The organism is uncultured Capnocytophaga sp. (genome assembly GCF_937936315.1).
Taxonomy (GTDB): Bacteria; Bacteroidota; Bacteroidia; order Flavobacteriales; family Flavobacteriaceae; genus Capnocytophaga.
In genome coordinates this window covers 1-86,278 of the sequence record NZ_CALGWU010000003.1, presented here as the reverse complement: position 1 = coordinate 86,278, position 86,278 = coordinate 1, and the positions used below count along the sequence as shown (strand labels likewise).

At 38.7% G+C, this 86,278-nt stretch carries 83 protein-coding genes and 1 other RNA gene; 41 read left to right on the top strand and 43 right to left on the bottom strand.

What is annotated here, in order from left to right:
- The first annotated feature begins 167 nt into the window (after positions 1–167).
- The 4 genes from Q0162_RS01050 (at position 168) to murF (ending at position 5,709) form a co-directional block, all read left to right on the top strand.
- Positions 168–869: a porin family protein gene (locus tag Q0162_RS01050; protein WP_297887740.1), complete on the top strand. Its 702-nt coding sequence runs from the start codon at positions 168–170 to the stop codon at positions 867–869.
- Between the two features lie 397 nt (positions 870–1,266).
- Entirely contained in the window at positions 1,267–2,301 is a 1,035-nt protein-coding gene (locus tag Q0162_RS01045) for an inorganic phosphate transporter (protein ID WP_297887737.1), read from the top strand.
- Between the two features lie 201 nt (positions 2,302–2,502).
- Positions 2,503–4,173: a gliding motility lipoprotein GldJ gene (gene gldJ / locus Q0162_RS01040; RefSeq protein WP_297887734.1), complete on the top strand. Its 1,671-nt coding sequence runs from the start codon at positions 2,503–2,505 to the stop codon at positions 4,171–4,173.
- Positions 4,174–4,374: 201 nt separating this feature from the next.
- Positions 4,375–5,709: a UDP-N-acetylmuramoyl-tripeptide--D-alanyl-D-alanine ligase gene (murF, locus tag Q0162_RS01035; protein WP_297887731.1), complete on the top strand. Its 1,335-nt coding sequence runs from the start codon at positions 4,375–4,377 to the stop codon at positions 5,707–5,709.
- A 114-nt stretch (positions 5,710–5,823) separates the two neighbouring features.
- Here murF and Q0162_RS01030 read toward each other — a convergent pair whose 3' ends face one another.
- Entirely contained in the window at positions 5,824–6,924 is a 1,101-nt protein-coding gene (locus Q0162_RS01030; protein ID WP_297887728.1) for a methyltransferase, read from the bottom strand.
- Positions 6,925–7,164: 240 nt separating this feature from the next.
- Between Q0162_RS01030 and Q0162_RS01025 the strand changes: the two genes are divergently transcribed.
- Complete coding sequence (locus Q0162_RS01025; RefSeq protein ID WP_297887726.1) at positions 7,165–9,480, top strand: outer membrane beta-barrel family protein; 2,316 nt, start codon at positions 7,165–7,167, stop codon at positions 9,478–9,480.
- A gap of 222 nt (positions 9,481–9,702) precedes the next feature.
- Here Q0162_RS01025 and Q0162_RS01020 read toward each other — a convergent pair whose 3' ends face one another.
- The 3 genes from Q0162_RS01020 to Q0162_RS01010 form a co-directional block, all read right to left on the bottom strand.
- Positions 9,703–10,440: a hypothetical protein gene (locus tag Q0162_RS01020; RefSeq protein WP_297887723.1), complete on the bottom strand. Its 738-nt coding sequence runs from the start codon at positions 10,438–10,440 to the stop codon at positions 9,703–9,705.
- Between the two features lie 122 nt (positions 10,441–10,562).
- Positions 10,563–11,300, bottom strand: a complete 738-nt coding sequence (locus Q0162_RS01015) for a hypothetical protein (protein WP_297887721.1) — start codon at positions 11,298–11,300, stop codon at positions 10,563–10,565.
- Positions 11,301–11,557: 257 nt separating this feature from the next.
- Positions 11,558–11,902, bottom strand: a complete 345-nt coding sequence (locus Q0162_RS01010) for a hypothetical protein (protein WP_297887718.1) — start codon at positions 11,900–11,902, stop codon at positions 11,558–11,560.
- A gap of 207 nt (positions 11,903–12,109) precedes the next feature.
- On the opposite strand from Q0162_RS01010, the gene recA reads away from it, so the two are divergent.
- The gene (recA, locus tag Q0162_RS01005; RefSeq protein ID WP_297887715.1) at positions 12,110–13,279 is read left to right on the top strand and encodes a recombinase RecA; all 1,170 of its coding nucleotides are present in this window, start codon (positions 12,110–12,112) and stop codon (positions 13,277–13,279) included.
- 39 nt (positions 13,280–13,318) lie between these two features.
- Here recA and Q0162_RS01000 read toward each other — a convergent pair whose 3' ends face one another.
- From Q0162_RS01000 to Q0162_RS00930, 16 genes are all read right to left on the bottom strand, one after another.
- Positions 13,319–13,645, bottom strand: coding sequence for a nucleotide pyrophosphohydrolase (locus Q0162_RS01000; protein WP_034555969.1), 327 nt, complete (start codon positions 13,643–13,645; stop codon positions 13,319–13,321).
- Positions 13,646–13,745: 100 nt separating this feature from the next.
- On the bottom strand, positions 13,746–14,648 hold the full coding sequence (gldN, locus tag Q0162_RS00995; RefSeq protein ID WP_297887710.1) for a gliding motility protein GldN: 903 nt from the start codon (positions 14,646–14,648) through the stop codon (positions 13,746–13,748).
- Positions 14,649–14,658: 10 nt separating this feature from the next.
- Positions 14,659–16,224 (bottom strand): gliding motility protein GldM, encoded by a 1,566-nt coding sequence (gene gldM / locus Q0162_RS00990; protein ID WP_297887707.1) that lies wholly within the window; start codon positions 16,222–16,224, stop codon positions 14,659–14,661.
- A gap of 36 nt (positions 16,225–16,260) precedes the next feature.
- Complete coding sequence (gldL, locus tag Q0162_RS00985) at positions 16,261–16,926, bottom strand: gliding motility protein GldL (RefSeq protein ID WP_297887704.1); 666 nt, start codon at positions 16,924–16,926, stop codon at positions 16,261–16,263.
- A gap of 68 nt (positions 16,927–16,994) precedes the next feature.
- Positions 16,995–18,371: a gliding motility lipoprotein GldK gene (gldK, locus tag Q0162_RS00980; RefSeq protein WP_297887701.1), complete on the bottom strand. Its 1,377-nt coding sequence runs from the start codon at positions 18,369–18,371 to the stop codon at positions 16,995–16,997.
- Positions 18,372–18,557: 186 nt separating this feature from the next.
- Positions 18,558–20,684, bottom strand: coding sequence for a prolyl oligopeptidase family serine peptidase (locus tag Q0162_RS00975; RefSeq protein ID WP_297887698.1), 2,127 nt, complete (start codon positions 20,682–20,684; stop codon positions 18,558–18,560).
- 261 nt (positions 20,685–20,945) lie between these two features.
- Entirely contained in the window at positions 20,946–21,368 is a 423-nt protein-coding gene (gene rpiB, locus Q0162_RS00970; protein WP_297887695.1) for a ribose 5-phosphate isomerase B, read from the bottom strand.
- Positions 21,369–21,374: 6 nt separating this feature from the next.
- The gene (locus tag Q0162_RS00965; RefSeq protein WP_297887692.1) at positions 21,375–21,548 is read right to left on the bottom strand and encodes a GAG-binding domain-containing protein; all 174 of its coding nucleotides are present in this window, start codon (positions 21,546–21,548) and stop codon (positions 21,375–21,377) included.
- A 3-nt stretch (positions 21,549–21,551) separates the two neighbouring features.
- Complete coding sequence (locus Q0162_RS00960) at positions 21,552–22,037, bottom strand: hypothetical protein (RefSeq protein WP_297887689.1); 486 nt, start codon at positions 22,035–22,037, stop codon at positions 21,552–21,554.
- A 40-nt stretch (positions 22,038–22,077) separates the two neighbouring features.
- Entirely contained in the window at positions 22,078–22,596 is a 519-nt protein-coding gene (locus tag Q0162_RS00955) for a hypothetical protein (protein ID WP_297887686.1), read from the bottom strand.
- 84 nt (positions 22,597–22,680) lie between these two features.
- On the bottom strand, positions 22,681–23,718 hold the full coding sequence (locus Q0162_RS00950) for a DUF4434 domain-containing protein (protein ID WP_297887683.1): 1,038 nt from the start codon (positions 23,716–23,718) through the stop codon (positions 22,681–22,683).
- Between the two features lie 119 nt (positions 23,719–23,837).
- On the bottom strand, positions 23,838–26,117 hold the full coding sequence (locus Q0162_RS00945; protein WP_297887679.1) for a TonB-dependent receptor: 2,280 nt from the start codon (positions 26,115–26,117) through the stop codon (positions 23,838–23,840).
- Between the two features lie 117 nt (positions 26,118–26,234).
- Positions 26,235–27,017, bottom strand: a complete 783-nt coding sequence (locus Q0162_RS00940) for a UDP-2,3-diacylglucosamine diphosphatase (RefSeq protein WP_297887676.1) — start codon at positions 27,015–27,017, stop codon at positions 26,235–26,237.
- Between the two features lie 127 nt (positions 27,018–27,144).
- Complete coding sequence (locus tag Q0162_RS13220) at positions 27,145–27,345, bottom strand: DNA-binding protein (RefSeq protein WP_367272158.1); 201 nt, start codon at positions 27,343–27,345, stop codon at positions 27,145–27,147.
- A gap of 1 nt (position 27,346) precedes the next feature.
- Entirely contained in the window at positions 27,347–27,856 is a 510-nt protein-coding gene (locus tag Q0162_RS00935) for a hypothetical protein (protein WP_297887673.1), read from the bottom strand.
- A gap of 20 nt (positions 27,857–27,876) precedes the next feature.
- The gene (locus Q0162_RS00930) at positions 27,877–28,329 is read right to left on the bottom strand and encodes a 6-carboxytetrahydropterin synthase (protein ID WP_002679771.1); all 453 of its coding nucleotides are present in this window, start codon (positions 28,327–28,329) and stop codon (positions 27,877–27,879) included.
- 108 nt (positions 28,330–28,437) lie between these two features.
- Here Q0162_RS00930 and Q0162_RS00925 point away from each other — a divergent pair, with 108 nt between their 5' ends.
- The gene (locus Q0162_RS00925) at positions 28,438–29,616 is read left to right on the top strand and encodes a DUF4595 domain-containing protein (protein WP_297887669.1); all 1,179 of its coding nucleotides are present in this window, start codon (positions 28,438–28,440) and stop codon (positions 29,614–29,616) included.
- 83 nt (positions 29,617–29,699) lie between these two features.
- On the opposite strand, the gene Q0162_RS00920 is transcribed toward Q0162_RS00925, so the two are convergent.
- From Q0162_RS00920 to Q0162_RS00910, 3 genes are all read right to left on the bottom strand, one after another.
- The gene (locus tag Q0162_RS00920) at positions 29,700–31,991 is read right to left on the bottom strand and encodes a TonB-dependent receptor (protein ID WP_297887666.1); all 2,292 of its coding nucleotides are present in this window, start codon (positions 31,989–31,991) and stop codon (positions 29,700–29,702) included.
- A gap of 186 nt (positions 31,992–32,177) precedes the next feature.
- The gene (locus Q0162_RS00915; protein WP_297887663.1) at positions 32,178–32,795 is read right to left on the bottom strand and encodes a 4'-phosphopantetheinyl transferase superfamily protein; all 618 of its coding nucleotides are present in this window, start codon (positions 32,793–32,795) and stop codon (positions 32,178–32,180) included.
- Between the two features lie 339 nt (positions 32,796–33,134).
- Complete coding sequence (locus tag Q0162_RS00910; protein WP_002679756.1) at positions 33,135–34,112, bottom strand: pyruvate dehydrogenase complex E1 component subunit beta; 978 nt, start codon at positions 34,110–34,112, stop codon at positions 33,135–33,137.
- A 274-nt stretch (positions 34,113–34,386) separates the two neighbouring features.
- On the opposite strand from Q0162_RS00910, the gene Q0162_RS00905 reads away from it, so the two are divergent.
- The 8 genes from Q0162_RS00905 to Q0162_RS00870 all read left to right on the top strand — a co-directional run bounded on the left by Q0162_RS00905 (position 34,387) and on the right by Q0162_RS00870 (position 40,852).
- Complete coding sequence (locus tag Q0162_RS00905) at positions 34,387–34,563, top strand: hypothetical protein (protein WP_297887658.1); 177 nt, start codon at positions 34,387–34,389, stop codon at positions 34,561–34,563.
- 8 nt (positions 34,564–34,571) lie between these two features.
- The gene (locus tag Q0162_RS00900) at positions 34,572–35,117 is read left to right on the top strand and encodes a GNAT family N-acetyltransferase (RefSeq protein WP_203083594.1); all 546 of its coding nucleotides are present in this window, start codon (positions 34,572–34,574) and stop codon (positions 35,115–35,117) included.
- A gap of 109 nt (positions 35,118–35,226) precedes the next feature.
- Positions 35,227–36,351 carry a DegT/DnrJ/EryC1/StrS aminotransferase family protein gene (locus Q0162_RS00895; protein ID WP_297887652.1) on the top strand — a complete coding sequence of 375 codons (1,125 nt, stop codon included), beginning with the start codon at positions 35,227–35,229 and terminating at the stop codon, positions 36,349–36,351.
- A gap of 4 nt (positions 36,352–36,355) precedes the next feature.
- Positions 36,356–36,631 (top strand): hypothetical protein, encoded by a 276-nt coding sequence (locus tag Q0162_RS00890; protein WP_278636128.1) that lies wholly within the window; start codon positions 36,356–36,358, stop codon positions 36,629–36,631.
- Positions 36,628–37,464, top strand: coding sequence for a site-specific DNA-methyltransferase (locus Q0162_RS00885; RefSeq protein WP_126371015.1), 837 nt, complete (start codon positions 36,628–36,630; stop codon positions 37,462–37,464). Before Q0162_RS00890 ends, Q0162_RS00885 begins: the two co-directional genes overlap by 4 nt.
- Positions 37,465–37,466: 2 nt before the next feature.
- Positions 37,467–38,198, top strand: coding sequence for a PmeII family type II restriction endonuclease (locus tag Q0162_RS00880; RefSeq protein WP_126371016.1), 732 nt, complete (start codon positions 37,467–37,469; stop codon positions 38,196–38,198).
- Positions 38,199–38,270: 72 nt separating this feature from the next.
- Positions 38,271–39,239 (top strand): glycoside hydrolase family 130 protein, encoded by a 969-nt coding sequence (locus Q0162_RS00875; RefSeq protein ID WP_002679718.1) that lies wholly within the window; start codon positions 38,271–38,273, stop codon positions 39,237–39,239.
- 104 nt (positions 39,240–39,343) lie between these two features.
- Complete coding sequence (locus Q0162_RS00870) at positions 39,344–40,852, top strand: GH3 auxin-responsive promoter family protein (protein WP_297887645.1); 1,509 nt, start codon at positions 39,344–39,346, stop codon at positions 40,850–40,852.
- Between the two features lie 128 nt (positions 40,853–40,980).
- On the opposite strand, the gene Q0162_RS00865 is transcribed toward Q0162_RS00870, so the two are convergent.
- Complete coding sequence (locus Q0162_RS00865; RefSeq protein ID WP_297887743.1) at positions 40,981–41,949, bottom strand: AraC family transcriptional regulator; 969 nt, start codon at positions 41,947–41,949, stop codon at positions 40,981–40,983.
- Between the two features lie 207 nt (positions 41,950–42,156).
- Between Q0162_RS00865 and Q0162_RS00860 the strand changes: the two genes are divergently transcribed.
- The 3 genes from Q0162_RS00860 to Q0162_RS00850 all read left to right on the top strand — a co-directional run bounded on the left by Q0162_RS00860 (position 42,157) and on the right by Q0162_RS00850 (position 47,118).
- The gene (locus Q0162_RS00860; protein WP_297887644.1) at positions 42,157–44,481 is read left to right on the top strand and encodes a TonB-dependent receptor; all 2,325 of its coding nucleotides are present in this window, start codon (positions 42,157–42,159) and stop codon (positions 44,479–44,481) included.
- 95 nt (positions 44,482–44,576) lie between these two features.
- Complete coding sequence (locus tag Q0162_RS00855) at positions 44,577–45,794, top strand: hypothetical protein (protein ID WP_297887641.1); 1,218 nt, start codon at positions 44,577–44,579, stop codon at positions 45,792–45,794.
- An 88-nt stretch (positions 45,795–45,882) separates the two neighbouring features.
- Positions 45,883–47,118: a hypothetical protein gene (locus Q0162_RS00850; RefSeq protein ID WP_297887638.1), complete on the top strand. Its 1,236-nt coding sequence runs from the start codon at positions 45,883–45,885 to the stop codon at positions 47,116–47,118.
- A gap of 49 nt (positions 47,119–47,167) precedes the next feature.
- Here the strand turns inward: Q0162_RS00850 and Q0162_RS00845 are convergent, their stop codons facing one another.
- The 9 genes from Q0162_RS00845 to Q0162_RS00805 all read right to left on the bottom strand — a co-directional run bounded on the left by Q0162_RS00845 (position 47,168) and on the right by Q0162_RS00805 (position 52,934).
- Positions 47,168–47,917 (bottom strand): uroporphyrinogen-III synthase, encoded by a 750-nt coding sequence (locus Q0162_RS00845; protein ID WP_297887635.1) that lies wholly within the window; start codon positions 47,915–47,917, stop codon positions 47,168–47,170.
- A gap of 22 nt (positions 47,918–47,939) precedes the next feature.
- Positions 47,940–48,611 (bottom strand): DUF4271 domain-containing protein, encoded by a 672-nt coding sequence (locus Q0162_RS00840; protein ID WP_297887632.1) that lies wholly within the window; start codon positions 48,609–48,611, stop codon positions 47,940–47,942.
- A 2-nt stretch (positions 48,612–48,613) separates the two neighbouring features.
- Positions 48,614–49,021, bottom strand: a complete 408-nt coding sequence (locus Q0162_RS00835) for a DUF4296 domain-containing protein (protein WP_297887629.1) — start codon at positions 49,019–49,021, stop codon at positions 48,614–48,616.
- A 4-nt stretch (positions 49,022–49,025) separates the two neighbouring features.
- Entirely contained in the window at positions 49,026–50,363 is a 1,338-nt protein-coding gene (locus Q0162_RS00830) for a dihydroorotase (protein ID WP_297887626.1), read from the bottom strand.
- Positions 50,364–50,400: 37 nt separating this feature from the next.
- Positions 50,401–50,943, bottom strand: a complete 543-nt coding sequence (locus Q0162_RS00825) for a GNAT family N-acetyltransferase (RefSeq protein ID WP_297887624.1) — start codon at positions 50,941–50,943, stop codon at positions 50,401–50,403.
- Positions 50,940–51,233, bottom strand: coding sequence for a DUF721 domain-containing protein (locus Q0162_RS00820; RefSeq protein WP_095898465.1), 294 nt, complete (start codon positions 51,231–51,233; stop codon positions 50,940–50,942). Before Q0162_RS00820 ends, Q0162_RS00825 begins: the two co-directional genes overlap by 4 nt.
- A 16-nt stretch (positions 51,234–51,249) precedes the next feature.
- On the bottom strand, positions 51,250–51,546 hold the full coding sequence (locus Q0162_RS00815) for a Txe/YoeB family addiction module toxin (protein ID WP_095898466.1): 297 nt from the start codon (positions 51,544–51,546) through the stop codon (positions 51,250–51,252).
- On the bottom strand, positions 51,546–51,770 hold the full coding sequence (locus Q0162_RS00810; RefSeq protein WP_095901449.1) for a hypothetical protein: 225 nt from the start codon (positions 51,768–51,770) through the stop codon (positions 51,546–51,548). The genes Q0162_RS00815 and Q0162_RS00810 overlap by 1 nt, the downstream gene beginning before the upstream one ends.
- Before the next feature lie 156 nt (positions 51,771–51,926).
- Positions 51,927–52,934: a choice-of-anchor D domain-containing protein gene (locus Q0162_RS00805; RefSeq protein ID WP_297887616.1), complete on the bottom strand. Its 1,008-nt coding sequence runs from the start codon at positions 52,932–52,934 to the stop codon at positions 51,927–51,929.
- Between the two features lie 158 nt (positions 52,935–53,092).
- On the opposite strand from Q0162_RS00805, the gene Q0162_RS00800 reads away from it, so the two are divergent.
- A complete protein-coding gene (locus tag Q0162_RS00800; RefSeq protein ID WP_297887614.1) occupies positions 53,093–54,184 on the top strand; it encodes a hypothetical protein in 1,092 nt (363 codons plus the stop codon).
- Between the two features lie 7 nt (positions 54,185–54,191).
- On the opposite strand, the gene nrdG is transcribed toward Q0162_RS00800, so the two are convergent.
- Together nrdG and nrdD are read right to left on the bottom strand one after the other, a co-directional pair.
- A complete protein-coding gene (gene nrdG, locus Q0162_RS00795) occupies positions 54,192–54,674 on the bottom strand; it encodes an anaerobic ribonucleoside-triphosphate reductase activating protein (RefSeq protein ID WP_002679780.1) in 483 nt (160 codons plus the stop codon).
- Positions 54,655–56,445, bottom strand: coding sequence for an anaerobic ribonucleoside-triphosphate reductase (gene nrdD / locus Q0162_RS00790; protein WP_297887610.1), 1,791 nt, complete (start codon positions 56,443–56,445; stop codon positions 54,655–54,657). The genes nrdG and nrdD overlap by 20 nt, the downstream gene beginning before the upstream one ends.
- 341 nt (positions 56,446–56,786) lie before the next feature.
- On the opposite strand from nrdD, the gene Q0162_RS00785 reads away from it, so the two are divergent.
- On the top strand, positions 56,787–57,515 hold the full coding sequence (locus Q0162_RS00785) for a TerB family tellurite resistance protein (protein ID WP_297887607.1): 729 nt from the start codon (positions 56,787–56,789) through the stop codon (positions 57,513–57,515).
- Positions 57,516–57,554: 39 nt separating this feature from the next.
- Here Q0162_RS00785 and ffs read toward each other — a convergent pair.
- An RNA gene (gene ffs, locus Q0162_RS00780) (signal recognition particle sRNA small type) lies at positions 57,555–57,653 on the bottom strand.
- An 88-nt stretch (positions 57,654–57,741) separates the two neighbouring features.
- Here ffs and Q0162_RS00775 point away from each other — a divergent pair.
- The 7 genes from Q0162_RS00775 to Q0162_RS00745 all read left to right on the top strand — a co-directional run bounded on the left by Q0162_RS00775 (position 57,742) and on the right by Q0162_RS00745 (position 64,361).
- On the top strand, positions 57,742–58,161 hold the full coding sequence (locus tag Q0162_RS00775) for a nucleoside-diphosphate kinase (protein WP_297887604.1): 420 nt from the start codon (positions 57,742–57,744) through the stop codon (positions 58,159–58,161).
- A gap of 82 nt (positions 58,162–58,243) precedes the next feature.
- Positions 58,244–58,720 carry a CAP domain-containing protein gene (locus Q0162_RS00770; RefSeq protein WP_297887601.1) on the top strand — a complete coding sequence of 159 codons (477 nt, stop codon included), beginning with the start codon at positions 58,244–58,246 and terminating at the stop codon, positions 58,718–58,720.
- A 43-nt stretch (positions 58,721–58,763) separates the two neighbouring features.
- The gene (locus Q0162_RS00765; protein WP_297887598.1) at positions 58,764–59,342 is read left to right on the top strand and encodes a TatD family hydrolase; all 579 of its coding nucleotides are present in this window, start codon (positions 58,764–58,766) and stop codon (positions 59,340–59,342) included.
- Positions 59,343–59,395: 53 nt separating this feature from the next.
- Positions 59,396–59,590, top strand: coding sequence for a 30S ribosomal protein S21 (gene rpsU, locus Q0162_RS00760; protein ID WP_002674401.1), 195 nt, complete (start codon positions 59,396–59,398; stop codon positions 59,588–59,590).
- Between the two features lie 229 nt (positions 59,591–59,819).
- Positions 59,820–61,265 carry a leucine-rich repeat domain-containing protein gene (locus Q0162_RS00755; RefSeq protein WP_297887559.1) on the top strand — a complete coding sequence of 482 codons (1,446 nt, stop codon included), beginning with the start codon at positions 59,820–59,822 and terminating at the stop codon, positions 61,263–61,265.
- A gap of 99 nt (positions 61,266–61,364) precedes the next feature.
- Positions 61,365–61,997, top strand: a complete 633-nt coding sequence (pgmB, locus tag Q0162_RS00750; RefSeq protein ID WP_297887557.1) for a beta-phosphoglucomutase — start codon at positions 61,365–61,367, stop codon at positions 61,995–61,997.
- A 99-nt stretch (positions 61,998–62,096) separates the two neighbouring features.
- Positions 62,097–64,361 (top strand): NADP-dependent malic enzyme, encoded by a 2,265-nt coding sequence (locus tag Q0162_RS00745; protein ID WP_297887555.1) that lies wholly within the window; start codon positions 62,097–62,099, stop codon positions 64,359–64,361.
- Between the two features lie 87 nt (positions 64,362–64,448).
- On the opposite strand, the gene Q0162_RS00740 is transcribed toward Q0162_RS00745, so the two are convergent.
- Together Q0162_RS00740 and Q0162_RS00735 are read right to left on the bottom strand one after the other, a co-directional pair.
- Positions 64,449–65,669 carry a glycosyltransferase N-terminal domain-containing protein gene (locus Q0162_RS00740; protein ID WP_297887552.1) on the bottom strand — a complete coding sequence of 407 codons (1,221 nt, stop codon included), beginning with the start codon at positions 65,667–65,669 and terminating at the stop codon, positions 64,449–64,451.
- 160 nt (positions 65,670–65,829) lie between these two features.
- Positions 65,830–66,642, bottom strand: coding sequence for a type IV secretion protein Rhs (locus Q0162_RS00735; protein ID WP_297887549.1), 813 nt, complete (start codon positions 66,640–66,642; stop codon positions 65,830–65,832).
- 291 nt (positions 66,643–66,933) lie between these two features.
- Between Q0162_RS00735 and Q0162_RS00730 the strand changes: the two genes are divergently transcribed.
- The 3 genes from Q0162_RS00730 to Q0162_RS00720 all read left to right on the top strand — a co-directional run bounded on the left by Q0162_RS00730 (position 66,934) and on the right by Q0162_RS00720 (position 71,357).
- Complete coding sequence (locus tag Q0162_RS00730; RefSeq protein ID WP_297887546.1) at positions 66,934–67,818, top strand: NAD kinase; 885 nt, start codon at positions 66,934–66,936, stop codon at positions 67,816–67,818.
- 489 nt (positions 67,819–68,307) lie between these two features.
- Positions 68,308–70,539 (top strand): ribonuclease R, encoded by a 2,232-nt coding sequence (rnr, locus tag Q0162_RS00725; RefSeq protein WP_297887543.1) that lies wholly within the window; start codon positions 68,308–68,310, stop codon positions 70,537–70,539.
- Between the two features lie 152 nt (positions 70,540–70,691).
- Positions 70,692–71,357 carry a LysE family transporter gene (locus Q0162_RS00720; RefSeq protein WP_297887540.1) on the top strand — a complete coding sequence of 222 codons (666 nt, stop codon included), beginning with the start codon at positions 70,692–70,694 and terminating at the stop codon, positions 71,355–71,357.
- A gap of 98 nt (positions 71,358–71,455) precedes the next feature.
- Here Q0162_RS00720 and Q0162_RS00715 read toward each other — a convergent pair whose 3' ends face one another.
- Complete coding sequence (locus tag Q0162_RS00715; protein ID WP_203080991.1) at positions 71,456–71,971, bottom strand: OmpH family outer membrane protein; 516 nt, start codon at positions 71,969–71,971, stop codon at positions 71,456–71,458.
- A 102-nt stretch (positions 71,972–72,073) separates the two neighbouring features.
- Here Q0162_RS00715 and Q0162_RS00710 point away from each other — a divergent pair, with 102 nt between their 5' ends.
- Together Q0162_RS00710 and Q0162_RS00705 are read left to right on the top strand one after the other, a co-directional pair.
- A complete protein-coding gene (locus Q0162_RS00710; RefSeq protein ID WP_281639311.1) occupies positions 72,074–72,226 on the top strand; it encodes a hypothetical protein in 153 nt (50 codons plus the stop codon).
- Between the two features lie 344 nt (positions 72,227–72,570).
- A complete protein-coding gene (locus Q0162_RS00705) occupies positions 72,571–73,359 on the top strand; it encodes a hypothetical protein (protein WP_297887528.1) in 789 nt (262 codons plus the stop codon).
- A 408-nt stretch (positions 73,360–73,767) separates the two neighbouring features.
- Here the strand turns inward: Q0162_RS00705 and Q0162_RS00700 are convergent, their stop codons facing one another.
- From Q0162_RS00700 to Q0162_RS00685, 4 genes are all read right to left on the bottom strand, one after another.
- Positions 73,768–74,214, bottom strand: a complete 447-nt coding sequence (locus Q0162_RS00700; protein ID WP_281638993.1) for a hypothetical protein — start codon at positions 74,212–74,214, stop codon at positions 73,768–73,770.
- A gap of 4 nt (positions 74,215–74,218) precedes the next feature.
- Complete coding sequence (locus Q0162_RS00695; RefSeq protein WP_297887521.1) at positions 74,219–74,719, bottom strand: Panacea domain-containing protein; 501 nt, start codon at positions 74,717–74,719, stop codon at positions 74,219–74,221.
- Positions 74,720–75,050: 331 nt separating this feature from the next.
- Positions 75,051–75,869: a class I SAM-dependent methyltransferase gene (locus tag Q0162_RS00690; protein WP_297887518.1), complete on the bottom strand. Its 819-nt coding sequence runs from the start codon at positions 75,867–75,869 to the stop codon at positions 75,051–75,053.
- A gap of 84 nt (positions 75,870–75,953) precedes the next feature.
- Positions 75,954–76,286: a hypothetical protein gene (locus tag Q0162_RS00685; RefSeq protein WP_297887516.1), complete on the bottom strand. Its 333-nt coding sequence runs from the start codon at positions 76,284–76,286 to the stop codon at positions 75,954–75,956.
- A gap of 515 nt (positions 76,287–76,801) precedes the next feature.
- Here Q0162_RS00685 and Q0162_RS00680 point away from each other — a divergent pair.
- The 9 genes from Q0162_RS00680 (at position 76,802) to Q0162_RS00640 (ending at position 86,092) form a co-directional block, all read left to right on the top strand.
- Entirely contained in the window at positions 76,802–77,506 is a 705-nt protein-coding gene (locus Q0162_RS00680; protein ID WP_367272157.1) for a phosphatase PAP2 family protein, read from the top strand.
- A gap of 178 nt (positions 77,507–77,684) precedes the next feature.
- The gene (locus Q0162_RS00675; protein ID WP_297887511.1) at positions 77,685–78,476 is read left to right on the top strand and encodes a hypothetical protein; all 792 of its coding nucleotides are present in this window, start codon (positions 77,685–77,687) and stop codon (positions 78,474–78,476) included.
- Complete coding sequence (locus tag Q0162_RS00670) at positions 78,433–79,269, top strand: hypothetical protein (protein WP_297887510.1); 837 nt, start codon at positions 78,433–78,435, stop codon at positions 79,267–79,269. The genes Q0162_RS00675 and Q0162_RS00670 overlap by 44 nt, the downstream gene beginning before the upstream one ends.
- 224 nt (positions 79,270–79,493) lie before the next feature.
- The gene (locus tag Q0162_RS00665; protein ID WP_297887509.1) at positions 79,494–80,192 is read left to right on the top strand and encodes a WG repeat-containing protein; all 699 of its coding nucleotides are present in this window, start codon (positions 79,494–79,496) and stop codon (positions 80,190–80,192) included.
- A 106-nt stretch (positions 80,193–80,298) separates the two neighbouring features.
- Positions 80,299–80,796, top strand: coding sequence for a YfbM family protein (locus Q0162_RS00660; protein ID WP_297887507.1), 498 nt, complete (start codon positions 80,299–80,301; stop codon positions 80,794–80,796).
- 256 nt (positions 80,797–81,052) lie between these two features.
- Positions 81,053–81,592: a hypothetical protein gene (locus tag Q0162_RS00655; protein ID WP_297887505.1), complete on the top strand. Its 540-nt coding sequence runs from the start codon at positions 81,053–81,055 to the stop codon at positions 81,590–81,592.
- Positions 81,593–81,653: 61 nt separating this feature from the next.
- Positions 81,654–84,491: a leucine--tRNA ligase gene (gene leuS, locus Q0162_RS00650; protein WP_297887503.1), complete on the top strand. Its 2,838-nt coding sequence runs from the start codon at positions 81,654–81,656 to the stop codon at positions 84,489–84,491.
- 2 nt (positions 84,492–84,493) lie between these two features.
- Positions 84,494–85,222, top strand: a complete 729-nt coding sequence (locus Q0162_RS00645; RefSeq protein ID WP_297887500.1) for a hypothetical protein — start codon at positions 84,494–84,496, stop codon at positions 85,220–85,222.
- A gap of 57 nt (positions 85,223–85,279) precedes the next feature.
- A complete protein-coding gene (locus tag Q0162_RS00640; RefSeq protein ID WP_297887497.1) occupies positions 85,280–86,092 on the top strand; it encodes a DUF2262 domain-containing protein in 813 nt (270 codons plus the stop codon).
- The last annotated feature ends 186 nt before the right edge of the window (positions 86,093–86,278 follow it).

The window sequence follows — 86,278 nt, the reverse complement described above, 5'->3', positions numbered from 1 at the left end:
TTACCTCTTACCTCTTACCTCTTACCTCTTACCTCTTACCTCTTACCTCTTACCTCTTACCTAAAAAAAACTTTTGTATACCTCAAATATTTGTCGTAATCTTGCCCCCGAAATAAACAATACACAGCTAACCATCAAATAGTAATAACCAAATAAATATAGAAGAAATGAAAAAACTTTTTATCATTGCAGCAATGGCTGTAGCGGGAATCACCACCGCCAACGCCCAAGAATTCAAAGTAGGAGCTAAAGCAGGACTCTTATTGTCTGACATTTCTAGCCTTAAGTACCCAACAGATGGATTGGGAGTTATAGGAACAGCCAAATATAATACTGCTATCAAACCCGGTTTCCACTTAGGTGCTTTTATTGAATACGGCTTCAACGAAAAAATATGGGTAGAAGCTGGTATTGACTATGCCTTCCAAGGCGCAAAATTAAAATCGTTTGTGTTTAATAACAGCTCTTTAACTACTAAAACAAATTTAAAAAGCAGTAGCGAATGGACTACCCAACAATTTAATATCCCTCTTTGGTTTAAATACGATTTCAACGGATTCCGCCCTAAAGTAGGGATCAACTTAGGATTCCTCACCAATATAAATCTTGATGTAAATATTGATAATCCTACAAATCCATCTAACCCTAATAACAAGGTTAGTTTCTCCCCTTCCCCTGATAATGCTTTTGACTTCGGTTTAGGCTTCGGCGCTGAGTACAACTTAAATTCCGGACTCTTCTTTGATGCTACCTTCAACTTAGGACTCTCTGAGTTATCTACTAAAAAATACTCTAAAGATCGTAATTTTTTACCTCCTGTAAATTTCAAAAACCGCGTATTCCAAATTGGTGTAGGCTACAAATTCTAAAACTAAACCACACAAGTAATAATGATAAAAAGCTCTCTAAACCCTTAGGCAGCTTTTTATATAACAATTCCTCCAAGATTCTTTAAAATCTCAGAACATATACAACTATCTAATTATCAGCTCTCAACAACCGTTTCTGTTGTTAAACTTTTGTTAAACCGTCAAATTATTTTGGTAGTTCAAAAAAACGCCGTACCTTTGCAGCGCAATGAGGGTGGTAGCTCATTGTAAAACTTCAAATAATAGTTTTCATAATTTAAAGTTTTGGTTGGTTAATGGAAAAGTCCGATAGTAATATCGGGCTTTTTTCTTTTTATAAACCGTTAATTGATAATTCTTAATTGGTAATTGATAATTATTTTGTACTTTTGCCACAAATTTTGGATGTGAAAGAAAAATGACTCCTATATACAACCAATTACTTATTCCCTTCCTCACCGCAATGGCTGTAGCTATTACTATGGGAGGTAGCGGCACCGCCCCTGCTTTCTCTGCTAGCTACGGCGCTAATGTGATTAGGAAGTCTATTATCCCAGGACTTTTTGGGATAATGGTGTTTGTAGGTGCTTTCGTAGCTGGCAAAAAAACAGCCAGCACTATGGGAAGCGGCATATTGCCTTCTGAGTATATGGATTTTACTGTCGTTTCTATCGCCCTATTTTCCATAGCTGTAACAATGCTCATTTCCAATATATCCGGCATTCCTCAATCCACTAGCCAAGCTGCCGTACTTGCCTTAGCCGCCCCAGCCCTCTATTTTAGCAAGTTAGATACCAATATCCTCTTTTTAGAAATTATCCCTGCTTGGTTCATCCTGCCCATTATCTCCTATTTCCTCAGTTTCTTCGCCGGAAAATACATCTACCAGCCTATGCGCCGGCGCGGACTCACCATTCAGCGCGCTCAAAATGAAAATAAACGCCATTTATGGGATATCGTACTAGTGATAATGGCTATATACGTATCTTTCGCTATTGGTTCTAACAACGTCGCCAACGCCGCAGGCCCCCTCTATACAATGACAATCAACGAGCTGCACATACGCGAAAGCGACCATATCGTAATTTTAATGCTCGCTACCTTAATCGTAGCCCCTTGTTTTGGAATTGGTGCCTCTCTTTTTGGGCATAAAATACTCAAAAACACTGGTAAGGAAATCATCCTCTTTGGCAAGTTTGAAGCCGTGATTATCGCCTTTATTTCGGGTAGTTTGTTACTACTCGCCTCAGTAGTAAAAGGTATCCCCACCTCCTTAGTACAAGTGAATGTAGCTGCTATTCTTGGGATAGGCGTTGCCAAAATGGGACATAAAAACATATTTAGCAAAACCCAAGTCAAGCGATTTTTCACAATGTGGATGATTGCTCCTGTTATATCTTTTTTACTCTCCCTACTGTTGATTTTTTTAGCAGATAAAGCCAATTTGCTCTAATAAAATACTTAAAGAATTGTTAAAAAACACGCTAAAACCTTTGTAAATGAGCAAAATGTAACCAAGTGGAAAAGATATACAAATAATTATAAATCAGCAACATAACAAAGAGTAAAAAATATTTTAATATTAATATAGCGTTAAAATGCTAAAACAAGTATACTATTTTGAAAAAAAGTAGTATCTTGCGCCCGAATTTTTATGCTAACAAGTGTTTTTACTATGAAAAGAAGTTTATTAAGAATCCCTATTTGCATAGCTCTTACAGGCTTATTGCTCACTAGCTGTGGAGGCAAAAAGTCTGATAGAAATGTATCAAGTGCAACAGGATGGAAAATCAACGCTAAAGAAGGCGGATTCCAATACAACACCGATTTCAAAGATCAAGAAACCGGCCCTGGACTTGTGCTTATCGAAGGTGGTACCTTTACTATGGGGCAAGTGCAAGATAACGTGATGCACGATTGGAACAACACTCCATCTCAACAACACGTACAATCCTTCTATATGGATGAAACTGAGGTAACCAACAAAATGTATATGGAGTACCTCGATTGGCTCAAACGTGTGTTCCCACCCGATCAAGAGCAATACCGCAATATATACATAGGTGCTCTCCCTGATACTTTGGTATGGAGAGGCCCTTTGAGCGCTAACGAAGCTATGGTGAACAACTACTTGCGTCACCCTGCTTATGCCGAGTATCCCGTAGTTGGGGTAAACTGGGTACAAGCTGTACAATTCAGCTCTTGGCGTACCGACCGCGTGAATGAGGCTATCCTCGAACGCGATGGATACCTCGCTCGTGATGCTCGTTACCAAGTAGATGCGCAAAGTACTTTCAGTACCGATACTTACCTCAACGCTCCTACCCAAACTTACGGCGGTAAAATCGCTGGCGAAATGGGTGGTAAAAATACCAATAAAGAAGGTGAACCTAGCTACGCTAAACAAACTAGCGGAGTATTATTACCTGAATACCGACTACCTACAGAAGTTGAATGGGAATATGCCGCTAAATCACTCAACGGTATCCGCGAATACAACTCTTTGCAAGGTAGAAAAAAATACCCTTGGAATAGCCAATACACACGCTCTACTAAACGTAGTACCCGTGGTGAACTATTAGCTAACTTCAAACAAGGTAAAGGTGACTACGGCGGATTAGCTGGTTGGTCTGACGATAAAGGTGATATCACTGTAGCTGTAAAAACTTACCCCCCTAACGACTTCGGTTTGTATGATATGGCTGGTAACGTTGCCGAATGGGTTGCCGATGTATATCGCCCTATCATAGATGATGAAAAATCCGACTTCAACTACTACCGCGGTAACGTTTATATGAAACACGCTATAGGTGAAGATGGTAAACAAATTGTCGTAACCCCTGAATCTATAAAATACGATACATTAGCTAACGGAAAAGTAATCGCTCGTAACCTCCCTGGCAACTTGGCTACAATCCCTGTAGACTCTAACGAAACTTACTTGCGTTATAACTTTACTCACGCCGATAACCGTAGTTACAACGATGGTGAAAAATCATCTACTCGTAACTTCCGTAACCAAGGTGGATTAGTTGAACCAGATGCTGAATACCGCAACAATATGTATAATGCTCCTCGTCCTAAAAAACCAGGAACTGAACTCAACGGTAAAGACTACGATACTTCTAATGACCGTACCTCACTCATTGACGACGAAGTTCGCGTATTCAAAGGTGGATCTTGGAGAGACCGCGCTTACTGGATTGACCCAGCTCAACGTCGATTCCTTCCTCAATATATCGCTACCGATTACATCGGATTCCGTAATGCAATGAGCCGTGTAGGTTCTAAATCTAAAAAGGATCACCGTACTCCTAAAGGATAAATTTTTAAAACTAATATAGAAAAAGTGCTGTAAATAGTAATGTTTGCAGCACTTTTTCTATTATACCTTTCTATATAATATCTACAAAGTCATATTGCTGTTACTACACTTTGCTAAAATTTTCTGCCTCTACAGCTCGCACTAACAAAAACTTTTGTACTTTTGCATCACAATTGTTAATTATCAATTGTCAATTATTCATTGATGAAAAATCTTTACCAAAAATTCCTCGCCTCTACAGGCGTCTCTACCGATACCCGCAATATTGCTAAAGGTAGTATTTATTTCGCACTGAAAGGTGCTTCGTTCAACGGAAATACCTTTGCTGCCGAAGCCCTCGAAAAAGGAGCTCAATATGCCGTAATCGATGAGGTTGCTTATCAAACTTCTGATAAAATGATCTTGGTTAGCGATGTGCTCACTACCTTGCAAGAACTCGCTACCTATCATCGCAACACCCTCAAAACTCTCGTGATAGGTATCACCGGTAGCAATGGCAAAACCACTACCAAAGAACTCATCAAATCTGTTTTATCACAACAGCTGAACGTAGTAGCCACTCAAGGCAACCTCAACAACAATATAGGGGTGCCACTCACCCTGCTCTCTATCAAACCCGAAACCGATATCGCTATTGTAGAAATGGGTGCTAATCACCCTGGTGAAATCGCTTTCCTCTGTAATATCGCTCAACCCGATTATGGCTATATCACTAGCATTGGCAAAGCGCATTTAGAGGGATTTGGCTCTTTTGAGGGCGTTATACAAACCAAAGGTGAACTCTACGACTACCTGAAAGCGCACCAAAAAACTATCATCGCTAATGCCGATAATCCTATTACCGAAGCCCTCTTAGCCGATTATCACAACGAGTATAGTTTCGGGGTAGGTAAAGGGGTGAATGTAGCCGTACAATGCGTGGGTACTCAACCCGTAACCATACAATTTGAAGATGCCTCTACACAAACTACCGAAGAAGGAGAAAGAGTTGTAATAGAAGGCTTTACCGATGCTCCTACTGTAGCAACTTCACATTTAGTAGGCAGTTACAATTTCACCAATATAGCCGCTGCAGTAGCTTTTGGCAAATTTTTTAAACTCTCTAACGAGGCTATAAAAAGAGGTATTGAAGCCTATATCCCGCAGAATAACCGCAGTCAGTTGATGCAATGGGGCAGTAATACCGTATTGCTCGATGCTTACAATGCGAACCCCAGCAGTATGGCAGCTGCTATCGATAACCTGCTTACAATGAGTGACGAGAAGAAGAAAGTACTCATCTTAGGGGATATGTTTGAATTAGGAAACTACGCTGCAGAAGAACATCAGCGTATAGTGGATAAACTTAAAAATTATGAGTGGGAAGGTGTATATTTGGTAGGTAGCAACTTTGCTAAAACCCAAAGCCCTTATCCACAATACGAAACTTTCGAGGCTTTTAAAGAGGTCTTCCCTACCCTATTGTTCAACAATTGCCTACTCCTTATCAAAGGCTCACGCGGAATGGCACTCGAACGCTTAATTCAGGTAAAATAGGTAACAAGTTATAACACTTTGTCAAAGTCCATAATAAAAACCTCCCCGTGCAGTTCAAATTGCAAGGGGAGGTTTTTTGTATCGCATTATTTATTATTCACTTTTCACTATTCACTATTCACTTTTTTTCTTCACTTGGAAAAGCGTGTGGCTATTGCCGCTGCCTAAGTTATCATAGATAGCACTTACTTCCAATCCGGCGCGCTCCACACAGCGTATCATATCACCAGAGTAGTACATCTTACTGTTGCCGTTTGCCATTGCGGTAAAATAAACGCTTATTTGGGTGAGGCAATACGCCCCTGTTTCGTGTTGTTGTCTATCCCAGTAGGCTTCGAGTATGTAAAGCGAGGTATGCTCATCCATTGCAGCTGCAGCACGACTGAGAATGCTCGTTACTTCATCTTCAGAAAAACAATCTAAAAACTGACTCATCCATATTGCATCAAATCCTTTAGGGAAAGGCACCGAGGCGTCTAAGAGGTTTGCAGGGTGTCCGGCAATGCGTTCAGCTCCTGCTTTGCCAGCGGTATTGGCTTTCATCAATCCTAATTGTTGAGGCAAATCCATAATGGTTACCTGCACATCGGGGTTGTACTCCACTGTTCTCAAGGCAAATCTACCGGTATTCCCGCCCACATCAAGCAGGGTTTTCACGGGTTGTTTGAAAACGATGTTCAAAGCATCATCAAACGAATAATCAGAATAATAATGATCGAAGGCGAACCATTTTTCTTGGGCTTTAGGAGGCAGTTGTGAAAGTCCCTCGTAGATAGTAGGCCAAGAGCCAAATACTTTTAATCCTGAAGGTTTGCCCTCGGTAAGAGCTTCTTCGAGGTGGAATAAGCCTTCATAGCACACCTCTTGTATAAACTCCATATTCACGCGTGTTGTTTTGTCGCGTAACAAAAACCAACCTGCTTTGGTGATAGAAAATCGGTCGTCGTTACTCACAATTACCGTACCTATAGAAAGAGAAGCCTCCAAAAGTATTTTCACCGCGTAGTCGCTCAGTTTTGTTTGCGTGGCAACTTCAGCCATCGTGAGACCATCAGGAGCATTGCATAACGCTTCCAAAACGCCAAATTTTACCATTAGTTGGGAGATTTGAAAAACAACAGGTCCAAAAGCGATTTCTTGAGCCAAACGCTGAGCCTCAAGGGCTGTTTTCTGTTCTTTAGTGTATTGTTTCTCTAATGCAGGAGTTAAATTCATAAAAGGGTAATGTGTTAATCAGAATCAAGTGGCAAAGATATAAAATAATTACGAATTACGAAGTACGAATGACGAAATATATAATAATGACGAGTTGCAAATGACGAGAGACGAATGACGAGGGACGGGAATAAATGATTAAAAGGTTTTTATTTTAAAAAGTTTTAAATTTACTTGCGTTTATAAAAAACTATATTTATATTTGCGGCGTAATTAACAATCAATTATCAAACTCAAAGTATGAAACGAATACTATTTTTAGTAATGGTACTCCTTCCTCTTGCCATTACTCACGCACAAAGCGCCTATAAAGGTACTTTACTAAACGAAAAAGGAGAACCTATCTTTGGTGCCAATGTTATCCAACTCACTCTCCCCGATTCTACAATGGTAAAAGGAGCCATTAGCGATGACAAAGGTCATTTTGAATTGCCCGACAACGCCCAAGGTAAGCCATCAGTGATTAAAATTACCCATTTGGAGTACAAAGAAAAAGTCCTTACCCCTTCTTTGGGCGATTTAGGAACCATTTCCTTACAAAAATCAGTAAATGAACTCGGTGAAGTAGTGGTTTCGGCGCATCGTCCTGTGATGAAACAACAAGGCACTGTAATTACTGCCGATGTAGCGGCTTCTTCATTAAAAAACATCCCTAAAGTAGACCTTTTGCTCTATTTCTTACCTGGGGTATCAATGTCGTATACCTCTTATGGCGTAGAAGTATTTGGCAAAGGAAAACCCTTGTTCTACATCAACAACAAGCGAGTGCGAGATATGAACGATGTATATCGCCTTTCCCCTAAGGAAATAGACCGCATTAGCTTGGAAACGCAACCAGGTGCTGAATACGACAACAGCGTGGGGGCGGTGATTCACATTTTTCTCAAAAAGAAACAAGGCGACGGTCTCAGCGGTGGTGTGAGTGTGGAAAGTCAGTTTAAAAAAGGACAAGAAGGCTTTGTGGATGCTCACCTAAACTACCGTTCAGGTAACACAGATGTTTTCTTCTCAACACGCGCCAATGTCAACCACAATATCAAACGCGAAAACGATCAAGAATTGAATGTGCATACCCAAGCCAACAATTGGCAAGTGCGCACCGATGAAATAGTGAAAGATAACACCCGAAATTTCTATGCTAAAACAGGTTTCTCTCACGAAATCAACGATAAACATTCATTGGGGGCAAGTGTGTGGATGACTACAAGTCCGCTATCGGGGCGTAATGTTACCGAGCAAAACACAGCTACTTACCGCAATGGAACTCTTACCCAACAAGGATTGAACACTTTCGACCGCCTCAACAAGGATACACGCCTCAATGCCAATGTGTATTACGATGGCAAACTCTCCGATAAACTCAAGTTGCAAACCGATGTGTTCTATAGGGGCGCATTCTCTAATTATCGTTCTGATATTGTAGAGCGCAATCTCACCACACCTTCTCAGCGCAATATCAATACCCATTCGGATGCGCAATCACACTTGTGGACGATGAAAACCAATCTCACACAGCGAGTAGGTAAAGGCTTGTTAGGTTATGGTGTGGAAGCCAGCACCCTATCGCGCTACGACAATTATAAAGACAATATCAGTACTCCTACCGATATTGACAACAAGGAAACGCAATCGGCTGCTTTTGCGAGTTATTCGTTCCCTTGGCTTAAAGCCAAATGGAAAATAGGAGCGCGCTATGAATATACTGATTTTGGTTATTTTGAAAACGATGTGAAGAACGATGCTAAAAGCCGTAGTTACAAGCACTTGCTCCCTAATATTTCGGTAGCATTCCCTTGGCATAAAACCGAATGGTCGTTTAGCTATGCCAAAAAAATCACTCGCCCTGCCTTTTATGAACTTTCCGACCGTTTTACGTATGAAACTCCTTTTCTCTACAATCGTGGTAATACCGATTTGCAACCACGCCTAAGTGATGATTTTTCACTCTTGCTTACTTATCAAATTGTTTCTCTATCAGTAGATTATTCATTGGTACACAATGGTTTTTTTGAAGATTACCAATTGTCACATACCCTGCCTAATGTAGTAGAGCGCTACATTCACAATTTTGGTGACTACCAAAGATTGAGATTAGAACTTTCGGCTTATTACCAAATAGGGCGTTGGGTACCCAAACTCAATTTGATGTACGGCAAACAGTTTGCTAATGGCGTTTTTGAGAATAACCAAGCCGTCTTTGGAGCTGATTTGATGAACCAATTTAGCCTAAGTGATAATGCCAATCTCTTTTTGATGATGATGTATCGCAGTAAAGGAAGTAAGGATACTGTTTATGGTTACAAACCAATGTCGATGGTAGTTTTGATGTTTTCACATTCTTTCCTCAACAAATCATTGGAAGTGTATGGAGGTGTAATGGATGCTTTTAACCAAATGGGAACTTATGACAGATTTCAAAATCCTTATGTTACTAATGATAAGCATTTTGATAACAATATACGTTCATTTCGCATTGGGTTAGAGTACAATTTCAATGCTACTCAAAGCAAATACAAAGGTCAACAAGCCGATGGAGACCAGAAAAACAGGATGTAATTATTTACTACAGGAGGCTGTCTTAAAAATTTTTCTTGAGGGGGCGTTTGCAAAACGCCCGTACACAACATACTCTAAAAGTGATTGGTAATCAGAGTAATCAACTTTGCCAAAGGTCGTAGCACGACGAGCAACTAAAACTTTGGCAAAGTGTAGTGACGCAAAAGCGATTTTGAGACTTTTCGGACAGCCTTCAAACCGCAAAAGCGATACTATTTTGCTCTACATCATAAAATTGGAATATTCTACTGATTTTAGCCCCTTAACTTCTTTTGTTTTAGGGTCGCGTATAAATTCAAAACCTATAAAGATATTGTCGTAGGCTTTATCGGCGCCCCAATGGGGGATGATTTCTTTGATTTGCTCTTCTTTGAGTTCAAAAACTATAGTAGGGGTTCCCATTAAATTACCAAAATTATCGCCATAAATAGAATCTAAAATTTCTGAAAGCTCTTTAGGAGTCGTATCTTTATGGATAGGGTGCCCCTCTACTAACATATACCCATCTATTACAGGCATTTGTTTTACAGCGCGAGCCTTAGAATCATTAAAATCCTCAGTGTAATAGCGATTCCCTTCAAAAAAAGGACGAAAGTAGATGAAAATCCGGTCGATATAACCTATAAATCTACCTTTTTTATCTTTAACTTCTCCTAAAGAAGTTCTTGCCCAAAAAGGTTTATTATCATAAACAAATTCATATCCTCCCTTATAAATAGGCTTTTCAAAAACATCAAAGAAGTTAGCAATGGTATCTAACTTTAGCAATTGATCATTATAATATATTTTATACCCTTTGATCTCAAAGCGGTGTTTTTGTTTTTTAAAGGCTTTAATAGCTTCTTTTTCTGTAATAGCTTTGGGCGTAGTGGTGGTGTCAGTGTGTTTGTTTTTAGGTGTTTGCCCGTTGCAAGCAAAGACTACAAGGGCGGTTGCGAGAATAATTAATACTTTTTTCATTTTAGGCATTTCTTTTTTCTGGTTCTAATGTTTATTTATAGTCCTACCCCTCCACATACTCGCTTTCGCGACTTTCTTTCCGAAAGAAGGGGGGCAAACCGCAAAAGCAATACTATTTTGTTTTACATCATAAAATTAGAATAACTTACCCTTTTCAAGCCTTTAACTTCTTTTGTTTTAGGGTCACGTATAAAATCAAAACCTATAAAAATATTGTAGTAGGCTTTATCGGCACCCCAATGAGGGATGATTTCTTTGATTTGCTCTTCTTTGAGTTCAAAAACTATGGTAGGGGTTCCCATTAAATTAGTAAAATTATCGCCATAGATAGAATCTAAAATTTCTGAAAGCTCTTTAGGAGTCGTATCTTTATGGATAGGGTGCCCCTCTACTAACATATACCCATCTATTACAGGCATTTGTTTTACAGCGCGAGCCTTAGAATCATTAAAATCCTCAGTGTAATAGCGATTCCCTTCAAAAAAAGGACGAAAGTAGATGAAAATCCGGTCGATATAACCTATAAATCTACCTTTTTTATCTTTAACTTCTCCTAAAGAAGTTCTTGCCCAAAAAGGTTTATTATCATAAACAAATTCATATCCTCCCTTATAAATAGGCTTTTCAAAAACATCAAAGAAGTTAGCAATGGTATCTAACTTTAGCAATTGATCATTATAATATATTTTATACCCTTTGATCTCAAAGCGGTGTTTTTGTTTTTTAAAGGCTTTAATAGCTTCTTTTTCTGTAATAGCTTTGGGCGTAGTGGTGGTGTCAGTGTGTTTGTTTTTAGGTGTTTGCCCGTTGCAAGCAAAGACTACAAGGGCGGTTGCGAGAATAATTAATACTTTTTTCATTTTAGGCATTTCTTTTATTGGGTTCTAATGTTTATTTATAGTCCTACCCCTAGTTGAAGGTGTCCGAATAGATTTGTTTTTAGAGGCGTTTGCAAAACGCCCGTACATAACATTCTCTAAAAGTGATTGATAGGCAGGTTTATAGACTTTATTAAAAGAGCGATCCGCAAGAGCAATTAAGGATTTTGACAAAGTGTAGAGATAAGAATAGGTTTTTCTGCAAATATAGAACTAAAAAGCAAAAAATCAATACTTTTCTATTCTTCTTCTCTTCTATAATTTAAACAATCACAAGGAAAATTTTTTATATAGTAATCACTCTGAAAATTACAATCTTTCAAATTTATTGTATATTCTCCTTTTTGAAAATGAACTCTTTTAATCCCCATAATAAGATGATATGGTATAGGCTCTATGTAAATTTTCATAGTATCTTTTTTATAAATCAAAGTATTTTGTCCTTGTGATAATCCATTATTTTCTCTTCCCTTTTTATCAGAGAAGTATTTTATACCATTTTCAAATCTTTGTAGATAAATCTCTTTGTTTTCTCTATAGAACTTATCCACACTCAAACCTTCCCAAAGAGGCTGAGCATTCATATAATTATAACTGCATAAACATAGGAAAATGATAGATAATAATCTCATAAATAATATGTACAATACGCATTTTTTCATTTCACTAAATAGAATGCTACACATTTTCGGACAAATGTATAAAAAACACTAAAACTTCCTAATTTTGTTAATTCATAAAATATTCGTACATTTGCACTTATAAACATCTAAACAATAATAATCCAATCAATGGCAAAAAACGATAAAGAACTTTCGCTTCAAGATCAGAAAAAAGAAGCCCTTAAGCTCACACTTGCTAAGTTAGACAAGACTTATGGCAAGGGCATTGTGCGCGCTTTGGGCGACAACCCTATAGAAGATGTAGAGGTCTACTCATCAGGCTCTATCGCCTTAGATGCTGCTCTGGGAGTAGGCGGTTACCCTAAAGGTCGCGTGATTGAAATCTACGGTCCTGAATCATCAGGTAAAACAACGCTCACCCTTCACGCTATCGCCGAAGTGCAAAAAGCAGGCGGTACAGCGGCTTTCATCGATGCGGAACACGCTTTTGATCCTGTATACGCCAAAAACGTAGGGGTAAATACCGAAGATTTGCTCGTTTCTCAACCTGATAGTGGTGAACAAGCCCTTGAAGTAGCCGATGCTCTTATCCGCTCTAACGCTGTAGACCTTGTAATCATCGACTCGGTAGCGGCGCTTACTCCTAAAACCGAAATCGACGGTGATATGGGCGACTCTAAAATGGGGGTTCACGCCCGCCTAATGTCGCAAGCACTCCGCAAAATTACGGGTAGCATTAGCAAAGCTAAATGTATAGTGATTTTCATCAACCAATTGCGCGACAAATTAGGTGGAGGAATGTACGGTGGGCCTACCGAAACTACTACAGGGGGTAATGCTTTGAAATTCTACTCATCAGTACGTCTTGAAATCCGCAAAGATGGAGGTGCGCAAGGTAGTGCGGCTATCAAAGACGGCGATGGCAATATCATAGGAAATAAAACCAAAGTGAAGGTAGTGAAAAACAAAGTAGCTCCTCCGTTTAAAATGGCTTATTTCGACATTATGTTTGGCGAAGGTATCTCTAAAGTAAGTGAATTGTTAGAAATGGGGGTTGCTGCCGAAATTATAGGCAAAAGTGGTGCTTGGTTTAGCTACGGTGATAGCAAACTCGCTCAAGGACGCGATGCTACCCTTAGCCTCTTGCGCGACAATCCTGAATTAGTAGAAGAAATAGAAGCCAAAGTAAGACAATGGCTGAAAGATGGAGGCGACCCATTTGCTAAGCCTAAAAAAGGCAAAAAAGGTGCTTTAGTCAAAAGTAAAAAAGATGACGCCGAGGATATAGACGAAGAAGATTTCGACGACGATGACCTCTTAGAAGAAGATGATGAATAGTTATAAAAAAACTCAGGGTATTGCCCTGAGTTTTTTTGTTTATTTAAGTTTCTCGTTGTTGTGATGTCGATCATGATCACGTTCGGTTTTGCGGAGCATTTTCTTATCAAAAGCGTCTTGCAAATCAATGCCTGTTTGGTTAGCCAAACAGAGTACTACAAACACTACATCGGCGAGTTCTTCACCTAAATCTTTCTGTTTGTCGCTTTCCTTCTCCGATTGTTCTCCATAACGGCGAGCGATGATACGGGCTACTTCACCTACTTCCTCAGTGAGTTGTGCCATATTGGTAAGCTCGTTGAAATATCTAACGCCGTGTTCTTTAATCCAATTATCTACTTCTAATTGTGCATTTTTGATGTTCATCTTTTTGTTGTTTTGGAATGTAAATTAGAAAAGCACTGCTCTTGGGAGAGCAATGCTTTTCTAAAATTGTTGTAAAAATACTCTAACTGTGAATTTAAAATTAGTTCGTCCACATATCTTGCTCTCTATCGCGAATCTTTTCTTTGATTTTATCAGCTTCTAAGAGTTGTAAGAGAGCATTATCGGGTATATAATCCTTAATTTTTCTATCGCCATAGACGTTAGCTTCTTTATAGATTACCGAGCTAAACATACGGGCGTTAAGCAAGTGGTCGAATGACATTGGGCGAGCGTCGTTCTTGCGGTTGAAGGTTTTAGCTTCGTGCAGAATGTCACGCACTTGCGGATAAAATACCCAGAACAAAGGTACTAAAGATGACATTGTAGAGTCATCGGAATCAATAAAGTTTACATCGGGTGCTACAGGAGCTAATGCGAGCAAACGATATTTGAGTTCACCTTGACGTTTATCGAAATACCAAATTCCTCTGATATGATACTGAGCTATATCGGCAGACTCTAAGTTTCTACGAGTGATGTACTCATCGGGGAGGGCTTCACCGGCGTTGAGCAAGTTGTAACCTTCTTCCAAGGTATCAATTTTAGAAAGAGAAGCCTCTATAGTTTCAGTACTTTTAGTTTGAGTAAAATAAGAATCTACGTATAAATCCTTGATTTTACCATTTTTGATATTTTTCAATAGTACATCGTACAAAGAACGGCGGTAAGCATCTACATCCAAAGTATCAGTAGGGAAAAGGAGGGGGAAGTTAGCACGCTCGTTGAGGTCGATTACTTCCCAAACTTCTACTGACCAAAGGATATCACGATCGTCTACATACCCATAAGGTAGCGGCTTATCGTTATCCGCTTGTATTTGAGCTTCAGTTTTAACCCCTATATCACCAGCTACTTTAGCATTAAGTATATTTATCTGTGCTGAGGAAAGCTGAAAACCAAATACTATCATCAATAGTACTATAATCTTCTTCAGTTGTAACATAAAAATTTTCTTAGTTTGTTATTTCAATAATGATAGGTGATACGGGAGGTAATTTCAAGTTTGAGTTACCAGGGATGCTAGCTTTGATATCGAATACTTGTATTTTATCTCCACGTTTAGCTCTAGCTACAGCAGCGCGAGCTTGTTCGTTGAATTTACCACCTTTTACGGCAATACTAGGTTGTCCTGGGATAAATACTTTGAATTCGTTTACTTGAAGTTTTAAGTCGAAATCGAAATCTTCGAGAACAGCCATTACAGGTAAAACTCCTACGTTTTGTTTAGGCAATTTAGCATCTCCTATCATACCGCCCATACTACCAGATGCACGTGGGATATTTTTGATACGGAACGATTTAGAAGAGCTAAAGCGTTGACCATCGATTTCTCCACTTACAGTGATTGTAACATCTTTACCTTGTCCTGGGCGCATTACCCAACCGCTACCAGCTCTTGAGAGTCCAGATGCAGAAGCCACAATTTTGTTATCAGGCACCCCAGGCATAGATATAGTGATAGGGTTATCAACACCGCGGTATACTACGTTCATCTTATCGGCAGAGATAACAGCAGAGTTAGGTTTAGGGATGGTAGAGAATGATTGAGCTACAGGTACTGCAATACGCTCACCATCTTGATCGAAGTAGAGGTTACCAGTAATTTTGTGTTCACCGGCATTACCTGCACCTACGTTCAATTTCACACGACCATCTTCGATAGTATAATCACTTGGTCCTAATTTTCTACCGTCTAAAGAGAGCTCTACAGAGTTAGGGCGAGTAGAAGCGTCTTTTCTACCTAATACGATAGATCCGTCGAATTTCTCACCTTGGTAGTAAGCACCTTTACCTTGCTCGAGCAAAGTAGTATACTTAGTCATTGATACTTGATCTTTCAATTGACCTTCCAACGCTTTAGAAACGAACTCTTGTTGTACTGATAAGATATCAGATTGCATCATAGAGAATTTTGCTAAAGAAGCGATGTAAGGGAAACCTTCGAAGTTGAAGTTTAACCATTGAACGGTGTTACCATCTCTATCTTTTACTGCATCGGTATTAAAGTTATCTTTAACTTTTTTTGCGATTTCAGCATAAGCTGGGTTATCACCTAACACTTTTAATAGGGCTTCGCGATAGTTTTTGATGTTCTCTACGAACTTTTTACCTTCGGTAGCTCCTTCAGCAAAGAATAAATGGTCAGTATAGTCAGATTTATCCATAGCTTGGTAATCTTTCTCGTTCACCTTTTTATCACTTTGCCCGATTGCTTTTTCAAGACCATCTTTTAGACCTTGTACGTAGTTGTAGAGTTCGTCGGAAATGGTTTTGATTTGTTTAGATTGCTCGTTGATTTGAGCGAACTGAGCTGGGCTTTCGCTTGCTTTGAGGGCTAGTTGTTCCATAGCTGAGCTAATACCCTGAGTATCTCGTTTATTAGATACTTCAAATTTTTGATTTACCAACCCGAATGCATCAAGTACTTGTTTTCCCATATTGAGTGCGATCATTGCGAGGAACACAAGATACATCAGGTTAATCATCTTCTGTCTAGGACTTAATTTTCCACCTGCCATAAGCTATTTTTTTAATAAGTTAATAAATAATTACTCTTATCTTGCACCGCTCATTGCAGATAACATTCCTCCATAGATTGTGTTCAAAGATTTTAGATTATCTTTGAAAGAAAGCATCTGTTGATTCAAAGAATCAAGATTGTCGGCAATTCCTGCTTGTGCAGATACTTGTCTTTCGGTTCTTTCTAATTGTAGCTTATAAAGGCTATTAAGAGATTCTAAGTTAGAAGCAGCTTCAGAAAGTTCTTCTCCATATTTATGAGTAGCTACCATAGTGTTAGTTACGGGAGCGATTTCTTTGCTAGCTTCGGCGAAGTTTTCGATAGATTTTCCTAAAGATCTCATTAAGTTAGCGTCGATTTTAGCTTCAGCGAGGATTCCGTCTAATTTTTCAGACAAAGATTCTCTTATGAGTTTATCGTCTTGATTTTGTTGAGCGATAACTCCTTGACGAGCTACAGGGGCGCCACCTTTGAGTTCTGGATAGACTAATGACCAATCTAGTTCTTCTTCAACGGGCTCGAAAGCCGACATAAAGAAGATGATAGCTTCAGTTCCCATACCTACTGCTAGAAGGAAACTACCACTCATACCTAAGATATCTGCGTGCAAAATCTTAGCCAAGGCTCCAACGATTACAATTGAAGCACCAATACCATAAGCGTATTGAAAAATTTTTTTTGTTACTTTACTTCCTGCCATAATACTTTAATTATTAAATAAGTTGTTAAATTAGTTTGATTTGTTTTATAAGTGATTAAATGATTATTTTATCTATAACCTCTTGCCGATTTGGCTTGTTGTTTTTCGCTTACGCCCATAAAGTCTTGGACGGTACGGAATCCTATGTAGCTACGAGCAGAGTCTTGGTATTCGTAATCACGAGTGTTTACTTGTAACATAAAAGCAACGTCTTTCCAAGAACCGCCTCGTATTACTTTGCGTCGGTTACTATCGTCGAGGACGTTAGGGTTCATAGAAGACATATACTCGTAAGAGTTAGGGTCGTAAGAGGTGTTAGTCCATTCGGATACGTTACCAGCCATATTATATAGGTTATATCCGTTAGGTTCGTAAGATTTAGCTTCTACGGTGTATAGAGCGTTATCGGAAGCGTAGTCGCCACGCATAGGTTTAAAGTTTGCGAGGAAGCAAGCTTTGTCGTCATAGGTGTAAGGGCCTCCCCAAGGGTATGTAGCACCAGATAGGCCACCTCGAGCTGCGTATTCCCATTCAGATTCGATAGGGAGACGGAAAGCGTTTACGGTGTAGTCACCTTTAGATTTTTGGTAAGAGTTTTTGTTCAAGGTACGCCATTCGCAGAATGCTTTGGCTTGAATCCAGCTTACACCTACTACTGGGTAGTCGCTATAAGCTTCGTGCCAGAAGTAGTCGTTATGCATAGGTTCGTTGTAAGAATAGTTGAAGTCGCGGATCCAAACAGTAGTATCTGGATAAACTTTGACGATTTCTTCTTTGATGAAGTCTTTACGGTTACCTCTTTTACGAGCGGCTTTATCCATATCGAGCCATTGGTATTTGAACTCGAATTTTTGGACGTCCATAATGCGTTTACCGTTGTAAGCTTCTTCTTCGGGTAAATACATTTTATCCATTACTTCGGAGTAATACTCATCTGGGAATTTATTTACGTCCCAAATAAGCGCCACTTTTTTGTTTAGTTTTCTCGCTTTGTCGTCGCCGTAAGTGTTTTGGAGATACTGTTGCCAAGCGTTCATTTTTTCGGTATTGGCGTCTAGGTAGGCATATTCGCCAATTCCTCCGCCACCTTGGCTTTGACCGGTTTGTTCAGCCATATCGGCTAATTGAGTACGGATGATAGAATCGCGTACCCAATTTACAAACTGGCGGTACTCGCTATTTGTAATTTCGGTTTCATCCATATAGAATGATCCCACGCTCACAGTTTTGATTGTTGCGTTTAAACTCGCAGTTTTGTCATCATCGGAGCTACCCATGATGAAAGAACCACTCGGGATAAGTGTCATACCATAAGGGGTAGGCTGTTTCCAGCTTTTACCTCTTACTCCAACGAGTTCTCCCTTGCCATCGCCACTTCCGCGTTTACAAGCAGACATTGCTAAAAGCACAAGTAGCACTACAATTATTCTTCTTGCCATAAACATTGTTTAAATTCACATTTAATTAGGGCGCAAACGTACGCATAATTTTTTACACACGCAAAAAATATTCACTATTTATTTCTATAATCGATAAATTTTAACAATACTTTTACATTTGAGTAGTTTTTAAGGGCTGAAATGTAAAGAAATACTAAATGAAATGGGGTATTTTTGTGTATAGGAAAAAGTTTAATTTAGTTTTTTTACTCCCATATTCCATAGGGTGAAGGCTTGCAAATCGGCGTTTTGCTCAATAGTTTTGCTTACAGGGGTTCCTGCGCCGTGGCCTGCATTAGTTTCTATTCTTATTAGGATGGGGTTGTTTTCTGATTGATTTGCTTGCAGTTGTGCTGCAAATTTAAAGCTATGAGCGGGGACTACTCTATCGTCATGATCTCCGGTTGTAATGAGAGTTGCTGGGTAACTGACACCTTTTTTCACATTGTGCAAAGGGGAATAGCCTTTTAGGTAATCGAACATTTCTTTACTATCGTTAGCAGTACCATAATCGTAAGCCCATCCGGCGCCGGCTGTGAAGGTGTGATAACGCAACATGTCAAGCACGCCTACTGCAGGTAAGGCTACCTTAAATAGTTCGGGGCGTTGTAACATTGTAGCTCCTACGAGCAATCCGCCGTTAGAACCTCCTTTGATAGCAAGGTATTCAGGTGAGGTGTATTTTTGATTTATGAGATATTCGGCAGCTGCTATAAAATCGTCGAACACGTTTTGCTTTTGCATTTTGGTGCCGGCATCGTGCCACTGTTTGCCATATTCGCCTCCTCCGCGCAAATTGGGTACAGCATACACACCGCCGAGTTCCATCCATACGGCATTGGCAACACTGAAGGTAGGCATTAGGCTCACATTGAATCCTCCGTAACCATATAATAAGGTGGGGTTCTTACCATTGAGTTTGATTCCTTTTTTATAGGTGATCATCATTGGTACTTTGGTGCCATCTTTAGAGGTATAGAATACTTGTTTGGATTCGTAGTTGTTGGCATCAAAGGCTATAGCGGGTTTCCAATAAAGTTCGGTAGCCCCTGTAGCTAAGTCCATTTTGTATATTTGAGCGGGATAGGCGTAATTAGTGAAAGTGAAATAGGTATGGTTTTCTGATTTTTTAGCGTAGAAACCTCCGGCTGTACCGATGCTAGGGAGTTTTACTTCGCGTACTAACTCACCTTTATAGTTATATTGTTTTATTTGTGAAAGGGCATCTACCATATAACGGGCAAAGAAATAGTTCCCTGTAGCACTGATACTGAGTACATTTTTAGTTTCGGGGATGACATCTTGCCAATATTCGGGTTGTGGTTTGGCAACCTCAGCTTTTACCAATCGACCGTTAGGGGCATTCAAATTGGTTTCAAAGAAAAGAGTTGTGCCATCGTTATCAATAAATTGGGTATCGGCGTCTAAACTATTGGTGATGGTTACTAAAGGAGCTTTGGAATTTTTGAGGTCTTTTAAGAAGAGTTTGTTACCCGAAGTGTTTACTGCTGCTGAAATAAATAGATATTGAGCATCTAAAGAAACAGCTCCTGAGACATATCGGTATTTTTCGTTAGGGGTACCTCCAAATATGAGTTGGTCGTTCTTTTGGGGAGTACCCAACTGGTGGTAGTAGAGTTTATGCTGATCGGTTTTAGCTGATAACTCACTGCCTTTGGGTTTATCATAACTGGAGTAGAAGAAACCTTCGTTGCCTTTCCAAGCAATGGAACTGAACTTGATATCTACTAAGGTGTCGCCTATTACTTCTTTGGTTTTAGCATTGAGGACGATGCCTTTGCGCCAGTCGCTACCGCCTTCGGAAATGAGATAGGCTACTAAAGAGCCGTCTTCAGAGAAGGCTACTTCGCCTAAAGAGGTGGTGCCGTCGCTTGAGAAGGTGTTGGGGTCTAAGAAAACTTCTTCTTTACCGTCTTTATCTTTACGATAGAGCACAGACTGGTTTTGCAATCCGTTGTTCTTATAATAATAGGTGTAGTCGCCTTCGGTGAAGGGTGCGCCTATTTTTTCGTAGTTCCAAAGTTTTTCGAGTTTTTCTTTAATGGCTTGTCGGTAAGGGATTTTGGATAGATAGCCAAAGGTGAAGTTGTTTTGTTGTTTTACCCACTCAGCGGTTTCGGCAGAGCGGTCGTCTTCGAGCCAACGGTAGGGGTCGGCGATTTGAGTGCCGAAATAGGTGTCTACCGTGTTGTCCATACGGGTTTGAGGGTAATTCATTTTCTCGCTGTTAGCGTTGTTAGGGGTTTGATTGCAGGCTACTAATAGGAGTAGGGCTGCGGGGAATAGTTTGTGGATCATATCATTAAATTATTTTGGGCAAAGTTATTAAATAGTTTTCTATTGAGCAAATTATTGTTAGTAATGATTAAGAAGTTTTTGGAAAATCTTGGAGAATATTGGAGAATCTTGGAAAATCTCAAAGAATCTTGGAGGTGGGAGGACTACTTATGGGCGTTTGCAAATAAGGGCGTTTGCAAAACGCCCCTACAAAGTGATTGATTATCTGGGTAATCAACTTTGGCAAAGTCCTTAGACTTTGCCAAAGTGTGTGATGTGATTTTAAATTTTATTTACACGGCGTTCGTGTCGACCGCCTTCAAATGGGGTGATTAAGAATGTATTGGCGATTTCTACTGCTTGCTCAATGGCGGTGAAGCGGGCGGGAATGCTCAATACATTGGCATCATTATGGGCGCGAGCAAGGGCTGAAATTTCTTTTGTCCAGCATACAGCACAACGCACGTGTGGGTGCTTGTTGGCAGTCATTGCAATGCCGTTGCCACTGCCGCAAATCACGATACCGAGGTCGGCTTTGCCTTGTTCTAAAGCTTGGGCTACCGCGTGACCAAAATCGGGGTAGTCTACGCTTTCGGGGGTATCTGTTCCGAAGTTGAGGACTTCAATATTTTTGCTTTTTAAAAAGGCTGTGATAGCGTTCTTGTAATCCACACCAGCGTGGTCATTTCCTATGGCTATTGTCATTTTATATTATGATTTTAGTTTGTTTACTATATCGATGATTTTGTTGTAGTTGGCTACAATTTCTTCATTTGTTGATTTTATAAGATGGTTATTTCTCGTCTCTATAAAATTATTTACAAAGATAAAAAGAATACTCAGTATTATCAAACCTCCTGTGAGAAATAATATAAACTTACGCATATTTCAGAATTTTATAGCATTAGACATCGTGTCTATTTGTTTAGTGAGAAAATCTCCGTAAAATTTATTAGAAACAGTCGTCAAATTATTTATATCACGAAAGCCATAGTTATCATTTGAGTGAATTAAAGTATCTATCATCTTGTCACAATCAAACTGAGCTATGATATAAGGATATTTTTCATTTTTGTATTGATGTTTTTTATCTATAAAAGCTAAATGGGCAACTACAAGAACAATATCATTCTTTTTATCATAAATTCCTGAAAAATAATATAGGTCTGGTGATATTTTTCCTATATTGATAGAATCAGGTCTTACATAAAGACAATATCTTTCTGATGAGATTTCAGTTGTTTTTAAGACTTGACCTGATATATAATAAGAAGTATTTTCTTTATATATATTCCAACTATTCTGTTCTTTTTCAGAATTATAACAACTTTCATAAAACATTAGAAACCACATCATCCCAAAAAAGGTTGCCATTATTATATTAGTCGTCTTACTCGTTTTTATTACCATAATTTTAAAACTCTATTCCATTAGGCATTGTGTCCATTTGTTGAAGTAAATATTGTGCTATAGGTTCTTTAACATCTGCATCTAATATATTTTCGTCTAATTCTAATTTATTATCAGAAAATGTAAAACCATATTTACCTATTTTAGGATTGCACGTATATGTTAGATAGGGAAGTGTATTGCTTTCTGTTTCTGCAATACCTAATCGTGACTTAGAATTAGATAGAAGAATGGCTATTTTTCTATCTTCATCAAACACTCCCGAAATTCTATCTCTTCTATTTTCTGATTTTAAAATGTTTACAGAATCTGTTTTGACAAAAAGAGCATAAGAAAAACTTCCTATTTTTTCAATTTTAAAGACTTGACCTGATATATAAAAAAAAGAGTTTTCTTTATAAAGATTACTTTGCTCACTTTCATATATACTGTTATTTCTCGTCTCTATGAAATTATTTACAAAGATAAAAAGAATACTCAGTATTATCAAACCTCCTGTGAGAAATAATATAAACTTACGCATATTTCAGAATTTTATAGCATTAGACATTGTATCAGCACTATTTTTTCAAAATTCTTATCAAGCTTACATTCAATAAAGCTTTCATTATTTGATATAGTTTTTATAGGCTTCTCTCAGGGCATCGGCTTTAGCCTTGTGGGGGCTCTTAGTACTCATATCATCAAAATAGTGAAAAGATACTACCTTGCTGACCTTTTTAATAGAAAGGGCTGTCTCCAATTGTTGTTTTACCCTATCGAAAGTGGCAGGATGAAAAGGATACTCACCATTAGGAGATGCAAAAGTTTCTAAATCACTCCAAAATACACCTTTATAGTTTTTGTTTTCTTCAAAGAGTCCGCGTTGTGCAGCCTCATAATAGTTGGCAAGTCGGTTGAGGGTTACGTGTTGTGCGCCCACACCATCTTGTAACATTATAATTTGCAAATTGCTTTTAGACAGTTCTGCCATAAAGTGTTTCATTTGCTCGGGTGTGGAGAGTGAGCTATTCCAAAAGGCAGCAATAGACACAGGTTTGTTGTTCAATTGGTGCAAACGGTTGGAAATGCGATCTACAAAATGCTCTCTAAAAAGGCGTACTTTCTCATCGGTATTATAAGCATTAGGCTCAGGCTCGTGCGGGATATACCAACCTTTGAAAGCAGTGTGTCTGCCAAATTGTGCTTGTATTTCTTCGGCTATGGCAATACAATAATTGGCTTGTGTTTGTAGCCACGCCACATCGGTTTGATGTTGCCAATAAGTATCGTCAAAATGCAAACCTATATGCACCTCTATTGCTTTTCGACCTGCTGAGGCTAAAAGTCGTTGCAAGGTGTTTTTGCTCTTAGTAGCTGTGAACGTATTTGCCGAATTGAACCAAGTGATATTGTTGTAAGGATTTTTGAATGCAGTATATTGCACAATAAGGGTGTTCATTCCTACATCTTTGATTTCGGTGAGAAACTCGTCCCATTGTGCTTCACTCCAATTATCTTTGCCGAAGAGTTGCAAAAAAGTACCTGTAAGGGCTTTTGGGTTTAATTGTGGAGGATATACGCAAACAATTTCTTCGTTATTCTCTTTTTTACAAGCTATAAGACTGAAAATAGAGAACAGAATAAAGAGTAAGATTTTTTTCATTAGGTGTTATTTTGTGGCAAAGTTATGAAATAATGAGTAGTTGCGCAAATTTACCATAGAAATAAAAAGCTGTTCAACAAAAATGTTGAACAGCTTTTTATGTTTATGTATCAAAAGATTTAGAATTGATAGCCTACACCACCTAATACGCTGATAGTAGCTGCTGGCATAATACCTCCCCAAGCACTATGGCGGGTAGTGAAGTATTTGCGGTTGAGCAAGTTCAAGGCATTGAGGTTGAAATTCCATTGCTTATAACTGTAATTAGCAGTTGCATTGAGCAAGAAAAATTTAGGTATCAAACCTACATTACCATTAGCTGAACCTACTTCAGTATTTTTAATATCAGAAAATTGTGAGCTTACAAAGTTGCCATATACGTTGGTAGTGAGTGTACCTTCGCCTACAGCACATTGATATTTAGCCCCTGCAGTAGCGGTGTAGCGCGGTGCGTAAGGCACGCGGTTGCCTTTGTACATACCATATTCTATGGTAGCTCTTTGGATAGCACCATTACCATAGAGTTTTAATCCTTCTACTGGATAAATAGCACCACTCACTTCTATCCCACGATGTAGGGCTTTTCCTCCATTGTTAAGCAACCCACTTTCACGGAATATTTTGTGGTTGAAGTCTAATATATAGGCAGCCAACTCTATTTCTAACCATTGTGTAGGCTGGGTGCGGAAACCTATTTCATAGTTATTAGAAGTTTCGGCATCGAGGTCGCCATTGGTTTCAAAAGCCAATCGTATTTGAGGCATCTTATAGCCTTTTGAGTAGGTGGCATAAGCGCGATACTGCTCAGAGAATTTGTAGAATAACCCCAATGAGTAGATGAAAGCATCTTCGTTGCGATTATCCCAATTGTTACGGAAGTAATCTTCTTTGTCGTAATTTACAAAAGTATAGCGCAACCCAGGGTTGATATTAAGTTTATCGGTGATGTGAAACTCGTCAAACACATAGCCCTCTACTACGGCTACGGTATTAGCGGAATTGGCAGTTGTCTTCCCTGCTTTTTTACCCATTTCGTCGCCTGCTACCGATACCTCGTGAGTAATATCAGTATGTAAGCGGATACCTGCTAAGAGTTTGTTTTCTTTGCCAAATAGAGGATTCGTTCTCTCGTAGTCGGAGAATAAGCCTACTGTAGGGATATCGCGCAAGGCGGCTGTAAATTTGCGTTTAGCAGCAACGGGATTGCGGTTGTCGAGCCACCAGTCTCTTTTTAGGTAACTACCATATATAGAAGTAGTAAGGTTATTTGTTTCATCAAAACTACGCTTGTATGAAATAGCGGTACTAAAGCGTCTTGCCTCAAAAAAGTCGTGTGGGTTTACAGATTGTTCAGGGTCTTGCTCCCATTGTGCTTGACTAAGCCCTCCAGGAGTATCGGAATATTCGGTAAAGCCATTTAGGAAGAAGCGCCATTCGTTTTTCTCGCCTACTTTTGCTGTTACATTGGCAGTAAGGTCGTTTACATTATAGCGACTGCGCGATTTTCTAAAGCCATCACCTTGTCGGCGGTGGAAGCCAGCATAGTAATTCATATTTCCTTCATTGGTATTGCCTACTGTTTCAATACCTATGTTCAAAGCGTTGTGATTGCCGTATTGCAAGTTGATGCCAGTGTAAGGACGAGCAGCACCTTTTTTGGTGATGATATTCACCACCCCACCTATACTACCACTTCCGTAGAGCGCTGGTGAAGCGCCTTTTATCACTTCCACACTTTCGATAGCACCTACGGGCATCATATAGTAACCTCCCATATCGGAATAACTTTGCCCGATAGGTATTTTACCATCGATTACTACCAGAGTATTGCTATTTCGGTTGGGTTCCATACCGCGTAACCCAATACCAGGGCGCAATCCACGACCATCTTCATCTATATAGTTTACCCCTGGCATAAAGCGCACTGCATCGCCTACTGCGGGAATGGCTAATTCTTTTATTTGTGAAGCTGAAATAACATTTACGGTACCTGCAAAGTCTTTAATTTGCCGTTTGATACCAGTAGAAGTAACGGTTACCTCTTTGAGTTCTTGTGTAGAGACTTTCATCTGTACGGTAATAGATGAACGTCCGTTTAGAGCAATTTCTTGAGTTTGATACCCTAAGAAGCGGAATACGAGTACGGCGTTTTCATCGGCTTGAAGAGAGAAACGTCCGTTTTCATCGGTAACGACCCCACGATGGGTATCTTTTACTACTACGCTCACTCCTAGCATTGGAGAGCCATCGGCATCGAGCACCTGACCTTCTACTTCTATCTCTTCCTGCTGATATTGCTCGGTATAGAGAGTTTTAGTAATTGAAGTTTTTGCTTCAGTTGCAGAGGTTGCTATCATACTTAATAGCAAACTGCCCAAAAATAGTGATTTGTTTTTCATAAAAACATTTTTATTTATTTACTTTTTGGGCACAAAAATAGAAACTTTCTAAATAATAGCAAACTATTATGTAGATTTTTTTTAAATAATATTTGGGATATCTTTATTTTATTAGCTTTAGCAAGTACTCTTATTGGTAAATTCCTTTATTTCCAATCCTGTTTTGGGGTCAAAAACTGCATAGGTAAAGTAGTGAATCCAGTCGCCTGTGTTGATATAGGTACTCCCCTCGCCTACTTTGATGGTCATTGGTAGATGACGGTGACCGAAGAGAAAATAGTCGTAATGCTGGGTTTCGAGTTTGCGTTTGCAATACTGCACCAACCATTCGTTGTCTTCACCCAAGAAATGTACATCTTCCTCACCCGAGATGAGTTTGTTTTTCACTGAGAGGTATTGCGCCAATCGCACGCCTATATCGGGATGTAACCAGCGGAAGAGCCATTTGCAAAACGGATTGGTAAAGACTTTTTTCATTCGCTTGTAGCCTTTATCACCAGGTCCTAAGCCATCGCCGTGACCTATCAAAAAGCGTTTGCCTGCACATTCTACTTCTAATGGACGGCGGTATACGGGAATTCCTAATTCGGTTTGGAAATAATCGTCCATCCACAAATCGTGGTTGCCCACAAAAAAATAGATAGGAATACCACTGTCGCGCAGTTCCGCCAGCTTGCCCAAAGTGCGCACAAAGCCTTTGGGGACAACTGTTTTGTACTCAAACCAAAAGTCGAAAAGGTCGCCGAGGAGGAATATGGCACCTGCATCGGCTTTGATTGTATTGAGCCATTGCACAAACTTCGCTTCGCGGGGTTTGCTTTCGGCAGCAGTAGGCGCTCCGAGGTGATTATCGGAGGCGAAGTATATCTTTTTATCTTTGGGTAATTCTATAGATAACATTGGTTCTTTAATTTATCATTTATACAAAAAGTCCATTTCGTATAAATGAAGAATATGATATGGCAAAAAATGGCGTTTTTTTTCCATGTTACTAGTAACGTGGCAAAAAATGGCGTTTTTTTCCACGTTATACTTTTTCTCTTTGGAGTACTTTTATCAAATTTTTATTGATATAATAATTTGACTTTCCTACTTTCAACTTACTAAGCAACCGTATTTCAGCAATCGTATCTAAATAGTTTTGTGCAGTGCGTTTAGTTACATCTAAATCTGTTGCTAAAAACTCTATCTTAGTATAGAGGTTTTTAAAGAGGTTATATCGCCATATCTTAATGATTCATCAGTTCGGAGAGGTCTTTTTGTAGGAACTCGGTATCAACATAAACTTCCTTGGGGTTTTGTGGGTTGTAATACACATTGATATAGCCTTGCACATTCAGCTTTACTTGTGCCACACTAGCATCTATATCGGCAACAGTAGTTTGATATACTTTTACAGTAGAGCTACTTTTGTCGTAACATCTTATATAACTGAGTTTCATTTTTTCTTCTCCTAACTGTAACTTATTAAATAACATTGCTTCTGTAAAAAGCATTGTTTCCTCAAGATCGCTTTTCATACGATTATTTTCTACTGCATGTAAATCGAAGGTAGTATTTTCATTCATCACATCGCAATGGTCAGCATCAATACACACCTTTTGCCAATTGTTCCGAATATAGTCCAGAGTATTCTCCTTTAATGAATTTTGTGCAAATGAATTGTGCAAACGCTTTATGATGTTCCTTTTGTAAAACAAAAGAATAATGAGTACTATAATTAATAGTATAAGTCCCATAATATATTGTTTTTATGTTATTAATACGCACTATTATCTGATGCAAACCATTCGGCATAGGAACTTTCGGTTTCGCAAAGGCGTATAGAAAAGAGTGTTACTCCAGCGGGCAGTTGGTAGGCGATACGCTGGGCAAAGTCGGTTACGAGGTTTTCGCTGGTAGGTTGATAAGGCACCGTGATGATGCGATGCCCCTTGGCGCGGAGTTCGTCGGCTAAGGCTTTGTGAGGAGAGAGTTCGTTGAAGACCATTGCGTGGTCGAAAGCATCGATAATTTGCTCCTGTACAATGCGTTTGAGGTCACCAAAATCGATAACCATACCATTTTTCACGTTATGAGGATTGTTGATAGGTTCGCCTATCACCGTTACGTAGAGTTTATAGCTGTGTCCGTGGAGGTTTTTGCACTTGCCGTCGTAGCCAAAGAGCGCGTGTCCTGCTTCGAAGTCGAATTTTTTAGTAATGCGAATCATAGTTTAGGTGTTAGGGGGTATAAATTAAAGCGCAAATGTAGTGAATAATTAGAGAATTAGCAAAATTATTCGTACATTTGCCCCATATTCTTATAAAAATCAATTCCAATGAAAAAATTTTTATTCAGTATCGCAGCAATGGCAATGCTCGTAGGCTGTGGCAGTAAAGACGATGATACCCCTAATGGCGGTGATGGCAAAGGTGGTAATGGGACTACTACCCCTACTACGCAAAGCGACTACTTGCCTACTAAAAAAGTACAAACAATTACTTGTAACTTCATTATAGTGGAAGATTACAAAGGTGGTGGTATGGGTCCTGCTCCTTCTCTTGAAAGTACCTTAGAACCCACTCTCAACGGTCAAAAATTTGTAGTAAAAACTTTGAACTTTTCTTATGAATACGATGAAAAAGGAAGAATCAAAAAAATTACTACAAAGGAAGAGGGCAAAAGTGATAATGTAAAAACATTTACTTATGGAGCTAACTCTGTGAAAATAACTTTTCCCAATGAAGATACAGGAGGTATAGAAAATCGAGAAGTGGGACTCAACGCTGCTGGTAATATGTTAGGTTTAGGAACTTACGACAGTAACCAACGATTGACAAAAGGTTCTAGAGGTGATTTTGAGTGGACAAATGACAATTTGACTAAGATTAGTGAAAAGGTAAATTGGGGCGGCAAAATTACCACCTTTGAAAGTCAGCTTTCTTATAACAACAACTTGAACAAAAATAAGTTTTTGTTGAACAACTTTGAAGGGGATATTGTGGGTAGCTATATGCAGTATTTTGAGTTTCGAATAGGCTGGTTACAAGGAGTAGCCCCTAAGAACTTGTTACAAAAAATGGTTTTAACAGAAGATGGCACTGTTTTAAATTACACTAATAACTATACTTATACTTTTGATACTGATGGTTTTGTAAAGACTATCAACGAAACCCGAAATGCAAGAGCTGGTAGTAATACAGGTCTTGGTTATTTTACTGATGCTGATTATTTAACGAAATTGAACACACTTATTACTAACATTCAAAATGGTACTGAGAAAAGCAGAAAATACCAATTGGTAAGTGATAAAAGTGATGAAAAAGTGTTTGATATTATTATCCCTATAAAAGTGGAGAAAGATAAGAATGGTAAAACTATCAACTTAATAGTGAATAAAGTAGCTCGCCACACTTTCAAATTTAAAACTGAAAATGGAGCACAAGTAGTAGATAATATTGATATTGACATTAGTTATAACAGTGATATGACTACTACTTATCAGTTGAATTACTAATATTTGCAATACACAAATAATGAAAAAGCGACTCAAAAATGAGTCGCTTTTTTGTTGCAAACTTTGCAAAGTTAATATGGATATTAAATTTTAACTTTCAAACCTACAAACACGGTGCGAGGTAGCGAAGGACCATAAATGTAATCGGCATCGCGTTCAGCACCTTTGTCAAAATCTTTTTGGTATTGGTTGAAAAGGTTTTTGATACCGCAACTCACTTCTAAAGGGAAGAAACTTTGGAATTTAAATTCATAAGCGGTGTTGACCCCTACATCCCACATCGCAGGAGTGGTCTCCAAACGCGTATCGGGGATATACCCCTTTAAGTGGGTAGTTTTCATACTGCCTGTATATACAGTTACAAAGTTGATATCCCAATTAGGACGTGGTTTATAAGTTGCCATCAGGTTGCCATACACATTAGGTGTGCGGAGAATTTCATCGGTATAGACATTTTCCTCTGGGTTTTGCACACTGTTGTATTTAGAACTTTGGATAGTGGTGGCAAGCTGTAACATAAATTTGGGATTGGGGCTGTACTTCACTTCTATATTTACTCCCTTCACTACGGCGCCATCGGAATTGCGTTTCTCACGGATAGGCAATCCGTTTTCTAAACCTGCATCTTCATAAGTAAAACGATCGTGCAAAGCTGTATAGAAGCCCTCTATCATCGCTACAAATTGGTGGTTGTCGTGAGCGTGGTTATACTCAAAAGAAGCGGTAAAGCTATCGGAAGTTTCTTTTTTAAGATCATCGGCGAGTTTTACGCGTCGTGCTTCACCTCCTTGCAATTCGCTGTGTACATCTTCTGAATAGAAGAAAGGCGCTCTAAATCCTCTTGAATACGAACCTCGAGCGATAAAGTTTTCATCGATATTATAAAGCACGCTCGCACGAGGGTTGAGCGCTGTAACGCTTTTCTTCATTATATCGGAATTTATATTGTCTAAACGCACCCCTCCAAGCACTTTGATTTTAGGAGAGATACGCCAATCGGCTTGCGTGAAAAGTCCGAAAGTATTGGCTTTTTGGTTTACAGCAAGCACATTAGGATTCTGACGTTTTTCGGCTATTTTGTCATATTGATATTCAGCGCCTGATGTCCATTGCAAATTACCTTTGCCCGTAGGTACATAAGCCGTATGTTGCCCGCCAAGTAACCAAATATTCTCTTTGGTAACCCCATAGTTGCCAGAAGATGCTTCTATATCAATACCATCGAAACTGCCGTAATAGTTATCGGCGCGAGTGCGTTCGGCACTAGTATAGGCTGTAAATTTATGGTTATAGGCAGGTGAGAAATACTCAAAATTAGCATTCCCTCCAAGCATTTGCGTGCGAATGCTCTCGGCAAGGTCGGCAAGGTGTTCAGGTTCATCGAGTTTATTACCTCCGCGGCGATTTTCGTTGCTCACGTTTAGTTCGGCGGTGAGCTTATGGCGGTCGGTAAAATCGTTGAAGAGTTTCGCACCCGCATTGAGGTTGTGCAAACGAGTGATTTCGGTAAAATCATCGCCATTATCGTCGTAAGACTGGCGTGAGCGTTGCATAGCGTGGAAAGAGATACCGCGCATATAATTCTCACTCACAAGTGAGCCGTTGAAAGAGCTCACCACATCGCCCGATTTACCGCCTATGAGGTTGCTCACGATACTTGCTTGTGCCTCGTTTTTGGTAGGGTTTTTAGTAATCACATTAATAGTACCAGCAATGGCATTAGAGCCAAAAAGCGCTGAACCACCTCCACGGATTACCTCTATACGCTCAATCATATTGGCAGGGATTTGGTCTAAGCCATACACGCCATTAAGCGATCCAAAGATAGGACGGCTATCGATGAGAATTTGCGAATAAGCCCCTTCCAAGCCATTGATGCGCACTTGGGAAGTACCACAGTTCTGGCAATTTACCTCGGTACGCAAGCCCGGTTGGAATACCAGACCTTCCATTAAGGTATGTGCTTTCACATTTGCCAATTCACGATGGGTAGTAACGCTCACAAGCACAGGAGCATCTTTGCGGTTTTCTTTAGTTTTGGTAGCAGTAATCACTACCTCGTCTATACCGAGCACATCTTCTTTAAGAGTGACATCTTGAGAGAGGGTTTCCTCCTCGGTGATAACCACTTTATCATCATAAGGTATATACCCTAAGGAACGAATTTTTAGTCGGTATTCACCGGCAGGTAAGGAAATGGCATAATGACCATTGCGGTCGGAAGTTGTCCATTTTTTTAAAGATTTACTTTCTAATTGGACAGTTACGGCTTCTAAAGGTTCATTATTCACCGTGATAGTACCTTTGATAGTTCCGTTTTGAGCGAAACATAAAGTACTGAAAGCTATAGCAATAGCTGATAACAAAGTTTTCATATAGTGTTAATTATTAATTTTTCGGTGCAAAAGTAGTATATTTTTAGATGAAACAAAAATAATAATAAAAATATTTTTAGTTTAGTATAAATTTATAAGGACGGGGTAATCGAAAAATGTTTTAATAAACAAAAAAAAGCAGCTCTTTTTGAGCTGCTTTTTTTATTACTTGTTACTTGTTAACTGTTACTTGATACTATGGCAATAGCCTAAAACGTAATCCTCTATAAAAATGAAATTGACTTCGTATTTACCACGACCTACGAGTATCTCGGTAGAACTATCAGTAGGGAAGAAATCGCGTACTTTTACATCGTTGAGGGTGAGTTCGGGGTTACCATGAATTTTAAAACCTACTTCTTTAGCGCACCAGGTCATTGTGAGTTTCTGTATGATACTTTCTAAAGAGAAAGAAGCAGCTTTAAAGTTCCATTGTGTGAACTTATGTGCGATAGCTACTATTTTTTCACGTTTTTTTTCTATATCTACGCCTACTTTTCTATCACTGATAATTACTGCTACTTTGTTGAAAGAATGACTGATAGATATTTGTTTTCCATCGCTAAGGAAAGGTTTTCCATTAGGGTCATAAAACAGAGCTGTAGGTGTATAGCCTATATTTTTGAGTAATAGGCGTGTGGCCAAGAAGTTTTTTTTACCTTTTTCATTTCGAATGGCCTCAAGAGTTTCTTGTTGTTGGGATGTTAGTACTACAGCTTGCTGTAAATCAGTAAGTTTTTCCTCAACATCCCATAAGTAAAGTTTGGTCTTTACATCAATATCAAATGTTTTAATCAATGGCATTTTTGTTTTCTCTCTTCTATTTTGTACAAAAGTAGTAAAAAACTTCAAAATAGACAAACTCTATCTAGAGAGACAAATGTCTGATTTTATAGTTTAACATAATAAAAATGTTAATAAAACAAGTTTTGATATTAATTTTTAATGCTATATTAATATTTTGGTTACAGAAATGTGTTAAAAACTCTTATTTTTTATTGTTGTAAATTTAACATTACTATCGTAAGAGTTTAACAAAAGTTTAACGCGGGAGGGGAGATAAAAAAGTCTTCACGAAAAAAGGAATCGTGAAGACTAAAAAATAAAATATAACTTTTAAAAAATAAAAATGATAGCAAATTCTTATTTATAAAGTACTTTTTTTACAGCTTTTACTACATCTTCGGCGTTAGGCAAAAACTCTTTAAGCAATTCTGAAGAGAATGGCGCAGGAGTATCGGTGGTAGTAATACGTTGTACAGGAGCATCGAGATAATCGAAGAGGTGTTCTTGTACTTGGTAAGTAATTTCTGAAGAAACGCTGCTAAAAGGCCAAGCCTCTTCTAAAATTACTAAGCGGTTTGTTTTTTTCACAGATGCGAATACAGTATCAAAATCTAGCGGACGCACGGTACGCAAATCGATGATTTCACATTCGATACCTTCTTGAGCTAAAATATCGGCAGCTTTGTGAGCTTCTTTGATGATTTTACCGAAAGATACGATAGTTACATCATTACCAGCGCGTTTGATATCGGCAACACCTAGAGGAATAGTGTATTCTTCTTCAGGCACTTCACCTTTATCACCATACATTTGCTCAGACTCCATAAAGATTACAGGGTCGTTATCGCGAATCGCTGATTTGAGTAATCCTTTAGCATCGTAAGGAGTTGAAGGTACTACTACTTTCAAACCAGGGCAGTTAGCATACCAGTTCTCAAAGGCTTGAGAGTGAGTAGCAGCAAGCTGACCAGCAGAAGCGGTAGGACCGCGGAATACGATAGGAATATTGAATTGACCACCTGACATCTGGCGCATTTTAGCAGCATTGTTGATGATTTGGTCGATAGCTACCAACGAAAAGTTAAAGGTCATAAACTCAACGATAGGGCGGTTACCATTCATAGCAGCACCTACTGAGATACCAGCAAAACCGCCTTCGGCGATAGGGGTATCGATTATACGTTTAGGCCCAAACTCATCGAGCATTCCTTTAGAGGCTTTGTAAGCACCGTTGTATTCGGCAACCTCTTCACCCATCAAATAAATAGATTCGTCGCGACGCATTTCTTCGCTCATTGCTTCGCAAACGGCTTCTCTAAATTGTATTGTTCTCATTTATTTTTATTAAAATAAGGTATATAACTAATATTTTCTATTTGAAAGGACAAAAGTAGAAACAATTATTTTATTTTCCAATTTTTTTAAGTGATTATTTTTAGAGATTTTTTTTAACGTATTGTTTATTAGTAATTTAAGTTTTTGATTTTTTTATATAAAAACCAAAGTATATTGGGCTATTCGGAAGTGGCTAACAATCAATAACTAAAATTTGCTAATTTAGCAATTACTTTGTATCTTTGCCGTCTGAACACTTAATATCTAAAGCACTATGGCAAGAGAAATCAAAGCAACGCCCATACTTGAGGGGCAAGATGTAATAGAGTTCTACAAGAAATTAGCAGGGTTTAAAGAGAATTTTAAACGTTTAGGCATTACACGTAAGAGTATTGAGAAAGATGCTGCTAAATTAAGAGCTATTTTTAAGGAAAGTAGAGAAGAAAAATAAATAGAACAATGAATTTAGAGAATTTATCTTTTTTAAGAGTTACTAAAGGATTTGTGATTAAACCCTTTAATTGTGAAGATGATGATTTGAATGAGTTTCTTTTTGAAGAAGCTATTCCTTATCGAAAAGAATTACTTGCTACCACTTTTGTGATTGAAGATGATACCCGAACTTTAGGTTATTATAGCTTACTAAATGATAGCTTACAACTTAAAGAGGAAATGTTTTCTTCAAAAAGTCAGTTAAAAAAGTTTTTAAGAGATTTAATACCTTATCCTAAAAGGCACTTAAAAAATATTCCTTCTGTAAAAATAGGTCGTTTGGCTGTTGATAAATCTTGTAAAGGAAAAGGATTAGGAAAAATAATGATTCATACTATTATAAGTAATTGCCTTATATTGAATGACAATCAAGCGTGTAGACTTATCACTGTTGATGCCTATAAACAAGCTATTCCTTTCTATCAAAGAATGGGTTTTGAATTCCTATCAGATAATGACAAAGAGGATAGTACCCGATTGATGTTTCTTGATTTAGCAGACCTTGAAGAGTAAATAATATTAAAAGAATGAACAATAAAAAGTCATCGAAGATTATTAAAAATAATCCCTATCTTTGCAATACTCAACACCCCTAACATCAGAAATCTAACATACAACATATATGAGAAAAATACAAATGGTTGACCTTCAAGGTCAGTATGAAAGAATTAAAAATGAAGTACAAGCTTCTTTTGAAGAAGTACTCAGCACCACCGCTTTTATCAACGGTCCTCAAGTACAAGCCTTTCAAAAGGAATTGGAAAATTATATGGGCGTGAAACACGTCATCCCTTGCGCCAATGGTACTGATGCCCTTCAAATCGCTATGATGGGGCTCGGACTCAAAGAAGGCGATGAGGTCATTACTGCCGATTTTACCTTCGCAGCAACCGTAGAAGTGATTGCCTTGCTGAAACTCACCCCTGTATTGGTAGATGTGTATGACGATACTTTTAACATCAATATCGAGGCTATTGAAAAAGCGATTACTCCCCGCACAAAAGCGATTGTACCCGTGCATTTGTTCGGTCAGCCAGCCAATATGGAAGCTGTAATGGCTTTGGCTAAAAAACATAACCTTTTCGTGATTGAAGACAACGCGCAAGCCATTGGTGCTGATTATACTTTTGCCAATGGACACAAACAAAAAGTAGGAACTATCGGTCACGTAGGGGCAACTTCTTTCTTCCCTTCTAAGAACCTCGGTTGCTACGGCGACGGAGGGGCTATCTTCACTAACGACGACGACCTTGCTTACACTCTTCGCGGTATCGTAAATCACGGTATGTATGTGCGTTACCACCACGATGTGGTAGGGGTAAACTCACGCCTCGACTCTTTACAAGCGGCTGTGTTGCGCGCCAAACTTCCTCACTTAAACGATTATAACGCCCGCCGACGTGAAGCCGCTCGCAAATATACAGAAGCGCTGAAAGGCAATCCTCATATCATTACCCCTGTAATCGCAGAGGGTTATGACCACGTATTCCACCAATATACCCTCCGCATCACCAATGGCAAACGCGATGAACTCGCCAAAGTATTGGGTGAAAATGGAGTGCCTTTTGGTATTTACTACCCTATACCATTGCACGCCCAAAAAGCCTATACCCGCAGCTCTTATAACGAAGCTGATTTTGGTGTTACCAATAAATTAGTACAAGAAGTCATCTCTCTGCCTATGCACACCGAGCTTGACGACGAGCAAATAGCGTTTATCACAGAATTGATAAAGAAAACAGTGTAACATAATGGCAAAAACGGTACTACAAATAGCTATTGATGAGGAAGACTTACCTATTTTTGAATCTCTTTTTGAAAAGTTTGAGGTAGAGAGTTCTGTCATAGAAGAAAAGGCTAAACCTCTTTTTACGATTGCTGTAGAAGATATACAATCTGTTGCTTTAGAGCGATTAGGCAGAACACTCAGCGATGATGAATTACTCACTGCTAAAAAGGGGTTAGAATGGGGATTGCTTACAGATATTGATGCTGTTTATAGTGCTATTTTTGATGAAATAAAATGAAAGAACTGATAACTAACATATTACAAGGAGATAGTGCAGAAGTGCTTAAAACACTTCCTGATAACTCTATTGACCTAATTGTTACCTCTCCCCCATATGCTGACCAGCGCAAGAGTACTTATGGGGGGATTTCTCCTGATAAATATGTAGAGTGGTTTTTACCTATTTCTGAACAGCTTTTAAGAGTACTGAAGCCTTCTGGTACTTTTGTGTTGAATATCAAAGAAAAAGTAGTAGAAGGAGAGCGTAGTACATACGTAATGGAACTTATCTTAGCAATGCGTAAACAAGGTTGGCTATGGACAGAAGAGTTTATATGGCACAAAAAAAACTCTTACCCAGGCAAATGGCCTAACCGTTTTCGTGATGCGTGGGAACGCTTATTACAATTCAATAAAAGTAAGAAATTTGCAATGTATCAGGAAGAGGTGATGGTTCCAATGGGTGATTGGGCTAAAAGTAGACTAAAGAACCTATCAGATACTGATAAACGGAGAGATAACTCTAAAGTAGGTAGTGGTTTTGGAAAGAATATATCTAATTGGATAGACCGTGAAAAGGCATACCCTACAAATGTTTTACATTTAGCTACTGAGTGCAATAATAAAAAACATAGTGCTGCATTCCCTGAGGAACTACCTGAATGGTTTATTAAACTCTTTACAAAAGAAGGTGATATGGTGCTCGACCCCTTTGCAGGTTCAGGTACTACTCTATTCGTAGCAGAACGTATGGGGCGAAGTGCTATTGGTATTGAAATAATGGAAGATTACTACCAAATGATAAAAAACCAATTAGAAGAACCCTACCAAGCAATGTTAAGATTTGGATAATTATGAAAGCATTAGACATTCAAAAAGTAGTTCAATATGTAGAGGAAAATATTGGGTATTTTCATCAGAAGAGAATTCAAAGTCTTGATAAATTAAAACTTTCACAAGTTTTGAAAAGAAAAAATCCTTACCTATTTAAGGCTAAGTATATGCAAACTTCTGAACAAATAATAAGAGGTATTGTAGATGCTCATATTTCTTCTAATGAAGAAACTATCTTTGGTAATTGGCTTGAAGGTTTAGCAATTTTTATAAGTAATGAAGTATACGGAGGATATAAATCGGGCATAACAGGAATAGATTTAGAGTTCGATAAAGAAAATATCCGTTATATTGTTACTATAAAGTCAGGAAATAATTGGGGAAATAGTTCTCAGATTAAGAAGATGATTTCTGATTTTAAAACGGCAAAGAAAACTCTTCGCACAAGTAATTCACAAATAAATGTTGTTGCTATAAATGGCTGTTGCTATGGTAAGGAAAATAATCCTGATAAAGGGGATTACTTTAAATATTGTGGACAAGAGTTTTGGGAGTTTATTTCAGGGAACAAAGATCTATATACTGAACTAATTGAACCTTTAGGACATCAAGCAAAAGAAAAAAATGAAGAGTTTATGTTGTCATATACACAAATGATAAACAAATTTACTCGTGAGTTTTCTAATAACTTCTGCAAAAAGAATGGAGACATTGATTGGAAAAAGTTAGTAGAATTTAATTCTAAAAAATAGATAAACTTTTTTAAAAAAATATATGCTAACTACCAATAAGCTAAACAATAACTAATAACTAAAACAAAAATAATGAGTCAAAAAATTCCTTGGCAAGAACGCCCTGCGGGTTGTACCGATGTAATGTGGCGTTATTCTGAAAACCCTATCATCGGTAGGTATGATATCCCTACCTCTAACAGTATTTTTAATAGTGCCGTAGTGCCTTTTAAAGATGGTTATGCAGGGGTTTTCCGCTGCGATAACAAAGCAGTACAAATGAATATCTTCGCTGGCTTCAGTAAAGATGCTATTCACTGGGAAATCAACCACGAACCTATCGTGATGAAAGGTGGTAATACTGATTTCTTACACTCTGAGTATAAGTACGACCCTCGCGTTACTTTTATCGAAGACCGCTATTGGGTAACTTGGTGTAATGGCTATTGTGGTCCTACTATCGGGATTGCCTATACTTTTGATTTCAAAGAGTTTTTCCAATGCGAGAATGCCTTTTTGCCTTTCAACCGCAACGGAGTGCTCTTCCCTGAGAAAATCAACGGTAAATACGCAATGCTTAGCCGCCCAAGTGATAACGGACATACTCCTTTCGGTGATATTTTCATCAGCTATAGCCCCGATATGAAATACTGGGGTGAACACCGCTGCGTGATGAAAGTAACGCCTTTTATAGATAGCGCTTGGCAATGTACCAAAATAGGAGCAGGAGCTGTGCCTATCAAAACAAAAGACGGATGGCTATTGTTCTATCACGGGGTAATCAATACTTGCAACGGTTTCCGCTACTCTATGGGGGCTGCATTGTTAGACCTCAACAATCCAAGCAAGGTAATCGCTCGTACACAGCCTTACCTCTTGGCGCCTGCCACCCTCTACGAAACTACCGGCGATGTGCCTAATGTGGTATTCCCTTGCGCTGCCTTGCATTCTATCGAAGAAGACAAAGTAGCAGTGTACTACGGTGCTGCCGATACAGTAGTGGGCGTTGCTTTTGGACGTATTTCCGAAATCGTAAAATTCACTAAAGAAAATTCTTTATAAGTTATCAGGTGTTAGGGGTCAGGTGTCAGGTATCAGAATCCTACCTTGACACCTGACCCCTATACCCTGAAACCTGAAATCTATTCCCTGAAACCTGAAATAAAATGCCTTTAGCTTTATTTAATTCTATCACTTCGTGGTTTTTAAAACGCCGTATCGACCAGATACAAGAGTTTGTACTCGACCCTCATAGGGTACAAGAACGCGTGCTTTTAGAACTAATCAGCAATGCCAAAGATACTGAACTCGGCAAGCAATACAACTTCGCCGAAGTGAAAAACTACCAGCAATTTGTGCGTGAAACGCCTCTCACTACCTACGAGGACTTTGAGCCTTATGTTGAAAGAGCTCGGCGCGGTGAACGCAATGTATTTTGGCATACACCCATCAAGTGGTTTGCTAAGAGCAGCGGGACTACCAATGCCAAAAGCAAATTTATACCCGTGAGTGAGGAGGCTCTGCAATTGTGTCATTACAAATCAGGGAAAGATATGCTTTGCTTATACCTGAACAACAACGAGGACTCAAACCTTTTCAAAGGAAAGAGTTTGCGACTTGGGGGTAGCAAGCAATTATACGAGCAAAACGGCACCTATTTTGGTGATTTATCGGCGATTTTAATTGAAAACTTGCCTTTTTGGGCAGAATGGAGTTGTACTCCCAGCAACAAAGTATCACTGATGAGTGAATGGGAGAGCAAACTACAGGCAATTGTAAAAGAAGTAAAAACAGAAAATGTTACCAGCATTGCAGGTGTCCCCTCGTGGATGCTCATATTGCTGAACCGCATTTTAGAAGATACCAAAAAACAAAACCTATTAGAATTGTGGGAAAACTTAGAAGTGTATTTCCACGGTGGAGTGAGTTTCATTCCTTATCGCGAACAATATAAAAATATTATCCCCTCGGATACTTTCCGCTATTACGAAATATACAATGCTTCCGAAGGTTTTTTTGCTATTCAAGACCGCAATAATTCGGACGAAATGTTGCTAATGCTGGACTATGGTATTTTCTATGAGTTCATCCCAATGGAGACCTTTGGCACTGCCCAACAAAAAGCCATTCCGCTGAGTGAAGTGGAGATAGGCAAAAACTACGCAATGGTGATTAGCACCAATGCAGGCTTGTGGCGGTATATTATAGGTGATACTGTGCGATTTACCTCAGTAGCACCTTATCGCATCAAGATTACGGGGCGCACCAAACACTTTATCAATGTTTTTGGCGAAGAGCTCATTATAGAGAATGCTGAGCGCGCTTTAGAAAAAGCCTGCGAACAAACCAATAGTAATTTGATAGATTACACTGTAGCGCCTATCTTTATGCAGGACAAGCTAAAAGGCGGACACGAGTGGGTGATAGAATTTGAATCAGCTCCAGAGAGTTTAGAGCAATTCACCGAGATATTAGACCTCGAACTCCAGAAACTCAACTCCGATTACGAAGCCAAGCGTTACAACAATATGACCCTCAACAAGCCTAAAGTACACAGCGCACGTACGGGGCTTTTCCACGATTGGCTCAAGCATAAAGACAAACTCGGTGGGCAAAACAAAGTCCCCCGACTTTCTAACAGTAGAGAATACATAGAGGAACTTTTGAAGTTGTAGTATAAATAGGCTGTCTAATGTTAGGCAGCTTTTTTTGTAAAGGGCGTTTGCAAAACGCCCCTACAATGTAATTGATTATCAGAGTAATCTACTTTATCAAAGTTTTGGGACTTTCACAAAGTTTATAACTATCCTCTGTCCCCTGACACTTGCTTCGGGCTTCTGCCAAATTTCTTCTTAAAGGCAGTAGAGAAATGCGATACATACTCATAGCCACAAGCAAATGCTATCTCACTGATGTTCTTATCGGTGTGGAGAAGTAGCTGCTGTGCTAACTCCATTTTATAATCGTATAAGTAACCGAAAACTGTAGTGCCAAATACTTCTTTGAAACCGTAACACAATTTCTTTTCATTAGTACCCACAGCACGCGCTAATTCAGTTATGGAAGGCGTAGTATCTAACTGGGCTGTAAGCATATCGCGCACTTCGTACATCTTCTGTACATCGGTTGGGGTTTTACAATATTGGTGAGGCTGTGACTGTTGTTGTTCGTATTGTTGCAATTGTAAAATAAGGAGTTCTTGTATTTTAAGATCAGCATAAGGTCGGGCAGCCTTGCCCAAGAGTGTCGCTTGCTGCAACTGACAAAGTGCCGTTTGCATAGGAAAGGTAGTAGGCAAAGAATGTTCGGGGGAGAGCATAAAATTGCCACTGTGTTGATAACGCTCATACCACGACATAAAGGTTTCGGGATAGGTAGCGGCTATTTGTGCAAACTTTTCGGCACTCACAGCTAAGGAAATCACCTCTATAGTATCATCTTTGTGAAAAAAATCTTTCCCTAAACACTCTTCACTCCCGAAAAATATATTATGAGTTCCTGCTTTGGCAGTAGCAATACGTTTGTCAATCTCTATTTGTATACCTTTATGTGTTTGCGTTACAAAATAAAGGCGCACTGAGGGGATATCCATACGTCCTTCAAAAACTACATCTTCTTTCATTTGTGCTTGCCAACAGTAGTAAGTATGCTCGCCTAAAAACTGTTGTTCTAACCGAAACAATCCCACGTGTTCACTCACTCCCTCATAGTAGCTTTGTACTTCTTCTTCACTGGTCACCAAAGGTAATGTTACTTCATTCATCATAGCTATTCAGATATAAAACTTTGCTAAGGATATTAAACAATAGTACTTTTATTTTAGTGTACTTTTGCCTCTTGAAATCCGTTGTTTAGAACAAAAGTAAATAATATATCGCAAACTACCAAATTTTTAGGGGTTAGGTGTCAGGTATCAGGTGTCAGGGGATAAAGGTTAGATACTGATAGTTAATGATTTAATGGATAAAAACCAATATTTATGTTATACAAAACTTTTCTTTTATTACTGCTCACTACTTCTTCTTTATGGGCTCAAAATACTGCTGAACTTTCAGGTAAAATTACCGATAAAGCTACTCAAAAACCACTTATAGGCGCCGATATCTACCTCAAAGAATTGAAAAAAGGCGCTAATGCCGATGCACAAGGCAACTATTATCTAAAAGGTATCCCCGAAGGCAATTACACTATTATAGGTAGCTATCTCGGCTATCAAACTTTTAGTAAGAAAATCTATCTAAAAGGACAAGAGCGTTTGGATATCAGCCTTAAAGAGCAAGCTGAGGAAATAAGTGGAGTAACTGTTTCGGGCAAGAGTATCGCTCACCAAAAGAAAGAAGAGAGTATGCCTGTAACAGTGATTGATATGAGCAATATGCGGGGCACGGTGAGCAATGTGCAGGACATTCTCGCCAAAACCGTGGGGGTAACCTTGCGCACCTCTGGAGGTGTGGGGAGCAGTTCGCGCATTTCAGTACGAGGCTTGGAAGGCAAGCGCATTGGCTTCTTCATAGACGAATTGCCAATGACTGAACAAACCGACTATTTGGATATCAACGATATTCCTGTGGATATGATAGACCGCATCGAGATTTACAAAGGCGTGGTACCTGCTCGCTTTGGAGGGTCGTCTTTGGGTGGGGCTATCAATATCGTCATTCGCGAATATCCTGATAAGTATGCCGACCTCAGCTATGGTTACGAGAGTTTCAACACTCACAAGGCGCAAGGGGTTTTCAAACGCAACTTGAAAGCGCGCGGACTAGTTTTTGGTATCGGTGGGGGCTATACTACTTCCGATAATAACTATACTTTCGATTCGCCCTATCGCGAGGGGTTACGCATCACCCGCAACCACGATAAATACCGCAAATACATCGTTGGGGGGAGCTTTAAAGCTAAAAAATGGTGGTTTGACGAGGTAGAGTTTGAACCCGTAGTGGTAAAGACCTACAAAGAAATTCAAGGTATAGAGTACGACATTCGCGAAGCACATAGCGAGAGCCTAATGGCGGGTTTGGCAAACAAACTCACCAAAGACAATTTCCTAACCGAAGGGCTCAATTTTGATATGTTCAGCGGGGTGGTACTCACCAAAATGAACTTCATCGATAAAGCCACTCGTCGCTATGAATGGGACGGCAGCTCCTACCCTACCCCATCGCGTTACGGAGGTGAGGTGGGCTACAACTTCCCTTCAGATTCCGATGACCAAAAACTTTCCTTTATCAATAAAACCAACTTAGAATACATCATCAATGAGCGTCATTCGTTCAACTTCAACAGTGTATTTTCTATAGCCAATGGAACGCCCAAGGACGAGCTGAAAACCCTCAGTTTAGGCAAGCAAGTGAATTTCGATTCGCGTATGCACAGCTGGGTAAGCGGACTTACTTACGACTTGCGGTCGCTTAACGATGTGTTTCTCAACTCACTCACCCTGCGTTACTACCAATACACTATGCACACCCAAATGGCACCATTATTTGTACCCGGCAAGTACGATGTAGATTTACAAAAGAACAATTGGGGGGTGAACAACGCTTTGCGCTACCGCTTTTTGCCTTCACTAATGGGAAAACTATCCGCTGGTTATGAAGTGCGTATCCCTTCGGAAAATGAACTCTTGGGCGATGGTATCAGTGTAGTACCTAGTGCCGACCTATTGCCTGAACGCAATGCCAGCGCAAACCTCGGTTTATTGTTCGACCTTACGGGCAAACACCCCACCAATGCACAGATAGAGATGAACTTCTTCTATATGTACTTGCAGGATATGATACGCTACACCGCCGGACTTATAGGCGCTCAATATCAGAATTTTGGAGAGATGCGCACCCTTGGGGTAGAGTTTGAAGCCAAAGCCGATGTGCTCCCCTCGCTCTATGCCTACGTGAATACTACTTACCAAGACTTACGTGATACCCGTGACTACGAGCCTGCCAGCACTGTGCCTAACCCTACCAAATACAAGCGTATGCCTAATATCCCCTACCTAATGGCAAACGCCGGAATAGAATTTCACCGCGAAAATCTTTTTGGCGGTAGCGGTCAGAACACCCGCCTCTTTGCCGATGTAGCTTTTGTAGAAGAATATTTCTATGATTTTGAACTGACCCAATTGCAAAAACGCCGCATCCCACGAAGCACCACTATAGATATAGGTTTTGAACATAGTTTTTTGAATAACAAACTCTTTATATCGGGCAAATTGCGCAATGTAACGAACGAAAAAACTTTATCAGAATTTAACCGTCCGCTCCCTGGTATCAATGGAGGAGTGAAAATTAGAATGATATTTTAATTTTATAAAATCCTAAATATTTCTTCGTGTCACGAGATTTGACGAGGAGTATTAAATAATGACAGATAATTATTAATCAATAAATATAAACTAAAATGAAAAAAGTAATCTTAACCTTCTGCAGTCTTGCACTGCTTAGTGTGTCTTGCAAGAAAGACGACACCCCTACTCCTTCTAATGAAGGCGGTGGAAAATATTTAGTGAAAACTACCTTTAAAAACCCTGATGGTAGAAGTGGTAGTTCTTATCTACAACTTACTAATGATCTCAATGCCACTACTGCCTTAAACAACAAACAAGCTATACAAGTGCCCTATATGTCGAGTGTAATGATATATGGCAATGAGGTATATTCATTAGATGCTGTTGATGGTAGTTATGGCGTGAGAAAATTTATTTACAACCCTACTACCCAAAAACTTACCGAAAGTAAAAAATTTGATACCCCTGCACATTCTATGCCCTGCAACTTGATAAAGGTGAGCGATACCAAAGCTTATTTGCCTTTATACAACACACCAAAGGTGTTGATTATCAATCCACAAACAATGCAGAAAACAGGTGAAATAGACATTCAAAGGTACGCCCACAGCGACAGCAGTCCGGATGCAGGCTACGGAATAATACGCGATGGGTATTTCTACCTACCCCTATTGCAATTAGGACCTGATTATGCTCCTTATGCCGACCATCTCCAAAGTGATGTACTCATCATCAATGTACAAACTGATAAGGTAGAAAAGGTTATATCAGAAACCACTACTCACTTGGCTATGCCTTCTCAACCCTCATATAAAACTTGTATTTTCACCACCGAAAACAAAGATATATATATAATGTGTGCTGGCTATTTCGGGTTCAATCCCGCAAATACCCATTCAGGGTTTGTGTGCATACCTCAAAGTACTACCGTATCGGCTACTGAGTTTGATAGCAGTAAGAGTTGGGATATATCCAACACTACTATTGAGGGTACTACCTATAAACCCTCTACCATATACAGTGCTGAATATTTAGGGAATGGCAAAATAGCTGCTTTTGTAGCTGCTGCCGAACTTAATATTGATAATCCTTTTATCGATAAAAATGGTATTGCTGTGTTGATAGACCTCAACGCTAAAACTATTAAGAAGATTGATGGTATCCCTTATACTGATAGCCACAGCGTGTTTATTGGTAGAAACAACAACGAAGTAATTTTTGGGGTATCGGGTAAAGAAAAAAGAGGTTTATTTAGCTACAACCCTGCTACCGGTATCAGCAAGCAAGTGCTAAACACAGAAGGGGGTGCAGACTTTTTCTACGCATTTTAGTGCGAGCCGCACAGGCAATTTGGTGCGAGCCGCACGGGCAATTTAGTGCGTTGCAAAAATCGAAAATTAATCAAAAAAATAAACTACAATGAAAAAAGTAATCTTATCCTTCTGCAGTCTTGCACTGCTTAGTGTATCTTGCAAAAAAGATGACAACACCAAACCAGCTCCTGTGCCTCCCAGCACGGTAGAGTACAACGGTAATTTCTTATTAGAAACCTCGGTGAAAAATCCTGATGGAATGAGTGGTAGTTCCTATCTTCAAATCATTCATAAAATGGCAGGAGGTATCGCTGTTGATAACTCTAAAGCCGAACAAATAGAGTTTAGCTCTTCGGTACAAGTAGAAGGTAATAATGTTTATATCTTCGATACTATGAAAGGTACAGCTGGTATTACCCGTTGGACGTATGACCCTGCTACCCAAAAACTCACCAAAGGAGCTACTCTTGATGTCCTTGCAGGCTCAATGGTGGGTCACCTCGAAAAAATAAGTGATACTAAAGCATACGTACCTTTCTATACACAAGGTGTAGTGTGGATTATCAACCCACAAACGATGCAAAAAACAGGTGAAATCAATCTCAGCCAATACGCTCACAATGATACTAGTCCTGAACCAGCTATGGGTATTCTTCGCGATGGCAAATATTATCTATGTCTTACCCAAGTGAACCAAGGAGAAGGTTGGCAACCTTATCCCGATTATCAGCAATGTGATGTGGCTATCATCAACCCTCAAACTGATGTAGTGGAAAAAGTAGTATCCGAGACTACTACCAAACTCACCTTCCCTACCCGCCCTATGGCGCAATGTAAAGGAATGCTCTTCACTAATGAAGCAGGTGATATTTATATGGCTACTGCAGGCTATTTTGGATATTCTAAGGACAATACCAAATGTGGTTTCCTCTGCATTCCCAAAGGCAGTACCGAGTTTGATAGCAGCAAATCGTGGGACATCTCCACTACCACCATTGCAGGCACTACCTACAAGCCTGCCAGCGTGTATAACTGTTTGTATATAGGCAATGGAAAAGCAGTAGCTTATGTGGGTATAGTAGAACTCAACGGTTCAAACCCCTACACTGCTAAAAATGCAATGGCTGTGCTCATAGATTTCAATATCAAGTCTATCAGCCAAATAAGAGGCGTTCCTCTTACCGATGGACATAGTATCCTTATCACCAAACTGAAAGATAGAGTGCTATTTGGTGCTTTTGGAAGTGATAAACGCGGACTCTTCGCTTTCAACCCAGCTACCGAAACCGTAGAGCAAATCCTCTCTACTACTGGCAATCCTGGTGCTTTCCACGCATTTTAAATGAAAAAAAAGAATATAATAAAAAAGACTGCTAAAAAGCAGTCTTTTTTTATTTTTTACTATTTTGTTTGCCTAAATAATGGTCGAGGGCAACGGTCATCGAGGGGCTTTCGGGTGAAGGCGCTTTGATATCGATGATGAGTCCTGCTTCTTCAGCAGCTTTAAGGGTTGCATCGCCATAAACAGCTATTTTAGTTTTCTTTTGTGAGAAATCTGGGAAACTTTTGAAAAGGGCTTCTATACCCGCAGGCGAAAAGAAAGTGAGTATGTCATACTTGTTTTCTTTGATAGCCGAAATATCGCAATATACGGTGCGGTAGAATACCACGCGTTCCCATTTTATTTTAATCTCATCTAAAGCAGCTGTAGCTTCAGGTTTAGGTGCATCAGAACCTGGAAAGAGAAATTTTTCGTCTTTGTACTTCTTGAGGATAGGCAAGAGGTCGGCGAACTCTTTTTTACCTACATATATTTTGCGCTTGCGATAAGTGATATATTTCTGCAAGTAGTAAGCAATAGCTTCCGATTGGCAAAAGTACTTCATAGTGATAGGTACTTTAAAACGCATTTCTTCAGCAATACGAAAATAATGGTCTACAGATTTGCGACTGGTAAGAATAACGGCTGTAAAATTGGTAAGGTCAATCTTCTGCATTCTGATGTCCTTAGCGGTCATCCCTTCTACTTTGATGAAAGGCACAAAATCTACTTTCACGTTGTGGTTTTGAATGATTTGTGTATACGGAGAGTTTTCAGCCTTTGGTTCTGGTTGCGAAACTAATATCGATTTTACCTTCATAAATGTTCTTTCTTTACACTTCCTAAAAATATCCTATTCCGTAAATAATAAAGATATAGGGTGCGATTTCAAGGGCGCAAAGATACAAAATAAAATAGAATAAGTAAGGTTTTATTTCTTTTTGATTAGATTTTATGATTTTAATCCAACTTAACATATTGATGCTCAGTAATATTAGTAATAGTACTAAAAGAAGTAAAAACAAGTGTTTTTCGCTTGTAAAAGGTAGATAAACACCTAAAAAAAGGACAATTACCATCACAATTGCAGCATATGAGGAGTAAGCTATTCTGTTAAAAATATAATCTCTGCTAAAATCGGAGAGGTCGAAAAGACTGCTAATCCATCGCTGAAGGAGAAGTTTTGCAACAAGAAATAGAAATACGAAAAGTACTATTTCTAAAAACATAAACCTCTCAGTATAAAGTTTTGTTATCCCATAGTGTTTGAGGCTTACATATACAAAAAGTGCTAAGCACAAACATTGTGTGAGGTAGAGCACTACCGTGAAGAGGTGGAGTTTGCGTTCCTTCTTGCCATAGATAATAATGTACTTATTGTTGAGCAATAGTCGCTGATAGTCCTTAAAATGCTTAGGATAGAACACGCGCAGGAAAGCTACCAACCCGAAAATAAGTAGGAAGGCAGGAAATATCCAAGTGAGATAAGTGCGATGTATGAGCAGTGCGTCCAAAATTACTGAGTAGGTTCTTTAATGAGTTCTTCTTTGAGTTGTTCTTCTTTTTTAACGTCTTTAGGGGTGTTTATTACTTTGTCGATACTATCGCGTTGGAGTTTGATTCTCTTTTCTACTTTCTTTACAATGGTATCGTATTCTCTAGGAAAAGAAGCATAGTACACCATATTCTGCGCTAGTGAAATACTATCGATTTGGTATTTTTTGTAGATAAACTGTTGTGAGTTGAACTGCAACGAGTCTAATTTTTGGGCTTGTGAAACTTTCATCGATTCTAACACAGCCAAATCGTAGAGCAGATTTTCCATTTGCTTTTCGTCCAAAAACTTATCGGGTTTAGGAACGATATTCTTTTTGCAAGCTGCTACGGCGAGTAGCAAAACCAATATATAAATAATTTTCTTCATAGTCTTATCTGTTGAAAGTGATGCGTTGCCCCTGAGGCTCTACAATAAGTTTACCATTGTGATACACCTGTTTGCCATTCACAAAAGTGCTCACCACAGCCGAGTGGAATTGTTGTCCTTCCAGCGGACTCCAGCCACATTTGTAGAGCAGATTGTTTTTCTGTACTGTCCATTGGGTATCCATATCCACCAGCACAAGGTCGGCGTAATAACCTTCACGCAAGAAACCGCGGTCTTTTACCTGAAAAAGAATAGCGGGATTATGACACATTTTCTCTACTATTTTTTTGATAGAAATACTACCTTTATGAGCTTTCTCGAGCATTGCCACAAGTGAATGCTGTACCAAAGGTGCTCCTGAAGGGATATTTACATAGCCCTTTCGCTGTTTTTCTTCGAGGGTGTGAGGTGCGTGATCGGTAGCAATCACATCCAAACGGTCGTCTAAGAGAGCTTGCCACAGCGCAGTGCGGTCATCAGCAGTTTTTACTGCAGGATTCCATTTGATGAAAGCCCCACGAGTAGTATAATCTTCCTCACTAAACCACAAGTGATGCACACACACCTCAGCGGTGATTTTCTTATCTTTTAGTGGCATATCATTGCGGAAGAGGTCGGTTTCCTTAGCTGTTGAAAGGTGGAACACATGCAGACGCGCACCTGTTTTTTCAGCCAAAGCAATGGCGCGTGAAGAGGATAGATAGCAAGCCTCAGCACTGCGAATATGAGGGTGCATAGCAATAGGGATATCTTCACCATACAAGGCTTGATAGTGAGCTAAATTCTTGCGAATAGTTGCTTCATCTTCACAATGCGCGGCAATTACTAAATCTACATTGTTGAAAATAGCTTCTATAGTTTTCTCGTTGTCTACGAGCATATTCCCCGTAGATGAGCCTAAGAAGAGTTTCACCCCTGCACAAGCGTTCTTATCTAAGCGTTTCAGTTCTTCGAGGTTGTCGTTCGTACCTCCCAAGAAGAAAGAATAGTTAGCAAACGATGATTGTTTGGCAATCGCAAATTTCTCTTCCAAAAGCGGAATCGTTACGGTTTGAGGTACGGTGTTAGGTTGCTCAAAAAAGGTAGTTACACCGCCGGCTACTGCCGCACGGCTTTCGGTAGCGATAGTAGCTTTATGAGTAAGTCCAGGTTCGCGGAAGTGCACTTGGTCGTCAATCACTCCAGGGATGAGATACTTGCCTTCGGCTTCTATCACCTCGTAATTCCCTTTAGGAGTAATGTGAGAGTCTATTTGTGCAATGCGCTCTCCCTCAATCAAGAGGTCGCCTTGAAAGAGGGTATTTTCGTTTATAATAATGGCGTTTTTGATTAATGTTTTCATCTCATTAATAATTTATTTGATACCTATTCCCTATCTTCTATCCCCTGAACACAAGGTGTTTATATACTCCACCTGCAAGCTCTTGATGATTTACATATTCAAACCCTAAGCGGGTGTAAAGTCTTTCGGCTTTTGGGTTTTGTACATCCACGAGTAAGCCTATGGGTTGAGTAGCCACCTTTTTGAGATGCGTGATAAGTTTAGAGCCTATGCCTTTGCCTTGGGCAGCGGGCAGTACGCTGAGGGTATCTATATACAGTTCGCCTTCAGCGGTTTCATCTTCCAGCACAATATCTATACCGTAGCTACTGCGAATAAGTGCCAGCACAGGGGCGCGCAAGTGGTGCAAATGCGCTCCATCATAAGCAATCACCGACCCTATTACTGCGCCCTCTTCTTCATATACCCAAGCATTTTTATAGGAATACTGATTGCCTTCTTGTTCAAAGAGGTTTTTTAGCAAGGCAATAGCTTCTTCTTTGTGGTCTTTGCCTATCATTTTATACACGATTTCCTCCATTGCTTGAAACATTAGTGGGGCAACAACAGGTGCATCGGTGGGGGTTGCGGGTCGTATCATCCGTTTAGAAATATAACTTTTTGAATTAGAGATTCTCCCAAGCGCTCGTTGAGGTTCTCAATAATTTTGGTTTTGCCATAACTCAATTCGTTGCTAAGTGCAGGCGAAGTTAGTCGCACATATAGCGTATTGCCTTTAAGCTCTACCGAAGTAGTATAGCGCGCTATAGTTGTACCCATCAGTTCATTCCAAAGGGTTGGCAACGAGGCTTTTTGCAAACCATAATTGAGGTGATTTTGCTTTACAATGAGCTTAATAACCTCCGAGAGGGTGTGAGTATTTCCGTCCATAATTTTAACTCTTTAATTACTTATCATTGTAATGTCCGAAAGCAGAAAGTACTTCTACTTTTTTTTCTTCCTCAAAAACTTCATATATAAAGCGATGTTTTCCATTGATTCTTTTGGAATATACATTTCTTTCTCCATATCCTTTAAGAGGTTCCGTCTGTCCAGTTCCTTTTGTAGGGGTTTCTTCTAATTCATCTAAAAAAGCATCTATCTTTTTTAGTATTTGTTTATTCCCCGATTGTTTATGGATTTTTAAATCACTAAAAAATTCTTTTGAATAAATAATCTCAAAGGTTGGTTGTTTTTCTTCCATTAGTCAAACATCAATTTTTTCATTTCTTCCCTACTCATTTGTATTTTTTCACCAGCCCTTGCACGATCTATTTTAGCAAAAAAAGCCTCCTTAGTCATCAAAGTTTCGTCCTTTTCTTCTTTAATAACTTTGGTTGTAGCTTTCAAACTGTTTAAAATTCTTTCGATAAATGGAAAGTCTGCAGCTTGTATTTCTGATTGGAATGTAATTGTGGTTGCTTCCATAGTTTCAATATTTTTTGCAAATGTACAAATTAATTATCAATTATCAATTATTTGCCTGACCTATTACTTGTTAGCTATCACTAAAAAAGAGGTTGTCTAAAGTTTAGACAACCTCTTTAGAATTATAAAGCCAGCAGTACTCAAAGCTGGATTTTGTTAGTTACATTCTGTTTTAAACTCTGCTCTGGTTCCTTGTTTAAACCAGTTTGCTACAAGATTTGTTAATTGTTCAGCGCTTACTTTTACACATTGTAAGGAATTGGCACCATTCAATTGCACGTACGTAAGTTTAGTGTTTTTTGAAAGGTCTAAACTCGTTAGAGAATTGTTTTCATTTAGATATAAACCTTTGAGTTCGGTAAGTTTAGAAATATCTAAAGAAGTGAGTTTGGATTTATTGCAATACATATTAGTAAGACTTGTATTAAGAGTAACACCTTTAAAATCAGAACCTCCACAAGCAAAGGTTTTGATATGCTCATTTTGAGAAATATCAATACTAATAATACCTTTTTCTCCAGAAAATTCCATTTTTGTAAATTTTCCATAAATAGAAACTGTATTAGAGCTACCTATTCCTACAAAAAGGTTTCCTGCTTTTACACTGGGATATAGAACTTCTAACAAAGCCTCACCTCCATCTTTTACACCATTGTTATTCCGGTCAAACCACACCTCAGGAATATCATTCTCTGCAATTGCTACGCTTAACATAAAGGAATCACCTTCAGCCTTGTTAGTAACAAAAGTTACTTTAGGTATTATGGTTGCAGTTCCTTTTAGCGGAATGGTAATAGTTCCTGCATTGCTTTTAATCACTAAGTTAGCTATCTTTTCTCCATTAGTTTTAGGAGAAAGGGTAACATTAAATTCGTATTTTTTACCTACTCCTATAGTAGTGGGTGAAGCTGTGGTTGTAAACTCATCAGCATTGGCACCTGTGAGTTCCACTGATGTAATAGTAACATCAGTTGCTCCTGTATTACTGATTGTAATAGTTTTAGAAGTAGTACCATTCACAAAATCACCTTTAGGGGCTGTTACTTCCATCTTAGGGACTTGTAAAGATGGTTGTTGCGGATTATCGTCATTCTTTTTACAAGAGACGAAAGTAGCGAATGCTAATGAAAATAGCATTACTGAAAAACTGAATCTTTTTTTCATAAAACCGAATTTTAAATTATTATGCGCAAAGATACGAATAATTCGTCAATTAGCAAATTATATCTCATTGAAAATGACTAATTAAAAAACAAAAAATGCGTGATTTACCATAAATCACGCAATTTTTACTATTTTTGCATTTTCAACCTCTCCAATATATGAAATACATTCCCCTTTCTCTTTTACTATTAGCTACTGTTAGTAGTTGCGATGGCTGTAAAAATAAATCAACCTCTACTACAGACGAAATTTATGTGTCTGATAGTATAAAAGAATATAGCCCAGAACCTCAAATTATCCAATATAGTCAAGACCCAGAAAACACTGATACTCCTATTAATACTACAAGCATTGAATTTGAAAACATACCCACTGCTTCTGTTGCCGATAGTATCAATTTGTATATCGCAGGACTTGCTCAGAATGAAAAAGCGATCCACGTTTCTTTTTCTGATATATACCAAAACGACACCTTAGATGTGCCCCCACATTATATCAAGAACCAAAAGAAATTAGGAAAGGAATTTATGAAGTATTTTCCCTTAACAGGCAACTATAGAACTCGCTTTTTCAAACGTATGAAATTCTCCGAAACTGATACACTCTATCTCTATAACATCGATAAGAATAGGTTGAAAAAATTTCCTTTATCTACTCTAAGAGTCGCTGCTAATCTCAATGTTTATGCCGATGAAAAAGACATTTCCTCTTACAATTATGAAATAGGGTTTGAAGTGTATTATGCTAAAGATAAACTCTCTAGGGAAGAAGCCGAAAATAGGTTTGCATTCGCTTATGTAGGCAAAGAAAATCCATTTGTAGAGAACCAAATGCAAGTAGTTACTTGGAAGGAAATAAAAACATCTGCTTTCCCTGCTACCTACAAAATTGTAAATCCTAAATACAGATTAGGAAAAGCGTACAAATACCATTACAAACAAACTACTTGTTATATACAAGATTTTACTGAAGATGATAGTTATTACGACCCCGTTGCACGCTTTTTCGTAGTGATAGATAACAACACTAAAAAGATTATCAAACGTCAATTCTTTAAATCAGGTGAATCTACCTCTATTACTCCTGCTGAAAAAAGCGATATAATACCTCCTACCTATATAGGGCACTTGCTTAAAGGGAAACCTGCTTGTATTTTTGGTTTATATGGAGAATCCTTTGGATGTGAAGCCCTTGTCTTCCTCAGTGATAACTACTCAGACCTCCCTATACAATGCGATAACCGACATTGAGAAAATCTTACCTTTTACCTTTTTTATGAAACAGCTTATTCATCACCTCTCCCGTTTGTAGGTTCAAAAACTCTTGATTGGTGGTGGGGCTGTCGAGTCCACCAAGTTTAGGTAACCACTTGCCGGTTTTGATGTAGTCTAAACACCCTAACAGCTCAGGGTATTTGCGCTGTACTTGCTTGAGGTTGAGCCCTGTGTATAGTGCTGTTTTCAGCCGTTTGCACTTCACTTGGAAGATAAGCGAGAGCAGGGTCTCTACCTGCCACTCGCCTCCCATAAACAGCACACAGCTTATCATATCTTCATACTTGCTGAGCAGTTGTTCTAAACCTTCATTGGTGAGCGCACAGCCTTTACTGCCGTCCCAAATATATTCGGAATGGCAACCCTCACACGCCAACGGACACCCTGTGATGGTAAAACACAGGGAAATCTCGTTGGGTACTTCTTGGAGGACTATATCGTAACTGCTATACCGTAGCGTGCCCATAGTAACGTATTTTAGCTTCTTTTTGTCGGTCTTTAGAGAAATTAGTAATGCGTTTGAGGTAGCCTATCACACGAGTAGCGTGGTCGATATTTTCAGAACCACAATGGGTGCAGTGGTCGTGCGTGTGTTTATCGATATAGCCACAATCGTTGCAAACGGTTACGCATATATTGAAGCAGAAGTAGTTACACCCCGTTTTAGCCGCTACATTCAGTAGTTTGTAGAAACCTTCGGCAGAGGGGTATTCTTCGAGGTTGCAGTGGTAAGCCGAACCGCCGTCTAAGTACTGTATATACTCATTGCCGTGCAAATAGAACTTATCGATAAGGTTTTGAGAGTCGTCTTCCACAATATAAAAATATGAATTGTAGCAATCACGTGGCACTTGCAAGCCATCGGCTTTGTCCCAAGCAGCATTCTTCACCCCAAGGTTCTCAGCAGGCACAAATTCGGTATTGAACATAAAGCCGTATTTAGCTTTAGCTTCCTTGTTCTTGTCGTAAATTAGTTTGAGGTTTTTGTTGATGAACGCCTTATAATCGGGATTGTCGGAAATGCGAATGCCTAAATACTCAGCAGCTTCCACCATTCCGTTAATTCCAATAGTGAGGAACTGTTTATCAAGCGAGATAAAGCCTGCATCGTACACTGGTAACATACCCGCATCTTTGTACTCTTGCACAATAGCGCGGTAAGCCACTTGGTATTTGTGGATATTATCCAAAGTGCGCTCCAGCGATAAATGCTTTTGGTAGAGGCGATTCATATTGATAGTAATCACATTGATACTACCGGTAGAAACTCCTCCTGCCCCGAGTGAATAGCTAAAGGTATTATCGGAAATTTCATTGCGCAAACGGCAGCAACTTGCCAAGGAGTCGGCATTATCCGATTGATATACAAAGAAGGCATTCCCTTCGCTGAGTTCTTTGGCACAGAAGCGCGCAAAATGCTCGTCGTACACGTGTTTGTCCTTAGTGAGCATTGCTGCGGTTACTACAGGGAAGGTGAGGATCGCTTTGGTGCGCTCGATATTGAACCAATGCATAAAGAACTGTTGAAGTTTGTCTAAAGACTCATAAGAAGGTTTGCTACCATCGGGGTAGACGAAAGTCCCGAACATCGAGTCGAAATACGGACGGTCATACAATGATATATTCCAGAAAACCGACTGATAACCACGTGCTGCTGCTGGCTGATTGATAGCATATACCACGTGTTGCAATTCGTTTTCTATCACTTCACGATGGGTGTTGAGGTAATCGTCGCCATAATCTTTGCGCGCAAAATGGTCGAAGTACATTAGGAACTCTACTGTGGCTACTGCTCCTGCAAACTGTGAAGATACTGAGAAGAGGAAGTTTACGAACGACCCGCAATAGCTTGCCAAATGTTGTGGGGCTTTGCTTTCACCGCCGAGTTTTACGAGCCCGTCCAAGAGCAAAGGATACATCGATACGCTCACACAATAGGGTTTAAGACTCGTTTCATCGTGCACATAGATTTCGTGTTCTTCAATCTGACGAATATACTCATCTGCTAATTCTTTACCAAAGAGTTGCTCAATTTTGCGCGATACCAGCGATCGGTTTACTTGGATATTGATATCCTTGTTCAGCTCGGCTTCCATTGTAGCGATGTTCTTATGGGCTACATTGGCATTGGCATCAAAGAGAGACCCCGTAGCGGCGTTATGAGAACTCAAGTAGTTCTCGATAAATTTACATTTTGTCTGTAACTGCTCAGCAGTAAGTTTGGTAAATTTACTCATAATTTTTTATTTATTATTATTTCGTTCAAGTAAAAAAGGGTGCTGAGAGGTTTATCTAAACCTCTCATATATAGTACATTGTATAATATTGCTTTTTGTAAGTCCCTAAAAAAGGGGAAGTGATTTTTTCTTAGTTGCTGGGGCAAAGATACGGAATAAAGCAATAGGTTATCAACAAAATTAAAATACTTATCAACAAAGTTATGAACAATTTTTGTTACTTGTTCATACTTAGAAGTTAAGGGGCTAAACTCAATTATTCAAATCTTGTGATTTGAAAAAATAGTTCTACCTTTGCCAAAATTATAAAAATTACATAACGCTACTATTTACTAATAACAATGAGTTTTTTTACTATCTTTATAGCTATTCTATTCTTTTTATTTTTCAATAGATTTTCACAGCAACCTAATGCTAAGAATTTTGGCAATACTTTCCGTCCACATATCTCTCCTGCAACTTTTGAACTCAACCTTCTATCCCTCTGTTCTCTCGTTATCAAAGCCAACGGACGTGTTACTCAAGAAGAACTCGACTTTGTGCGTGCACAATTCGTGCGCCTATATGGCAAGGAGCGCGCCAATGCAGTGTTTCGCAGTTTCAATGAGCTCATAAAAGGCAGGGAATTAGATGCCAGCCGCATTGCTATCTATGTGCGGGTGCGTACTACTTACGAAACCCGATTGCAAATCTTGTATTTCTTGTTTGGTATTGCCGAATCGGATGGGGTGATGAGTGAGGAAGAGGTACGACAAATACGAGAAATTGCTTATCATTTTGCTATAGAAAACAGCGATTTTGAGAGTATCAAGGCAATGTTTGGCAGTAGCCAAAACAATAGCAACAACCCTCATAACACTACGCCCAATGGCTTAGCAAAAGCTTACGCTATCTTAGGATTACAGCCCAATGCCACTGCTGAAGAAGTAAAAAAAGCCTATAGAAATATGGCAAAAAAATATCACCCCGATAGAGTGATTACTGAAGATGCTGCCATCAAAAAAGGCGCTGAAGAAAAATTTAAACAAGTACAAGAAGCCTACGAGCTAATTTGCAAATATCAAAATTAACAAATTTGCAAATTGTCAAATCGACAAATTACAAAAAAAAAGTGGCAAGCGATCTACATCGCACCGCTACAACCGAATACCTTTGCTGTGTTCCCACCCTGGAGGATTTTTCAGGAGCTGGTCGTGTAGGACTTGCCGGTGCAAAAGTACAACTTTTTTATTACACTGCAAGTTTTTTTGAAAAAAACTTGTATCTTTGTGGCTAAAACTAATAAAACAACATACAATGACTACAAACAGAACCCTTACAATGATTAAACCCGATGCCGTTGAAAAAGGCTATATAGGGGTTATCCTTACCGACATCATCGCTGCTGGTTTTACAATCAAAGCAATGAAATTCACCCAGCTCACCCGCCGTGATGCCGAACAATTCTATGCCATACACAAAGGCAAACCTTTTTTTGAGAGTCTGCTCAACTTTATGACCCGTGGACCTATAGTAGCAGCTATCCTTGAGAAAGACAATGCTGTAGCCAGTTTCCGTGAACTCTTAGGAAGTACCAACCCCGAAAATGCTGCCGAGGGTACTTTGCGTAAGAAATATGCGACTTCACTAACCGAAAACGCTGTTCACGGCTCGGATAGTGATGAAAACGCTGCTATCGAAAGCCATTTCCATTTCTCAGAACGTGAAGTATTTTGAGTTAAAGAATATTTTTAGCTGTTTAACAACTAAAATTTCACTACTTTTGCCTCAAAAATACTCTATATTTATCTCTTAATCAATGAAAAAACTCCTTTTACTCTTAGCAATCCTATCGCTACAATGTAGCAAATCTCAAGATAATGATAACGTGAGTTTAAAAACTAACAAAATGCTCACCCTCATCAATCAGCAACGCCAAAAAGGTTGTAACTGTGGTAATACCTACTACAAAGCTGCACCCCCTCTAAAGTGGAACACCACCCTCGAAAAGGTCGCCAAAGCTCATAGTGATGATATGCGCCACCGCAATACAATGACCCACTATAGCAAAGATGCTAAAGACCCTGGCGATCGCCTCTCAAAAGCAGGCTACAAGTGGAGTACTTGGGCTGAAAATGTAGCTATGGGGCAACAAAATGAAGAAGAAGTGATGAAAAGTTGGCTCAAAAGCCCAGGACATTGTGCCAATATTATGAACCCCGATGTAACCGAAGTAGGCGTAGCACGCAGTGGCAACTATTGGACACAACTCTTCGCTACCCCCTCCAAACCCTAATCCTTGCCCGTGTGGCTCGCACCCTGACCCCTGACACCTAAAAATGTACTTAGACATTCATTCTCATACTCAGCACTCTACGATTGATACTCTGGTCATTCGCAACCAATATCCTCTCACCGCCGATACTACTGAACCCTTCTCAGTAGGGATACATCCTTGGTATATAGAGAATTGGGAACTGCAATGGGAAGCCTTAGTACCATTGTCAAAACATCACAACTGCTGGGCTATTGGCGAATGCGGACTTGATAAAAACATCACCACTCCCCTACCCCTGCAGCAAGAAATATTTTTAAAACACATTCAGTTAGCCGAAACTTTACAGCTTCCACTCATCATCCATTGTGTAAAAGCCTATTCTGAAGTTATTCACCTGCGAAAAATCACCAAAAGCAAACAACTTTGGATACTCCATGGTTTTCGCAAAAATCTAAAAATTGCTCACGAATGCATCGCTCACGGTATTGCCCTTTCATTTGGCTATGCCCTACTCTATTCACCTCAGCTACAAGAAGTTTTCCAGAATATACCTCCAGAATACCGCTTCTTTGAAAGTGATGATATAGAGATATCTGTTTCAAAATTTCCAATTTTTCTAACTGACAAATTTGCAAATTAGAAAATTAGTTTGTACTTTTGCGCCCTGAAAATTGAAAGGGGGTGTAATCACTTATGTTAATAATTCCTTTAAAAGACGGAGAAAGCATTGATAAAGCTTTAAAACGTTACAAACGCAAATTCGACCGCACTGGTGTAGTACGTGAACTACGTGAAAGACAACATTTCACTAAACCATCTGTACGCAGAAGAGCCGAAATCCAAAAAGCACAATACATTCAACACTTGAAAGATCAAGAAGAAGTATAGTTCTTTTAAAATTATAAACAAAGAGATAATGGATAAGAATTCTAAAAATTCTTATCTATTATCTCTTATTTATTTATTAAGTATTAGTCATTGATCCTTAATAACTTATAAAATTTTGTTATATACATCACAAAAAACTTAGTTGTTTATCTTTCAACGATTTGCATTTCTAAATTAAAAGTAGTACTTTTGTCCCCAATTTGAAATGAAAGTAATAAATAATTTAGCAATGAAAAACACATTTTTAACATTAATAACTGCATCCTTAGCTGCAACAGTTCTCACGGGTTGTAAAAAAGACAACAGTGAAGAAGAAAACAATGTCATAAGATTTGCTGATAAAAATTTAAGCGTAGCTGTCGATCAAACAGCTGAAGTAAAACTTTTTGTTCCTTCTGGAGCGGGAATAGCCGATCTTAAATCTAACGACGCTCAAGTAGCCATTGTAGGAACAACTAGTAGCTTTCTTAAAATAAAAGTAACTGGTAAAAAAGAAGGAAATACTACTGTAGAAGTTAAGAATGGTAACCGCTCCCAAAAAGCCGTTCTTAATGTTCACGTATTTAGAGAAAACGTAGAAAATAACGGTGGATTTAAAGTAGATAAAAGCGTTATCTTCCTCGCAAAAAATCAAGATACTGACGTGACAGGACACCTTAAAGGAGGTTCTGGTAACTACGATGTAATCATAGGTAACTCTAACTTAGGTAGCGTACGCAAAGTAAATGGTAAATTTATAGTAAAAGGCCTCGGCGAAGGTTTAACAGATAAAATTACTTTCAAAGACCTTACACTAAACAAAACTGTAGAGGTTCCTGCTTACGTAATCAAACCTTTTAAAGCTACTAATGCCCCTACCGAATTAAGTTTAAATAGCGCTTACGATATCAATTTAGAAGGAGTATATACCACTACTACTACCGATAATGGCAATACTAGTGGCCGTTTTGATAGAGTAACTTACTCCACTTCAGGAGGTGTTCAAGTAGTACAAGTGCTTACAAAAGAACACAAAAATCAACAAGGACAATTACAAGGTCATATATTTACAGGTATCAAAGTTAAAGCTACTGCAATAGGTGCTGGTAGCGTAACCCTTATCAATGGCGACGGACAAACATTGAGCCTCAACTTTACTGTTAAAACCTCTGTAGTTAATAATACCTATTTCAATGTAGACGCCGATGGGGTACTTACTGTAAAACCAGGTGTTACACTACCTGCTCACGTTGACCTCCCTCTTAACGCTAAAAAAATAGCAAGAGATGCTTTTAAAGATAAAGATTTTACAAGTATTGACTTGAAAAATGTAGAAGAAATAGGTGAAGAGGCTTTTATACGTTGTGTAAACTTAACTACCGTTAAAATGCAAAGAGTAAAAGTTGTAAAAGGTGGTGCTTTTAGAGGTACCGCACTAACAGAAATCGACTTACCTGCTTCTATAGAAACAATTGAAACAGGTGCTTTTGATATATTAGGATTAGTAAAAGTAACCTGTAGAGCCACCACTCCTCCTACAGTAAACAGATCTTTTAATCTAAGTAATAGCAGTCGACGTAAGCTTTACGTTCCTGCTGGTAGTATTGATACCTATGCAAGTAATTGGGGTACAGAAATAACATCTTACTTCGGAGGTTTAAGAACTAATGGCTACAAACCTTACCCTATCCAATAAAATTTAAAACTAACATACTTCGGAAAACCGTTATAAGTCCCCCTTATAGCGGTTTTTCTTTACACTATTCACTTTTAACTTTTCACTATTCATTTTTCAATGGAAGGATATATTTTTGATTTAGATGGCGTACTCGTAGATACCGCCAAGTACCATTACCTCGCGTGGAAAACTATCGCTCAAGAATTTGATTTTGAGCTCACTCCCGCACATAACGAACAACTCAAAGGCATAGGTCGTGAGGTCTCCCTGCACAAAATACTTCAGTGGGCAGGGAAAACACTGCCCGAAAATGAGTTTCAATCCTTAGCTCTCCGCAAGAACGAACTCTATTTGCAATACATCGCTCATATTGATAGTAGCGAATTGCTCGTAGGAGTAGCCGATTTTCTGCAAACTCTCAAAAGCAAAGGCAAGAAAATCGCCTTGGGTTCTGCCAGCAAAAACGCGCGTTTGGTATTAGAGCGCACAGGTATTTTGCCGCTGTTCGATGCTATTGTTGATGGTACTATGGTAACCCAAGCCAAACCCAACCCCGAAGTATTCCTCAAAGCTGCCGAACTTTTGCAACTACCTCCTGTCCAGTGCTGTGTGTTTGAAGATGCTCCCGCAGGCGTACAAGCTGCTAAAGCCGCTGGAATGAAAGTCATAGGGGTAGGAGAGGAGCAAGTACTTTGCGCTGCCGACGAGGTAATTCCTAATTTTTCGTCATTCGTACTTCATAATTCGTAATTATTTTATAACTTTGCATTTATAAACAATTAACAGGTAATAAGTAATTAGGTAACAAATCTCGTTACCTCTTGCCTCTTGCCTCTTACCTAAAATCAAATGGATCAAAGAAAAAAAGAAGAAGCATTACACTATCACGAGTTCCCTCAACCTGGGAAAATTGCTATCGTACCTACCAAAAAACACTCTACACAACACGATCTCGCGTTGGCTTATTCTCCTGGAGTAGCCGAGCCTTGTTTGGCAATTGCCGAAGATAAAAGCAACGCCTATAAATATACTGCCAAAAGCAACCTCGTAGCAGTAATTTCTAACGGTACTGCCGTACTCGGTTTGGGCGATATAGGTGCCGATGCCTCTAAACCTGTAATGGAAGGGAAAGGATTGCTCTTCAAAATATTCGCAGGTATAGATGTTTTTGACATAGAGGTAGATGCTACCGATGTAGATAAGTTTGTAGAAACCGTAAAAGCGATTGCTCCTACCTTTGGGGGTATTAACCTCGAGGACATCAAAGCGCCTGAGGCTTTTGAAATAGAACGCCGCCTAAAAGAAGAATTGGATATACCGGTAATGCACGACGACCAGCATGGTACGGCTATCATCTCGGCTGCTGCCCTTATCAACGCGTTAGAAATCGTAGGCAAGGACATCAGCAAAGCACAGATAGTGGTAAACGGAGCTGGTGCGGCTGCTATCTCTTGTACTCGCTTATACGTAGCCCTCGGTGCTGACCCTAAGAACATAGTAATGTGCGATAGCAAAGGGGTTATTCGCAAAGATTCCCCTAATCTCACCGAACAAAAAGCTGAGTTCGCTACCGACCGCAACCTCTACACCCTCGAAGAAGCTGTAAAAGGCTCCGATGTGTTTATCGGGCTTTCTAAAGGTAATGTACTTACCCCCGAAATGCTGCTTTCGATGAACAAAGACGCTATCGTATTTGCGATGGCGAACCCTACCCCCGAAATCGATTATGATTTGGCTATCAAAACACGTAAAGATATCATTATGGCAACGGGTCGTTCCGACTTCCCTAACCAAGTGAACAATGTACTCGGTTTCCCTTATATCTTCCGCGGAGCGTTAGACGTTCGCGCTACCAAAATCAATGAAGAAATGAAACTCGCTGCGGTACACGCTATTGCCGAATTGGCTAAAAAACCTGTACCTCAAAAAGTGAGTCTTGTATATGGCGGCGAAAACCTTACTTTCGGTCGCAACTATATCATTCCTAAACCATTTGACCCTCGCTTGATTTACGAAGTACCCCCTGCTATCGCCAAAGCAGCTATGGCATCGGGAGTAGCACAGAAACCTATCACCAATTGGGAAGCCTACAAAGGTGAACTAATGGATAGAATAGGCGTAGGAAGCAAAGAAATACGCCTCTTGCAAGACCGTGCCAAACGTGCTCCTAAACGCATTGTTTTCGCTGAAGCCGACCAATTAGAAGTGCTTAAAGCAGCACAACGCATCTATGAGGACGGCATTGGTATTCCAGTACTTTTGGGTAATAAAGAACTCATCAAAGCCCTTAAATACGAAATAGGATTTAACGGTCGTGTAGATGTAATCGACCCTAAGAGCGATGCTGAGCGCACACGCCGTGAGAAGTTTGTACAACACTATTGGAAATTGCGTGAACGCCGTGGTATCACTTATGAAGTAGCCGAACGACTAATGCGCGAACGCAACTATTTCGGTACGATGCTCGTAGAAACTGGTCAAGCCGATGCGATGATTACTGGTTATTCACACGCTTATCCAAATGCTATTCGTCCTGTATTAGAAATTATAAAGAAAGAAGAAGGAGTACGCCGTATTGCTGCTGCCAGCATTATGTTCAGCAAGCAAGGACCTATTTTCCTATCGGATGCAACTATCAATATCAACCCTACTGCCGAAGAATTAGCTAATATCGCTTTGCTTACAGCGCGCGCAGTGAAGTTCTTTGGTTTAGAGCCTTCGGTAGCAATGTTGTCGTATTCTAGCTTTGGATCGGCAGTGTCCGAAAGCAGTCTCAAAGTACGTGAGGCAGTAGCTTATTTGCATAAAAACCACCCCGATTTAGTAGTAGATGGTGAAATCCAAGCCGATTTTGCCCTCAATCCCGATAAGATTGCTAAGAACTATCCGTTCTCAAAACTCAACAACGGCAAAGCAGCTAATGTGCTCATCTTCCCTAACCTCGAAGCAGCGAATATCAGTTATAAGCTCCTCAAGGAAACAGAACACTTAGATACCATAGGTCCTGTAATCTTAGGTCTTACCAAACCTATTCACGTGGCTACCCTTGGTTCTACTGTTGATGAAATGGTGAATTTGGCTACCCTTGCTGTAATTCAAGCACAATCTGAATAGTGCAAGCCTCACAAGCAATAAGATTATAAATTATACTTTGCCAAAGTTATTATAGCCTTTTGTGCTATAGAACTTTGGCAAAGTTTTTTATATCCCCTTCAAAAAAGCGTTTGTAGCACCTTTTTTTGTCGTTATATACTCACGGTTGATATTTCCTACTATCTGTCGCTTTTCAGCCGATTTTACAAGGCTATTCATCACCTCAGCAAATGCTTCTCTACTATCAACAGATAATACACCTCCTAAAGCGACTAATTCTTTCGCTTCATTGAATTTTTGATAGTTCTTACCAATAATCACTGGAATACCAAAAACAGCTGGTTCTAACACATTATGCAATCCCGAAGTACCCATACCTCCACCCACGTAGGCTATATCGGCATAACTATATACCTTGGTGAGAATACCAATAGTATCGAGAATGAGTACCTCGTAATCTGGGAGGTTAAGAGTATCTTTCTCACTGAAAAGGGCAACTTTGCGGTCTAACTTCTGTTTGTTGTCTCTCAGTACAGCTATCTCAGTGGGGTGGATATTGTGAGGAGCAATAATAAATTTTATGTTAGCTTTACAAGTGTTCAGATACTGCAAGTAAATATCTTCATCGGCAGGCCAAGAACTACCAAACACCACACACAAAGCATCCCCTTTGAATTGCTCTATAAAATCGAGATGGTTGTCTCTCTCAGCTATTTCGGCTACACGGTCAAAACGAGTGTCGCCACTCACCGTTACATTGGCAAAACCTAAACTGCCGAGCAGTTCTTTAGAGAGGTCGTTCTGTACAAAGAAATGAGTAAAACAATGCAGCGCTTTGCGCATCATTCCGCCGTAAGGCTTAAAGAAGATTTGATCTTTTCTAAAAATACCGGAGAGCAAATAAGTAGGCACTTGCGCTTTTTTAAGTTCATTGAGGTAGTTTATCCAAAATTCGTATTTCACAAAGATAGCCATTGCAGGATTTACGAGCTGTACAAACTTACGAGCATTTGCGCGCGTATCGAGAGGAAGGTAGACCACTATATCAGCATCAGGGGTATTTTTGCGCACCTCATAGCCTGAGGGCGAGAAGAAAGTAATGAGTATTTTGTAACCTTGGGCTCTAAGAGCTTTGGTTACGGGCAATCCTTGTTCAAACTCACCAAGGGAAGCCGCGTGTAACCACACATAACGCGCATTTTTATCTAATTTTTCATTAAGGGTTGTCCATACAATTTTACGTCCGCTTACAAAGAGACGTATTTTTTTATTGAAGAGGGCAATCAGCGGTAAGATTGCTTTTATAAGATAAATAATGAGATTATACATAATAGTCCGTTAGTACAGAGTGCAAAAGTAGTGAAAAGTTTCAAGTATCTTATAAAAATGGGAGAATTTTGAATCTCATAGAAGTTAGAAAAGTAGGATTTTCCAGAAGTCTCTAACAAAAAAAAGCTGCTCCATTTTAGAGCAGCTTTTTAGTTATCTATTAATAATATTTTAACTTCTGAAGTAAAATCATCGTTGGTTTACCATTAATGGACATTGTTTTCTTTATCCAGTTTTTCTTTTTGTCATACACAAGTGTGTAAGATTCTGTTTTGGTAACATTACCTTCTCCATCAAAGTATTTTACTTCTGTTTCGTTGTTATTGTCGTCAAAAACTGAAGTAACGCGCTGTTTTAGGTTGTTATCTTTGTCAAATACTTGTTTTTCAATGGTATTACCTTTAGCATCGTAAGTATATACAGTTTTACTTGATAATTCTTTTTTGCTGTATTTAGATTCTTCAGCTACTTTTCCGTTAGGAAGGTAGGTATAGATGATTTTCTCATCGCACAATCCAGCCATACATTCGGTGCGTTCTATCAACTGGTCTTGACCGTTATAAGCATTGATACGACTCATAAAGATAGTCCCATCAGGAGTTTCAACATCATGTTTGGTAAGGTTACCACGCTCGTCGTATTCATATACGTTTTTAGAAAGGAGGGTATTGGAATCATCACGAGAAGCCGATTCTAACAAAAGTCCTTCTTTGTCGTACACATCCACAAAATTGATAGTCATACCACTTTGTTTAGAGTACATTTTTACGGGAGTTCCTTTTTTGTCAAACTGAGCAAAGAGTTCGGAATTCATAGGAATTTCTTGTCCTTCTTCAGTAACTTGGATACCTGTTTGGGTATATGTTTTTACTTTTCCATTGAGTTTGGCACGCTCCCAACCATTCTTTTTCTGAGCCTGACCAAAGGCGATGGTAGTGGCTAATAAAGCCGCTATTGCTACAATTTTTTTCATAATAATGTGCTATTAAATTTATATTTTTTTTAAAGGTGCAAATGTACAAAAGATTTTCTAATGTACCAATGCTTGTGCAGGCTAACGTACTAAAAGTATGCCAAAAACCGCAAAAAGGGGAGCGGTTGTTACAAATATAACTAAAGTACCAAATAAATACATCATCGCTAACAATTGCATTTTACTATTTGTAAATTGCCAATTGTCAATTCTTAATTGTTAATTGTCAATTAATTTGTACCTTTGCCATACCAATTCTCACAAACAGACTAATCAGAAATTGGCAAATCAATGAAAATAGCAATATATATCCGACAATATTCTACCGAAAACGAAGCTATACTACGTGAACTTTTCTCTCACCTCCTCCCTGAAGATGAGGTGTTTATTGAATGTGAAATCCTGAAAGAACTGAATATCCGCTCTCATCAATTCCTCAGGGCTAAACCTTTTAGCTCATTTGCCGACCTCAACAATTCATACGAGGTGATGCTCACCATTGGAGGTGATGGCACTCTGCTAAAAGGTATTACTTACCTCCGCGATTTGCAAATTCCTATCTTAGGTATCAATTCAGGGCGTTTGGGCTTTTTGGCAAATGCTCATAAAGACGACTTGCAAAATGTTTTCGTGCAACTGCGTGATAAAACTTACGAAGTAGTGGAACGCTCGGTGATAGAAGCTGTCTATGCCGATAGTGGCGAGCCGGTAGACCCTATAAATTTCGCCCTCAACGAAATTACCGTTACACGAAAAAATACAGCATCGATGATTACAATCGATACAGAATTGGACGGGGATTTCCTATCGTCGTATTGGGCTGACGGACTTATCATTTCTACCCCTACAGGCTCTACAGGCTACTCGTTAAGTTGCGGTGGACCTGTAATTTTACCTACAGCCAAAAACTTTGCCATTACCCCCATCGCACCACATAACCTCAATATGCGACCGCTCATCATCCCTGAAGATACTGAAATCAAACTCACTATCTCAGGACGAGAAAAAAAATTCCTTTTATCGTTAGATTCTCATATCAAATCAGTAGACAAAAAGCACTCTATTATTGTGCGCAAAGCACCTTTTGTAGTGAAAATGATACGTTTAGAAGGTGATAGTTTTATCAATACACTGAGATACAAACTACTATGGGGTGAGGACAGAAGAAATAAATAACCCCTAACACCTGACCCCTGAAACCTAAAAACCTGTTCATAACTATTACTAAAAAAATAATAAATAAATTTGCTTCTCTCGCTTTTCTGTATATACAAATCTAAGTTCAAAATATGCAAATTTATTTTTTAGAAAATTATCAACAGTGATACAACAGTTATCCACAATTGCCCTTTTAAAAAATTATCCACAAAATGCAGTTGAATAGTTGTGGGGCAGTTATCAACAGTTTTACCTAAAATATTCATTCTAAAAGTCGTAAATCATTTTTTATTGTTGATAACTAATCATAAATCACATCAACTGAAAAAAGCAAATTTTTAAGCCTAATTTTTTACCCCCTATTCACACTCTCATAATAGTAACCTTCTTTTTTAAAAAAAATATTTTTTTCAATTTATAATTTAGAGATTGTTGATAACTCAAAAATGCTTACCTTTGCAGTTAGTCACACTGTTTGTGTGGCTCACACTTAAAAAATAAATTACTATGAAAAAAACAAACAAACCCAAGAAACAAGGCAAATCAGGGAAACCTAAAAAAAATAAGAGTCTCGCTAAACGCAACAAGCACGAGCTTATCAAAGCAATATTCTCGGTGCTACACGAGCACCCTGAAGAGAGTTTCAACTACAAGCAAATCGCTGCCAAACTCCACATTACCGATGCACCGCGTCGTGATATGCTGGTAAAGCAACTCGTACAGCTGAAAGAGAAAAAACGCATTGTGGAAATAGATCGTGGAAAGTACCAAGCTATCCCTATGCAACACTACTATGTAGGTACGCTGGATGTGAGTTCACGCGGCAATGGCTATGTAATAGTTGATGGTTTGGACAACGACATTTTTGTAGCACAGAATTTTCTAAACAAAGCCCTCCACGGCGATTTGGTGGAAGTGTATGTATTCCCGCGTTTTAGAAATCGCAATAAAATGGAAGGAGAAATCAGCAAGGTGTTGGAACGCAACAAAGTGCGCTTTGTAGGTACTGTGCAAATGCACAAGAACTTCGCTTTTGTCGTCCCTACCGATGCCCGTATGTATACTGATTTCTTTGTGCTGAAAGACAAACTCAATGGTGCTCAGGACGGCGACCGTGTGATTGTGCGCATTGAAGATTGGAAAGACAAAAGCGATTCGCCTATGGGGGTAGTAGAACAGATACTCGGCAAACCAGGAGAGCAAACTACCGAAATGCACTCTATCTTAGCCGAATACGGTCTGCCATACACCTATCCAGAAGAGGTAGAAGCCTTTGCTAAAAAGTTAGACCTATCAATTACCGATGAAGAGATTGCCCGTCGTCGTGATATGCGCCAAACTCTTAACTTCACTATCGACCCTCGTGATGCAAAAGACTTTGATGATGCACTGTCATTCAAAGTATTAGAAAATGGCAATTACGAAATTGGCATACACATTGCCGATGTATCACATTATGTGAAAGAAGGTACTATATTAGATGAAGAAGCCTACAACCGTGCTACTTCAGTATATTTGGTAGATAGGGTAGTGCCAATGTTGCCCGAAATACTCTGTAACTTCGCTTGTTCACTCCGCCCTGATGAAGATAAATACACCTTTTCGGCAGTGTTTGAGATGAATAAAAAAGCTGAAGTGGTAGATATTTGGATAGGACGCACTGTAACACACTCGTCATTTAGGTTTGCTTACGAAGAAGCACAATCAGTAATAGAACAAGCCAAAGTAGGGGAGGGGTACACCATTCCTGCCGAAACTTCTATTACCGATAAAGAGCGTGTCGTACCTGCTAATGTGGTAGAGGCTATTCTCACACTCAATACCTTAGCCGAAAAACTGCGCGGCAAGCGTATGCGTTTAGGAGCTATTACTTTTGATAAAGTAGAAGTGAAATTCGACCTCGATGAGAATGGCAACCCTACAGGGGTATATTTCAAAGAAAGCAAGGAAGCCAACAAACTGATTGAAGAGTTTATGCTCTTGGCTAACAGAAAGGTAGCCGAGTATGTAGCCAAAATGAAAAAGACTTTCGTATACCGCGTACACGATGAACCCGATGCCGAGAAACTACAACAGTTCAATACAGTTATTAACCGATTTGGCTATAGTTTGGATTTGAAAAACCGCCAAACCACTACCGATTCACTTAATAATCTCTTAGAAGAAGTAAAAGGTAAGAAAGAACAAAACTTAGTCGATACCTTGGCAATACGTTCGATGGCAAAAGCTACTTATACTACCAAAAACATAGGGCACTACGGTTTAGCATTCGATTATTATACCCATTTCACCTCGCCTATACGCCGTTATCCCGATGTGATGGTACACCGCCTTTTGCAACTCTATTTAGATAATGCCCCTTCACAACCCGAAGCCGACTATGAAACCAAATGCAAACACTCTTCACAAATGGAGAGTTTAGCAGCATCGGCTGAGCGTGATTCTATCAAATATATGCAGGTGAAATATATGGAAGCCCATAAGAATCAGCAGTTTGCAGGAGTGATTTCGGGCGTAACCGAATGGGGTATTTATGTAGAAATTACCGTGAACAAATGCGAAGGATTGGTACGCGCTCGCGACATCAAAGATGATTATTACACTTTCGACGAACAACAATACGCCTTGGTAGGACAAGCTACTGGTAAAACCTATCAGCTTGGCGATGAAGTAATGATACGTGTGAAAAACACCGACCTGATGAAAAAACAATTAGACTTTGAACTCATAAGCGAATAATGAGTCATAGTATGACAAGCAGTTTAAGAGTTAATAATTATCACAATACCAATAGAGTAGGGGAGAGGTATTAAAAACTTCTCCCTTATTTTTTGTGATTCAGCAGTTTTTTAGTACTTTTGTACAATTAATTAAATTTTAGGTAGAAATAGATGTTTTCGGATGTATTGCTTGCATTACCTTTAGGCTTGTTGTTAGCTTTTACCATAGGTCCTGTCTTCTTTGTATTGCTGGAAACAGCTATTACCAAAGGATTTAGGGCAGCTATTGCTTTCAATGCGGGGGTAGTATTAGCCGATGCCGTCTTCATTCTCATTGTCTATTTCACTACCAGCAGTCTGTTGCGCGAAATTAAGGACGACCCTAAACTCTTCTTTGCCGGCGGACTTATAATGGTAGTCTACGGACTTATCTCATTTATCAAACTGAAAAAAGACTTCAAGAAAACAATGGACAATAAGGAGAATGCGCACTTGCAAGTAACTGAAAAAGTGAACTATATAGCTCTCTTTATCAAAGGTTTTCTACTGAATTTCATCAATATAGGGGTTTTAGGTTTTTGGTTGGGAATTATCATCGTTTTTGGTCCTAAACTCGATATGAATGCCAGTAGGATATTTGTATTTTTTACTTCTATTATCTTGGCTTACTTTGGCATAGATATCATTAAAATTCTCATTGCTAAGAAACTCAAAAACCGACTTACCGCTTTTCATATCTACAAAATCAAACGCGCGATTAGCATTATACTGTTAGTCTTTGGAGTTTTCTTGATATTCCAAGCGTTCTTTCCTAACGTATTACAATTAACTAATTAGCTATCAATAAAAAAACTTTGTCAAAGTCTTAAAACTCTGACAAAGTCTATAATTACAATTCTGATTCCTGATTCCTGTCTCCTGAAATCTGTTACCTATTACTTCTTACCTGATTTATATTGATTGTTCAAATATTCAGTAACTTCTTTAGTAATATCTTTGTTATCAGCACCATAGAGTATGCTACCGCCGTCGTTAGCACCAAGGATAAATGTATAGCCTTTTTGTTTGCCATATTCTTTAATGTTTTTCTTCACTTTGCTAAGTAGAGAATCCATTTGAGTTTGGCTTTCCAATTGCAATCTTTCTTCTTCTTGTTGCAAGTGTTGTTGCAATATCTGACTCTTTTGCATCAACTCATTGTATTTTTTCTGAGCCACGTTTTGAGGGAGGGTTTTAGCCTGAGCGTCGAAAGCGCGTGCTTCAGTTTGGAATGCTACAGAAATACTATCGCGTTTTTTCTTATAGGCATCAACTTCAGTTTTCAATTTAGCCTCGATGTCCTTTTTCTCTTGGTACTCATTTAAGAGTTTGCTGTTATCCACGAAAGCCACCTTATCGGTGCAGGCAGTAAGAGTGAGGATTGCTACGCCTGTTAAGATGAGTTTTTTCATTTTCTATAATGTTTAATTCAATTCAGGTCGCAAAAATAAGAAAGTTTTGTGTGTAAATGAAATATTTTTTAATTTTGTTGCTTAAAAAAGTAAAATATAGGTATGGAAACAGTTTTAACAGATGAAGAAATCTCTCAATTTACTATTGATGAATTTTGGTCTGAAATAGAAGAAGGTTATAGGGAGATTGAGCGAGGAGAATATCTCACACAAGAAGAATTAGATGAAGCAATAGCAAAAATTATAAAACTATAACTCCCTGATTATTTAATATCTACAAAAAACGTACAAAAATATTTGTTAAAATATTTGTGTATATGAGTAATTTGTAGTAATTATGCATTGTAATTTTAGTTTATAAAAAGCGTTAGCTTATATTTCTATACTAAGGAAATCTGGTAAATTTTCAAAAACAGTAGTAGAATAAATAAGCGAGAACGCTCACGCTGATATAGCGTGGGCTTTTCTTTTATTTATATAACTGTTTGGCTTACCAGAGGCTCCTTAGAATATAAATAAAGGTTAAAAGTCCTCGCTTTTTTTTGTTTTTATAATCTTCATTTTCAGGACTTAGTGAAAACAATTTAATTTTCAAGCAAATGAAAAGTATTTTAAAATTGGCTGTTATAGCCTCAGCTGTTTTAGTGTCATCTTGTGGTAAATCAGATGACAATGCTACAAAAACTATTACTGATGGAACGGTGAACATAGTAGGAGGAAAACACTTTCCTAAAAAAGAAATCTATCTTAAAGGTTCTGAAAAAGAAGAAACTACTTATGAAGTAGTTAATGGAAAAATTACTAAAGAAATCTATAAATTTACTGGAAGTAATAGAACTAAAGAGATTATCACAATTTACCAATATGAAGGTAACTTGTTGAAAAGAAAACTCAATGAAAAAGGAAAGGTAACTGATGAGTATACCTATTCAAATGGTAAACTTACTAAATTAGTTGCTGATGAAGAAACATTTGAATATGAGTATGATAATAAGGGTAGACTTAATAAAGTTACTGCTTATACGAATATAAATGATAAGCATATTTCCAAATTAGAATATATTAGTGATTCAGTTATAAAAGAAACTGATTATAGAGGAGATGTTTCTATATATACATTTTCTAATGGAAATCTTATAAAATCAGAAGAACATAAAGGTATTTTAACTTATGAGTATGACAACAAGAACAACTGGAAACACAATGATTTCTTTAAAACAATAGAGCCGGATTATATTTTAAAATCTGATTATAGTAGAAATAATATTATTAGATGGACTGATGGTTATAGAAAATCTGAACAACATAATACTATTGAATATAATTCTGCAGGTTATCCTATTAAGATAACATCTTCAGAAGGTGAAGTAATCCAATATGAATATTAGTTTACTATCATACTAAAAAAATCCCAAACAGTAATGTTTGGGATTTTTTATTTCTCGTCATTCGTCACTCGTCATTCATCTTTCATTGTTCCACGTGAAACCATCTATCTTCTATTTTATTTTTTAAACTTTGTAAAAGTCTAAAATTTTGTAAAAGTGTACGACTCCCTCCTGACCCCCTGAAACCTGTTTCCTGAAACCTATCTCCTAAGAATAATCATTTTCTATTTTAAAATAAAAATCTATAAAAATACTTTATTAAAACCGACTTTATTGCAGCCGTTTTTAAGCGTTATTTTTAAAAAGTGATATACTTAAGTTATTAATAGGAGAGAAGTGTTTTAAAAACGCCTTATTTGAAGTTTTTAGTCTTTAAAAATTAAAAAAGCACTCAATTGAGTGCTTTTGTTATAAAAAACCAAAATTTTTCTTTTCTTTGTTTGTAATGGTATCGGCAAAGGTAATAGTAAGGTGTATTTTCTTCAGTAAATCATCAGTTACATTGCCTACAACTATTTCAGGTTTTTTGCTAATAACTTCTATAATATATTCTATCTTCCATTTTATAAGTTGTGAACAATCTACAAAGCTATCATATTTTAGAAATGGATGGTCTTGTTGTAAAATAGGAAGATGTAATTTTCTTAAATCATCTGTTTTAAAAATATTGGAATTGATTTCAGTATTGATAATTACTCCAGCAATATTGTAGTTGTTTAATGCTACAACTACACAATATTTTGGATAGTTTACATTAAAATCAGGTATTTTTATAAGTAGTGCTTTTCCAATATCTATTTGTCTTTCAGCATATTCCTTTCTAATTTCATCATTGAAAAAATCTCCTAAGTTCATATTTTTAGAAGTGAATTTGGTCAGTTAATTCATTAGCTCTTATATAGTTAATCATATTTTCATCAGTAGTAATTACTTTAGCCATTTCTATATATGAAATTCCTTTTGGGTTGTTTAATTCTGCTTTGTTCCAAGCCTTATCGTGTGATTTTTCAGTAAGTTCGTTGAAATTTAGTTTTCTATTTTCTTCAATACTTTCTTTCAAACAATTTATTTCGGATACTGATAACTCATCACTATCATATTCTACAACAGTAGAAAGTATATTTCCGTTTCTTTGGATATCACTGCTAAAATCAATGATATTTTTTATGTTAGAAGGTACAGGACCATAATTCATTTTTATATAATGATCGCCTGTAATAGGTCTTCCCCATTTCACCAAATGCTTTTGGTCAGCAAAATAAAGTATCTTGCAAACTTTATGTATATCACAACCTTCTTTTATTTCATTTAAGATAAAGAAGACTGAGTGAATTGATTTGTCTTTGTTAAAACTAAACATAATGATTCATTTTGGTAATGCAAAAGTAATTATTATTTTGTTACTTACAAACTCATAAGCAAAAAATGTTCCACGTGAAACCATCTGCCCCCTGAAACCTGTCCCCTGCCCCCTATTCCCTAAAAATAACCATTTTCTATTTTAAATTAAAAATCTATAAAAATATCTTATTAAAAACGACTTTATTACAGCCTTTTTTAAGCGTTATTTTTAAAAAGTGATATACTTAGTTATTGATAGGATAAAAGTATCGTAAAAACGCCTTATTTAAAGTTTTTACTATTTTTAGCCTCAGAAATATATAAAATAGACAACTCTTACCTCTTATTTCTTACTTCTTACCTAAAATGTAAATCTGCGATGAGTATTCTCCTTTGCGCCAACCGTAGTAGTTAGAACGGAGTCCGTTGAGGAATCCTTTGAGAAATGATTTCTTACCAGTTTTGTATTGTTCGGAGAGCATACTCACGTAGAAGGCATCAAAGAGCATAGGGTGAGTAGCGAGGAGGTGAAAACCTTCTTTAGCAAAAAGTTGCTCGATACTCTTTTTGGAGAAATGCCATAAGTGTCGGGGTACATCATAAGCAGCCCAATGTTCCTTATAATGCTGAGCATCCCAGGAGCGATAGTTGGGCACTGCTATTACAGCAATACCGTTTTCTTTTAGTAAGTTGCTGATAATCTGTATTTCTTGTGCTACATCGGGTACGTGTTCTAGTACGTGCCACATAGTAATCACATCAAAAGAGTGGGGGAGTAGGTTGCCGAAATCCGCTTGTAGCAGTAAACCTTTTTCTTCTGCTTTGGTACGTGCTTTCTTGCTAGGCTCAATACCTATAGCCTCCCAATAAGCATATTTTTTGCTACTCAACACAAAGTCGCCTGTACCAGCACCTATATCCAGCAGCTGTATATTTCCTTTTTTGTATTGCTTGATGAGTGCAATTTTATGCTTTAGGTTATAGCTTTTCACCCATTGGTAGAGTCTGTCGAATAGTGTTTTACGGCTATCGGTATGCGAGATATACGCCTCACTTTCATAGTATTTACCTAGCTCATCGGGAACGGGATTTGTTTTGTAAAGTTCTAATAATGAATCATATACAAGAGTAAACTCCTCTTGTGATACACTGTAATCTTTAATTATCATTAGGTATGAGCCACACGGGCATTTTGATTATTAATTATTAATTGTTAATTGAAAAAATGTTCCACGTGGAACATTTTTTACTTCTTATCTCTTACCTCGAAGGAAGGCGTATAGTTTTCGTGTTTTTAAGTAGTCTAGGTTATTATCATTCTCGTAGGCTTCGCGTTCAAAGATGATATTGCGATAGGCGCGATATTTATCTTTATACTTTAGGTATTTAATTCCGAAGTCTATGAGATACCATATATAGAAAAAAATCACTAAGAGTTCACGTTGTTGAGCGAGGTGTATGCGCTCATGATTGATAAACTGAGGGTCTTCTAATAGTCGCGGATTATTTGTAAATACAAAAGGGTAGAGGGTAATTCCTGCAAAGCCTTTGGGTACAAAAAATTTATTTACTATAAAACGTTTCATTTAGGTAAGAGTTAAGAGATAAGATGGTGCAAAGGTAGTAAATTAATTAACAATTATCAATTTATAATTAACAATTCGCAATTGTAAATTGTTAATTGAAAAATGTTCCACGTGGAACATTATATAAATATTCTCTTTTGCAGCTTCTCCCCTTCGGGGAAGCAGCGAGTACTCATAGCTGGGTATGTGCAGGGCTATTTACAAATTAAAAAATTAATTTGTAATAAACATTCTCTTTTGCGGCTTGTCCACCTTCGGGGGTTCGGGGGTTATTCTCGAGTAAATAATTCGTGGGTGAGTTTAAACTCACTTTTTTGGTTTATCATTCTTCGGGAAAGCTAGCGAGTGCTTACAGCTGCGTATGTGCAGGGCTATCCCTAACTAAATGATTTAAGATTTATTCTTTTATTGTTTGTGTTTTTATTTATTAATTCTTATTTTTGTCGGCGTATTTTAACCATAAAAACAATATTAGTATGAAAAAACATTCTATTTGGGTAGGCTTCTTTGCTTTTATGACCCTTGGTACTTTTGTACAAGCACAGGAAAAAGAGTCACATCATTACCTCTCTTTGGAAGATGTAGCGAGTAGTTTAGAACTTCTGCCCCCTCCCCCTGCTGTGAATAGCATTCTCTTCCTGAATGATGAAGCTCAATACCGCTGGGGCAAAATGCAACGCCCTACACCCCGCGGTGACCAAGCTGTGAGCGATGCGCGCCTCTATGGCGATGGAGTAGCCAAATCGTTTTCGGAGGCTTTTGGGATGACAATTTCTAAAGAAGGAACTCCAGAAATTTACAAACTTATTAGTCATTTTCGTGAAGATGCCGGCGATTATGCTACCCGTAGTGCTAAAGAACACTATATGCGTATGCGTCCGTTTACATTCTACAATGAAGATACTTGTAACACCGAACAACAACAAGGACTCTCTACTAACGGTTCCTATCCTTCAGGACATACGGCTATTGGGTGGGCTACTGCCTTGGTATTGGCTGAAATCAACGTAGAACGCCAAAACGAAATCCTCAAACGCGGTTATGAAATAGGGCAAAGTAGAGTGATTTGCGGTTATCACTTCCAAAGTGATGTAGATGCCGGCAGACTTGTTGCTAGTGCTGTAGTTGCCCGCTTACACGCCAATAAAGAGTTTATGAACCAACTCAATAAAGCAAAAGCAGAATTTGCTAAACTTTCAGGGCGATCAGGTAATAGATGATAGGTTTCAGGGGTTAGATACTAATAAAATGAATCAAGAATTAAAGAAATGATATATTGTTTTATTAGAAGTTACAGTGAGAATTGCTTTTGCACCTTCTCCCCCTTCGGGGGTTCGGGGGCTATATTTAAAAAGACACTTAACTCAACTTTTGATGGCTATTAATAACTAATAATATATGAAAAAAATACTTTTTCTGTGTTTGTTTCCTTCATTGGGAATGGCACAAATTGTCAATCCTCCTATTACTCGTGCTGATAAGGAACTGAAAGGGGAGGTGAAAACGATGGTGGAACGCACGTATGATGTGTATCGTGGCGACCTGAAACAAAAACGCCTCGCTACGGAAAATCGTTATGTGTTTGACAAAGCGGGATACGCTACGGATTCTGAACAGCATTATAGTGGTAATAGTTTGCGTTACCAGTATGTATATGATGCTGCACAACATCCTTTGGAGGTAACGATTACCAAAACGGCTCACGGTGGTTCGCTCGTTTCTACGGGTAAATATGAGTATGACGCTCAAGGGAAATTGCTTTCTTATCGTATGCTAATGCAAGGGAGTGCATCGCCTACGCAGGTGTATACTTTTAGTAAGTGGGATAACAATGGCAACCCTGTTGAAGGTCTTTTGCAAACGGATAAAGAAAAAGCTAAGGTGTGGCAGGAGTTCAATAAGCACAACCAGCGTACTTTGCTCAAAATGGTTACTGAGGGCGATAGCTCTTCTGAAATACGCATAGAAGTGCGCTACGACCGTGAGGGTAGGGTAGTGGAGCGCAGTATTGCTGAGGGTAACACTCCCCCACAAGTATTGCGTTATACGTATGACAAAAAGGGTATCCCAACGAGTACAAACAACCAGCAGTTTAAGCATACTTTCGACAAGAAAGGCAATTGGATTACCCGTACTATCTTTGTGAATGGGACTATTGTGGGGTATGTGGAGAGAGAAATTACCAATTAGTGCGAGCCACACGGGCGATTTGTTTAGCGTGAGCCACACGGGCAATTTGTTAATGAAAAGTATTATCTTTGCTATAGTATTTACCATACATTTTGGTCTGTTGGCGCAAAATGAATATTCGTGTGCTGAGATGCACCTCAAAGGGAAGGTGAAAAGCATTGCTGAAACTACTCAGTATGTGTATCCTCCTCAAAAATTAGCTACTATGAAAATGCAAACCCCTATCCCTACGCTTTATTCTTTTAACCAAAGAGGAGATCTCACTGAGAAAAGTATAGGAGCGGATATCAAGTATGTGTATCAATATGATCGTTATCAACACTATTTATCGGGTGGTAAAAAGTATGTCTATTCTGAGAAAATAAAGGCAGATATAATGTTTATACGCGTTAAAGATAGGGCTTTTTGGCAAGAACTTACTTTTTATAAAAAGATGACAGAGAAATTAAGAATAGATTATTTGTCACCTGTTCACTGTAAAATAACTCATACCATTGCTGGAAAAGTGATTGATGAGAAGGAGATTTACTACCAAAAACCTTATTCGTATACGTATAGCAAAATTGATTACATACTTCGAGATGGAAAAAAGGAAGTCTATACTTATAACGACCAAGGCGAGGTAGCGACGATTATTTTCTACGACGAAAATGGCGAAGTGAGTAATAGCTATCGTTATGAGTATGTGTATGATGGGCAGGAAAATTGGGTAGAGAAGAAGCAAACTTTTCAGATTCCTATACCGGATAAATACCCTGAAATTGTACGTAGGGAAATAACTTATTATAATTAAATAACATCAGTTTGATATAGAAAAATATTAATTTACAATTATATTTACACCATAATCCGTGTAAATCCAGCAGTGTCACCTGCCAATCCGTGTAATTCGTGTTTCACATACCCAGCTGCGCCAACTCGCTGGCTTTGTGGGAGACTTATACATCAAACTTATTTTACTATAATACATTGATAATCAATATATTTTTTAATATAACAATCAAAAACAACAATATAATGAAAAAATTCTTAATAACAATTTTAGCGCTATGTTGTGCAGCTTGTAACAGCGATTGGCGGAAGCAGTACGATGAAGTACTCCCCACACGCACCGAGAATATGATGGTGCGCAAAGGCGATAAATACGGACTTGTAAACCCTAAAGGATTGGAAATCACCCCAGTGAAATACGATTATATCGATATCAATCCCCCTCAAGATATGCCTTTTTACGATGTTACTATCAACAATTTAAGAGGAATCATCAAGCCTTCAGGTGAGGAAATTATCCCTGCAAAGTATGATTTTATTTGGTATTCACAAGGCGTATTTGTGGTAAAACTGAACGATAGTTATCAACTTTTGGATAGCCACAACAAAAGTCTTACCCCTTGGTTTGACGAAATTGATGTGTTTTACCAAGGTTTGGCATTTGCCAAAAATAGAGGGTATTACGGTTTTTTAAATCCTAAAGGAGAGCTTGTACTACCATTTGTATATGATGACGCAGATCATTTTAACGAAAGTGGTTACGCAATGGTGAAATACAAGGGCAAATGGGGAATGATTGACAAAAAAGGAAATACAAAACTTCCATTTGAATATGAACACGCAGAGCCTTATACGGAACCTACCGAAGAATGGGAAGATTATTATTATTTACTCATCAAAAATGGCAAAGAACTAACTATAGATAAGGAAGGTAATTTCTTATAATATTGATTATCAATGTATTATTAATTTTTCACCTAATTTGCTAATTTCCAAATTTGCTAATTATACACTACCTTTGTAGTTGTTAATTTAAAAATCTAATTAAGTTATGAGTTTCATTATGTATTTGTCTCGAATTTCTAAGCAGCAATTACAAAGTTATTTAGAAAATCCAGCTCTTTATTACAACAGAGAGGATGATGATACCCCTTCTATTGATATTGATAGGGCTTGGAGCGGAATTATGTATCTTCTCACAGGAAAATCTTTTGTAAAAGGGAGTCCTGAGCAACCAGTAGATAGCATAAATCGCATTATCTTTAGCGAACAGTATTTTGATGAGGAAGCAATTAGAGATCTCGGAACCCCTTCTTATCTTACCCCTGAACAAGTAGCGGGTATTTACAAAAAAATAGCCCCAATTACCAAGGTAGATTTTAGAAAAAACTACAATCCTGAAGTGATGAGTCAAGACGAAAAATTGTATGCATTTGATGAATGGAGTGAAGAGGTTTTTGAGTACTTGTATGACTATTTTCAAATACTTCGATCTTTTTTTGCTACAGCAGCAAGTAATGGAGAGGCAATCGTTTCCACTGTTGGATAATTTTTTAAATCTTAACATATTAAATTCCCCCCGCTGGCGCGAGTTTATAGCTCGTGCCAAATTTGATCGTGTGGCTCACACCCCATTATTCCCATTATTCCCACTATCCCCTAAAAAACTACCCATGCGGCTCGCACCTTACCTCTTATCTTAAAACGCCCCAAATTTGCATATCTATCAATTATACACTACCTTTGCCCCATAATTAGTAAATCGATAATTTAAGAATTATACTTTCATTTAAATAATTTTGTATATGCAAAAAGTTCCTACCTATCTAAGCAAAAACGCTTGTAATGTAAAATCAGGCGATTATCTCTCAATAGATATTCAATCCAAAAATGGAAATTCACTCTTTGAAGTGTATTATTATGGCGATTTATTTGAAGTAAAAGGGGAAAAATTGCCTTTTATTGTAGATAATGAGGCTGAAATTCCTTGTAAAATAGTAGCCAAAGACACAGAAACAGGCGAAGAAATATTGCTTTTTGACGGCTACCGACATGGCTATAATGCAATGTTTTGCGATGAGTTTGACCCAGCAGAAGTTGAAAAACGAACTTTGGTAAAATATGATATTGCTCCTTGCAAAATTCATATAGATTTTGGATATTCTATTGATTACGAGGAAGAAAAAGAAGATTATGAAGTAGACGAAGCAGATAGAGTAACTCTTATCAATGGAGAAACTATTTCTTGGGAAGAAGTGAAAAGAAATGGCTTTGACTATATCTCTATCATCTGTCAAACTGAAAATCGAGAAAAAGCAGAGATTGTATCTTTAGAATTAGCTTAAATAATTAGCAAATTATTACTACCTTTGCACCCTAATACCTAACACCTGAAACCTAACACCTATGGTATATAATCACAAAGAAATAGAAGCCTTTTGGCAAGAATATTGGGCTAAACACCAAACTTTCAAAGCCCAAAACGACAGTACCAAACCTAAGTACTACGTGCTTGATATGTTCCCTTACCCCTCAGGGGCGGGCTTACACGTAGGGCATCCGCTGGGATATATCGCCAGCGACATCGTGGCGCGCTACAAGCGTCACAAAGGGTTCAATGTGTTGCACCCTCAGGGTTATGATAGCTTTGGTCTGCCAGCCGAGCAATACGCTATCCAAACAGGGCAACACCCTGCGGTTACTACCGCGCAGAACATCGCTCGTTACCGCGAGCAGTTGGATAAAATAGGCTTCTCATTCGATTGGAGTCGCGAAGTAAAAACTTCCGACCCCGATTACTATCGTCATACCCAGTGGATATTTATACAACTCTTCAACTCTTGGTATAACAACGCCACTGAGAAGGCAGAGCCTATCGAAACGCTTATCGCGCTCTTTGAAACAGAAGGCAATAGCAAGGTCAATGCTGCCTGCGACGACGATACCCCCTCCTTCACTGCGGAAGAGTGGCGCACTTTTTCATCAGAAAAACAACAACAAATCCTCCTCAAATACCGACTTACCTATTTGGCAGAAACCGAAGTAAACTGGTGTCCTGCCTTAGGTACTGTACTCGCCAATGATGAAATTGTCAATGGTGTATCCGAGCGTGGCGGTCACCCTGTGATCCGCAAGAAGATGACCCAGTGGAGTATGCGCATCACCGCCTATGCCGAACGCCTCTTGCAAGGTTTAGACACCATCGATTGGAGTGAGAGCATCAAAGAAAGCCAACGCAACTGGATAGGGAAATCAGTAGGAGCCTCTATCAACTTTGTGCTCGCCTCCGGCGAGCACAAAGTCGAGGTCTTCACCACTCGCCCCGATACCCTCTTTGGTGTTACTTACCTTACCCTTGCCCCCGAACACCCCTTAGTATTGCAAATCACTACAGAGGAGCAACGTGCTGAGGTAGAGGCTTATATAGCAGCTACTGCCAAACGTTCAGAGCGCGACCGTATGGCGGATACCAAAACCGTATCAGGAGCTTTCACAGGCGCATACGCAGTGCACCCACTTACCGGCAAGCAAATCCCTATTTGGATAGGCGATTATGTATTGGCTAGCTATGGTACGGGCGCTGTAATGGCAGTGCCTGCTGGTGACGACCGCGATTATGCCTTTGCTAAACACTTCAAGGGAGCCAAAGGAATGCCAGAAGTGATTAATATTTTCGATAAAAATATTTCAGAAAACGCCTTTACCGACAAAGAGGGAATGACTTACCAAAACTCTGACATTCTCAATGGTTGCACTAACTTTGGCGAGGCAGTTGCCAAAATATTAGCAGCCTTAGAAGCCAAAGGAGCAGGTACAGCCAAGGTGAATTACCGCCTCCGCGATGCTGTCTTCTCACGTCAGCGTTATTGGGGCGAACCTTTCCCTGTGTACTATAAAAACGGCTTGCCACAGATGATAGGCGAGGAGCACCTACCTATTCACCTACCCGAAGTAGAGAAATACCTTCCTACCGAAGAGGGAAATCCGCCGTTGGGCAACGCCACTGCTTGGGCGTGGGATACCGCAAACCATAAGGTAGTGAGCAATGAGCTGATTGATAATCAAACTGTATTCCCGTTAGAATTGAATACGATGCCAGGTTGGGCGGGCTCTTCGTGGTATTGGTTAGAGTATATGATGGAAAAAGACGCACGTGGAACCTTCCCTACCAAACCCGTAGTAGACTACTGGCAAAACGTAGACCTTTACGTAGGGGGTAGCGAACACGCCACAGGACACCTCTTGTACTCTCGTTTTTGGAACAAATTCCTCAAAGACCGCGGTTTTGCCCCTACTGAAGAGCCTTTCAAAAAACTGATTAATCAGGGTATGATATTGGGTATGAGTGCTTTTGCGTATCGCTTAGAAGGCACGAATACTTTTGTATCTAAAAATCAAATAAAAGGGCAATCGGTGCAACCTATTCACGTAGATGTTTCTCTTTTAAAAGATACTTCTGATGAGTTAGACATTGAGAAATTCAAGGCGTGGCGTAAAGAATTTGCTGATGCTGAGTTTATTTTAGAAGAAGATGGTAAGTATATCACAGGTCGCGAAGTAGAAAAAATGTCCAAATCTAAATACAACGTGGTAAACCCTGATGATATTTGCGAGCAATATGGTGCGGATACTTTGCGCCTCTACGAAATGTTCTTAGGTCCTTTGGAACAAGCTAAACCTTGGAACACAGCAGGTATTTCGGGGGTATACAACTTCTTGCGCAAGCTATGGCGTTTGTATTTCAATGACAATGGCTGGCAAGTAACCGATGAAGCCCCTACGCCTGAGATGCTCAAAGCGCTGCATAAAACCATCAAAAAGGTAAATGAAGATATCGAGAATTTCTCCTTTAATACCTCGGTGAGTCAGTTTATGATATGCGTGAATGAGCTATCATCGCTAAAATGCCACCATAGAGACGTTTTAGCGCCTCTTTCGGTACTGGTAGCACCCTTTGCTCCACATATTGCTGAAGAGCTCTGGAAAAGGCTCGGAAATACCGAAAGCGTAACTTATGCCCCTTATCCTGTACACGAGGATAGGTATTTGCAAGAGGACAGCAAGGAGTATCCTGTATCGTTTAACGGTAAAGTACGCTTCAAACGCGCTTTTGCAACCACTATGACTCCTGCCGAGATAGAGCAAGCCATCCTCGCCGACCCTCAAACCGCAGAACAACTACAAGGCAACTCCCCTAAAAAGGTAATTGTAGTGCCTAATAGGATTATCAATATAGTGAGTTAATAATGTCACAATCAACCATTTTTTGGTTTATATTCTTTTCTATTGGAGGAGTTACCTTTTATATAGTGAAAGGCTATTTAGAAGGTAGTAAAAACACTTTTGAAAAGCGTTTGGATTCTTATCAGCCAAAGTCAACTCTTCCTTTAGAGAGAAAAACTTACTTGGAGAGGCGCAAGCGTTTTGTACGTTGCATCTTTGGAGTAATAATAGGAGGTTTTATAGCTGTACCCTTCCTATTTGTGGTCTTGTGCATAGATTTTAATACCTTTCAACAAGAAAATGTAGAGAGATACCATATACTCTCTGTTTTGCTTTTGTATGCTGTTATTTCATTTTTGCCTTACTTGGGTATACTTTTCTATTGGTTATACTTTATGACTAATAGAACTACTCGTGCTCAGCAAATGCTTTTGGGAGAAATGAGTGAGGAGGATTTTCAGTATTTCAATGAGATAAGAAGGATCAATATATTTCAAAATTATACCCCTCCTTTTCTAGTGTGCAAAGGGAATCTGTATCTTTTTAAGTTTTCACATATTATTGAAATACCTATTGCTACAATTAGAAATGTCAGCATCCGCCCTTTGGTTATTGAAAAATTAATACCAAGAAAATACAATGGTGGGGATAGGGTTGTTATCACTCATACCGAGAAAACCTCTATTTATATGCATAGAAATTTGTATTCGTATCTAGCAACTCTTATATACAAATACCAGCTTAAAAAATAATACAAAACCTTTCTTTTAGAATTACCAACAAAGCAAATTATAAATTGTTATAAGAAAATGAACCCAGAAACTGCACAAAAATTCTCTAATGAGTTTCTTCCTGAAGAAAAAGAACTTATTGTACTTATCCAAAATACTACCAATGGGGCTGCCCTCTATGGCGATATGTGGCGACCTTCAAACCACCCTTTGGCGTATATAGAGGTAGCTACTGATGAACTCTACAAAGGTAATATCCGTTTGGAATGGCTGGTAGAAACCGACCGTAATTGGAAATATTACTTTCAACCATTAAAGGCTTTCCGCATCAAAGCACGTCCTAAAAAACCTGAACTATCACACCCTCAACAACACTGCTTTATGTTGGTAGAAGTACTTGAAGAGGATGTGGAAAATACGCGTTTTGAACCTATTATTGACGAGTACAACACCGAAGTTACTTATCAAGACGAAGACTTTAGCTTAGAACTCAACAGAGATTTCGATTGGTTCGAAGGCGATATTCTCTATACTGATGAGGAGGTAGAACTCACCATAGAAACTACTGAATTGAGCAAATTGGAACCCATCTTAAACCATTTCAGAGATATTACAAAAGATAATTTTAAGGCGTGGACAGCAACTATCAAAACCTTTGCAGCCGAAAAACTTACTGATTTAGCCAACAAATGGCAAAAAGAAGAAGATGACAATGCCCCCGATATTACCCCTGAACGCTTTGCTGAGCGTATGAGTATAACAAATATCAATCTCTCTGATGATGAGAGTTTCTACATCTATTTTGACGATGACGATATGTTCTGGGGGCACACCATTACCGTATATGGAAATCTCAATGGCAAACTCAAAGATGCTACTATTGAAGGATAAAAACAAACTCTAATTTTTATATTCAACTATGAATACCTCAATGATTTTACTTATAATACTTATATTTATAGGTATTTTTGTATTATACACCTTTATAAATCGAAAAGGTGATTTCGAAAAACGCTCTACCTACCATACTCCTCGATACCTTCCTCACCAACGACAAGAATATATTAATGGGGCAGA

What these genes read in the sequence shown, in the direction of transcription:
- Q0162_RS01050 (WP_297887740.1), top strand. Translation starts at nt 168, where the DNA reads ATGAAAAAACTTTTTATCATTGCAGCAATGGCTGTAGCGGGAATCACC.
- Q0162_RS01045 (WP_297887737.1), top strand. Translation starts at nt 1,267, where the DNA reads ATGACTCCTATATACAACCAATTACTTATTCCCTTCCTCACCGCAATG.
- gldJ (WP_297887734.1), top strand. Translation starts at nt 2,503, where the DNA reads ATGCTAACAAGTGTTTTTACTATGAAAAGAAGTTTATTAAGAATCCCT.
- Q0162_RS01030 (WP_297887728.1), bottom strand. Translation starts at nt 6,924, where the DNA reads ATGAATTTAACTCCTGCATTAGAGAAACAATACACTAAAGAACAGAAA.
- Q0162_RS01025 (WP_297887726.1), top strand. Translation starts at nt 7,165, where the DNA reads ATGAAACGAATACTATTTTTAGTAATGGTACTCCTTCCTCTTGCCATT.
- Q0162_RS01020 (WP_297887723.1), bottom strand. Translation starts at nt 10,440, where the DNA reads ATGAAAAAAGTATTAATTATTCTCGCAACCGCCCTTGTAGTCTTTGCT.
- Q0162_RS01015 (WP_297887721.1), bottom strand. Translation starts at nt 11,300, where the DNA reads ATGAAAAAAGTATTAATTATTCTCGCAACCGCCCTTGTAGTCTTTGCT.
- Q0162_RS01010 (WP_297887718.1), bottom strand. Translation starts at nt 11,902, where the DNA reads ATGAATGCTCAGCCTCTTTGGGAAGGTTTGAGTGTGGATAAGTTCTAT.
- recA (WP_297887715.1), top strand. Translation starts at nt 12,110, where the DNA reads ATGGCAAAAAACGATAAAGAACTTTCGCTTCAAGATCAGAAAAAAGAA.
- Q0162_RS01000 (WP_034555969.1), bottom strand. Translation starts at nt 13,645, where the DNA reads ATGAACATCAAAAATGCACAATTAGAAGTAGATAATTGGATTAAAGAA.
- gldN (WP_297887710.1), bottom strand. Translation starts at nt 14,648, where the DNA reads ATGTTACAACTGAAGAAGATTATAGTACTATTGATGATAGTATTTGGT.
- gldM (WP_297887707.1), bottom strand. Translation starts at nt 16,224, where the DNA reads ATGGCAGGTGGAAAATTAAGTCCTAGACAGAAGATGATTAACCTGATG.
- gldL (WP_297887704.1), bottom strand. Translation starts at nt 16,926, where the DNA reads ATGGCAGGAAGTAAAGTAACAAAAAAAATTTTTCAATACGCTTATGGT.
- gldK (WP_297887701.1), bottom strand. Translation starts at nt 18,371, where the DNA reads ATGTTTATGGCAAGAAGAATAATTGTAGTGCTACTTGTGCTTTTAGCA.
- Q0162_RS00975 (WP_297887698.1), bottom strand. Translation starts at nt 20,684, where the DNA reads ATGATCCACAAACTATTCCCCGCAGCCCTACTCCTATTAGTAGCCTGC.
- rpiB (WP_297887695.1), bottom strand. Translation starts at nt 21,368, where the DNA reads ATGACAATAGCCATAGGAAATGACCACGCTGGTGTGGATTACAAGAAC.
- Q0162_RS00965 (WP_297887692.1), bottom strand. Translation starts at nt 21,548, where the DNA reads ATGCGTAAGTTTATATTATTTCTCACAGGAGGTTTGATAATACTGAGT.
- Q0162_RS00960 (WP_297887689.1), bottom strand. Translation starts at nt 22,037, where the DNA reads ATGGCAACCTTTTTTGGGATGATGTGGTTTCTAATGTTTTATGAAAGT.
- Q0162_RS00955 (WP_297887686.1), bottom strand. Translation starts at nt 22,596, where the DNA reads ATGCGTAAGTTTATATTATTTCTCACAGGAGGTTTGATAATACTGAGT.
- Q0162_RS00950 (WP_297887683.1), bottom strand. Translation starts at nt 23,718, where the DNA reads ATGAAAAAAATCTTACTCTTTATTCTGTTCTCTATTTTCAGTCTTATA.
- Q0162_RS00945 (WP_297887679.1), bottom strand. Translation starts at nt 26,117, where the DNA reads ATGAAAAACAAATCACTATTTTTGGGCAGTTTGCTATTAAGTATGATA.
- Q0162_RS00940 (WP_297887676.1), bottom strand. Translation starts at nt 27,017, where the DNA reads ATGTTATCTATAGAATTACCCAAAGATAAAAAGATATACTTCGCCTCC.
- Q0162_RS00935 (WP_297887673.1), bottom strand. Translation starts at nt 27,856, where the DNA reads ATGGGACTTATACTATTAATTATAGTACTCATTATTCTTTTGTTTTAC.
- Q0162_RS00930 (WP_002679771.1), bottom strand. Translation starts at nt 28,329, where the DNA reads ATGATTCGCATTACTAAAAAATTCGACTTCGAAGCAGGACACGCGCTC.
- Q0162_RS00925 (WP_297887669.1), top strand. Translation starts at nt 28,438, where the DNA reads ATGAAAAAATTTTTATTCAGTATCGCAGCAATGGCAATGCTCGTAGGC.
- Q0162_RS00920 (WP_297887666.1), bottom strand. Translation starts at nt 31,991, where the DNA reads ATGAAAACTTTGTTATCAGCTATTGCTATAGCTTTCAGTACTTTATGT.
- Q0162_RS00915 (WP_297887663.1), bottom strand. Translation starts at nt 32,795, where the DNA reads ATGCCATTGATTAAAACATTTGATATTGATGTAAAGACCAAACTTTAC.
- Q0162_RS00910 (WP_002679756.1), bottom strand. Translation starts at nt 34,112, where the DNA reads ATGAGAACAATACAATTTAGAGAAGCCGTTTGCGAAGCAATGAGCGAA.
- Q0162_RS00905 (WP_297887658.1), top strand. Translation starts at nt 34,387, where the DNA reads ATGGCAAGAGAAATCAAAGCAACGCCCATACTTGAGGGGCAAGATGTA.
- Q0162_RS00900 (WP_203083594.1), top strand. Translation starts at nt 34,572, where the DNA reads ATGAATTTAGAGAATTTATCTTTTTTAAGAGTTACTAAAGGATTTGTG.
- Q0162_RS00895 (WP_297887652.1), top strand. Translation starts at nt 35,227, where the DNA reads ATGAGAAAAATACAAATGGTTGACCTTCAAGGTCAGTATGAAAGAATT.
- Q0162_RS00890 (WP_278636128.1), top strand. Translation starts at nt 36,356, where the DNA reads ATGGCAAAAACGGTACTACAAATAGCTATTGATGAGGAAGACTTACCT.
- Q0162_RS00885 (WP_126371015.1), top strand. Translation starts at nt 36,628, where the DNA reads ATGAAAGAACTGATAACTAACATATTACAAGGAGATAGTGCAGAAGTG.
- Q0162_RS00880 (WP_126371016.1), top strand. Translation starts at nt 37,467, where the DNA reads ATGAAAGCATTAGACATTCAAAAAGTAGTTCAATATGTAGAGGAAAAT.
- Q0162_RS00875 (WP_002679718.1), top strand. Translation starts at nt 38,271, where the DNA reads ATGAGTCAAAAAATTCCTTGGCAAGAACGCCCTGCGGGTTGTACCGAT.
- Q0162_RS00870 (WP_297887645.1), top strand. Translation starts at nt 39,344, where the DNA reads ATGCCTTTAGCTTTATTTAATTCTATCACTTCGTGGTTTTTAAAACGC.
- Q0162_RS00860 (WP_297887644.1), top strand. Translation starts at nt 42,157, where the DNA reads ATGTTATACAAAACTTTTCTTTTATTACTGCTCACTACTTCTTCTTTA.
- Q0162_RS00855 (WP_297887641.1), top strand. Translation starts at nt 44,577, where the DNA reads ATGAAAAAAGTAATCTTAACCTTCTGCAGTCTTGCACTGCTTAGTGTG.
- Q0162_RS00850 (WP_297887638.1), top strand. Translation starts at nt 45,883, where the DNA reads ATGAAAAAAGTAATCTTATCCTTCTGCAGTCTTGCACTGCTTAGTGTA.
- Q0162_RS00845 (WP_297887635.1), bottom strand. Translation starts at nt 47,917, where the DNA reads ATGAAGGTAAAATCGATATTAGTTTCGCAACCAGAACCAAAGGCTGAA.
- Q0162_RS00835 (WP_297887629.1), bottom strand. Translation starts at nt 49,021, where the DNA reads ATGAAGAAAATTATTTATATATTGGTTTTGCTACTCGCCGTAGCAGCT.
- Q0162_RS00830 (WP_297887626.1), bottom strand. Translation starts at nt 50,363, where the DNA reads ATGAAAACATTAATCAAAAACGCCATTATTATAAACGAAAATACCCTC.
- Q0162_RS00825 (WP_297887624.1), bottom strand. Translation starts at nt 50,943, where the DNA reads ATGATACGACCCGCAACCCCCACCGATGCACCTGTTGTTGCCCCACTA.
- Q0162_RS00820 (WP_095898465.1), bottom strand. Translation starts at nt 51,233, where the DNA reads ATGGACGGAAATACTCACACCCTCTCGGAGGTTATTAAGCTCATTGTA.
- Q0162_RS00815 (WP_095898466.1), bottom strand. Translation starts at nt 51,546, where the DNA reads ATGGAAGAAAAACAACCAACCTTTGAGATTATTTATTCAAAAGAATTT.
- Q0162_RS00810 (WP_095901449.1), bottom strand. Translation starts at nt 51,770, where the DNA reads ATGGAAGCAACCACAATTACATTCCAATCAGAAATACAAGCTGCAGAC.
- Q0162_RS00805 (WP_297887616.1), bottom strand. Translation starts at nt 52,934, where the DNA reads ATGAAAAAAAGATTCAGTTTTTCAGTAATGCTATTTTCATTAGCATTC.
- Q0162_RS00800 (WP_297887614.1), top strand. Translation starts at nt 53,093, where the DNA reads ATGAAATACATTCCCCTTTCTCTTTTACTATTAGCTACTGTTAGTAGT.
- nrdG (WP_002679780.1), bottom strand. Translation starts at nt 54,674, where the DNA reads ATGGGCACGCTACGGTATAGCAGTTACGATATAGTCCTCCAAGAAGTA.
- nrdD (WP_297887610.1), bottom strand. Translation starts at nt 56,445, where the DNA reads ATGAGTAAATTTACCAAACTTACTGCTGAGCAGTTACAGACAAAATGT.
- Q0162_RS00785 (WP_297887607.1), top strand. Translation starts at nt 56,787, where the DNA reads ATGAGTTTTTTTACTATCTTTATAGCTATTCTATTCTTTTTATTTTTC.
- Q0162_RS00775 (WP_297887604.1), top strand. Translation starts at nt 57,742, where the DNA reads ATGACTACAAACAGAACCCTTACAATGATTAAACCCGATGCCGTTGAA.
- Q0162_RS00770 (WP_297887601.1), top strand. Translation starts at nt 58,244, where the DNA reads ATGAAAAAACTCCTTTTACTCTTAGCAATCCTATCGCTACAATGTAGC.
- Q0162_RS00765 (WP_297887598.1), top strand. Translation starts at nt 58,764, where the DNA reads ATGTACTTAGACATTCATTCTCATACTCAGCACTCTACGATTGATACT.
- rpsU (WP_002674401.1), top strand. Translation starts at nt 59,396, where the DNA reads ATGTTAATAATTCCTTTAAAAGACGGAGAAAGCATTGATAAAGCTTTA.
- Q0162_RS00755 (WP_297887559.1), top strand. Translation starts at nt 59,820, where the DNA reads ATGAAAAACACATTTTTAACATTAATAACTGCATCCTTAGCTGCAACA.
- pgmB (WP_297887557.1), top strand. Translation starts at nt 61,365, where the DNA reads ATGGAAGGATATATTTTTGATTTAGATGGCGTACTCGTAGATACCGCC.
- Q0162_RS00745 (WP_297887555.1), top strand. Translation starts at nt 62,097, where the DNA reads ATGGATCAAAGAAAAAAAGAAGAAGCATTACACTATCACGAGTTCCCT.
- Q0162_RS00740 (WP_297887552.1), bottom strand. Translation starts at nt 65,669, where the DNA reads ATGTATAATCTCATTATTTATCTTATAAAAGCAATCTTACCGCTGATT.
- Q0162_RS00735 (WP_297887549.1), bottom strand. Translation starts at nt 66,642, where the DNA reads ATGAAAAAAATTGTAGCAATAGCGGCTTTATTAGCCACTACCATCGCC.
- Q0162_RS00730 (WP_297887546.1), top strand. Translation starts at nt 66,934, where the DNA reads ATGAAAATAGCAATATATATCCGACAATATTCTACCGAAAACGAAGCT.
- rnr (WP_297887543.1), top strand. Translation starts at nt 68,308, where the DNA reads ATGAAAAAAACAAACAAACCCAAGAAACAAGGCAAATCAGGGAAACCT.
- Q0162_RS00720 (WP_297887540.1), top strand. Translation starts at nt 70,692, where the DNA reads ATGTTTTCGGATGTATTGCTTGCATTACCTTTAGGCTTGTTGTTAGCT.
- Q0162_RS00715 (WP_203080991.1), bottom strand. Translation starts at nt 71,971, where the DNA reads ATGAAAAAACTCATCTTAACAGGCGTAGCAATCCTCACTCTTACTGCC.
- Q0162_RS00710 (WP_281639311.1), top strand. Translation starts at nt 72,074, where the DNA reads ATGGAAACAGTTTTAACAGATGAAGAAATCTCTCAATTTACTATTGAT.
- Q0162_RS00705 (WP_297887528.1), top strand. Translation starts at nt 72,571, where the DNA reads ATGAAAAGTATTTTAAAATTGGCTGTTATAGCCTCAGCTGTTTTAGTG.
- Q0162_RS00700 (WP_281638993.1), bottom strand. Translation starts at nt 74,214, where the DNA reads ATGAACTTAGGAGATTTTTTCAATGATGAAATTAGAAAGGAATATGCT.
- Q0162_RS00695 (WP_297887521.1), bottom strand. Translation starts at nt 74,719, where the DNA reads ATGTTTAGTTTTAACAAAGACAAATCAATTCACTCAGTCTTCTTTATC.
- Q0162_RS00690 (WP_297887518.1), bottom strand. Translation starts at nt 75,869, where the DNA reads ATGATAATTAAAGATTACAGTGTATCACAAGAGGAGTTTACTCTTGTA.
- Q0162_RS00685 (WP_297887516.1), bottom strand. Translation starts at nt 76,286, where the DNA reads ATGAAACGTTTTATAGTAAATAAATTTTTTGTACCCAAAGGCTTTGCA.
- Q0162_RS00680 (WP_367272157.1), top strand. Translation starts at nt 76,802, where the DNA reads ATGACCCTTGGTACTTTTGTACAAGCACAGGAAAAAGAGTCACATCAT.
- Q0162_RS00675 (WP_297887511.1), top strand. Translation starts at nt 77,685, where the DNA reads ATGAAAAAAATACTTTTTCTGTGTTTGTTTCCTTCATTGGGAATGGCA.
- Q0162_RS00670 (WP_297887510.1), top strand. Translation starts at nt 78,433, where the DNA reads ATGGGACTATTGTGGGGTATGTGGAGAGAGAAATTACCAATTAGTGCG.
- Q0162_RS00665 (WP_297887509.1), top strand. Translation starts at nt 79,494, where the DNA reads ATGAAAAAATTCTTAATAACAATTTTAGCGCTATGTTGTGCAGCTTGT.
- Q0162_RS00660 (WP_297887507.1), top strand. Translation starts at nt 80,299, where the DNA reads ATGAGTTTCATTATGTATTTGTCTCGAATTTCTAAGCAGCAATTACAA.
- Q0162_RS00655 (WP_297887505.1), top strand. Translation starts at nt 81,053, where the DNA reads ATGCAAAAAGTTCCTACCTATCTAAGCAAAAACGCTTGTAATGTAAAA.
- leuS (WP_297887503.1), top strand. Translation starts at nt 81,654, where the DNA reads ATGGTATATAATCACAAAGAAATAGAAGCCTTTTGGCAAGAATATTGG.
- Q0162_RS00645 (WP_297887500.1), top strand. Translation starts at nt 84,494, where the DNA reads ATGTCACAATCAACCATTTTTTGGTTTATATTCTTTTCTATTGGAGGA.
- Q0162_RS00640 (WP_297887497.1), top strand. Translation starts at nt 85,280, where the DNA reads ATGAACCCAGAAACTGCACAAAAATTCTCTAATGAGTTTCTTCCTGAA.